Source organism: Stutzerimonas kirkiae, assembly GCF_004327335.1.
Classification (GTDB): domain Bacteria; phylum Pseudomonadota; class Gammaproteobacteria; order Pseudomonadales; family Pseudomonadaceae; genus Stutzerimonas; species Stutzerimonas kirkiae.
In genome coordinates this window covers 1-115343 of record NZ_QJUO01000001.1, presented here as the reverse complement: position 1 = coordinate 115343, position 115343 = coordinate 1, and the positions used below count along the sequence as shown (strand labels likewise).

90 protein-coding genes, 2 pseudogenes and 1 other annotated feature (1 of these 93 running past the window's edge) are annotated in these 115343 nt (G+C 64.0%); of the genes and pseudogenes, 56 read left to right on the top strand and 36 right to left on the bottom strand.

The features are described 5' to 3' along the window. Positions 1 to 521 carry the 5' portion of a ComF family protein gene (locus DNJ95_RS00465; protein ID WP_131182761.1) on the bottom strand. Its footprint begins 199 nt before the window's first position, so 521 of the gene's 720 nt are visible here — the first part of the coding sequence; it begins with the start codon at positions 519 to 521; its stop codon lies beyond the left edge, outside the window. Positions 522 to 610: 89 nt separating this feature from the next. Between DNJ95_RS00465 and bioB the strand changes: the two genes are divergently transcribed. The 6 genes from bioB to DNJ95_RS00435 all read left to right on the top strand — a co-directional run bounded on the left by bioB (position 611) and on the right by DNJ95_RS00435 (position 5473). Next, on the top strand, positions 611 to 1663 hold the full coding sequence (bioB, locus tag DNJ95_RS00460; RefSeq protein ID WP_131182760.1) for a biotin synthase BioB: 1053 nt from the start codon (positions 611 to 613) through the stop codon (positions 1661 to 1663). An 86-nt stretch (positions 1664 to 1749) separates the two neighbouring features. Next, positions 1750 to 2925: an 8-amino-7-oxononanoate synthase gene (bioF, locus tag DNJ95_RS00455; protein WP_131182759.1), complete on the top strand. Its 1176-nt coding sequence runs from the start codon at positions 1750 to 1752 to the stop codon at positions 2923 to 2925. Further along, positions 2918 to 3655, top strand: coding sequence for an alpha/beta fold hydrolase (locus DNJ95_RS00450; protein WP_131182758.1), 738 nt, complete (start codon positions 2918 to 2920; stop codon positions 3653 to 3655). The genes bioF and DNJ95_RS00450 overlap by 8 nt, the downstream gene beginning before the upstream one ends. After that, a complete protein-coding gene (gene bioC, locus DNJ95_RS00445; protein WP_131182757.1) occupies positions 3652 to 4425 on the top strand; it encodes a malonyl-ACP O-methyltransferase BioC in 774 nt (257 codons plus the stop codon). The genes DNJ95_RS00450 and bioC overlap by 4 nt, the downstream gene beginning before the upstream one ends. Beyond that, positions 4422 to 5126 carry a dethiobiotin synthase gene (bioD, locus tag DNJ95_RS00440; protein ID WP_131182756.1) on the top strand — a complete coding sequence of 235 codons (705 nt, stop codon included), beginning with the start codon at positions 4422 to 4424 and terminating at the stop codon, positions 5124 to 5126. Before bioC ends, bioD begins: the two co-directional genes overlap by 4 nt. Positions 5127 to 5224: 98 nt before the next feature. After that, positions 5225 to 5473 (top strand): hypothetical protein, encoded by a 249-nt coding sequence (locus tag DNJ95_RS00435; RefSeq protein WP_131182755.1) that lies wholly within the window; start codon positions 5225 to 5227, stop codon positions 5471 to 5473. A 535-nt stretch (positions 5474 to 6008) separates the two neighbouring features. On the opposite strand, the gene DNJ95_RS00430 is transcribed toward DNJ95_RS00435, so the two are convergent. After that, positions 6009 to 6539, bottom strand: a complete 531-nt coding sequence (locus DNJ95_RS00430; protein ID WP_131182754.1) for a hypothetical protein — start codon at positions 6537 to 6539, stop codon at positions 6009 to 6011. Positions 6540 to 6956: 417 nt separating this feature from the next. Beyond that, positions 6957 to 7921, bottom strand: a pseudogene (locus DNJ95_RS00425) (integron integrase). Between the two features lie 154 nt (positions 7922 to 8075). On the opposite strand from DNJ95_RS00425, the gene DNJ95_RS00420 reads away from it, so the two are divergent. From DNJ95_RS00420 to DNJ95_RS00410, 3 genes are all read left to right on the top strand, one after another. Continuing rightward, positions 8076 to 8876 carry a class I SAM-dependent methyltransferase gene (locus DNJ95_RS00420; protein WP_131182753.1) on the top strand — a complete coding sequence of 267 codons (801 nt, stop codon included), beginning with the start codon at positions 8076 to 8078 and terminating at the stop codon, positions 8874 to 8876. Between the two features lie 67 nt (positions 8877 to 8943). After that, the gene (locus DNJ95_RS00415; protein WP_131182752.1) at positions 8944 to 9360 is read left to right on the top strand and encodes a nucleotide triphosphate diphosphatase NUDT15; all 417 of its coding nucleotides are present in this window, start codon (positions 8944 to 8946) and stop codon (positions 9358 to 9360) included. A gap of 88 nt (positions 9361 to 9448) precedes the next feature. Then, positions 9449 to 9781 (top strand): hypothetical protein, encoded by a 333-nt coding sequence (locus DNJ95_RS00410; protein WP_131182751.1) that lies wholly within the window; start codon positions 9449 to 9451, stop codon positions 9779 to 9781. 880 nt (positions 9782 to 10661) lie between these two features. On the opposite strand, the gene gcvP is transcribed toward DNJ95_RS00410, so the two are convergent. After that, a complete protein-coding gene (gene gcvP, locus DNJ95_RS00400; RefSeq protein ID WP_131182749.1) occupies positions 10662 to 13529 on the bottom strand; it encodes an aminomethyl-transferring glycine dehydrogenase in 2868 nt (955 codons plus the stop codon). 198 nt (positions 13530 to 13727) lie between these two features. Here gcvP and DNJ95_RS00395 point away from each other — a divergent pair, with 198 nt between their 5' ends. From DNJ95_RS00395 to DNJ95_RS00375, 5 genes are all read left to right on the top strand, one after another. Further along, positions 13728 to 15866 carry a type I secretion system permease/ATPase gene (locus tag DNJ95_RS00395; protein WP_131182748.1) on the top strand — a complete coding sequence of 713 codons (2139 nt, stop codon included), beginning with the start codon at positions 13728 to 13730 and terminating at the stop codon, positions 15864 to 15866. Further along, positions 15863 to 17278 carry an HlyD family type I secretion periplasmic adaptor subunit gene (locus DNJ95_RS00390; protein WP_131182747.1) on the top strand — a complete coding sequence of 472 codons (1416 nt, stop codon included), beginning with the start codon at positions 15863 to 15865 and terminating at the stop codon, positions 17276 to 17278. The genes DNJ95_RS00395 and DNJ95_RS00390 overlap by 4 nt, the downstream gene beginning before the upstream one ends. Positions 17279 to 17383: 105 nt before the next feature. After that, a complete protein-coding gene (locus DNJ95_RS00385) occupies positions 17384 to 17737 on the top strand; it encodes a hypothetical protein (protein ID WP_131182746.1) in 354 nt (117 codons plus the stop codon). Between the two features lie 104 nt (positions 17738 to 17841). Then, positions 17842 to 18150: a hypothetical protein gene (locus DNJ95_RS00380; protein ID WP_131182745.1), complete on the top strand. Its 309-nt coding sequence runs from the start codon at positions 17842 to 17844 to the stop codon at positions 18148 to 18150. 1 nt (position 18151) lies between these two features. Beyond that, complete coding sequence (locus tag DNJ95_RS00375; RefSeq protein WP_131182744.1) at positions 18152 to 22606, top strand: calcium-binding protein; 4455 nt, start codon at positions 18152 to 18154, stop codon at positions 22604 to 22606. A gap of 114 nt (positions 22607 to 22720) precedes the next feature. Here DNJ95_RS00375 and DNJ95_RS00370 read toward each other — a convergent pair whose 3' ends face one another. Next, positions 22721 to 22861 carry a hypothetical protein gene (locus tag DNJ95_RS00370; RefSeq protein ID WP_242671868.1) on the bottom strand — a complete coding sequence of 47 codons (141 nt, stop codon included), beginning with the start codon at positions 22859 to 22861 and terminating at the stop codon, positions 22721 to 22723. Between DNJ95_RS00370 and DNJ95_RS00365 the strand changes: the two genes are divergently transcribed. From DNJ95_RS00365 to DNJ95_RS00350, 4 genes are all read left to right on the top strand, one after another. Next, entirely contained in the window at positions 22848 to 23060 is a 213-nt protein-coding gene (locus DNJ95_RS00365; RefSeq protein ID WP_131182743.1) for a hypothetical protein, read from the top strand. The two genes, DNJ95_RS00370 and DNJ95_RS00365, sit on opposite strands and share 14 nt — an antisense overlap. Before the next feature lie 244 nt (positions 23061 to 23304). After that, on the top strand, positions 23305 to 23811 hold the full coding sequence (locus DNJ95_RS00360; RefSeq protein ID WP_131182742.1) for a hypothetical protein: 507 nt from the start codon (positions 23305 to 23307) through the stop codon (positions 23809 to 23811). A 1-nt stretch (position 23812) separates the two neighbouring features. Continuing rightward, positions 23813 to 24694: a hypothetical protein gene (locus DNJ95_RS00355; protein ID WP_131182741.1), complete on the top strand. Its 882-nt coding sequence runs from the start codon at positions 23813 to 23815 to the stop codon at positions 24692 to 24694. Positions 24695 to 25106: 412 nt separating this feature from the next. Beyond that, positions 25107 to 25598: a hypothetical protein gene (locus DNJ95_RS00350; protein ID WP_131182740.1), complete on the top strand. Its 492-nt coding sequence runs from the start codon at positions 25107 to 25109 to the stop codon at positions 25596 to 25598. Between the two features lies 1 nt (position 25599). Here DNJ95_RS00350 and DNJ95_RS00345 read toward each other — a convergent pair. Together DNJ95_RS00345 and putA are read right to left on the bottom strand one after the other, a co-directional pair. Then, positions 25600 to 26810, bottom strand: a protein-coding gene (locus DNJ95_RS00345; protein WP_420856752.1) for an IS3 family transposase whose coding sequence is annotated in 2 segments (ribosomal slippage) — positions 25600 to 26534 and positions 26534 to 26810 — 1212 coding nt in all. Because the reading frame shifts where the segments join, the coding sequence is not laid out codon by codon here. Then, positions 26428 to 26544, bottom strand: a sequence feature (AL1L pseudoknot). Its footprint overlaps the gene before it by 117 nt. A gap of 445 nt (positions 26811 to 27255) precedes the next feature. Continuing rightward, positions 27256 to 31215 (bottom strand): trifunctional transcriptional regulator/proline dehydrogenase/L-glutamate gamma-semialdehyde dehydrogenase, encoded by a 3960-nt coding sequence (putA, locus tag DNJ95_RS00340; RefSeq protein WP_131182738.1) that lies wholly within the window; start codon positions 31213 to 31215, stop codon positions 27256 to 27258. Between the two features lie 437 nt (positions 31216 to 31652). On the opposite strand from putA, the gene putP reads away from it, so the two are divergent. Next, positions 31653 to 33146 (top strand): sodium/proline symporter PutP, encoded by a 1494-nt coding sequence (gene putP, locus DNJ95_RS00335; RefSeq protein WP_131182737.1) that lies wholly within the window; start codon positions 31653 to 31655, stop codon positions 33144 to 33146. A 168-nt stretch (positions 33147 to 33314) separates the two neighbouring features. Here putP and gcvH read toward each other — a convergent pair whose 3' ends face one another. From gcvH to DNJ95_RS00300, 7 genes are all read right to left on the bottom strand, one after another. Then, a complete protein-coding gene (gcvH, locus tag DNJ95_RS00330) occupies positions 33315 to 33701 on the bottom strand; it encodes a glycine cleavage system protein GcvH (RefSeq protein ID WP_131182736.1) in 387 nt (128 codons plus the stop codon). Between the two features lie 38 nt (positions 33702 to 33739). Further along, entirely contained in the window at positions 33740 to 34822 is a 1083-nt protein-coding gene (gene gcvT / locus DNJ95_RS00325; RefSeq protein WP_131182735.1) for a glycine cleavage system aminomethyltransferase GcvT, read from the bottom strand. Between the two features lie 154 nt (positions 34823 to 34976). Next, positions 34977 to 36587: an ABC transporter permease gene (locus DNJ95_RS00320; protein ID WP_131182734.1), complete on the bottom strand. Its 1611-nt coding sequence runs from the start codon at positions 36585 to 36587 to the stop codon at positions 34977 to 34979. 201 nt (positions 36588 to 36788) lie between these two features. After that, a complete protein-coding gene (locus DNJ95_RS00315; RefSeq protein WP_131182733.1) occupies positions 36789 to 37790 on the bottom strand; it encodes an extracellular solute-binding protein in 1002 nt (333 codons plus the stop codon). Between the two features lie 102 nt (positions 37791 to 37892). Then, on the bottom strand, positions 37893 to 39122 hold the full coding sequence (locus tag DNJ95_RS00310; protein ID WP_131182732.1) for a nucleoside recognition domain-containing protein: 1230 nt from the start codon (positions 39120 to 39122) through the stop codon (positions 37893 to 37895). A gap of 241 nt (positions 39123 to 39363) precedes the next feature. Further along, complete coding sequence (locus DNJ95_RS00305; RefSeq protein ID WP_131182731.1) at positions 39364 to 40161, bottom strand: NYN domain-containing protein; 798 nt, start codon at positions 40159 to 40161, stop codon at positions 39364 to 39366. A 77-nt stretch (positions 40162 to 40238) separates the two neighbouring features. Then, a complete protein-coding gene (locus DNJ95_RS00300) occupies positions 40239 to 42998 on the bottom strand; it encodes a winged helix-turn-helix domain-containing protein (protein WP_131182730.1) in 2760 nt (919 codons plus the stop codon). Between the two features lie 270 nt (positions 42999 to 43268). Here DNJ95_RS00300 and DNJ95_RS00295 point away from each other — a divergent pair, with 270 nt between their 5' ends. From DNJ95_RS00295 to lpdA, 4 genes are read left to right on the top strand one after another with little or no spacing between them, the layout of a single operon-like run. Next, the gene (locus DNJ95_RS00295) at positions 43269 to 44231 is read left to right on the top strand and encodes a thiamine pyrophosphate-dependent dehydrogenase E1 component subunit alpha (protein ID WP_131182729.1); all 963 of its coding nucleotides are present in this window, start codon (positions 43269 to 43271) and stop codon (positions 44229 to 44231) included. Positions 44232 to 44244: 13 nt separating this feature from the next. Next, complete coding sequence (locus DNJ95_RS00290) at positions 44245 to 45264, top strand: alpha-ketoacid dehydrogenase subunit beta (RefSeq protein WP_131182728.1); 1020 nt, start codon at positions 44245 to 44247, stop codon at positions 45262 to 45264. Positions 45265 to 45267: 3 nt separating this feature from the next. Next, on the top strand, positions 45268 to 46800 hold the full coding sequence (locus DNJ95_RS00285; protein ID WP_131182727.1) for a 2-oxo acid dehydrogenase subunit E2: 1533 nt from the start codon (positions 45268 to 45270) through the stop codon (positions 46798 to 46800). Positions 46801 to 46834: 34 nt separating this feature from the next. Continuing rightward, a complete protein-coding gene (lpdA, locus tag DNJ95_RS00280; RefSeq protein WP_131182726.1) occupies positions 46835 to 48229 on the top strand; it encodes a dihydrolipoyl dehydrogenase in 1395 nt (464 codons plus the stop codon). 90 nt (positions 48230 to 48319) lie between these two features. On the opposite strand, the gene DNJ95_RS00275 is transcribed toward lpdA, so the two are convergent. Further along, the gene (locus tag DNJ95_RS00275; protein ID WP_131182725.1) at positions 48320 to 49234 is read right to left on the bottom strand and encodes a LysR family transcriptional regulator; all 915 of its coding nucleotides are present in this window, start codon (positions 49232 to 49234) and stop codon (positions 48320 to 48322) included. Positions 49235 to 49402: 168 nt separating this feature from the next. Here DNJ95_RS00275 and DNJ95_RS00270 point away from each other — a divergent pair, with 168 nt between their 5' ends. Next, positions 49403 to 50455, top strand: coding sequence for a zinc-dependent alcohol dehydrogenase family protein (locus DNJ95_RS00270; protein WP_131182724.1), 1053 nt, complete (start codon positions 49403 to 49405; stop codon positions 50453 to 50455). A gap of 34 nt (positions 50456 to 50489) precedes the next feature. Here the strand turns inward: DNJ95_RS00270 and DNJ95_RS00265 are convergent, their stop codons facing one another. Together DNJ95_RS00265 and aptA are read right to left on the bottom strand one after the other, a co-directional pair. Next, complete coding sequence (locus DNJ95_RS00265) at positions 50490 to 51986, bottom strand: CoA-acylating methylmalonate-semialdehyde dehydrogenase (protein ID WP_131182723.1); 1497 nt, start codon at positions 51984 to 51986, stop codon at positions 50490 to 50492. 56 nt (positions 51987 to 52042) lie between these two features. Then, positions 52043 to 53389 (bottom strand): omega-aminotransferase AptA, encoded by a 1347-nt coding sequence (gene aptA / locus DNJ95_RS00260; RefSeq protein WP_131182722.1) that lies wholly within the window; start codon positions 53387 to 53389, stop codon positions 52043 to 52045. 100 nt (positions 53390 to 53489) lie between these two features. On the opposite strand from aptA, the gene DNJ95_RS00255 reads away from it, so the two are divergent. The 4 genes from DNJ95_RS00255 (at position 53490) to DNJ95_RS19145 (ending at position 56676) form a co-directional block, all read left to right on the top strand. Next, a complete protein-coding gene (locus tag DNJ95_RS00255) occupies positions 53490 to 54401 on the top strand; it encodes a LysR family transcriptional regulator (protein ID WP_131182721.1) in 912 nt (303 codons plus the stop codon). A 315-nt stretch (positions 54402 to 54716) separates the two neighbouring features. Then, on the top strand, positions 54717 to 55211 hold the full coding sequence (locus tag DNJ95_RS00250; RefSeq protein ID WP_131182720.1) for a disulfide bond formation protein B: 495 nt from the start codon (positions 54717 to 54719) through the stop codon (positions 55209 to 55211). Positions 55212 to 55358: 147 nt separating this feature from the next. After that, positions 55359 to 55811, top strand: coding sequence for a sigma D regulator (gene rsd / locus DNJ95_RS00245; protein ID WP_131182719.1), 453 nt, complete (start codon positions 55359 to 55361; stop codon positions 55809 to 55811). A gap of 175 nt (positions 55812 to 55986) precedes the next feature. Beyond that, the gene (locus tag DNJ95_RS19145; protein WP_165491623.1) at positions 55987 to 56676 is read left to right on the top strand and encodes an AlgP family protein; all 690 of its coding nucleotides are present in this window, start codon (positions 55987 to 55989) and stop codon (positions 56674 to 56676) included. Here DNJ95_RS19145 and DNJ95_RS00230 read toward each other — a convergent pair. Further along, the gene (locus DNJ95_RS00230) at positions 56652 to 57122 is read right to left on the bottom strand and encodes a TIGR02444 family protein (RefSeq protein ID WP_131182716.1); all 471 of its coding nucleotides are present in this window, start codon (positions 57120 to 57122) and stop codon (positions 56652 to 56654) included. The genes DNJ95_RS19145 and DNJ95_RS00230 overlap by 25 nt on opposite strands. 62 nt (positions 57123 to 57184) lie before the next feature. Here DNJ95_RS00230 and DNJ95_RS00225 point away from each other — a divergent pair, with 62 nt between their 5' ends. The 4 genes from DNJ95_RS00225 to rhtB all read left to right on the top strand — a co-directional run bounded on the left by DNJ95_RS00225 (position 57185) and on the right by rhtB (position 61165). Next, a complete protein-coding gene (locus DNJ95_RS00225; protein WP_131182715.1) occupies positions 57185 to 59098 on the top strand; it encodes an ATP-binding cassette domain-containing protein in 1914 nt (637 codons plus the stop codon). Further along, positions 59095 to 59679 carry a mechanosensitive ion channel domain-containing protein gene (locus DNJ95_RS00220; protein ID WP_131182714.1) on the top strand — a complete coding sequence of 195 codons (585 nt, stop codon included), beginning with the start codon at positions 59095 to 59097 and terminating at the stop codon, positions 59677 to 59679. Before DNJ95_RS00225 ends, DNJ95_RS00220 begins: the two co-directional genes overlap by 4 nt. 5 nt (positions 59680 to 59684) lie before the next feature. Continuing rightward, positions 59685 to 60446, top strand: coding sequence for a TerC family protein (locus DNJ95_RS00215; protein WP_131182713.1), 762 nt, complete (start codon positions 59685 to 59687; stop codon positions 60444 to 60446). 89 nt (positions 60447 to 60535) lie between these two features. After that, a complete protein-coding gene (rhtB, locus tag DNJ95_RS00210) occupies positions 60536 to 61165 on the top strand; it encodes a homoserine/homoserine lactone efflux protein (RefSeq protein WP_131182712.1) in 630 nt (209 codons plus the stop codon). 93 nt (positions 61166 to 61258) lie between these two features. Here rhtB and elbB read toward each other — a convergent pair whose 3' ends face one another. Further along, positions 61259 to 61939, bottom strand: coding sequence for an isoprenoid biosynthesis glyoxalase ElbB (gene elbB, locus DNJ95_RS00205; RefSeq protein ID WP_131182711.1), 681 nt, complete (start codon positions 61937 to 61939; stop codon positions 61259 to 61261). Positions 61940 to 62173: 234 nt separating this feature from the next. Between elbB and hemB the strand changes: the two genes are divergently transcribed. Together hemB and ppk1 are read left to right on the top strand one after the other, a co-directional pair. After that, positions 62174 to 63187, top strand: a complete 1014-nt coding sequence (hemB, locus tag DNJ95_RS00200) for a porphobilinogen synthase (RefSeq protein ID WP_131182710.1) — start codon at positions 62174 to 62176, stop codon at positions 63185 to 63187. An 18-nt stretch (positions 63188 to 63205) separates the two neighbouring features. Next, the gene (gene ppk1 / locus DNJ95_RS00195) at positions 63206 to 65425 is read left to right on the top strand and encodes a polyphosphate kinase 1 (RefSeq protein WP_131182709.1); all 2220 of its coding nucleotides are present in this window, start codon (positions 63206 to 63208) and stop codon (positions 65423 to 65425) included. A gap of 120 nt (positions 65426 to 65545) precedes the next feature. Here the strand turns inward: ppk1 and DNJ95_RS00190 are convergent, their stop codons facing one another. Next, positions 65546 to 66526 (bottom strand): helix-turn-helix domain-containing protein, encoded by a 981-nt coding sequence (locus tag DNJ95_RS00190; RefSeq protein WP_131182708.1) that lies wholly within the window; start codon positions 66524 to 66526, stop codon positions 65546 to 65548. A 168-nt stretch (positions 66527 to 66694) separates the two neighbouring features. Between DNJ95_RS00190 and DNJ95_RS00185 the strand changes: the two genes are divergently transcribed. From DNJ95_RS00185 to DNJ95_RS00160, 6 genes are all read left to right on the top strand, one after another. Continuing rightward, a complete protein-coding gene (locus DNJ95_RS00185) occupies positions 66695 to 68902 on the top strand; it encodes a TonB-dependent siderophore receptor (protein WP_131182707.1) in 2208 nt (735 codons plus the stop codon). Positions 68903 to 69053: 151 nt separating this feature from the next. Continuing rightward, positions 69054 to 69989 (top strand): alpha/beta hydrolase, encoded by a 936-nt coding sequence (locus DNJ95_RS00180; protein WP_131182706.1) that lies wholly within the window; start codon positions 69054 to 69056, stop codon positions 69987 to 69989. A gap of 11 nt (positions 69990 to 70000) precedes the next feature. Continuing rightward, positions 70001 to 71119 (top strand): ABC transporter substrate-binding protein, encoded by a 1119-nt coding sequence (locus DNJ95_RS00175; RefSeq protein ID WP_207388765.1) that lies wholly within the window; start codon positions 70001 to 70003, stop codon positions 71117 to 71119. Then, the gene (locus tag DNJ95_RS00170) at positions 71112 to 72152 is read left to right on the top strand and encodes a FecCD family ABC transporter permease (RefSeq protein WP_131182705.1); all 1041 of its coding nucleotides are present in this window, start codon (positions 71112 to 71114) and stop codon (positions 72150 to 72152) included. The genes DNJ95_RS00175 and DNJ95_RS00170 overlap by 8 nt, the downstream gene beginning before the upstream one ends. Further along, positions 72149 to 72949 (top strand): ABC transporter ATP-binding protein, encoded by an 801-nt coding sequence (locus DNJ95_RS00165; protein WP_131182704.1) that lies wholly within the window; start codon positions 72149 to 72151, stop codon positions 72947 to 72949. Before DNJ95_RS00170 ends, DNJ95_RS00165 begins: the two co-directional genes overlap by 4 nt. Further along, on the top strand, positions 72946 to 73224 hold the full coding sequence (locus DNJ95_RS00160; RefSeq protein WP_131182703.1) for a DUF2218 domain-containing protein: 279 nt from the start codon (positions 72946 to 72948) through the stop codon (positions 73222 to 73224). Before DNJ95_RS00165 ends, DNJ95_RS00160 begins: the two co-directional genes overlap by 4 nt. Before the next feature lie 110 nt (positions 73225 to 73334). Here DNJ95_RS00160 and ppx read toward each other — a convergent pair whose 3' ends face one another. Further along, complete coding sequence (gene ppx / locus DNJ95_RS00155) at positions 73335 to 74834, bottom strand: exopolyphosphatase (RefSeq protein ID WP_131182702.1); 1500 nt, start codon at positions 74832 to 74834, stop codon at positions 73335 to 73337. Positions 74835 to 75286: 452 nt separating this feature from the next. Between ppx and trxA the strand changes: the two genes are divergently transcribed. The 4 genes from trxA (at position 75287) to DNJ95_RS00135 (ending at position 79761) form a co-directional block, all read left to right on the top strand. Further along, positions 75287 to 75613 (top strand): thioredoxin TrxA, encoded by a 327-nt coding sequence (gene trxA, locus DNJ95_RS00150; RefSeq protein WP_131182701.1) that lies wholly within the window; start codon positions 75287 to 75289, stop codon positions 75611 to 75613. Between the two features lie 214 nt (positions 75614 to 75827). Further along, on the top strand, positions 75828 to 77087 hold the full coding sequence (rho, locus tag DNJ95_RS00145; RefSeq protein WP_131182700.1) for a transcription termination factor Rho: 1260 nt from the start codon (positions 75828 to 75830) through the stop codon (positions 77085 to 77087). 102 nt (positions 77088 to 77189) lie between these two features. Further along, positions 77190 to 78656, top strand: a complete 1467-nt coding sequence (gene ubiD, locus DNJ95_RS00140; RefSeq protein WP_131182699.1) for a 4-hydroxy-3-polyprenylbenzoate decarboxylase — start codon at positions 77190 to 77192, stop codon at positions 78654 to 78656. Positions 78657 to 78795: 139 nt separating this feature from the next. Then, the gene (locus tag DNJ95_RS00135; protein WP_131182698.1) at positions 78796 to 79761 is read left to right on the top strand and encodes a CDP-6-deoxy-delta-3,4-glucoseen reductase; all 966 of its coding nucleotides are present in this window, start codon (positions 78796 to 78798) and stop codon (positions 79759 to 79761) included. 77 nt (positions 79762 to 79838) lie between these two features. Here the strand turns inward: DNJ95_RS00135 and DNJ95_RS00130 are convergent, their stop codons facing one another. The 3 genes from DNJ95_RS00130 to DNJ95_RS00120 form a co-directional block, all read right to left on the bottom strand. After that, a complete protein-coding gene (locus DNJ95_RS00130) occupies positions 79839 to 80504 on the bottom strand; it encodes an SPOR domain-containing protein (protein WP_131182697.1) in 666 nt (221 codons plus the stop codon). Beyond that, on the bottom strand, positions 80505 to 82247 hold the full coding sequence (gene argS, locus DNJ95_RS00125; RefSeq protein WP_131182696.1) for an arginine--tRNA ligase: 1743 nt from the start codon (positions 82245 to 82247) through the stop codon (positions 80505 to 80507). It lies immediately after the preceding gene. 215 nt (positions 82248 to 82462) lie between these two features. Further along, on the bottom strand, positions 82463 to 84688 hold the full coding sequence (locus DNJ95_RS00120; RefSeq protein WP_131182695.1) for a primosomal protein N': 2226 nt from the start codon (positions 84686 to 84688) through the stop codon (positions 82463 to 82465). Positions 84689 to 84917: 229 nt separating this feature from the next. Between DNJ95_RS00120 and DNJ95_RS00115 the strand changes: the two genes are divergently transcribed. Then, on the top strand, positions 84918 to 85712 hold the full coding sequence (locus tag DNJ95_RS00115; protein WP_242671965.1) for a phosphatase PAP2 family protein: 795 nt from the start codon (positions 84918 to 84920) through the stop codon (positions 85710 to 85712). A 4-nt stretch (positions 85713 to 85716) separates the two neighbouring features. Here the strand turns inward: DNJ95_RS00115 and DNJ95_RS00110 are convergent, their stop codons facing one another. Then, positions 85717 to 86106, bottom strand: coding sequence for an RNA-binding S4 domain-containing protein (locus tag DNJ95_RS00110; RefSeq protein ID WP_131182694.1), 390 nt, complete (start codon positions 86104 to 86106; stop codon positions 85717 to 85719). Positions 86107 to 86523: 417 nt separating this feature from the next. Here DNJ95_RS00110 and DNJ95_RS00105 point away from each other — a divergent pair, with 417 nt between their 5' ends. Together DNJ95_RS00105 and DNJ95_RS19620 are read left to right on the top strand one after the other, a co-directional pair. Then, positions 86524 to 87045: a PAS domain-containing protein gene (locus DNJ95_RS00105; protein ID WP_131182693.1), complete on the top strand. Its 522-nt coding sequence runs from the start codon at positions 86524 to 86526 to the stop codon at positions 87043 to 87045. Positions 87046 to 87055: 10 nt separating this feature from the next. Then, positions 87056 to 88552: a methyl-accepting chemotaxis protein gene (locus DNJ95_RS19620; RefSeq protein WP_207388766.1), complete on the top strand. Its 1497-nt coding sequence runs from the start codon at positions 87056 to 87058 to the stop codon at positions 88550 to 88552. Between the two features lie 11 nt (positions 88553 to 88563). On the opposite strand, the gene DNJ95_RS00095 is transcribed toward DNJ95_RS19620, so the two are convergent. Continuing rightward, positions 88564 to 91086: a sensor domain-containing protein gene (locus DNJ95_RS00095; protein WP_131182691.1), complete on the bottom strand. Its 2523-nt coding sequence runs from the start codon at positions 91084 to 91086 to the stop codon at positions 88564 to 88566. Then, entirely contained in the window at positions 91079 to 92665 is a 1587-nt protein-coding gene (locus DNJ95_RS00090) for a methyl-accepting chemotaxis protein (RefSeq protein WP_165491624.1), read from the bottom strand. The genes DNJ95_RS00095 and DNJ95_RS00090 overlap by 8 nt, the downstream gene beginning before the upstream one ends. A 330-nt stretch (positions 92666 to 92995) precedes the next feature. Between DNJ95_RS00090 and DNJ95_RS19365 the strand changes: the two genes are divergently transcribed. The 4 genes from DNJ95_RS19365 to rimK all read left to right on the top strand — a co-directional run bounded on the left by DNJ95_RS19365 (position 92996) and on the right by rimK (position 97689). Then, a complete protein-coding gene (locus DNJ95_RS19365) occupies positions 92996 to 93508 on the top strand; it encodes a helix-turn-helix domain-containing protein (protein WP_242671966.1) in 513 nt (170 codons plus the stop codon). Between the two features lie 351 nt (positions 93509 to 93859). Beyond that, a complete protein-coding gene (locus DNJ95_RS00080) occupies positions 93860 to 96037 on the top strand; it encodes a hypothetical protein (RefSeq protein WP_131182689.1) in 2178 nt (725 codons plus the stop codon). A 291-nt stretch (positions 96038 to 96328) separates the two neighbouring features. After that, entirely contained in the window at positions 96329 to 96787 is a 459-nt protein-coding gene (rimB, locus tag DNJ95_RS00075; protein WP_131182688.1) for a retropepsin-like aspartic endopeptidase RimB, read from the top strand. Then, positions 96784 to 97689, top strand: coding sequence for a 30S ribosomal protein S6--L-glutamate ligase (gene rimK, locus DNJ95_RS00070; protein ID WP_131182687.1), 906 nt, complete (start codon positions 96784 to 96786; stop codon positions 97687 to 97689). Before rimB ends, rimK begins: the two co-directional genes overlap by 4 nt. 15 nt (positions 97690 to 97704) lie before the next feature. Here the strand turns inward: rimK and DNJ95_RS00065 are convergent, their stop codons facing one another. Together DNJ95_RS00065 and ompR are read right to left on the bottom strand one after the other, a co-directional pair. Continuing rightward, the gene (locus tag DNJ95_RS00065) at positions 97705 to 99054 is read right to left on the bottom strand and encodes an ATP-binding protein (RefSeq protein ID WP_131182686.1); all 1350 of its coding nucleotides are present in this window, start codon (positions 99052 to 99054) and stop codon (positions 97705 to 97707) included. 93 nt (positions 99055 to 99147) lie between these two features. Further along, positions 99148 to 99882, bottom strand: coding sequence for an osmolarity response regulator transcription factor OmpR (gene ompR, locus DNJ95_RS00060; protein WP_131182685.1), 735 nt, complete (start codon positions 99880 to 99882; stop codon positions 99148 to 99150). 195 nt (positions 99883 to 100077) lie between these two features. On the opposite strand from ompR, the gene DNJ95_RS00055 reads away from it, so the two are divergent. Then, positions 100078 to 102396 (top strand): Tex family protein, encoded by a 2319-nt coding sequence (locus DNJ95_RS00055; RefSeq protein WP_131182684.1) that lies wholly within the window; start codon positions 100078 to 100080, stop codon positions 102394 to 102396. Positions 102397 to 102684: 288 nt separating this feature from the next. Here DNJ95_RS00055 and DNJ95_RS00050 read toward each other — a convergent pair whose 3' ends face one another. Further along, a complete protein-coding gene (locus tag DNJ95_RS00050) occupies positions 102685 to 103569 on the bottom strand; it encodes an acyltransferase (RefSeq protein ID WP_131182683.1) in 885 nt (294 codons plus the stop codon). A 109-nt stretch (positions 103570 to 103678) separates the two neighbouring features. On the opposite strand from DNJ95_RS00050, the gene DNJ95_RS00045 reads away from it, so the two are divergent. Further along, the gene (locus DNJ95_RS00045) at positions 103679 to 104173 is read left to right on the top strand and encodes an ATP-dependent zinc protease family protein (protein ID WP_131182682.1); all 495 of its coding nucleotides are present in this window, start codon (positions 103679 to 103681) and stop codon (positions 104171 to 104173) included. Between the two features lie 91 nt (positions 104174 to 104264). Here the strand turns inward: DNJ95_RS00045 and DNJ95_RS19140 are convergent, their stop codons facing one another. The 4 genes and pseudogenes from DNJ95_RS19140 to DNJ95_RS00030 form a co-directional block, all read right to left on the bottom strand. Further along, complete coding sequence (locus DNJ95_RS19140; RefSeq protein ID WP_165491625.1) at positions 104265 to 104438, bottom strand: hypothetical protein; 174 nt, start codon at positions 104436 to 104438, stop codon at positions 104265 to 104267. After that, entirely contained in the window at positions 104435 to 105547 is a 1113-nt protein-coding gene (locus tag DNJ95_RS00040) for a PepSY-associated TM helix domain-containing protein (RefSeq protein ID WP_131182681.1), read from the bottom strand. The genes DNJ95_RS19140 and DNJ95_RS00040 overlap by 4 nt, the downstream gene beginning before the upstream one ends. Before the next feature lie 105 nt (positions 105548 to 105652). After that, a pseudogene (locus DNJ95_RS00035) lies at positions 105653 to 108074 on the bottom strand (TonB-dependent siderophore receptor). Positions 108075 to 108162: 88 nt separating this feature from the next. Continuing rightward, a complete protein-coding gene (locus tag DNJ95_RS00030; RefSeq protein ID WP_131182680.1) occupies positions 108163 to 109086 on the bottom strand; it encodes a LysR substrate-binding domain-containing protein in 924 nt (307 codons plus the stop codon). A 178-nt stretch (positions 109087 to 109264) separates the two neighbouring features. Between DNJ95_RS00030 and aspA the strand changes: the two genes are divergently transcribed. Continuing rightward, positions 109265 to 110689: an aspartate ammonia-lyase gene (gene aspA, locus DNJ95_RS00025; protein ID WP_131182679.1), complete on the top strand. Its 1425-nt coding sequence runs from the start codon at positions 109265 to 109267 to the stop codon at positions 110687 to 110689. A 289-nt stretch (positions 110690 to 110978) separates the two neighbouring features. On the opposite strand, the gene DNJ95_RS00020 is transcribed toward aspA, so the two are convergent. Continuing rightward, positions 110979 to 111467 carry an Lrp/AsnC ligand binding domain-containing protein gene (locus DNJ95_RS00020; protein WP_131182678.1) on the bottom strand — a complete coding sequence of 163 codons (489 nt, stop codon included), beginning with the start codon at positions 111465 to 111467 and terminating at the stop codon, positions 110979 to 110981. A 146-nt stretch (positions 111468 to 111613) separates the two neighbouring features. Between DNJ95_RS00020 and dadA the strand changes: the two genes are divergently transcribed. Further along, positions 111614 to 112915, top strand: coding sequence for a D-amino acid dehydrogenase (dadA, locus tag DNJ95_RS00015; RefSeq protein WP_131182677.1), 1302 nt, complete (start codon positions 111614 to 111616; stop codon positions 112913 to 112915). After that, on the top strand, positions 112887 to 113243 hold the full coding sequence (locus DNJ95_RS00010; RefSeq protein WP_131182676.1) for a RidA family protein: 357 nt from the start codon (positions 112887 to 112889) through the stop codon (positions 113241 to 113243). Before dadA ends, DNJ95_RS00010 begins: the two co-directional genes overlap by 29 nt. 142 nt (positions 113244 to 113385) lie before the next feature. On the opposite strand, the gene DNJ95_RS00005 is transcribed toward DNJ95_RS00010, so the two are convergent. Further along, positions 113386 to 115343 (bottom strand): DNA polymerase II (locus DNJ95_RS00005; protein ID WP_131182675.1); only part of this gene is annotated, 1958 nt, incomplete at its 5' end.

Genomic DNA, 115343 nt, shown 5'->3' with positions numbered 1-115343 from the left:
CGGCGGGTGCGGGCATCCAGTTGCTGTTGCGGTGGCGTATCCCGGGTGCGCGACAGCAGGTCGTCGATGACGGGTATGCCCAGCGCCTGGCCCAGCCAGCGCGCCAGCATCTGCGCCTGGTTGAAGCCACGTTGGCGCAGGCGCCGACGTGATAGCGGCACCGGCAGCAGCGTTATCGGCCGGGGCAGGCCCGCCTGGTACTGCCGTCGCAGGTGCTCCGCCAGCAGCCCTGCCAGCAGCCGCCCCATGGGCCAGCGTGCCTGGTACTTGAAGCCGCTGACCAAGCCATCCAGCGGGAACTCGAACGACCAGGGCGCCACGACCCGGTCATAGGCCGGCGGACGTTTCAGGCACTGGCCGCAGACCAGCCCGGTGGCCGGCAGCGGCAGGGCGCAGACCGAACAACAGCCTTTCAGCCAGGGCAGGTCGCCCGCGCAGGCTGGACACACGCCCTCGGTATTGCCTGTGGCGCTGCCGCATAGCAGGCATTTGTGTTCAATAATTGTCCAGTTGTAAACCATTGCTCCATCCCTGGTTGACATGGGCGCCGGGCTTGTCGACCATTGCGCATCCGTGCCGGCTTTCTCGCTACTACAAAAGGAGCGCGCCCATGAGCGCCACAGCTTCCGATCTTCGCCATGACTGGAACCTCACCGAGGTTCGCGCGCTCTTCGAGCAACCCTTCAACGACCTGCTGTTCCTCGCGCAGACAGTACATCGCCGGCACTTCGATGCCAATCGCGTGCAGGTCTCCACCCTGTTGTCGATCAAGACCGGCGCCTGCCCGGAGGACTGCAAGTACTGCCCGCAGTCCGGCCACTACAACACCGGGCTGGACAAGCAGAAGCTGATGGAAGTGCAGAAGGTGCTGGAGGCCGCCGCCGAGGCCAGGGCCATCGGCTCGACGCGCTTCTGCATGGGCGCGGCCTGGAAGCATCCGTCGGCCAAGGACATGCCCTATGTGCTGAAAATGGTCGAAGGGGTCAAGGCGCTGGGGCTGGAAACCTGCATGACTCTCGGCCGCCTGACCCAGGAGCAGACCCAGGCGCTGGCCGACGCGGGGCTGGACTACTACAACCACAACCTCGACACCTCGCCGGAGTTCTACGGCAATATCATCACCACCCGCACCTATTCCGAACGCCTGCAGACCCTCGCTTATGTGCGCGAGGCCGGCATGAAGATCTGTTCCGGCGGCATCCTCGGCATGGGCGAGTCGCTGGACGACCGCGCCGGGCTGCTGATCCAGTTGGCCAACCTGCCGGAGCACCCGGAGTCGGTGCCGATCAACATGCTGGTCAAGGTCGAGGGCACGCCCCTGGCGGCCGAGGAAGATGTCGATCCCTTCGACTTCATCCGCATGCTGGCGGTGGCGCGCATCATGATGCCGAAGTCCCATGTGCGGCTGTCCGCCGGGCGCGAGCAGATGAACGAACAGATGCAGGCGCTGGCCTTCATGGCCGGCGCCAACTCGATCTTCTACGGCGAGAAGCTGCTGACCACCGGCAACCCGCAGGCGGACCGCGACATGGCGCTGTTCCGCCGCCTCGGCATCAAGCCGGAGAAGCGCCAGGACCACGCCGACGAAGTACACCAGGCCGCCATCGAGCAGGCGCTGATCGAACAGCGCGACTCGCGGCTTTTCTACAATGCGGCGTTGTAAAGCCGCTGAAGGCTAGGGGCTTGAGGCTGGACGATGTTGCCTTTTCGTCCAGCCTCAAGCGTCCAGCCGCTGTTATCGAGCTTTCCATGCTTTTCGATCTTTCCTCCCGCCTCGCCGAGCGCCGGGCCGCCGATCTCCATCGCCAGCGTCCGCTGCTGGAGAGCCCGCAAGGGCCTCTGGTGCGGGTCGATGGCGAAGCGTTGCTGGCCTTCTGTTCCAACGACTACCTGGGGCTGGCCAACCACCCGCAGGTGATCCAGGCCATGGCCGACGGCGCGCGGCGCTGGGGCGTCGGCGGCGGCGCCTCGCACCTGGTGATCGGTCATTCCACGCCGCACCACGAACTGGAGCTGGCTCTCGCCGAGTTCTGCGGGCGGCCTCGGGCGCTGCTGTTCTCAACTGGCTACATGGCCAACCTGGCCGCCGTCACCGCGCTGGTCGGGCAGGGCGATACGGTATTGCAGGACCGTCTCAACCACGCTTCGTTGCTGGATGCCGGGCTGCTGTCGGGGGCGCGCTTCGCCCGTTACCTGCACAACGATGCCGATAGCCTGGCTGCGCGCCTGGGCAAGGCCAGCGGCAATACCCTGGTGGTGACCGATGGCGTATTCAGCATGGACGGCGACCTGGCCGACCTGCCTGCACTGTGTGCCGCCGCCAGGGCGCATGGGGCCTGGGTGATGGTCGACGATGCGCACGGTTTCGGCACCCTGGGCGCCACGGGCGGCGGTATCGTCGAGCAGTTCGGCCTGTCCCTGGAGGACGTGCCGGTGCTGGTCGGCACCCTGGGCAAGGCGTTCGGCACGGGAGGCGCCTTCGTCGCCGGCAGCGAGGAACTGATCGAAACGCTGATCCAGTTCGCCCGGCCCTATATCTACACCACCAGCCAGTCGCCGGCCCTGGCCTGCGCCACCCTGGCGAGCCTGCGCCTGCTGCGCGAGGAAGGCTGGCGACGCGAGCATCTGCGTGTGCTGATCGAGCGTTTCCGCGAGGGGGCACAGCGTATCGGGCTGCCGTTGATGGACAGCCCGACGCCGATCCAGCCGCTTCTGGTCGGCAGCAGCGGGCGCGCCTTGCGCCTGGCGCAGTACCTGCGCCAGCGCGGCATCCTGGTCGGCGCCATCCGCCCGCCGACGGTGCCGCAGGGCACCGCGCGCTTGCGTGTGACCCTGAGTGCCGCGCATGAAGAGGCCCAGGTGGAACGGATGCTGGAAGCCCTGGCCGATGGCTGGGCGGCGCTGGGGGATGACGGCGATGACTGAAGTGCTGTCGCTGTTGCCGGGCTGGTCCTGCTCGCCTACCGCGTTGCAGCCCCTGGCCGATTGCCTGCGTCCGGCACTGGAGGTGCGGCTGGAGGCACTGCCGTTGTCGGCCAATCCGGCCAACTGGCTGGACGAGCTGGATGAGCGACTGCCACGCGGAGGCTGGCTGGGCGGCTGGTCCCTGGGTGGCATGCTGGCGGCGCAACTGGCGGCACGCCGGGGGGGCGATTGCCCTGGGCTGGTCACCGTCGCCAGCAATGCCTGCTTCAGCAGCCGTGAGGATTGGCCCGAGGCGATGCCTCTCGCGACATTCGAGGCCTTTCGTGAAAGCTTCCAGCAGGACCCGGCGGGCACCTTGAAGCGTTTTACCGTATTGTGCAGCCGCGGCGGTTCCGCGCCGCGGCAGAGCGCCCAGCGCCTGCAGGCGTTGCAGCATGGTTGGTCGCCCGAGGCGCTGGCGGCCGGCTTGTGCCTGCTGGCCGAACTCGATGGCCGCGATGCATTGCGCCAGTACGCGGGGCCGCAACTGCATCTGTTCGGCGCGGACGATGCGCTGGTCCCGCAAGGTGGCGCGGCAAGTCTGCAGGCCTTGCTGCCGCAAGCGCAGATCGAGATGATCGCGGCGGGGCATGCCTTGCCGCTGGAAACCCCGGAACTTCTGTCCGAGCGTATTCGCGCCTTTATCCTGGCCGAGACGAAGCGGCAACGGGCCCTGGGGGTACGGCCATGATGCCGGACAAGGGCGCGATAGCGGCCTCGTTCTCCCGTGCCGCCGCCAGCTACGATAGCGTGGCCGGCCTGCAGCGCGATATCGGCCATGCCCTGCTGGGAGAACTGCCCGCAACGACCAGTGCCGGGCGCTGGCTGGACCTGGGCTGTGGCACCGGCCACTTCTCCCGCGAGTTGGCCCGGCGCTGGCCGGCCGCCGAAGGCGTGGCGCTGGACCTGGCCGAAGGCATGCTGCGGCATGCCCGGCCACAGGGCGGAGCCGCTGCCTTTATCGCCGGCGATGCCGAAGCCCTGCCGCTGGCGGATGCCAGCTTCGACCTGCTGTTCTCCAGCCTGGCGCTGCAATGGTGCGGGGATTTCGCCCAGGTATTGCGTGAGGCGCGGCGAGTACTGCGCAGCGGCGGCCTGCTGGCGTTCAGCAGCCTGTGCGACGGTACCCTGGCGGAGTTGCGCGACAGTTGGCGCGAAGTCGATGGCCATGCCCATGTCAATCGCTTCCGCTCGCCGCAGGACTACCAGAGGCTTTGTGCGGGCAGCGACTTGCAGGTAGTGAGCCTGCACGTCAGCCCGCTGACCGTGCATTTCCCCGACCTGGCCAGCCTGACCCACGCGCTCAAGACGCTGGGCGCGCACAACCTCAATCCCGGGCGCCCCGGCGGCCTGACCGGGCGTGCGCGCCTGCGGGCGCTGGTCCGGGCCTACGAGCGCCTGCGCCAGCCCGAGGGCCTGCCAGCCACCTACCAGGTGATTTATGGAGTACTGCGCAAATGAGTGCCTTCTTCGTCACCGGCACCGACACCGATGCCGGCAAGACCAGCATCGCCTGCGCCTTGTTGCACAAGGCCCGCCATGCCGGCCTGACCACCGCCGCGGTCAAGCCGGTGGCTTCCGGTTGCACGCGGACCGCCGCCGGCCTGCGCAATGCCGATGCCCTGGCGTTGCAGGCCGAATGCAGCCTGGCGCTGCCCTATGCAAGGTTGAACCCCTTTGCCTTCGCGCCGGCCATCGCGCCGCACCTGGCCGCCGAGGAGGCGGGAGTGCGGCTGGACAGCGCCGGGCTGGCCGCGGCGGTGCGCCCGGTACTGGCGCTGGGCGCCGACTTTACCCTGGTGGAAGGCGCCGGCGGCTGGCGGGTGCCGCTCAATGCCGATGAAGATTTATCCGACCTGGCGATAGCGCTTGGCCTGCCGGTGATCCTGGTGGTCGGCGTGCGCCTGGGCTGCATCAACCATGCGTTGCTCAGCGCCGAGGCGATCCTCGCCGACGGCCTGCAACTGGCGGGCTGGGTGGCCAATGTCAGCGACCCGGATACCGCACGGCTGGAGCGGAATATCGAGACGCTGGTGGCGCGCCTGCCCGCGCCCTGCCTCGGACGGGTGCCCTGGTCGCAGCCGCCCGCCCCGGCCACACTGGCCGGTCACCTGGATCGGGCAGCGCTGACACAGGCTCTGAGCTTGAAGCTTGAAGCTTGAAGCTTGCAGCCCAAGTCATTATGGCTTTTACTTGTCGCAGGCCATGTTCCATTGGGCCATCGCGCAGTGCGCCGCGATTTCGTTTCCGGAGGTGATTCATGCAAATCAACAGCAGTCTTCTGAGCGCGGGCCTGAGTACCTATCAGAGCGGCCAGCAGCGTGTCGACGAAGCCGGTGCTGCCATCGCCTCCAACTCCCTGCCGGTAGCGGGCAACTCACAGGTACTCGCCGAACTGACCGAGCAACTGGTCGAACTGAAGGTCGGCGAGCATGCTGCACAGGTCGGCGCCCGTGTGATCCGCAGCGCCGACGAGGTGCTGGGTACGCTGATCGATACCCAGGCCTGAATTGCCACCGGCAGCCGTGCCGGGTTGCTGTCAGCAACCTGTTCAACTGCTCTCGAAGCGTTCCGATTTCCGTGACGACAGCGATTGCCCGATTTGCCGCAGGGTGCGCCGTGCGCACCGGGAATAACGGCCATGTCTTTCAACGCCTTTGCCAGGACCAATAGCGGGGAACGCGGCTACAGGCGGTCGGCCATACGCGGATTTCCACCTCTCCTCGCGGGCTACTGTATGCACACATCTTCGCCCCTCGGGATCAGCGTTCCTGGCATCCGCACAGCCACTCTCGGTGGCGCCTGCAAGAAACAGCCTGCGAAACTGAAAGTCCCGCGAATAATTCATTCGCCACGCATACGGCTCTTTCCATAGTCGCCACGGTAGTTCGCGACACCAGGAACGCCAGGACAAGGCGTAGATGTGTGCATACAGTAGCCCGCAAGGGGAGCTTGGCCCAAGCAGCGGCCTCTCCCCGCAAGCCGCACAAACAGGTTGAAAGGTATGGGAATAACGGCCCAGGTACGCACAGCGCACCCTGCATTCAGATCGACTTGCCCATTTTCGCCATCAGCTCGAGCATCCCCGGGTCATTCTGCAGGCGTTCACGCATCTGCTGATGCAGGGATTCGCTGCTGGCCTGGTCGAGGATCGTCGCCTGGTAGTGGGCCTCCAGTCCTTCTATGCCATTGCTGGCGAGCACTGCCTGGTAATGGCCACTGATTCGTTCGGCGTATTCGCTGCGTTCTTCCTGGGTGGCGGTGGCCGCTTGGGAGTAGCGTTCGGCGAACCCGCTGGCACTGGCACCGAGCTGGCCGGACAGCTCGAAACCGTAGTCCGCCATCCAGTCGGGGACCTGGTACATCTCCACGGGATATTCCCCGCTCGACGTGCTCGATGCTGCCGAGGCCTCGGCGCTGGCGGCCTGCCGGGCTGTGTCCGAAATGCTGACACGATCCGTATAAGCTCCTGTCCTGCCTTCCTCGGCCTGCCGGGTGGATTGTGCAGTATTCACACTGCTGAACGGGCGCGCATAAGTGGTATTCGTCGTCGGGTATGCGTTGCCGATATACATGGGTATCTTCCTTTCACTCTCGTTCCCCTGCTTCAGCAAGAAGCAGGCCACTGCGTGTGGGGGCTTTCCACTACCCGGTATGCGCCAGGGAAAGCCCAGGGCATCAGGCCTCGCAGGGTTCTGCTGCGAAGATGAATGGCCGCGAGAGGCGTCGCCAGCGGCAATCCCTTGCCGGGCGGCTGGCAAGGGGCGGCAACGCCATGGCTACGACCCTACTCGCTCAGCCCGGGTAGTCCTCCAGGGGCGCACAGCCACAGAGCAGATGGCGATCGCCATGGGCATTCTTCACTCGGTTTACCGCCGGCCAGTATGTGTGCGCTCGAATAAAGGCCGTCGGAATGACGGCCTCGGTGGTGAGCTCGATGAGGCCGCGTACCCCTTGTGGTGCTTACGACTTAGCCCGCCTCCGCAACAGACTCAACGATCCAGTGGGCTGAGTACTGCCAGGCCGCCACGATTGAGCACATGGGTGTAGATCATGGTCGTTTTGACGTCCGAGTGCCCCAGCAACTCCTGCACCGTGCGAATATCCTGCCCCGCCTCCAGCAGATGGGTAGCGAAGGAATGTCGTAGCGAATGAGGCGTCGCATGCTTGAGCAAACCGGCCCGCCGCGCCGCCTCGCGAACGGCGCGCTGGATCGTCTTCTCATGCAGGTGATGGCGAAAATCCCCTGGCCACGCGGGTCGCACGAACGATTGACTGAAGGAAAAACGAACTGCCAACCCCACTCCCTCGCCGCATTCGGGTACTTGCGCGCCAGCGCAAAGGGCAGATTGGCCTCGCCCAAGCCATCCACCAGATCCTCCCGATGCAGCCGCCGCACCATCTCCAGATGGGCTTGCAACGGCTCGACCACACGCGTTGGCAGCATCGTCACCCGATCCTTCTGCCCCTTGCCATCGCGCACCAGAATTTCCCGCCGGGCAAAATCCACATCCTTGGCCCGCAGCCGCGGCGCCTCCAGCAAACGCAGGCCCGAGCCATAAAGCAGATTGGCAACGAGCCGCTGCACACCCTGAATTCGCTCCAACAAAAGCGCCACCTCATCCTGGCTCAACACCACCGGCAAACGCTTGGGTTTCTTCGCCCGCACGACACCCTGCAGCCAGGGCAGATCCAGCTTGAGCACCTCCTTGTAGAGAAACAACAGTGCCGCCAGAGCCTGGTTCTGCGTCGAAGCGGACACATCGCGCTTGACCGCAAGATGGGTGAGAAAAGCCTCGATCTCCGCCGCCCCCATTTCGGCCGGATGCCTATAGAGGTGGAAGCGAATATAGCGTTTTGCCCATTCGGCATAGACAGTCTCGGTGCGGATGGAATAGTTTCTGACTCGAATCTGCTGGCGTAGTTGATCCAGCAGCTTGGGCTTGCCGTCATCCATGTCGCGTTTCTCCCTGAGTGCTGCCGCGTTTGTCGCGACAACCTCAAGCTAGACAAGGACTTGCAAGACGACAAGGAAGATTATGCGACAGGTGTCGTGTGGAAACGCGACACCTATGTCGTCTAATTAATAGTTAGATTCTTCGAGAGGCTTGATGGAACTATATGAAACTGGAAATGCAAACATCTGGTCGAGCTCCTATGTTCGCGAACAACTGCTGAAAGCACATCTCAATCCAGATTCTGATGCAGCGAGCCGTAAACCAAACACGATCAGAGCAACCGTTGACTGGGTTCTCGAGAATCAATCGGGTACAGGCTCTATCATTGATCTTGGGTGTGGCCCAGGTCTTTATGCTCAGGAGTTTGCTGCTCGCGGATGGTCGGCTGTTGGTGTGGATATCAACGAATCAGCGATCAACCACGCTATTGAATCAGGAAAATCAAAAGGACTGACTGTTCAGTATCTGCATCAGTCTTACCTCGACAAAATGGATGTAGGTGATTTTGATGTAGCAACCTGCATCTATTGTGATTTCGGTGCACTGACAAGCGAACAACAGAAAACGTTTCTCTTGAATGTCCATCAGTTACTTACCCCAAGTGGCGTGCTGGTATTTGATGTATTTGGCACAGGCATTTCGCAAACTAAAACGGCGGGGCGTTCTTGGGAAAGGGCAGGTGCCAATGGATTTTGGTCAAAGTCACCTTGTTACGTGTTGTCAGAGTGTCAGCATTTTAAAAAAGAGCAGGTTTGGGGGCAAAAATATATTGTCATTTCCGACTCGGGCGAATCATCCACCTATGTGCTATGGGATCACTATTTCACGGTTGAGAAGCTGGAGTCTTTGCTTTTGGAGGCTGGTTTTTCGGTGATTGAAACAAAATCAGACCTGGTTCAGGAAAGCGACTTTACTTCTGGTGACGTTTTATTTGTACGTGCCATAAAAATCTAACAATTCAAGCCGACGCCGCTTCGCGGCGCGGCTTAGCTCAGGCGTTAGGCCGCAGGTAATTTTCGATATGAACTCAAAGAAGCCACTTGTTGGTGTTGGCGTAATCATTCTGCGCAATGGGTTGGTTTTGCTTGGGCAGAGAATTGGATCGCATGGAGCTGGAACATGGGCACTTCCAGGCGGACATCTTGAATTTGGTGAAAGCGTCGCAGAGTGCGCTGCTCGTGAAGTCCGCGAGGAAACGCGGTTGGAGATACAGAATTCTGTACCTGCACCTTACACAAGTGACGTGATAGCTCCAGAGGGCAAGCATTACGTCACTTTGTTTGTCGTAGCTCAAAGCAACTCTGGTGATCCTGTGATCTGTGAGCCGGAGAAATGTCTCGGATGGCATTGGTTTCGTTGGTCGGAGCTGCCACATCCATTGTTTCAGCCTCTTGCAACACTTCATGCCACAGGGTTCGCACCAAGTGATGCGGCCTAACAATTCAACCTGACGCTACTTCACGGCGTGGCCTAACTCAGGTGTTAGGGATCTTGCTACTTAAATAAATTGATTGCGGAAGAAGACAATGAAGGCCCTTGCAGTAATAAATAAGACTTCAATCTTTATGCTGTTGACGGCCAGCGCTATATTTTGCGTTGGTGGAACGATTGCGATGGTCTTTGATGCGAGCTATTTACCTGTGGTGTTACTACTTTCGTTAGTCTTGGCAATATTAACTGTTCCACTCACTTTGGTCAGCTTAATGCAGGCTTATCGGGCAGAAGTCGTAAGTCTTGATTATGTTATTTTCTCAGTGCTTATTTCTTGTTTCTTAGTCGGTCTAGGTTGGTTCGTGATCCCATTTGTGCTGAATCGCGACGTAAAACAATACATCTATGAGGCTACTGCAAAAACCTAACTCTATAAGAGTTGGTTCAAATCGTTCGCTTCGCTCACTGGGGGGGACTAAAGTTCATTCCTTAACCAAGCGGCGTTAGGAGTAGCTCCGTGACTTGCTGGAAAAGAGCAGAATGGCGAAGTATTTGTATCCGGCATGACGCCATTGAACGGAAATATGGAAAGGGGAATTTTGATGGTGCGGGAGATAATATTGTTGCCGAGCCGAGGTCGTTGTCCGACTACCCAGAACAATGCCGTTGTCGATTTAATGAAGATTGTTCACGCGATAATCCATACTTTCACATGTTTATTTTTGAGGTTGAGGGGGCTGATAAACATTTTTTGTAACTCCTCGAAAAGATTATTGCTCTTGATCTTGTGGATGATTTTCCCCGCCAACCTTTGAAATACGCGCTTCTGGTAAATGGTTCGAATCACTTGCTCCACTCATTGTGGCGGGCTGAAGCCCCCTTAACCAAACGTTAGGAGTTACAATGGCAATCCTGCTAATTCTAAGTGGCCTTTTCTTGATGGTCGCAATACAAGTCGCCATATTTTGTATCGCAATCGTGAAGTCGCCTGGGAATGCGGTTTTATGTCTAATAGTGCCTTTCTTTGTATATGTCTATGCCAGGAAAGAGCCTCGTGCAAGACCATTCCTTTGGGCATGGTACACGGGCATAGGTCTTTTGACTGCTGGCGTTATAGCTTCAAGTTGAATTGCAATTTGTGGCCCCTGACAGGTGTTCAAATCGCTCGTTCCGCTTATGGACACAGGCCAAAGCCTGCACCTTGGATTATAGAGCTACAAGCAGTGGTGGGGCTGACGCAGCCAGCGGGCAATCCCTTGCGACTGGCTGGCATAGAACGGCAATAGCCGCTGCCTGACCGCTCCAGGTTCAGCCCCGATAATCCTCCAGCGCCGCACAACCACAGAACAGATGCCGGTCGCCATGGGCATTGTCCACCCGGTTCACCGCTGGCCAGTATTTGTGCGCGCGGGTGAAGGCGCTCGGGGTGATGGCCTCGGTGATGGAGTAGGGGCGCGTCCAGGGCGCGCTGATATCGGCCAGGGTGTGCGGAGCGTGCACCAGCGGGTTGTCGTCCGCTGGCCACTCGCCGCGTTCGACCCGGGCGATCTCCTCGCGGATGCCCAGCATCGCCTCGATGAAGCGCTCCAGTTCTTCCAGCGATTCGCTTTCGGTGGGCTCGATCATCAGGGTGCCGGGCACCGGGAAGGACATGGTCGGCGCATGGAAGCCGTAGTCGATCAGGCGCTTGGCCACGTCTTCCTCGTCGATGCCGCTGCTGGCCTTGAGCGGGCGCAGGTCGATGATGCATTCGTGGGCGACCCTTCCGGCGTTGCCGCTGTAGAGGATCGGGTAGGCAGCGCCCAGGCACCGGGCCAGGTAGTTGGCGTTGAGTACCGCGACTTCGGTGGCGGTGCGCAGTTGCGGGCCCATCATGGCGATATACATCCAACTGATCGGCAGGATGCCGGCGCTGCCCCAGGGCGCGGCGCTGACCGCGCCGTTACGCGGGTCCGGGCCTTGCAGTTCGACCACCGGGTGGTTGGCGACGAATGGCGCCAGATGCGCCTTGACGCCGATCGGCCCCATGCCCGGCCCGCCGCCGCCATGGGGGATGCAGAAGGTCTTGTGCAGGTTCATGTGCGAGACGTCCGCGCCGATGTCCGCCGGGCGCGCCAGGCCGACCAGCGCGTTGAGGTTGGCGCCGTCCATATAGACCTGCCCGCCGAGGGCGTGGATTTGCGCGCAGATTTCGCGGATGCCCGCTTCATAGACGCCGTGGGTCGAGGGGTAGGTGACCATCAGGCAGGCCAGGCGCTCGCCGGCCTGCTCGGCCTTGTGCGCCAGGTCGGCGCGGTCGATGTTGCCGGCGCGGTCGCAATCGACCACCACCACCCGCAGCCCAGCCATCTGCGCCGAGGCCGGGTTGGTGCCATGGGCGGAGGCCGGTATCAGGCAGATGTCGCGCTGCCCGTCGCCACGGCTGGCGTGGTAGGCGCGGATCGCCAGCAGCCCGGCGTATTCACCCTGGGCGCCCGAGTTGGGCTGCATGCTGATGCTGTCGAAGCCGCTGATGGCGCACAGCCAGCGTTGCAGTTCGTCGATCAGCAGGTGGTAGCCACGCGCCTGCTCGCTGGGGGCGAAGGGGTGCAGGTGGGCGAATTCCGGCCAGGTGATCGGCAGCATCTCGCCGCTGGCGTTGAGCTTCATGGTGCAGGAGCCCAGCGGGATCATCGCCTGGTCCAGCGCCAGGTCCTTGCTCGCCAGCCGCTTGAGGTAGCGCAGCATGCGGGTTTCACTGTGGTGGCGGTTGAACACCGGATGCTCGAGGAATGGGCTGCTGCGGCGCAGCGCCTCTGGAATGCCGAGGTCTTCGCAGGCGGCATCCAGGGCGGCGATATCCTGGCCGTGGTCGGCGCCGAGGAAGATCGCCAGCAACTGTTCGACGGTCTGTTCGTCGCTGGTTTCATCCAGGCTCAGGCCCAGTCGCCCGCGGCCGAGGATACGCAGGTTGATGCGGGCGGCATGGGCGCTGTCGAGGATCGCCGCCTGGGCGCCGCCGACCTCCAGGGTCAGGGTGTCGAAGAAGTGGCGGTTGAGGCGGCGAATACCGCCCTGTTCCAGGGCGTGGGCCAGGAGTGCGGTCAGCCGCTGCACGCGCCGGGCGATCCGTTGCAGGCCCTGGGGGCCGTGGTAGACGGCGTAGAAGCCGGCGATATTGGCCAGCAGCACCTGGGCGGTGCAGATGTTCGAGTTGGCCTTCTCGCGGCGGATATGCTGTTCGCGGGTCTGCAGCGCCATGCGCAGCGCCGGGTTGCCACGGGCATCCCGCGACACGCCGATCAGCCGCCCCGGCAGCGAGCGCTTGTAGGCCTCGCGGCAGGCGAAGTAGGCCGCATGCGGGCCGCCGTAGCCCAGCGGCACGCCGAAGCGCTGGCTGGAGCCGAGCACCACGTCGGCGCCCTGTTCGCCGGGCGGCGTCAGCAGCACCAGGGCCAGCAGGTCGGCGGCGACGCAGGCCAGCGCCTGGCGCGCATGCAGGGCCTCGATAGAGGGGCGCAGGTCGTGGATTTCGCCGTGGGTGTCCGGGTATTGCAGCAGCGCGCCGAATACATCCAGCCCTTCCAATTGCTCGAGCGGCCCGCAGACCAGCTCGAAACCGAAGCCCTCGGCGCGGGTGCGCAGCACCGAGATCGTCTGCGGGTGGCAGTTCTCGTCGACGAAGAAGCACCGGCTCGGGTTCTTCGCCACCCGACGCGCCAGGCTCATGGCTTCCGCCGCCGCCGTGGCCTCGTCCAGCAGCGAGGCGTTGGCCAGTTCCAGGCCGGTCAGGTCACAGGCCATCTGCTGGAAGTTGAGCAGGGCCTCCAGCCGCCCCTGCGCCAGTTCCGGCTGGTAGGGCGTGTAGGCGGTGTACCAGCCGGGGTTTTCCAGCACATTGCGCAGGATCACCGGCGGCGTGACGCTGCCGTGGTAGCCCATGCCGATCAGGCTGGTCCACACCTGGTTCTGCTCGGCGTAGCCGCGCAGGTGCCGCAGCGCGGCCTGTTCGTCCAGCGCCGGCGGCAGCTCCAGCGGCGCCTCCAGGCGTATCTCCGGCGGCAGCGCCTGCTCGATCAGCGCTTCGCGGCTGTCCAGCCCCAGCGCCGCCAGCATGACTTGCTGCTCGGTCTCGTCGGGGCCGATATGGCGCTGGAGAAAGGCTTCGGGCTGTTGCAGAAGGGCGGATCGAGACATGGAACGGCTCCTTTGGCGAGGGCTTCACTGCTTCAGTGTGGCGCAGGGTACGCGCTTGTCCATAGACCGGTCGCTGCCCGATGCGTGCGACAAAATGCCATGAAGGACGATTGCCATGGTGGTATAGGAAAATGGGAAAGATATGTATTATCCGCTTACATTTGATGGCATGTGGCTATCGCCCGCAGGGATGCATTGATGAACGAAGAGTCGGACTCCGCCGCCGTGGACAGCGGCCTGGCCTGCCTGGTCATGCTGGCGCGCTTCCATAACCTCGCCGCCTCGGCGCAACAACTGGCCCATGAGTACGGCCAGGCCGGGCGCCCGTTCGGCAAGTCCGAACTGCTGCTGGCGGCACGCCGGCTTGGGCTCAAGGCCAGGGCGGTACAGAGTGGCGTCGAGCGCCTCGGGCAGACGCCGCTGCCCGCCATCGCGGCGGATCGCCAGGGCGGCTTTTTCATCATCGCGCGCCTGGAGCAGGACAAGGCGTTGCTGCATGACCCCCGGCAGCAACGGCCGCAGGTGGTCAGCCTGCAGGCCCTGGGCGAGCGCTGGAACGGCGAGTTGCTGCTGCTGCGCTCCGAGGCCTCGCAGGCCGGAGATCTGCGGCGCTTCGACTTCACCTGGTTCATCCCGGCCATCGTCAAGTACCGCCGGCTGCTCGGCGAAGTGCTGCTGGTGTCCTTCGTGCTGCAGATCTTCGCGCTGCTGACGCCGCTGTTCTTCCAGGTAGTGATGGACAAGGTGCTGGTGCACCGGGGCCTGACCACGCTGGACGTGCTGGCGATCGGCCTGCTCGGCATCATGCTGTTCGAGACGCTGCTGTCGGGCCTGCGCAGTTATGTATTCGCCCATACCGCCAGCCGCATCGACGTGGAACTCGGCTCGCGGCTGTTCCGCCACCTGCTGTCGCTGCCGCTGGCCTACTTCCAGGCGCGGCGGGTCGGCGATTCGGTGGCGCGGGTGCGTGAGCTGGAAAACATCCGCAGCTTCCTCACGGGCAACGCCATCACACTGATCCTCGACGTACTCTTCTCGGTGGTGTTCATCGCCGTGATGTTCTTCTACAGCGGCTGGCTGACGCTGGTGGTGCTGCTGTCGCTGCCGCTGTATTTCGTCGTATCCCTGCTGATCACGCCGCTGCTGCGCGCGCGCCTGCAGGAGAGCTTCAACCGTGGCGCGGAGAACCAGGCCTTCCTGGTGGAAACGGTCAACGGCATCGACACCCTGAAGTCGATGGCGGTGGAGCCGCAGTCCGGGCGCAAATGGGACGACCAACTGGCCGGCTACGTCGCGGCCAGCTTCAAGACCCAGACCCTGTCCACCCTGGCCAGTGAGAGCGTCGGTTTCATCGGCAAGCTGGTGACGCTGGCCACCCTGTGGCTGGGCGCGCGGCTGGTGATCGAAGGGCACCTGACGGTGGGCCAGTTGATCGCCTTCAACATGCTCGCCGGGCGTGTCTCGCAACCCATCATGCGCCTGGCGCAGTTGTGGACCAACTTCCAGCAGACAGGTGTCTCGGTGCAGCGCCTGGGGGATATCCTCAATACCCGTGGCGAACTGGCCCAGGCCAGCCGCAGCGCCCTGCCACCGCTCAAGGGGCGGGTCGAATTCGACCAGGTGCACTTCCGCTACCGTGCAGATGGCTCGGAAGTGCTGCGCGGCATCAGCCTGACAGTCGAGGCCGGCGAGGTGATCGGTGTGGTCGGCCGCTCCGGCTCCGGCAAGAGTACCCTGACGCGCCTGCTGCAACGCCTCTACAGCCCGGAGCGCGGGCGCGTGCTGGTGGACGGCATGGACCTGGCGCTGGCAGATGTCAGCTCGCTGCGGCGGCAGATCGGCGTGGTGCTGCAGGACAACCTGCTGTTCAACCGCAGCATCCGTGAAAACATCGCCCTGGGCGACCCGGGCACGCCCATCGAGCAGGTCATCCAGGTCGCCCGGCTGGCCGGCGCCCACGATTTCATCCTGGAACTGCCGGAAGGCTACGACACCCTGGTCGGCGAGCACGGCTCGTCCCTGTCAGGCGGGCAGCGCCAGCGCATCGCCATCGCCCGGGCGCTGATCGGCAACCCGCGCATCCTGATCTTCGACGAGGCCACCAGCGCGCTGGACTACGAGTCCGAACGCATCGTCCAGCAGAACATGCGCGCCATCTGCCGGGGCCGCACGGTGATCGTCATCGCCCACCGCCTGTCCGCGGTCCGCGACGCCAACCGCATCATCGTCATGGACCGTGGGCAGATCGTCGAGCAGGGCAGCCATGCCGAACTGCTGGCCCACCAGGCCGGGCACTACTCGCGCCTGCACCGCCTGCAGCAAGGTGGTGCCGCATGAGCGCGCGCGGCGAATTGCTGGCGCGCTACCGGCGTGCCTGGCAGCAGGCCTGGCGCCACCGCAAGCGCCTGGATGCGCCGCGCCGCCTGGCCCACGAGGTGCACTTCATGCCCGCCGCGCTGGCCCTGCAGGAAGCGCCGGTGCATCCGGCGCCACGCTACGTGCAGTGGGCGATCATCGCCTTCGCCGTGCTGGCGCTGCTCTGGGCCTGCCTCGGCGAGATCGACGTGGTGGCCAGCGCCAGCGGCAAGGTGGTGCCCAACGGCAGGAGCAAGACCATCCAGCCCAGCGATGTCGCGGTGGTCAAGCATATCCATGTGCACGATGGGCAACAGGTGCGCGCCGGCGACCTGCTGGTCGAACTGGACGGGCAGATCACCGGTGCCGACGTGCAGCGCCTCGACAGCGACCTGCTGGCCGCCCATATCGACAGCGCCCGTGCCCGCGCCCTGCTCGACGCCATCCGGCACGGCGGCGAGCCGCCCAGCCTGGCGGCATCGATCCCGCAGGCCGGTGTCGAACAGCAGCGCGCCGCGCAGCAATGGGTCCAGGGCCAGTACCTGGAACTGCGCAGCAGCCTTGACCAGAGTGCGGCGGAGATCGAACAGCGCGCGGCGGAAATCCACTCGGTACGCACCAGCATCGCGGCGCTCGGGCAGACCCTGCCGATCACCCGCGAACTGGCTGCCGACTACAAGCGCCTGTACGACCGGCAATACATCGCCAAGCACGCCTACCTGGAAAAACACCAGGCCCAGCTCGACCAGGAGCGCGAGCTGGCCCTGCAGCAGGCCCGCCTGGGCGAACTGGAGGCCGCCCGCAAGGCCGCGCAAGGGCGCCACGACAACGTCCTGGCGCAAACCCGGCGCAGCATGCTCGACCTGCAGCACGAGGCCGAACAGCGCGCCGCGTCCCTGGTCCAGGAGTTGAAAAAGGCCCGGCAGCGCGACCACCTCACCCGGCTGACTGCACCGGTGGACGGCACCGTGCAGCAACTGGCCATCCACACCCACGGCGGCGTCGTCACCGAGGCCCAGCCACTGATGGTCATTGTCCCCAGCGACCAGCCGGTGGAAGTCGAGGCCCTGCTGGAGAACAAGGACATCGGCTTCGTCCGCCCCGGCCAGAGCGTCGAGGTCAAGGTCGAGACGTTCAACTTCACCAAATACGGCGTGATCCAGGGCCGCGTCCTGAGCATTTCCAACGATGCCATCGAGGACGAGCAACGCGGCCTGGTCTACAGCGCCCGCATCCAGCTCGACGACGACCATATCCGCGTCGGCGCCAACCGCGTCGCCCTCTCGCCAGGCATGGCCGTGCGCGCGGAAGTGAAGACCGACAAGCGCAAGGTCATCGACTATTTCCTGAGTCCGTTCAAGGCGTATGTGGATGAGAGTTTGGGGGAGCGGTGATTAATTATGCATCGCAAAGAGGAAATTGCAAGCGCTATATATGGTCAGCCACAAACGACGAACCAAACATCATGATAGTCAACACTACTTCCAAATGGAGAAAGCATGACCCGCAATAAGAAACTCTTACTCATATTTGTTTTTTTGTTTTCTTGGGGGGCAGGACTTCTATTGCTTGATGCGGCAAAGGAATATATAAAAAAGGAGTACACCTTATCAGAACAAAACCCTGCCCTGGAATACTTAAAAGAAATCGGGAAGACACCTCCTTCAATCAAGCAGCGAGATGCGCTAATTAAGTATGTCGCTGTGCTGAAAGGATTCGATGAACTATTTTTCAAATACAAAGTATGGCTTTCGATAGGGGTTCTGACTTTATATATCGCCTTGCTATTGTTATCTAGAGCGAGCTCCCAGCATGAGCAGAAGGAAAGAAATAATCGAAGACGATACGAGTAATTGAAAAATGGGCAGGTTCAGCGGGTAAAGCTCGCAAATAAATCCACTACCTTTTCTATGAACGGTTAATCTTTAATGGTCATTTAATTTGACTTGGAGTGAATATGTTTCGCAGGAAGAATCTGTTACTTCTGGGGTGCTGGTTTTTTTCTCTGGGGATAGGGCTGCTGCTACTTGATTTTGCAAATGATTATTTTGTTAGAGAATACCGGTTTTCAGACAAGAACCCGGCCAAGGAGTACATTCAAAAACTGGGGAAAGAGAGCCTCACCATAGAGCAACAAAATGCAGTCATAAAAGCCACCTCAGTTGCGAAAGGAATTGATGATTTCTTTTTGAGAATAAAAATAGGATTTTCATTTGTCTTGCTTACTGTGTTTTTAGGGATATTTACATTTGCTAGGAGACGCTAACATGAGTAAAAGGGGCGAAATAATTGAGTCAGATTTGATTAGCGCTCAGCGACTTGTTGACGCCAAGGCTTATTGGGCTAATGAAGCTATCAATAGCTTGCTTGGAGATAATAGTGGGAAGCCAAGCCCAATTGAAAATACTATGAATGATTTCAGGAGGGGGCAACTTGTAGACGCTCTAACTCCTGGAACCATAGATGATGCGTGGAAGGGCATAAATGAAAAATTGGCGCAAGAAGGATTATCACCTGTCAGTTTGGAGGAGCAGAGATATTGGAGGGAAAATTTACCAGACCCGGGGCCTTTGCCATCCGAACTGGAGTCAGCAGGAGGATTCATTGGCGGCGAGTTAGCCGAGGCACTTGCACAGCAAGCTAAAAAGCTTATTGATCTATTGGAGGGCGAAGCATTAAGGCAAGGGGTAAACGATATAGGTGGGTTCGCGGATGAACTTATTTCTGGTGTTAAGGACAGTTTTGAAGATGTCATGGATAAAGCTATCTCCCAAGGTAACGACCTGGAAGATTCTTATAGTAAAGCATTGGATGAGATTGGGGAGCTGATCGACAATGCATCCGATGCTTTAGGTGATTTTTGGGATGACTATATAGGAAAGCCTTTAGAGGTTTTAAAGGATAAGCTAAAGGATCTTTTCAAAAGAGCTGAGAGCGCTATAAGTCCATTGATACTGGATCTTGATGGAGATGGGGTGGAGACCCTCGCACTTGGCCAGAAAATCTATTTCGACCATGATGATAATGGCTTCAGCGAGAACACCGGGTGGGTCGGGAGAGACGATGGCCTGCTAGTCTGGGATCGCGATGGCGACGGAAAGATAACGAACGGAAAAGAGCTTTTTGGCAGCTATTCAGAGTTGCCAAATGGGAATGTCGCCAATCATGGCTTTTCAGCGCTTGTATCTTTGGACTCCAATAAAGATGACAAGATAGACTCCTCGGATGAGGCGTTTCATAAATTAAGAGTATGGAGGGATCTAAATAGCAATGCATCTGTAGACGAAGGAGAGCTGGTCAGTCTCGATGAGTTGGGAATCAAAAGCCTGAGCACCACATACTCGAACTCTAGTTTTATTGATGAAAATGGAAACCAACATCGCCTTGTCGGCTCGTATCAAACAGTGGATGGTCACATCCGTGAGATGACTGACGTTTGGTTTTCGACTGATGCTACCAACACCCAAAGCGTTGAAATCATCGAAATTGATGAAGATATTAAGGCACTACCAGACTTAGCCGGGTTTGGTAATGTACATAGCCTGCATCAGGCTATGGCGAGGGACGAATCAGGCGAGTTAAAAGATCTCGTCAAAAGATATCTGGCTGCTAGCGAACAAGATCGTGCAGGATTACTCGATATCTTGGTCTATACATGGGCGGGCGTGCAAGATTCAAGCGGTAGCTCATCTTATCTGGGAGACCTTAGAAAGGTCGCAGCGATAGAGAAATTTCTTGCTGACTCCTATAACGGGGGAACGGGGCCTAATGCTTTTTCCTTATTAAACCAAGCGTATGGTGCTTTGCTCACCTATGTCGAGCAAGGCTTGCTAGGTGGTTTTGCAAAGTCTCAATTGGATATTTCCTTTATCTGGTCTGAAGGATTGTCGAATGGGCGCCTAGATATTGAACGTCTACTAAATAGCGTCAAGGGCATCTTTGAAGTCTCCGAGCACCAGGCTAAGGATGTATTGGCTTTTCTGGAGGCCGCATTAAGTGGTAATTTTATTGCAACGTCAGCAGTGACTAGTATTGTTGCTGCAAGCGATCAAAAAGGCAGTGACTTTGAGCAACTTTTGGCTTTATTTGGGGAGATCGGTAGTTCTCAAATAGGTACTAGCAAGGGCGAAAGTATTGTAACTGGAGCCGTCTCTCGAATATACGGGCTAGGTGGTGATGACATAATTACTGGCGGTAGTGGTAATGAGTTTATCGACGGCGGCGCCGGTGACGACATCATCATCGACCAGGGTAGTGGTACCAACACCCTGCTGGGAGGGGAAGGCAACGACAGCATCACCTACAGCTACTCCGCCAACAACACCATCGACGGTGGTGAGGGTGACGACCGAATACAGATCGACAGTGCCCGGTATACCTATACCTCGCAGGTCAATACGATCTCGGGAGGGCGTGGTGACGATGTGATCGTGGCCGGTTATGGCAAGGACACCTACCTGTTCAGCCGAGGTGATGGTCAGGATTCGATTACCGATCAGGGCGGCACGGACAAGTTGGTGTTTGGTGAAGGGATTGCTCTGAGTGATCTGGTTGTCAGCCGTTCCGGAACCAACCTGCTGGTCGAGGTACTGGATTCAGCCAATCCGGAGTCTGTCGATCAGATCACCATCATCGGTTGGGACAATGCAGGCTACCGGATCGAGACTTTCGAACTGGCCGATGGCACGACAGTCTCGGCCCAGGAACTGACCAATCTGGCCATGACCGGCAGCGAAGCGAGTGAAACGCTGACCTTGTGGTCGGACGCCACATGGGCCGACGGCAAGGATGGCGATGACATCATCTATTCCGGCACCAATAACGCCACGGTATATGGCGGCGATGGCAATGACACCATCACCGACACCTACGGTAGCGACACCATCGACGGCGGCGCCGGCGACGACATCATCATCGACCAGGGTAGTGGTACCAACACCCTGCTGGGAGGAGAAGGCAACGACAGCATCACTTACAGCTATTACGCCAACAACACCATCGAAGGTGGTGAGGGTGACGACCGAATACAGATCGACAGTGCCCGGTATACCTATACCTCGCAGGTCAATACGATCTCGGGAGGGCGTGGTGACGATGTGATCGTGGCCGGTTATGGCAAGGACACCTACCTGTTCAGCCGAGGTGATGGTCAGGATTCGATTACCGATCAGGGCGGCACGGACAAGTTGGTGTTTGGTGAAGGGATTGCTCTGAGTGATCTGGTTGTCAGCCGTTCCGGAACCAACCTGCTGGTCGAGGTACTGGATTCAGCCAATCCGGAGTCTGTCGATCAGATCACCATCATCGGTTGGGACAATGCAGGCTACCGGATCGAAACCTTCGAGTTTGTCGATGGCACTGTTCTGACTGCCAAGGAAGTGGGTGATCTGTCCGTAACCGGAACGGAGGTCGCTGACAGAATCACCTTGTGGGCAGATAGTTCGTACGTCGATGGTAAGGCGGGTGATGACACCATCTACTCGGGTAATAACAACGCCATGGTCTATGGTGGTGACGGCAATGACACCATCACCGACACCTACGGTAGCGACACCATCGACGGCGGCGCCGGCGACGACATCATCATCGACCAGGGCAGCGGTACCAACACTCTGCTGGGAGGAGGAGGCAACGACAGCATCACTTACAGCTATTACGCCAACAACACCATCGAAGGTGGTGAGGGTGATGATCGTATTCAGGTTGATAGGACGTACTACGGCTCTTCCTACCAGAACACGATTTCTGGTGGCCGAGGTAACGATGTCATTGTCGCGGGCGATGCCCAGGACACTTATCTATTCAACCGGGGTGATGGTCAGGACTTGATCACCGACTACGGTGGTACGGACAAGTTGGTGTTTGGTGAAGGAATTACCCAGGAGGATTTGTTCGTCTCCCGCAAGGGCAATGATCTGATCATCAGAGTCAAGGATGCCTCGGGCAGTACCAACACCGATCAGCTCACGGTCAAGAACTGGTATTCCTCGGCCGGTTACCAGATCGAAAGTGTAGAGTTCTCCGATGGTCATAAATTGTTGGCTGGGCAACTGACAGAACTGGGTCACATTATTTATGGAACAGAAGAAGCCGATACGCTGGTTGGGTTTGATGCGGGCGTAACGATCACAGCAGGTGCTGGTGATGACACACTCGCCAGTATTGGCCGTGGCACCAACACCCTGCTGGGTGGAGAGGGTAACGACAGCATCACCTACAGCTACTACGCCGATAACACCATTGAAGGTGGTGAGGGTGATGATCGAATCCAGGTTGACTACACGCATAACAGCAGTTCAAACAAGAACACGATTTCTGGTGGTCGAGGTAACGACGTCATTGTCGCGGGCTATGCCCGGGACACTTATCTGTTCAACCGAGGCGATGGTCAGGACTCGATCACTGACTACGGTGGCACGGACAAGTTGGTGTTCGGCAATGGTATCAACAGCGATGACCTCTGGCTCCGTCGCGCTGGCAATAGCCTCGAAGTCAGCATTGTGGGGGCTGATGACAAAATTACCTTGGAGAACTGGTTCACTGGCAGCAGCTACCGTATCGAGCAGATCGCTGCCGCCGATGGCCGCACCCTGCTCGACAGCCAGGTCCAGGTGCTGGTCGATGCCATGGCGGCGTTTGCCGTTCCCGCCAGTGGGGAGTCGGCCATGACGCCTGACCAGCGAGCGCAGCTCGATGTGGTGATTGCCGCCAACTGGCAGTGAGGGGAGGAAAGACAGAAGGCCGGCGATATGCCGGCCTTCTGTCTTGTTCGTGGGCATGCCGCGAATGGGGTCGATCAGGTTGTGTTCCGTTCGGTCGTGGAGGCGTGGCGGGCCTTACTCATCGAACTCGACGAAGTCCGCTTTACGGATCATCGCGTTGATGCCTTTGGTACGGTCGACGACCTGTGAGATCTGGAAGTCGGTCGCGGCGCTCAGGTAGGCGTAGGCTAGGGCTTCGTCGATGCGCGAGGTCATCCGCCATGGCGACAACGGCTGGCTGGTGGATTTCTTCGATGGCGAGGCGCTGGTGGAGCGCACGCTGGGTTCGCAGCAAGGTATCGAATTACGTGAAAGAGCCCGGCGTGGCGCCCAAGACTATTCCATCGCAAAGGGGATTCAGGGGTATTTGCAGGAAGTCGAGCGGTTGTTGGGGGGGGCGGGTCGTGTCATCTGAAATCTCCAGAGTCGTGGAGGCGTTCTGATGTGTTCGATTCAGCCAGGGCTGAGCCCCGTGTATTTCCAGCGGACTATCTCCTCCTCTGTAAAGCAACGTCGCTCTGTCTCCGTGGATGTTGGCGTTAATGGAGGTAAGAGCCGGCAAACGCAAAGCCGTTCATTATTTCTGATGCGGACAAGGAGATGTTTGGATAAATATTCGGGTTTCTGGGGTTTTATTGGTTTTTATTCTGAGGGTTTATATGCTGCGAAAATTGATTGAGGCTTTTGTAGGTTTCTCTGGATTTAGTTTGGCCGCTAGGGCGGCTTGGGTATCTTTTGTATTAGGTGTTGTTATGTATGGCTTGAGCTTTTTTGGTCATGACGTGGAGCAAAATTATACTGTTCACAAAGATGTTGGAGTGGTGGAGAGGGTAAGTCTTGGGTCGTCTTCTGGATATATTTTATATGTTTCTGGAGAATCTTCTGGGTTGATTGGTTTATATGTGAGGAAGGGAGCCTTGGCCATCGAGGGAGGAAAGAAATCTATCGTTGGAAGGAGGATTTCCTTTGAGTACTATCGTAAGAATTTGCTTGATTGTAGTGTGGGTGGGGTTTTTCTATGCGAGAGAAAGTGCCAAACACCTAGGGACTGTGAGTTAAAAATGATGCAAGGTAGTCGAGATGTATTTCGAGTCATGGCGGCCACGCTGTGGGGCGTTTTTGCTTTGTGCTTGGGATGCATTTTTCTTGGTTTAAGGAGGAATTAAGATGTCTACTGCAAGTTTGGTTGGGCTGGTTGCCGATCATGTTGCATCACGAACTGATGGTGCAGTTGTTGTAGTGAATACAGGGGAATATATAGCGCAGTCTAGTACTGTTGCTACATCTATGGCTCAGTTCAGAGAGTCTACTGCTTTCGTTACGCTGTCGTTTGTCAAATTCTTCAAAAGTAATTTTTTTGATGCAGTTGCAAGTTTTTTGAGTGTGTGCGTTGGTGGTAATAAAAATGAGGCTCTCTCTGGTAGTGGAAAATGGGAGGGTGTTTGTATTTCTTGCGGAATATTAGAAGATAAATTTGTCTCATTTTTCAGTTTGTGCCTATTTGCTGCTCGACTTACATGCGTATTATGGATGTGTCTTTCTCTTTCAGTCGAGGCAGGCGATCATGAAATGGTCGAATTTTATTCTGATGTGCGTAAAGATGTCCGTGTATCGGAGTTGGCAGATAACAAGGAGATTTTCTCAAAATCCAGACCGGAGGGGTTCTTTCAGGGGGCAGGATCAATAAATCCGGTTGTTTGCAAAGAAACTCTTGATTCACTGAATGGCCCGGGCTTTTGCACTGGAGAAAATATTGCTAATTGGCTTTCTAGTGGGCGAGTAGAAATTGAATTTTCCTCTTTGCCCGGCTCTAAAAAATTACCGGATTTATGGGGGGGGAGGGGGGAGTTAGAGTATGTGTCAGTCGATGTGAATGGCGACGGAAGAAATGAGTATATTTATAAGCGTACAGGAATAATTAGAGGCAAAATCTATCAGCGCATTATGGTTGTTGATCACCCCCTGCATCTACGTACAGAAATGCTTAGACCATATATGGATGCCTGCAAGAAATGGGGGCATCTGATAGTGACTGTGATGATGGGGTAAGTCTGATTTCATTTCTGATGAATGAACCTCACTCCAGAAGGCCTACTGAAGAGTGGGGTTTCACAAAGAATAACCCTATATCCTACTTCACCGGAAATAAAAACTCCTTGGCGCTAATTTTTCCTGGTGGTGGAAATATGGCAAAGCGCAACCTGGGAACAAGCTCAGGTGTAAATTGGACACTGTACAAGATTGATTCTGGGGTTGTGCTGATATCCGTTCCGACATCAGTATTTGCTCCGCCAGAACTTCTTGTGTTCTCTTTAGGGAATCGTGGTTCTGGGAAGCTACAGTGCGTATTCATGCCACTTTTGTGGTAGGTATCAATATCTCTCCAGGGTAGGAGGCTATATCATGGCAACTGCAGTAGAGAAGCTCGGGGAGCAATAGTTGTAAATAAAAGGAGTTAAATATGGGGTGTCGATTGGTTGTGAGGAGGTTTGTAAGGTTTGTTGTTCTCTTGGCTCTTGTTTTAGTTGTTGCGTTGCTGTTGTATTATTTTTATTGCGGATTAAGGAATTATCAGGGGTATTGTAAGGAGACGGGTAAAGTGATGTCGGATCAAGAAAAAATAAGAGTTGCTGTTTTTAGAGTTATAAGGCTTTATCCGCCGGTATTGAATGCTAATGTTGATTTTGATGATGGGCGTAAGGCGTTGAGGTTCTTTAAGCCGGAAAATCCGATATTGTACGATTCGAGTGAGCAGTTTCTCCTGATTAATAAAGATTGCTGTCAGGTCACTTATAGGGATAAAGGTGACTTTGGAAAAGAGGGAGGTGAGATCCCTCTGATAGAGAGAATTATGGGGTGGAGGTCGAGCAATGTTCGGGTTCGCTATCAGGTTCGTTATTGGGGAGAGGACGGATTGAACCGCCCCGGGTATCGCGGAGGCTGTTTTGTTTGAGTCAGGCTGCAACGGGTATTGCTGTCTGACTCTGTTCGTATAGTGCCTCAAACTCGACCGGCGGCCTATTTCCAATCGGTTCCAGCAGGCGCTGATGGTTGAACCAAGTCACCCATTTCAGCGTTTCCCATTCCAGGCTTTCAACACTTTTCCATGGCCCTCGCTTGTGAATCAGCTCGGTCTTGTAGAGGCCATTGATGGTCTCTGCCAATGCGTTGTCGTAGCTGTCACCGGGATTGCCAACCGACGGCTCGATACCCGCTTCGCCCAACCGCTCGCTGTAACGAATCGACAGATATTGCGAGCCTCTGTCGCTGTGATGAACTAGCCGATGAGGCTCGGGCCGACGGGCGTGAAGTGCCTGTTCGAGCGCATCCAGGACAAACTCCGTACGCATGTGTCGGCTGACCCGCCAGCCAACGATGAACCGTGAATAGACATCCACGATGAACGCGACATAGGCAAACCCCTGCCAGGTTGAAACGAACGTGAAATCGGCGACCCAGAGCTGATTGGGGCGTTCAGCAGTGAACTGACGCTTTACCAGATCCCTGGGATTGGCATTGTCAGGATCGGCTTTTGTGGTTTTCACCGGTTTGCCCCGTGTCACGCCGCAGAGCCCCATCTCACGGATCAACCGCTCCACTGTGCAGCGCGCTACGACCTGATGTTCGCGATGCATCTGCCGCCAGACTTTCCTGACCCCATAGACCCCGTAGTTTTCCTGCCAGACACGGTGAATTTGTACGGTGAGTGCCTCGTCACGGATCGCTCGGGCAGAGCGTCGTGAGCGGTCGCGCAGACGTGCTGCATGGCGCCGGTAAGCCGATGGAGACACCTGCAATACGCGGCACAGTGGCTCGACTCCAAAGCTTTGCCGGTGCTTGTCGATCAGTTGCCAGATCACTTCAAACGGCGGTCGAGTTCCGCCTGGGCGAAAAAAGCGCTGGCGACCTTGAGAATCTCGTTGGCTCGTTTTAGCTCACGAATCTCGCGCTCCAGCTCCTTGATTCTAGGATCGGCTGGGGCGCTAGGCGTTGCGGGGGAAGAGGCCTTGCGGATCCAGTTGCTCAAGGTCTGGGCAGTACACCCGATCTTGCTGGACACAGCCTCGATGGCTGCCCACTGCGAATCGTGTGACTCGCGGACCTCGTAGACCATCCGCACAGCACGCTCACGGACTTCGGGGGAAAACTTAGATGGCTTTGGCATAGTGGCTCCAGTTTCTCAAAAGATGGAGCCTCCGCGATACCCGGGGCGGTTCAAGGGGTAGGAGCGAGAAAGCCATCAGTGAGCGGCACAGTAGACGCATGGGCATTCCTTCTTGAAGTTGTCGTCAGGGATCAGTCAAGGCTATGCAGGACTGTCCAGCAAGGTGCAACAACATTCGTGCCACCCGGGTATGGGCGACGAAGACGCCTTATAGCGGCTTATAGGGTCGTGCCACCGCCGTTCTCGGCGTCCAGAACGGATGCAGATGTGATGCGGTTACACTGATATGGTGCGAAATGCTTCGGGCTTTCAGGTGCGCAGAATGGTGAGGCTGGCAGGGGCATGCCTTGCATGATGCAAAAAGATGCTACATGCCCGGTTGTGGATGAGGGCCGTGCTTCGTTGTGGTTCGGCCCGCCGCTGGGCGGGGCGGGCCGTTTCCCACTCAGCCGATACTCATCAGGCTGGCATTGCCGCCGGCGGCGGCCGTGTTGACGCTGATGGCGCGTTCGATCAGCAGGCGCTCAAGGGCGATGTCGGTTTCGCCGCGGGACAGGCCCTGGACGCCGACGATCGGGCCGTTGCGGCTGGCGACCTGCTTGCACAGGGCGCGTAGCTGGTCGGAGTCGCCGTGGTGCAGGACGGCGTCGAAGGCCACGTCGTCCTTGTTCCAGTCGGCGACCAGGTGGATATGCACCTGGACCGGCGCCGGCAGTTGGCTGGCCAGTTTTTCCGTCAGTTCGTCGCGCTGCCACAGGGCGTTGCCGCCGACCGCCAGGACCGCCGCCAGTTGCGCGAGCAGGTCCTGTTCGCTGTCGGCCAGGCCCAGTACCCGTTCGCGCGGGTGCAGGCTGTAGCTGTTGCGTTCGCCGGTCGGGCCGCGCAGTTGCAGCTCGATGCCGCTGGCCGCTTGCGCGGTGAAGCGCTGGCAGAGTTCGTCCAGCTCCTGGCGCTGGTTGCCGCGTGCCCACTCGGCGAGTGCCTGCAGGGCGGGGCGCTGCACACTGGCGTGTTGCTGTGCGAAGGCTTCGCTGTCGATGGCGGCCAGGCTGCGGGTGACCGACTCGTGCGGGCGGCTGCCGAGCAGGCGGTACATATACAGCGGGCCGCCGGCTTTCGGGCCGGTGCCGGAGAGGCCTTCGCCACCGAACGGCTGCACGCCGACCACGGCGCCGACGATATTGCGGTTGACGTAGATATTGCCGGCGTGGGCGTTGCCGACCACCTGGGCGATGGTTTCGTCGATGCGCGTGTGCACGCCGAGGGTCAGGCCGTAGCCGGTGGCGTTGATCTGTTCGATCAGCGCGCCGAGGTCCTTGCGCTGGTAGCGCAGCAGGTGCAGTACCGGGCCAAACACTTCGCGTTGCAGCTCGTCGAGGCTTTCCAGTTCGATCAGGGTCGGCGTGACGAAGGTGCCGTGGCGGCATTCCTCGGCCTCGGCGCGGGCCACCTGGTAGATATGCCGGCCCTTGGCGCGCATGGCCTGGATGTGGCGCTCGATGCCGGCCTTGGCCTCGGCGTCGATCACCGGGCCGATGTCCACGCTGAGTTTGTCCGGGTTGCCCAGGCGGCATTCGGCCATGGCGCCCTTGAGCATCTCGACGATGCGCTCGGCCGCGTCCTGTTGTACGCACAGCACGCGCAGCGCCGAGCAGCGCTGGCCGGCGCTGTCGAAGGCGGAGGCGACGATATCGGTGACCACCTGTTCGGCCAGCGCCGAGGAGTCGACGATCATCGCGTTCTGCCCGCCGGTCTCGGCGATCAGCGGGATCGGCCGGCCCTGGGCGTCGAGGCGCCCGGCGACGCTGCGCGCAAGGATCTTCGCCACTTCGGTGGAGCCGGTGAACATCACGCCCTTGACCCGCTCGTCGGCGACCAGGCGCGCGCCCACGGTTTCGCCGTCGCCCGGCAGCAACTGGATGGCGCCGGCGGGGATGCCGGCCTCCAGCAGCAGGCGCACGGCCTGCGCGGCGACCAGCGGGGTCTGCTCGGCGGGCTTGGCCAGCACGCTGTTGCCGGCGGCCAGGGCCGCGGCCACCTGGCCGGTGAAGATCGCCAGCGGGAAGTTCCACGGGCTGATGCACACCACCGGGCCCAGCGGGCGGTGGCTGTCGTTGCCGAAGCCGCGCGCCTGGGCGGCGTAGTAGCGCAGGAAGTCGACCGCCTCGCGCACTTCGGCGATGGCGTTGGCGAAGGTCTTGCCGGCTTCGCGCACCAGCAGGCCGATCAGCGGCTGGATCTGCGCTTCCATCAGCTCGGCGGCGCGCTCCAGGGCGGCGCCGCGCTCGTCGGCGGGGGTCGCCTGCCAGATCGGCGCGCTGTTGAGGGCGTATTGCAGGGCGTCGTCGACATCCTGGGTACTGGCCTGGCTGACCTGGCCGACGATGTCGCGCTGGTCCGCCGGGTTGAGCAGCGGGCTGGCGGCGCCGGGCGTGGCCGGCTTGGCGAGGATCGGTGCGGCGCGCCAGTCGGCATGGCTGGTGCCCAGCAGGGCGCTGGACAGCGAGCCGAGGCGGTGTTCGTTGGACAGGTCGATACCGCTGGAATTGCTGCGGGCATCGCCGTAGAGGTCGCGCGGCAGCGGGATACGCGGGTGCGGGCGGCCCAGGGCGCCTTCTTCGATGGCCTGGGTTTCCACCTGGGCGACCGGGTCGGCGATCAGCTCTTCGATGGACACCGACTGGTCGGCGATACGGTTGACGAAGGAGGTGTTGGCACCGTTCTCCAGCAGGCGCCGCACCAGGTAGGCCAGCAGCGTTTCATGGCTGCCGACCGGCGCGTAGATGCGGCACGGGCGGTTCAGCTTGCCGTCGGCGACCTTGCCGACCACCTGTTCGTAGAGCGGCTCGCCCATGCCGTGCAGGCACTGGAACTCGTACTGGCCAGGGTAGTAGTTCTGCCCGGCCAACTGGTAGATGGTGGCCAGGGTGTGGGCGTTGTGGGTGGCGAACTGCGGGTAGATCACCTCGGGCACCGCCAGCAGCTTGCGCGCGCAGGCGATGTAGGACACGTCGGTGTGCACCTTGCGCGTATAGACCGGGTAGCCCTCCAGGCCGTCGATCTGCGCGCGCTTGATCTCGCTGTCCCAGTAGGCGCCCTTGACCAGGCGGATCATCAGCCGGTGGCGGCTGCGGCGGGCCAGGTCGATGAGGGTGTCGATGACGAACGGGCAACGCTTCTGGTAGGCCTGGATGACGAAGCCGATACCGTTCCAGCCGGCCAGTTGCGGCTCGAAGCAGAGGCGTTCGAGCAGGTCCAGCGACAGTTCCAGGCGGTCGGCTTCCTCGGCGTCGATGTTCAGGCCGATGTCGTATTGCTTGGCCAGCAGGGTGAGGTCGCGCAGGCGCGGATAGAGTTCGTCCATCACCCGTTCGTACTGGGCGCGGCTGTAGCGCGGGTGCAGCGCCGAGAGCTTGATCGAGATGCCCGGGCCTTCGTAGATGCCGCGGCCATTGGACGCCTTGCCGATGGCGTGGATGGCCTGCTCGTAGGAGGCCAGGTAGCGCTGGGCGTCATGTTCGGTCAGCGCGGCTTCGCCGAGCATGTCGTAGGAGTAGCGGAAGCCCTTGGTTTCCAGCGTCCTGGCGTTGGCCAGGGCCTCGGCGATGCTCTCGCCGGTGACGAATTGCTCGCCCATCAGGCGCATGGCCATGTCCACGCCCTTGCGGATCAGTGGCTCGCCGCTCTTGCCGATGACCCGGTTGAGGGAGCTGGAAAGCCCCGCTTCGTTGTGGGTGGAAACCAGCTTGCCGGTCAGCAGCAGGCCCCAGGTGGCGGCGTTGACGAACAGCGAGGGGCTGTTGCCCAGGTGCGGCTGCCAGTTGCCATGGCTGATCTTGTCGCGGATCAGCGCATCGCGGGTGCCCTTGTCGGGAATGCGCAGCAGCGCTTCGGCCAGGCACATCAGGGCGACGCCCTCCTGGGAGGACAGGGAGAATTCCTGCAGCAGCCCCTGGACGATGCCGGCGCGGCCGCTGGCGGATTTCTGGCTGCGCAGGGTGTCGGCGATGCGATAGGCCAGCGCGTGGCTGGACTGGGCCAGAGCCTCGGGCAGGCGCGCCTGCTCCAGCAGCATGGATACGGCTTCTTCTTCCGGGCGGCGGTAGGCGCTGGTGATGGTGGCGCGCAGCACCGATTGCGGCAGGACGTTCTCGGCGAACTCCAGGAAGGGTTGCAGGGCCGGTTCGCTGAGGGTTTCCAGCGCTTCGCTGTCGCCTTCGGCGAGGCGCTCGGCGACGCTTTGCAGTTCGGTCAGGGTGGCGCCGCTTTCCAGGGTTTCCAGGTAGCTGTAGATCGCTTGCTTGATCAGCCAGTGCGGGGTGCGGTCGATGGTTTTCGCAGCCTGCTTGAGGCGCTCGCGGGTCGCTTCGTCGAGTTTGACCCCAAGGGTTGTGGTTGTAGCCATGTGAAAATCCTCTCTTGCAGGCGTGCCCATCGGTATGGTGGCAGAACCGCGCAAAGGTATAGCCGGAAGCGTAAAGGTGCAACCAGGTGCAACCTTTAAATTACAGGGAATTGGTCGAATGGACCCCATGGGCCCGTATTTAGCACTATTGTGGTGCGGTTGTTTTGAGTTTGCACCGAATGGGCGCCTTATTGCGGGGATTGTGAGGTAATCATCCGGAAGTGCAACTTTTTCGAAATGCTGGGTTGCACCTTGTTGCGATCTTTGAATAGGATTCGCCCTCGCGGTGCAACCCTATGGGATGTCGTCGTGAGCTTGCCTCCGGAAAATGATTCTTGCGGTATTGGTCGTGGGTGCATCGTTAGCCACTTCCTGCCGAGCGAGTCGGGTCTGACCTGTCTCTTACACTGACCGAACAACAACCATGAGGGGCTTCTATGAGCGCCAACACACCCACCCTGATCACGTTCGTGGTCTATATCCTGGCGATGGTGCTGATCGGCTTCTTCGCCTATCGCGCCACCAATAACTTCTCCGATTACATCCTTGGTGGCCGCAGTCTCGGCAGTTTCGTCACGGCATTGTCGGCGGGGGCTTCCGACATGAGTGGCTGGCTGCTGATGGGCCTGCCGGGCGCGATCTTCGTCGCCGGGCTGTCGGAAAGCTGGATCGCCATCGGCCTGATCATCGGCGCCTGGCTGAACTGGCTGTTCGTCGCCGGGCGGCTGCGGGTGCAGACCGAGCACAATCACAATGCCCTGACCCTGCCGGACTATTTCACCCATCGCTTCGAGGATGGCAGCAGGCTGCTGCGTATTTTCTCGGCACTGGTGATCCTGGTGTTCTTCACCATCTACTGCGCGTCCGGCGTGGTGGCGGGGGCGCGCCTGTTCGAGGGCACCTTCGGTATTCCCTACGGCATCGCGCTGTGGGTCGGTGCCGCGGCGACCATCGCCTATGTCTTCATCGGCGGCTTCCTGGCGGTGAGCTGGACCGATACGGTGCAGGCGACGCTGATGATCTTCGCGCTGCTGATCACGCCGATATTCGCGATCCTGGCGCTGGGTGACTTCGGCACGGCCCTGGCGACCATCGAGGCCCAGTCTGCTTCGAACTTCGACATGTTCAAGGGCCTGAGCTTCATCGCCATCGTCTCCCTGCTGGGCTGGGGCCTGGGCTACTTCGGCCAGCCGCATATCCTGGTGCGCTTCATGGCGGCCAGTTCGGTCAAGTCGATTCCCAATGCCCGTCGCATCGGCATGGCCTGGATGATCCTGTGCCTGGCGGGCGCGGTGGCGGCCGGTTTCTTCGGCATCGCCTATTTCGCCAACAATCCCGAACTGGCCGGGCCGGTCAACGAGAACGGCGAGCGGGTGTTCATCGAGCTGACCAAGATCCTCTTCAACCCCTGGATCGCCGGTATCATCCTGTCTGGCATCCTGGCGGCGGTGATGAGTACCCTGAGTTGCCAGTTGCTGGTGTGTTCCAGCGCCCTGACCGAGGACTTCTACAAGGCCTTCCTGCGCAAGCATGCCTCGCAGCGTGAACTGGTATGGGTCGGCCGGCTGATGGTGCTGTTGATTGCCGTGGTGGCCATCGTCCTGGCGGCCAACCCCGACAGCAAGGTGCTGGGGCTGGTGTCCTATGCCTGGGCCGGCTTCGGCGCGGCGTTCGGGCCGGTGGTGCTGTTCTCGCTGCTGTGGAAGCGCACCACGCGCAATGGCGCGCTGGCCGGCATGCTGGTCGGTGCGGTGACGGTGATCGTCTGGAAGAACTTGCTGGGCCATCTCGGCCTGTACGAGATCATTCCGGGCTTCCTGTTCGCCAGTATCGCCATCGTCGTGGTCAGCCTGCTCGGCAAGCAGCCTTCGGCGACGATCCAGCAGCGTTTCGATGAGGCGGAAAAGGAATACCGCGACGCGCATATCTGAGTTCGCACAGGGTGTGCCGTACGCACCGGCGCTGCCATGCCCGGTGCGCACGGCGCACCGTACGCGAGGCCAGCGTTATCCTTGCGATAGGGTTGCCCACGAATAAAAACGCCGCGGCTCCAGGTGGATGGAGCCGCGGCGTTTTGCGTTCTGCCGAGCGCGCGGGTATCAGGCGTCGTCGCTGGCGGTGCGGTAGCCGTCGGCGTCGAGCAGGTTCTGCAGTTCGCTGCTGTCGCTGGGCTTGAGGCGGAAGAACCAGGCGCCGTAGGGCTCGGAGTTGACCCGTTCGGGAGCGTCGGCCAGTTGCTCGTTGATGGCGATCACTTCGCCGGAAACCGGTGCGTAGATATCCGACGCGGCCTTGACCGACTCCACCACACCGGCCTGCTGGCCGGCTGCCAGCCGCTGGCCGGGTTGCGGCAGTTCGACGTAGACCACATCGCCCAGAGCTTCCTGAGCGTGGTCGGAGATGCCGACGCTCACGCTACCGTCGTCTTCCAGGCGTGCCCACTCATGGCTGGCGGCGTAACGCAGTTCGCTGGGGATATCGCTCATGGGGTATTTCCTCGTGGGCAGTCGTTGGTCGGGGGAATTTACACCAGTACCTTGCCGTGGCGCACGAAAGTCGGCTGTACCACGCGCACCGGGTACCATTTGCCACGAATCTCGACCTCGGCACGCTCCGCCGTCTGCGCCGGCACCCGGGCCAGGGCGATGGACTTGCCGAGGGTGGGCGAGAAGCTGCCGCTGGTGATTTCGCCGTCGCCGAAGCCGTTGACGCGCACCACCTGGTGGGCGCGCAGCACGCCACGTTCTTCCAGCACCAGGCCGACCAGCCTGGGCGGTTTTTCCGCGCTGGCCAGTTGCCGCTCCACGGCGGCGCGGCCGATGAAGTCGCGCCCCGGTGGCTGCCAGGCGATGGTCCAGCCCATGTTGGCCGAGAGTGGCGAAACCGACTCGTCCATGTCCTGGCCGTAGAGGTTCAGCCCGGCCTCCAGGCGCAGGGTGTCGCGGGCACCGAGGCCGATGGGGGAGATGCCGGCGCCGACCAGTTCACCAAAGAAGTCCGCCGCTTCCTCGGCCGGCAGGATGATCTCGATGCCGTCTTCGCCGCTATAGCCGGTACGGGCGACGAACCAGGCGCCTTCGGCCTTGCCGGTGAAGGGCGGCAAGTCGAGGATAAGCTCGGAAAAGCCCTGCGGCACCAGCCCCGCGGCTTTTACCCTGGCGTGTGGCCCCTGTATCGCCAGCATGGCCAGGTCGGCTTGTTCGGCGATGAGTACGTCGAAACCTTCGGCCTGTTGCCGCATCCAGGCGAGATCCTTGTCGCGGGTACCGGCGTTGACCACCAGGCGGTAGCCGCCCTCGGTGCGGTAGACGATCAGGTCGTCGAGCACGCCGCCTTGCACGTTGAGCATGGCGCTGTAAAGGGCCTCCGCCTCGCCAAGGCGCGCCACATCGTTGGCCAGCAGGCGCCTGAGGTAATCGCCCGCCTGCGGGCCACCGATGTCGATGACGGTCATGTGCGAAACGTCGAATACGCCACAGTCGCGCCTCACCTGGTGATGCTCTTCAACCTGCGAGCCATAGTGCAGCGGCATGTCCCAGCCGCCGAAGTCGACTATCTTGGCGCCTAGCGCGAGGTGCTGGTCGTAGAGCGGTGTACGCTTACCCATGGGTTTCTCCTTCCGGGCCGGCGCCCTGGAGGACGCCCGATGGAGTCGCTTCCCAGGTGGGAAAGACTCTTGTTCGATGGCGCGCATTGTAGCGGCAAGGGTGTGACAGGTCACTGCGACCGGTCGGCCTGCCCTGCCTCGAGGCTTGAAGCCGCTACTTCCCCGCCGAACGGCGGATCAGCAGGATCACCGGCAGCAGCCCGACCAGTACCAGGGTCAGGGCCGGTAGCGAGGCGCGTGCCCATTCGCCTTCGCTGGTCATCTCGAAAATGCGCACGGCCAGGGTGTCCCAGCCGAAGGGGCGCATCAGCAGGGTGGCCGGCATTTCCTTGAGCACCTCGACGAACACCAGCAGCGCCGCGCTCAGGGTGCCCGGCAGCAGCAGCGGCAAATAGACCCGCAGGAACAACGGCAGGCCGCCGACGCCCAGGCTGCGCGAGGCCTGGGGCAGGGACGGGCGGATACGCGCCAGGGCGTTCTCCAGCGGTCCGAACGCCACCGCCATGAAGCGGATCAGGTAGGCCACCAGCAGCGCGGCCAGGCTGCCCAGCAGCAGCGGTTTGCCGGCGCCACCGAGCCAACTGGATACGGGAATCACCAGGTGCCGGTCCAGGTAACTGAAGGCCAGCATGATCGACACCGCCAGCACCGAGCCGGGCAGGGCGTAGCCCAGGTTGGCCAGGCCCACCGCGCCGCGGATGCTGCGTACCGGCGCCTGGCGCCGGGCGAAGGCCAGCAGCAGGGCCAGGGTCACGGTCAGTAGCGCGGCCATGCCACCCAGGTAGAGGGTATGCAGGATCAGTGCGGCATAGCGCTCGTCCAGATCGAAGCGGCCACGTTGCCAGAGCCAGGCGAGCAACTGCAACAGCGGGATGACGAAGGCGCAGGCGAACACCAGCAGGCACCAGGCGCTGGCGGCGAATGCCTGGAAGCCGCGCAACCGATAGAGCGCACTGCTCCTGGCGCGCTCGTTGGCCGGGCGCGCCGCTCCCCTGGCGCGCCGCTCGCCATAGAGCACCAGCATCACCGCGAGCAACAGCAGGCTGGCCAACTGGGTTGCGCTGCTCAGGCTGAAGAAGCCGTACCAGGTCTTGTAGATGGCGGTGGTGAAGGTATCGAAGTTGAACACCGACACCGCGCCGAAATCGGCCAGGGTTTCCATCAGTGCCAGTGCCAGCCCGGTGCCGATAGCGGGCCAGGCCATCGGCAAGGCGACCCGCCAGAAGGCTTGCCAGGGCGTCTGCCCGAGAATCCGCGCGGCTTCCATCAGGCCCTTGCCCTGGGCGATGAAGGCCGAGCGTGCGAGCAGGTAGACGTAGGGGTAGAACACCAGCACCAGCACCAGGATCACACCGCCGGTGGAGCGCACCCTGGGAAAGCGGATGGCGGAGCCGAACCAGTCCCGCGCCAGGCTCTGCACCGGGCCGGAAAAGTCCAGCAGGCCGATGAAGACGAACGCCAGTACATAGGCCGGGATGGCGAAGGGCAGCATCAGCGCCCAGTCCAGCCAGCGACGGCCGGGGAATTCGCAGAGCGCGGTCAGCCAGGCCAGGCTGACACCCAGCAGGGTCACTCCGAGCCCGACGCCGACCATCAGCACCAGGGTATTGCCCAGCAGGCGCGTCATCTGGGTTTCCCACAGGTGCCGCCAGATCTCCGGGTCGATGTCGTGCCAACTGAAGGCCAGTACCGTCAGTGGCAGCAGCACCAGGGCCGCGATGGCGAATGTGATGGGATACCAGCGGTACTGGGCGGAATGGGACACGCAAGACCTCGACGACAGGCAGAAAAACGCCCCGGCAAGGCGGGGCGCCATGAGGCAAGCTTCAAGCCACAAGCTTCAAGCTGCAAGTGAAAAAGTGCCCTGCGGATGCCATCCCTCTTCCCCAGCCCTTCTCCCGCATGGGGAGAAAGAGCCGACAAGAGCGCTGGAGGCTGGAAGGCTGGACGGAAAAGCCTCCAGCCTTCAGTTCCAGCCCACCCGGTCCATCAGGCGGATCGCCTCGGCCTGGCGCCTGCCGGCGACTTCCACCGGGATGGTGTCGGCCTTGAACTCACCCCAACTGGCGACTTCGTCGGAAGGCTTGACCTTCGGGTTGGCCGGGAACTCCTTGTTGGCACCGGCGAAGATGCTCTGCGCTTCTGGGGTGGTCATCCACTCCACCAGCTTCTGCGCGGCTTCCGGGTGCGGGGCATGCTTGGTCAGGCCGATGCCCGAGAGGTTGACGTGCACACCACGGTCCTGCTGGTTGGGCCAGAACAGCTTGGCCCGCAGTTTCGGGTTCTGCTGGTGCAGGCGCCCGTAATAGTAGGTATTGACGATACCCACGTCGCATTGGCCGGCATCCACGGCCTGGATCACCGAGTTGTCGTCGGCGAAGACATCGGTCGCCAGGTTGTTGATCCAGCCCTTGAGGATTTCCTCGGTTTTCTCGGGGCCATGGACTTCCAACAGGGTGGCGGTCAGCGACTGGTTGTAGACTTTCTTGCTGGTGCGCAGGCACAGGCGACCTTCCCATTGCTCGTCGGCCAGGGCTTCGTAGGTCGAGAGTTCTTCCGGCTCGACCCGCTCGGGCGAGTAGACGATGGTCCGCGCGCGCAGCGACAGGCCGGTCCAGGCGCCGGTGGAGGAGCGGTACTGCGGTGGGATATCGGCGTCGATGATGCTCGACTGCAAGGGTTGCAGGAGGCCCATTTGCTCGGCCTGCCACAGGTTGCCACCATCCACGGTCAGCAGCAGGTCGGCCGGGGTGTTCTCGCCCTCGGCCTTGATCCTGGCCATCAGCGGGGCTTCCCTGTCGGTGATGAATTTCACCTTGACCCCGGTTTTTTCCGTATAGGCATCGAAAACCGGCTTGATCAGCTCATCGATCCGCGAGGAGTAGACCACCACCTCGTCGGCCGCCTGTACAGCGCCGGCCAGCACCGACAGGGAGAATGCCGCCAATAGCCATTTGCTTGCCCGCATGGGAAATGCCTCTGTTGATGAAAACGGAGTTGCGATGGTAGTGAGTCTCATCCGCCGGTTCAACGTGGCCGTATACATGCCCGTTACCGGATGTTGCCTTTTTCAGCCGAAGAACCAGTAGCAGACACCGATCGAGGCGACCACTCCGGCGAAGTCGGCCAGCAGCGCACAGCCGACCGCGTGCCGGGCGCGCTGGATGCCGACCGCGCCGAAGTACACGGCGAGGACGTAGAAGGTGGTCTCGGTACTGCCCTGCACGGTGGCCGCCACCAGTGCCGGGAAACTGTCCACGCCGTGGGTCTGCATGGTCTCGATCAGCATCGCCCGCGCGCCGCTGCCGGAGAACGGCTTGACCAGCGCGGTGGGCAGCGCCTCGACGAAGCGGCTGTCCCAGCCCTGTGCCTCGACCACCCAGCGGATGCCGTCGAGGCCGAACTCCAGTGCCCCGGAGGCGCGCAGCACGCCGACCGCGCAGAGCATCGCCACCAGGTACGGCAGCAGGCTCTTGGCGACATCGAAGCCTTCCTTGGCGCCTTCCACGAAGCTTTCGTAGACCGGCACCTTGCGCAACGCGCCGACGCCGACGAAGGTCAGGATCAGGCCGAACAGCGTCAGGTTGCCCAGCAGCGACGACAGTTGCGCCAGGGCCGCGGCCGAGAGGCTGGCCAGCAGCGCCATGAAGGCGCCCAATAGCAGCGCGCCGGGGATCAGGTAGGCGAGCACCACCGGGTCCCACAGGCGCAGGCGCTGCATCAGCGCCACCGACAGCAGGCCGGCCAGGGTCGAGGCGCTGGTGGCCAGCAGGATCGGCAGGAACACCAGGGTCGGGTCTTCGGCGCCCTGCTGCACGCGGTACATGAAGATCGACACCGGCAGCAGGGTCAGCGACGAGGCGTTGAGCACCAGGAACAGGATCTGCGCGTTGCTGGCGGTGCTGCTGCTCGGGTTGAGGTCTTGCAGGGCGCGCATGGCCTTGAGGCCGATGGGGGTGGCGGCGTTGTCCAGGCCCAGCCCGTTGGCGGCGAAGTTCAGGGTGATCAGCCCCAGCGCCGGGTGCCCGGGCGGCACCTCGGGCATCAGGCGATGGAACAGCGGCCCCAGCAAACGCGCCAGCAGGTCGACCAGCCCGGCCTTCTCGGCGATGCGCAGGAAGCCCAGCCAGAGGGTCAGGGTGCCGAACAGCAGCACCATCACTTCCACCGACAGGCGCGCCATGGCGAACAGGCCTTCCACCAGCGCGGCGAACACCTGGGGGTCGCCGCCGATCAGCCAGCGCGATAGCGCCGCCACCGCGGCGATCAGGAAAAAGCCCAGCCAGAGGCCGTTGAGCATGGGGTCTACCTCGGTGTCCGTGGGGCGAAGCGAAAGCGGCGATGATAAAGGTCCCGGGCGGGGAGAGCCATCAGGGCGATCGCGCTATGCGGGTAAACAGCCGGAAAGAGCGCTGGAAAGCTGGCTGGACGAAAGAGCCTGGCATCCGGTGTTTCTCGTCCAGCTTTCCAGCCTTCAGCGCTGTTATCGAAGCGCCCTGCCAGTGAGTAGCGGCACGGCGCAATGGGGGGATGGCGGGCTTTCAGCGTTTCTTGCGGTTGCGTACTTCCAGCACCTTGCCGGTGGCCGTGGCGCCGCGTTCCTGCAGTTCGAAGCGCTGCGGGTGGGCTTTGATCAGGTCGCTGAGTTTCCTGAAGCCGTAGAGGCGGGGGTCGAAATCGGTGCGCAGCTTGTTGATGTTGGAGCCGACCATGCCGAGGGCGACCCAGCCATCGTCGTCGGAAATGTCATCGATGACCTTGGCGATGAAATCCACCGGGGCTTTCTGCGGCTTCTTGCGGTCATCCGGCTTCCTGGCCGGATCGTTGCCGGATGCTTGTTCCGGCGTGACCTTGTCGCTGGCGGCCGGCTCGCTCGGCTGGTCGCGGAGGATTTCCGTGTAGATGAACTTGTCGCAGGCCGAGACGAAGGGCTTAGGGGTCTTTTCCTCGCCGAAGCCGTATACCGTCAGCCCTTCCTCGCGCAGGCGCGCGGCCAGCCGGGTGAAGTCGCTGTCGCTGGAAACCAGGCAGAAACCGTCGAAGCGCCGGGTGTAGAGAAGGTCCATGGCGTCGATGATCAGTGCGCTGTCGGTGGCGTTCTTGCCTTTGGTGTAGGCGAATTGCTGGATGGGCTGGATCGAGTGGTCGAGCAGGACCTGTTTCCACTTGCCCAGTTGCGGCCCGGTCCAGTCGCCATAGATACGCTTGACGCTGGCGACGCCGTATTTGGCGACCTCTTCGAACAGGCCTTCGACGATCAGGGCCGGCGCGTTGTCGGCGTCGATCAGCACGGCCAGGTGTTTTGCCGGTTGTGGTTTGTACGCGGTGTCGTTGCTCATGGGGCATCCATTCTCGCGAGTAGGTTGCGCAAGCGTACTGCAATAGCGCCGGAAAGGGCGCTGGAGGCTTTATGCCCTTACTCCAGCAGGCCCAGTTCCTGGGCACGGCCTATGGCCTGGGTGCGGCTGGTGACGTTGAGTTTGCCGTAGATGTTCTTCAGGTGCCATTTCACGGTTTCCGTGGAGATATCCAGGCTGCGGGCGATCTCCTTGTTCGACTGGCCCTCGGCGACCAGCCGCAGCGCCTGGCATTCCCGTTCGCTGAGGCCCTGGCGCGTGGTGTGGCCCTGGCGCTGCCGTTCGTCGGCCTGGGGGTGTCGTTCCAGCAGGCGCGCCAGGGTCTCGCCGGTTTCGTGGCGCGCCGGGAGTTTTTTCTGCAGGCGGCTGAGCAGGGGCAGCAGCTCATCACCGGCATCCAGCAAGCTGCGTTCGAGGCGCTGGCGCCCGGCCAGTCGCAGGGCCGGTTGCAGGGCGGTGCAGGCCTTGTCGCTTTCGTCGGCCTGCCACAGCGCCCGTGCCCAGAGTACGCGCAGGCGCGCGGCGGCGAGCCAGTCGTGGCGGCTTTCCTGTTCGGCGACCAGGCGCCCCAGCAGCTTGGCGGCCTGTGCCGCCTGGCCGGCGGCCAGCAGCAGGCGGCTGCGGCCGAGCAGCGCATGCTGGGCGCTGGCGCGCTGGCAGGGGTGTTCGGCGTCGATCCGGGCCAGCGGCGCCAGTCGTTCCAGTTGCTGTTGCAACTGCTCCGCGGCGGGGTAGTCGCCCTGCAGCAGCCGCACGCGCGCCTGTTCGGCCAGCAGCAGTGCCTGCAAGCGCCGCCAGCGACGGGCGATGGCCAGTTGCAGAGCATGTTCCAGCAGTCGCTCGGCCTGATGCGGTGCGCCGTTGCACAGTGCCTGGCGCGCCAGGCTGACATAGCAGCGGCGCAGGCCGTCGGGCGGGCTGAAACGGTCGATCTGGTCGAGCTTGTCCGCCAGCAGGGGGGCGAGTTGGTCATGCTCGCCGCGCTCGTAGGCGATTTCCGCCAGCAGTGGCGCGAGGGTGGCGCTGCTGCTCGATTGTGCCCCGGTATAGCGCTCGGCCTGTAACAGCGCCTGGCGGGCGTGTCGCTCGGCGGCGTCGAGGTCGCCCTGGCACAAGTGGCACTGGGCGATGATGAAGGCGCGGTAGACCGAGACGAACAGGTTGCCCAGCGGTGCATCCGGGCCGGGCATGTGCCGCTGTACCGCCAGCGCTTCGGCATAGCGCTGCTCGACCACATGGCAGTAGCTGAGGATATTGCACACCAGCCCATCGACCCAGGTATCGCCACAGGGCACTTCCTGCAGCAGGGGCTCGACCAGGGCCAGGCTTTCGGCGATGTTCTCGGAGAAAGCCTCGCAGATGGCACGCACCACCCGTAGCTTGACCCAGGTGCTGCGGCGCAGCCCGGCGCGATGGCCGGCGACCAGTTGGTCGAGGTTGTCGAGCAACTGGCGCGCTTCGTCGAAGCGGAAATAGTGCGCCAGCGCCCAGGCGAGGTTGAGCTGCAGGTCTATACGCGAGGGGTCGAGGCTCACCGGCAGGTGATGCATCCAGCGCACCAGGGTGTCGATATCGCCTTCTTCGGCCAGCGATTGCGCGCTCGCGCCATCCTGCCCGGGGCTGCCGATCGGCTTGCCCGCCACCAGGGCATGACGCACCGCCTCGGCCCACAGGCGCTGCTCGACGAACCAGCCGCTGGCGCGCTCATGCAGTTGCTTGATGTCGATCCCGGCGCAACGGCGCAAGCGGTTGCCCAGGGTTTCCCGCAGCAGCGGGTGGTAGCGGAACCAGGCACCATGCTCGTCGAGGGCGGACAGGAACAGGTTGTGCCGTTCGATCCACTCCAGCATCGCCTCGCCATCGTCGCGCTCGGTGACGGCGTTGCACAGCCCGGCGTTCAGGCGGCCGAGAATGGAGGTGCGCAGCAGGAAGTCGAAGACTTCGACCGGCAGCGGGTCGAACACCACTTCCTTGAGGTAGCGGGTAATGGCGCGGGTGCCACCGCGCAGGTTGTCGATCAGTCGTGCGGGGTCGTCGCGCAGCCCGGGGGACAGCGAGGCGATCTTCATTCCGGCGATCCAGCCCTCGGTCAGCGATAGCAGGCGCTGGGTGTCCTGGCCGCTGAGCGGTACGGCGAGCGTCTCGTTGAAATAGCCGCGCGCCTCTTCGAGGGTGAAGCGCAGCTCCTGGTCGCCGACTTCCACCAACTGGTCCTCGGCCTGTAGCCGGCTGAGGGCCAGGCGCGGGCGGAAGCGGCTGCCGATGATCAGGTGCAGCGCTGGCGGCGCATGGGCGAGCAGGTAGCCGAGGGCATCGTGAACGCCACGGTCGTCGATCACATGGAAGTCGTCGATGATCAGGAACAGGTCGTGCGGGCAGTCGTGCAACTGGTTGATCAGTTCGGCCAGCAACTGCTGGGGGCTGGTGGGCGTGTGTTGTTCCAGGCGCTGCCAGAAGCCGGGGTCCCAGTCCTGGTGGAGCGGGCGCAGCGCCTGCAGCAGGTAGGGGATGAACTGCCAGGGGCTGTCGTCGTCCTCGTCGAGGCTCAGCCAGGCGACGCGCTCGCCCTGCTCGGCCAGGCAATGGTGCCACTGCGCCAGCAGGGTGGTCTTGCCGAAGCCGGCCCCCGCGCTGACCAGTGCCAGGCGCCGCAAGCGTACCGGGGCGAGGCGTTCGAGCAGGCGCGGGCGCCGTAGTAATTCGCCGGGGGAGCGGGGCGGGACGAGCTTGGTGAGGATCAGCGGCAAGCCCCGGGTCAGGCGCAGGGGGCCGGAGGCCAGGCGTATCGGTTGGGGACGTGTCGGGTGCGCGCGCTTCATCCGCGTCTGGCCCTCTGTTTTTGGCTTGTTCTTGTTGTATCCCAGTGCCGGGTGGGTGGCCAGGGGCGCGCCGTGCCAGAGCGGCCGAACCTGCCTATGCACTGATCTGGCGCATAAGAATATACCCACCCGTCGCGCACCAGCCCCCCCATCCGGGTGGTTTCGCCGACTTCGAATATGCCCGTACCGTCTTCATGGGTAAGGCGCGATCCGCCGCTCGCCAGCCCGGCGAATGGCGCCCGCCAGTCCAATCAGATCGAGGACGGTTAGATGACGCTAAGCAAACAACAATTGCTGCAAGCCTACCGCAAGATGCGCGAGATTCGTGCGTTCGAGGAGCGCCTGCACCAGGAAAACACCAGCGGCGATATTCCCGGATTCATTCACCTGTATACCGGCGAGGAGGCGATCGCGGTCGGGGTCTGCGAGAACCTGACGGATTCCGACTACATCGGCTCCACCCACCGTGGCCACGGCCACTGCATCGCCAAGGGCTGCGATATCCACGGCATGATGGCCGAGATCTTCGGCAAGGACAGCGGCCTGTGCCGGGGCAAGGGCGGCTCGATGCACATCGCCGACCTGTCCAAGGGCATGCTCGGCGCCAACGCCATCGTCGGTGGCGCGCCACCCCTGGCCATCGGCGCCGCGCTGACCGCCAAGACGCTGAAGACCGGTGGCGTCGGTGTCTCCTTCACCGGCGACGGCGGTTCCAACCAGGGCCTGGTGTTCGAGGCCATCAACATGGCGGTGGTGCTGCAACTGCCGGCCGTCTTCATCTTCGAGAACAACGGCTACGGCGAGGCCACCGGCCATGACTACGCGGTCGGTGGCCGCGACATCGCCAGACGCGCTGGCGGCTTCGGCCTGCCGGCGGTGACGGTCGACGGCACCGATTTCTTCGCCGTCCATGAGGCCGCCGCCGAGGCGGTCAAGCGCGCCCGCGAAGGCGGCGGCCCCAGCGTGATCGAGGCCAAGGCGTTCCGCTGGCACGGCCACTTCGAGGGCGACCCGGCGCTGTACCGCGCCGAGGGCGAGGTGCAACGCCTGCGCGAACAGCACGACCCGCTGAAGATCTTCGCGGCCAGGGTCAAGAAACAGATCACCCAGAAGGAGCTGGCGGCGATCGACGCAGAGGTCGAGGCGCTGGTCGACGACGCCGTGGCGAAAGCCCGTGCCGCCGCCTACCCGGCCCCGGAAAACCTGCTGACCGACGTCTACGTCTCCTACTGAGGGTGATAACAAAATGGCTATAAAAACCTATCGTGAAGCGGTCAAGGAAGCCCTGGCCCAGGAAATGGAGCGCGACGAGCGCGTGGTGCTGATCGGCGAGGACCTGCGCGGCGGCCACGGCGGCAATGCCCCGGAAGAGGCGAAGGTCGAGGCCTTCGGCGGGGTGCTCGGGGTGACCAAGGGGCTGTGGACGCAGTTCGGCTCCGATCGCGTGATCGACACGCCGATCACCGAATCGGCGATCGTCGGTATGGCCGCTGGCGCCGCCGCAACCGGCCTGCGCCCGGTGGCCGAACTGATGTTCATGGACTTCTTCGGCGTCAGCCACGACGCGCTGTACAACCAGGCGGCCAAGTTCCGCTATATGTTCGGCGGCAAGGCCAAGGCGCCACTGGTGATGCGCGGCATGATCGGCGCCGGCTTCTCGGCGGCGGCCCAGCACTCGCAGTCGCCCTACAACATCTTCGCCACCACGCCGGGCCTGAAGGTGGTGGTGCCGTCCACCCCCTACGACGTCAAGGGCCTGCTGATCCAGTCGATCCGCGACGACGACCCGGTGGTGTTCTGCGAGCACAAGATGCTCTACGACCTCAAGGGCGAGGTGCCGGAAGACATCTACAGCATCCCGCTGGGGGTGGCCAACTACACCCGCGAAGGCGAGGACGTGACCATCATCGCGTTGTCGGCGATGGTGCACAAAGCCAACCAGGTGGCCGACAAGCTGGCCAAGGAAGGCATCTCGGTGGAAGTGGTCGACCCGCGCACCATTTCGCCGCTGGACGAGGAGGGCATCCTCGAATCGGTGGCCTCCACCGGCCGCGTGGTGATCGTCGACGAGTCGGCGGCGCGCTTCGGCTTCGCCCATGACGTGGCGGCGCTGATCGCCTCCCAGGCGTTCCGCTTCCTCAAGGCGCCGATTGCCCTGGTCACCCCGCCGCACACCCCGGTGCCGTTCTCGCCGGCCCTGGAAAAGCTCTGGATTCCCAGTGTCGAGCGTATCGAGGCCGCCGTCCGCCAAGTGCTGGAGGATTGAGCCATGAGCGCTATCAAGACACTTGAAATGCCCAAGTGGGGCCTCTCCATGGAGGAAGGCACGCTCTCGCAATGGCATGTCCGGGAGGGCGACAGCTTCACCCTGGGCCAGGAAATCTGCGAGATCGAGACCAGCAAGATCTCCAACGTGTTCGAGGCGCCGTTCGCCGGCACCCTGCGCCGGGTGATCGCCCAGCAGGGCGACACCCTGCCGGTGGGTGCGGTGCTGGCGCTGGTGGCCGAGGCCTCGGTCGGCGATGCCGAGCTGGATGCCTTTGCCGCCAGCCTGGGGACGGCGGCGCCAGCGGCAGCCGAAGCGCCAGCCGCCGCGCCGCAGGTCGCCGTGGCGAGCGCGCCGGCAAGCGCGCCGATCGCCAGCACGGCGGCACCGGCTGCGCCTGCCGCCGCCAGGCCGACCGCTCCGGCCGGGCAGACCCAGGTGCCGGCCAGCCTGCAAGGCAGCAGCGACGCCGAACGGGTCAACGCCACGCCCCATGCCCTGCGCCAGGCCGCGCGCCTGGGGATCGACCTGGGCAAGATCAGCGGCACCGGCCGTGAAGGCCGTATCTCGGTGGCCGACCTGGAAAATGCCATCGTCGCCGCCGGTGGCCGTGTCGCGCCACCCGCCTTGCCGGCGCGCTCCGGCAAGGCGCCGCGTTCGCGCGCCGACGACAGCCAGGTGCCCGCCACGCCGCTGGCGCGCCGTCTGGCCGGCCGCTTGGGCATCAACCTGCACGACTGCCGCGCCAGTGGCTCGCGTGGCCGGGTCAGCCGCGAGGACGTACAGGCTGCCGCATTGCTGCGCGATGGCCCGCAACAGGTCGAGGGTGTGGCCGCAGCCGCTGCTTCTGTCTTCGAAGACCTGCCGATGTCTGGCATGCGCCGTGCCATCGCCGCGCGGTTGCAGGAGTCCAAACGCAACTCGCCGCACTTCCGCCTGAGCGTCGATCTCGACCTGGAGAGCCTGCTGGCGTTGCGCCAGGAGATCAACGCCGGCGTGCCCGGCGTCAAGGTCTCGGTCAACGACCTGCTGGTCAAGGCCTGCGCCCAGGCGCTGCTGGCGGTGCCGGATGTCAACGTGCAGTTCGACGAGGCCAGCCAGAGCATCCGCCGTTTCGCCGATGCCGATATCTCGGTGGCGGTGGCGCTGCCGAGCGGGCTGATCACACCGATCGTGCGCGCGGCCAACCGCAAGTCGGTGAGCGAGGTGTCGCGGGAAATCCACGCGCTGGTGACCAAGGCCAAGGCCGGCACGCTCAAGCCCGAGGAGTTCCAGGGCGGCACCTTCAGCATCTCCAACCTGGGCATGCTCGGCGTGCGCCAGTTCGACGCCATCATCAACCCGCCGCAGGGGGCGATCCTCGCGGTGGGTGCCGGCGAGGAACGGGCGGTGGTGCGCGACGGGCAGGTCGTGGCGCGCCAGCAACTGACGGTGTCGCTGTCCTGCGACCACCGGGTGATCGACGGGGCGCTGGGCGCGGTCTTCCTCAAGGAACTCAAGCGCCTGGTGGAAACGCCGAGCCTGATGCTGGTCTAGGTCGCGCCGTAAGGCGCCATGAAGGAATCGAGCCATGAGCGAGAAATACGATGTACTGGTGATCGGCGGCGGGCCGGGCGGCTATGTCGCCGCCATCCGCGCCGGCCAGCTCGGCCTGCGCACCGCGCTGGTGGAGAAACGGCACCTGGGCGGCATCTGCCTGAACTGGGGCTGCATCCCGACCAAGGCGCTGCTGCATGGCGCCGAGGTGGCGCACAGCATCGCCCATGCCGGCGAGCTGGGTTTCAGCGTCGGCGAGGTGAGCTTCGATCTGCACAAGCTGGTGCAGTTCAGCCGCTCGGTGTCGCAACGGCTGACCAGTGGGGTCGAGTACCTGTTGCAGAAGAACGGCGTGACGGTGCTCGACGGTACCGCGCGCCTGCGCGGCAAGGGCCAGGTGGTGGTCGATGGCGAGGGCGGCGAGCGCGATTACCGCGCCGACCACGTGATCCTCGCCACCGGCGCCCGGCCACGCCCGCTGCCGGGCATCGAGGCGGACGGCGAGCGCATCTGGACCTACTTCGAGGCGCTGCTGCCCAAGCGCCTGCCGAAGTCCCTGCTGATCATCGGCTCCGGCGCCATTGGCGTCGAGTTCGCCAGCCTCTACAACGACCTCGGCAGCGAGGTGACCCTGGTGGAACTGGCCGGGCAGATCCTGCCGGTGGAGGACGCCGAGGTCTCGGCGCTGGTGCGTAAGTCGTTCGAGCGACGCGGCATCCGCGTGCATACCCAGGCCCAGGTGACGGCGGTGCAGGTCAGCGGCGAGGGTGTGCGCTGCACGCTGAAAGGCGCCAGCGGCGAGCAGGTGCTGGAGGTCGAGCACGTGCTGTCGGCGGCGGGTGTGCAGCCCAATGTCGAGGGGCTCGGTCTGGAGGCGCTGGGGGTGGAGCTGGAGCGCGGCTTCATCAAGACCGACCAGGCGTGTCGCACCAACGTCTTCGGCCTCTATGCCATCGGCGACGTGGCCGGCCCGCCGTGCCTGGCGCACAAGGCCAGCCACGAGGGGGTGATCTGCGTCGAGTCGCTGGCTGGCGTCGAGGGCGTGCACGGGTTGGACCGTGCCCATGTGCCGGGCTGCACCTACTCGCGGCCGCAGGTCGCCAGCCTGGGCCTGACCGAGGCGGCGGCGCGGGCCAGTGGGCGGCCCCTGAAGATCGGCAAGTTCGCCTACCAGGCCAATGGCAAGGCATTGGCCAGCGGCGAGCCGGAAGGCTTCGTCAAGACCATTTTCGATGCCGAGAGCGGCGAGTTGCTGGGCGCGCACATGGTCGGCGCCCAGGTCACCGAGCAGATCCAGGGCTTCGGCATCGCCCATGCCCTGGAAGCCACGGACGACAGCCTGCTGTCGGTGATCTTCGCCCACCCGACCCTGTCGGAGGCGATGCACGAGTCGATCCTCGCCGCCAATGGCCGGGCGTTGCACCAGTAGATGCAGTGGCAAGCTTCAAGCCGCAAGCTTCAAGTCAGAAGCGCAATTGCGTCTTTGCTTTTACTTGCGGCTTGCCGCTGCTCCTGCCGCCTAGAGGCTGTCCGGGTCGGAGCAGAACATCTGGATGCGCGAGCGCAGCCAGCGTTCCGCCGGGTCGTTGTCCTGGGCGGCGCGCCAGGCCATGTGCAGTTCGAAGGCGGGTGTCGGCAGCGGCAGTGGTTCGTTGCGCACGCCGCCGGCCGTGGCCAGCACGGCGGCGGCGTAGTCCGGTACGGTGGCGACGATATCGGTGCCGGCCAGCAGCGTCGCCAGGCCGTTGAACTGCGGTACCGCCAGCACCACCCGGCGCGAGCGACCGAGGGCCGCCAGTTCCTCGTCGATGAAGCCGCCCAGGTCGCCCGAGAAGGACACCAGTGCATGCGGGCGTGCGCAGAAATCGTCCAGGCTCAGCGCGCCGGGCACCAGGTCGGCGCGCAACAGGCGCGGCTGGCTGCGGCGCAGCACCTTGCGCTTGGCATTGGCCGGCAGTTCCCCGGTGTAGCCGACACCCACGGAAATCTCGCCGGAGGCCAGCATGCCCGGCATCAGCAGGTAGTTGCTGCGGCGGATCACCAGCACCACGCCGGGCGCCTCGGCGCGCAGGCGCTTGATCAACGGCGGCAGCAGGGCGAACTCGACATCATCGGACAAGCCGATGCGAAACACCGCTCCGCTGGTCTGCGGGTCGAAGGGCGCGGCACGGCTGACCGCCGTGGAAATCGCATCCAGAGCCGGCGACAGCAGGCCGGCGATTTCCAGCGCGCGGCTGGTCGGCTCCATGCTGCGCCCGCTGCGCACGAACAGCGGGTCGTCGAACAGCCCGCGCAGGCGCGCCAGCGCGGCGCTGATGGCCGGCTGGCCGAGGAACAGCCGCTCCGCCGCGCGGGTCACGCTGCGCTCATGCATCAGGGTTTCGAAAACGATCAGCAGGTGCAGGTCGACACGGCGCAGGTCGTTGCGATTCATCCGGTGTTCATCCGGGGGCATGGACAGAGTGGCGAGCATAGCCTGTCGGCGCCCGTGTCATCATCGTAAAACATGATGATGACTATCAGGGCTTTCGGCTGGCGTTGGCGAGGCGGGCTGGTTAGAGTCGACGCCTGATCCCGGGCCGAAGACCAATCGAGGTTGGCGATGTCGCGCATTATCCGTTTTCACCAGTTCGGCGCGGCCGATGTCCTGCGCATGGAGCAGTATGTCGTGCCGCGTCCGGGGCCGGGCGAGGTGTCGCTGGATGTCGAGGCCATCGCGGTCAGTTGGTATGACGTGCTCTGGCGGCAGAACCTGGCGCTGTCGCAGGTGCAGTTGCCGGCCGGCCTCGGCCACGAACTGGCCGGCGTGGTGCGGGCGCTGGGCGAGGGTGTCGACGACCTGGCGGTGGGCGACCGCGTTGCCAGTTTTCCGGCCCACAGCCCCAACCAGTACCCGGGCTACGCCGAGCGGGTGCTGTTGCCGCGCGCGTCGCTGGTGCGCTACCCCGGGTCGCTCGATGCGCTGCAGGCCTGCGGGCATTACACGCCGTTACTGATCGGCTGGTTCGGTTATGTCGACCTGGCCGCGGCGCAACCCGGGGAAAGCGTACTGGTCACCGCCGCCGGGCTCTGTGCCGGGCCTTATATCGTGCAACTGGGCAAGGCGCTGGGGCTGCGCGTGATCGCCGCCGTGGCCGACGAGGATGAGGGCGAATACGCACGGGAACTGGGTGCCGACGCGGTGGTGAACACCGAAGCGCAGGACTTGGTGCGGCAGGTCCTGCGGCTGACCGATGGGCGTGGCGTCGATATCGTCCTCGACGCCCTCGGCGGCCCGCAGATGAGCCTGCTCGGCGATGCGCTGGCGCCACGGGGGCGGCTGGTGCTGTACGGCCTGCAGGGCGGCAACCAGACGCCCTTCCCGGCCTGTGCGGCGTTCCAGAAGAACATCCGCTTCTTCGTGCACTGCCTGGGCAACTTCACCGGCAAGCAGGAGTTGCAGATTCCCCAGGACCGGGCAGCGGTGGCGCGGGCGCTGGAGGCGATCAACGGCTTCACCGCCGCCGGAAAACTGCGTCCGCAGATTGGCCGGGTATTTCCCTTCGAGGCCTTCGTCGAGGCCCATCGCCATGCCGAGCGCTGCACGCAGCGCAGGCGGCTGGTGCTGGCGCTGGGCGGGCAATCCACGGACGAACTGGAAACGCCATCGCCATAGGCCGCGCGGCGGCGAGCAGCCCGCGTGGCCGCCCTCAACCGTTGCTGGGGAAGGCGAACTGGGCGGCTTCGTGGTTGGCGCGCGCGGGCCAGCGCTGGGTGATGGCCTTCTTGCGGGTATAGAAGCGCACGCCGTCGGGGCCATAGGCATGCAGGTCGCCGAACAGCGAGCGCTTCCAGCCACCGAAGCTGTGGTACGAGACCGGCACCGGCAACGGTACGTTGACGCCGACCATGCCCACTTCGACCTCGTCGCAGAACAGACGGGCGGACTCGCCGTCACGAGTGAAAATGCAGGTGCCGTTGCCGTACTCATGCGCGTTGATCAACTGGATGGCTTCTTCCAGGCTGTTCAGGCGCACGATGCACAATACCGGGCCGAAGATCTCTTCCTGGTAGATGCGCATCGCCGGTGTAACGCGGTCGAACAGCGTGCCTCCGACGAAGTAGCCGTGCGCATGGCCGGCGACGCTGTGGCCACGGCCATCCACCAGCAGTTCGGCGCCGGCGGCAACGCCGTCTTGTATATAGCCGACGACCTTGTCGCGCGCCGCCGCCGTGACCAGCGGGCCCATATCCAGGCCGCGGCTGGTGCCGGCGCCGATCTTCAGCGCCGCGATCTGCGGGACCAGCCGCTCGACCAGGGCGTCGGCGATCCGCTCGCCCACGCATACCGCCACCGAGATGGCCATGCAGCGCTCGCCACAGGAGCCGTAGGCCGCCCCCATCAAGGCACCGACGGCATTCTCGAGGTCGGCGTCCGGCATCAGCACGGCGTGGTTCTTGGCCCCGCCGAGGGCCTGCACGCGCTTGCCGCGCCTGGTGCCTTCGGCATAGATGTATTCGGCGATCGGCGTCGAGCCGACAAAGCTCAGGGCTTTGACCTGCGGTGCCTCGAGCAGCGCATCCACGGCTTCCTTGTCGCCCTGTACCAGGTTCAGAACGCCCCTGGGCAGGCCGGCTTCGTGGAACAGTTCGGCGATCAGCAGGGTGGAGCTGGGGGCGCGTTCGGAAGGCTTGAGGATAAAGGTGTTGCCGCAGGCGATCGCCAGCGGATACATCCACAGCGGCACCATGGCCGGGAAATTGAACGGCGTGATGCCGGCGACCACGCCGATGGGCTGCAGATCGCTCCAGGCGTCGATGTTCGGGCCGACGTTGCGGCTGTATTCGCCTTTGAGAATCTCCGGTGCCGCGCAGGCGAACTCGACGTTCTCGATACCGCGCTTCAGCTCGCCAGCGGCATCTTCCAGGGTCTTGCCATGCTCTTCGCTGATCAGCCGGGCAATACGCTCTCCATTGGCTTCCAGCAGTTGCTTGAAGCGGAACAATACCTGGGCGCGCCTGGCGGGCGGGGTGTTGCGCCAGGCCGGGAAGGCGGCCTGGGCGGCGTCGATGGCCTGCTGCACGGTCGCGCGGTCGGCCAGGCCGAGGCGCTGGATGACCTCGCCGGTGGACGGGTTGAAGACCTCGGCGGTGCGTTCTTGCGTGCTGATGCGTTCGCCGTTGATCAGGTGCGGGATGACATGCATGGTCGTTCCTCGTTGGCTGACAGAGAGCCCTTCCGGGCCTTCGGGAAGGTGTGGATTCAGTCGATCGCCTGCAGTGCCTGGCCGACCGCGTCGAACAGGCGGTCGAGTTCTTCCGGCCTGGCGTTGAAGGTCGGGCCGAACTGCAGGGTGTCGCCGCCGAAGCGCACGTAGAAGCCGGCTTTCCACAGCGCCATGCCCACTTCGAACGGGCGCACGATAGCGTCGCCGTCGCGCGGGGCGATCTGCAGCGCGCCGGCCAGGCCGCAGTTGCGGATATCGACCACGTGCCTGGCGCCCGCGAGGCCGTGGATGGCCTTCTCGAAGTACGGGGCCAGCTCGGCCGACTGCTGTACCAGGTTCTCTCGCTCCAGCAGTTCCAGGCTGGCGAGGCCCGCGGCGCAGGCGACCGGGTGGGCCGAGTAGGTGTAGCCATGGCTGAACTCGACCGCGTATTCGGGGCTGGCTTGGCGCATGAAGGTTTCGTATATCTCGCGGCTGGCGATCACTGCGCCCATGGGGATGGCGCCGTTGGTGATCTGCTTGGCCACGTTCATCAGGTCCGGGGTCACGCCGAAATACTCGGCGGCGGTCCATTTGCCCATGCGCCCGAAGGCCGTGATCACTTCGTCGAAGATCAGCAGGATGTCATGCTGGTCACAGATTTCCCGCAGGCGCCGCAGGTAACCGGCCGGCGGCACGATGACGCCGGCCGAGCCGGACATCGGCTCGACGATCACCGCGGCGATATTGGAGGCGTCGTGCAGCTCGATCAGTTTCAGCAGTTCGTCGGCCAGCTCCACCCCGCCGGTTTTGGCCGCGCCGCGGGTGAAGGCCAACTGTGGTTGCAGGGTGTGCGGCAGGTGGTCGACCTCCATCAACTGGCCGAACATCTTGCGGTTGCCGCCGATGCCGCCGAGGGCGGTGCCGGCGACGTTCACGCCGTGGTAGCCGCGCGCACGACCGATCAGCCGGGTCTTCTGCGGCTGGCCTTTCAGCCGCCAGTAGGCACGGGCCATCTTGACCGCGGTGTCGGCGCATTCCGAGCCGGAGCCGGTGAAGAACACATGGTCGAGTGCGCCGGGCGTCAGGCTGGCGATCCTTTCCGCCAGGCGAAAGGACAGCGGGTGGCCGTACTGGAAGGCCGGGGAATAGTCGAGGGTGCCGAGTTGCCGGGCCACCGCCTCCTGGATTTCCTGGCGCGAGTGGCCGGCGCCGCATGTCCACAGGCCGGAAAGACTGTCATAGATGCGCCGGCCCTGGTCGTCGAGCAGCCAACTGCCCTGCGCGGCGACGATCAGGCGCGGATCGCGCTGGAAGTTGCGATTGGACGAGAAGGGCATCCAGTGATTGTCCAGCTTGAGCGGGCCGGACTGGGACGGTGATGGCTGCTGGGCCTGATGCATGGGGCGAGTCCTGGTGGGGAGCGGTACATCAAGCTTGTTCCCGAGGTATGTGTGAGTTAAATCTATATCTTCTTCCGTTCACTCAAGAAAAAACTCACCTATGCCGAGAAAATCCCCGTTGAGCCAGGTCCGCGACTTCGACCTGAAGCTCCTGCGGCTCTTCAAGACCGTCGTCGAGTGCGGCAGTTTCACCGCGGCGGAAAGCGTTCTGGGGATCAGCCGGTCGGCCATCAGCCTGCATATGAGCGATCTTGAAAAGCGCCTTGGCATGCGCTTGTGCCAGCGTGGGCGTTCCGGCTTCGCGCTGACGGACGAGGGGCGGGAGGTGCTGCGCTCCAGCGAGGCGGTGCTGGTGGCCATCGAGGGTTTCCGCAGCGAGGTCGACCAGATGCACCGGCAACTGCGAGGCGACCTCAACATGGGTATCGTCAACAACCTGGTGACCCAGCCCATGATGCGCATCACCCAGGCGCTCAAGGCCGTGCGCGCCGCGGGGAAGGGGGTGCGCATCAACCTGAGCATGAGTACGCCCGGCGAGATCGAGCGCGGTGTGCTGGACGGCCGCTTGCACGCAGGCGCCATCCATCTCGTCACGCCGTTGTCGGGCCTGGACTACAGCCTGCTGTACGAAGAGCGCTCGAATCTCTACTGCAGCCATGAACATCCGTTGTTCGAAAGGGCTGCCGAGGTCAGCGCCGCCGACCTCGGCACGGTGGATGCCGTGGTGCCCAGCTACCGCATGTGCGCCGAGGCCATCGAACTGCACCGGTTGCTCAACTTCGCGGCCTCGGCGACGGATCGCGAGGGCATCGCCTTTCTGATCCTGACGGGAAGCTATATCGGTTTCCTGCCGGACCACTACGCGGCGGCCTGGGTGGAAAAGGGCCTGATGGCCCCGTTGAGCCCCGAGCACCTGTTCTTCGATGCCAGGCTGGCCGTCGCGACCCGCAAGGGGCGCCGTTCGAACATGATCCTCGATCGTTTCCTGGAAGCATTGCAACGGAATGGCTGAGAAGCGGCTTGAGGCCAGAAGCGGGAAGAAAACGCTTGACGAGGTCCTGGCCCCGCCTCGCACATTGATGGTGCCGGGCGATCGCGCTATGCCGTTATTCACCGGCAAGGTGCTTCGATAAAAGCGCTGGGGGCTGGAAAGCTGGACGAAAAACACTGGTTGCCACGCTCTTTCGTCCAGCCTCGAGCCTTCCTGCGCTGTTTTCGGCTGTTTGCCGGGCATAGCGCGATCGCCCTGATTGATGGTGCTTCCCGCTTGTAAGCCCTTCCCGCTTTCCTCTACCGTAGTGCGCCTGATCAGCCCTGCGGACCCATCATGAACATCGCCAGCCCCCGTCCATTGTTCTTCCTCGCATTCCTCGCGTGCCTGCTGATCATGCTGGCCGCACTCTACCTGGAACATGTCGTGGGGCTGGCGCCCTGCCCGCTGTGCATCGTGCAGCGCATCTGCGTGATCGGCTTCGGCCTGGTCTGCCTGGCGGCGGCCATCCAGGCGCCGGCGCGGACCGGGCGGCGTATCTACAGCGGCGTTGCCGCGCTGTTCGCGCTGGCTGGCGGCGCCACGGCGGCCAGGCAGGTCTGGTTGCAGAATATCCCCGCCGACCAGTTGCCCAGTTGCCTGCCCAGCCTGGAATACATGATGGAGGCGTTGCCATTCCAGGACATCGTCCGCCTGGTGCTGCATGGCACCGCCGAGTGCGCCGAAGTGAGCTGGACGCTGCTGGGCCTGAGCATTCCCGAATGGAGCCTGCTGGCATTCGCCGGCCTGCTGGCTTTTGCCATCTGGCAGGCCGTGCGCTGCGGGCGCTGAGGGAAAGCGCTGGCTTCTATGCCCGTCTCGGGCCATGATTGACGAACGGTATGGATGATAGCCATACCCACTTGAGCCCTGTCGTCCGCGCTTGCCGCGCGAACGAACCCCATGGCGACCATATGCCTGCAAACGAGGTGAATGCATATGCTGGAAAGCTGCCGTAATGCCCAGGAGCGCTGGGGAGGGGTTCATCTGCTGATCGACCGCTGGCTGCAGGAGCGGCACCAACTGGTACAGGCTTATGCCGACCTGCAGCAGGCGCAGGCCGCGCCGAAGGAGAGCCGGCAGCGTTTCTGCCAGCTTCTGCTCGACTATGTTTCCGCTGGCCATTTCGGGGTCTATGAGCAATTGGTGCGGGAGGCCGAGGCCTTTGGCAATCACCAGGGCATCGAACTGGCCACACGCATCTATCCACGCCTGCAAGCGATCACCGAGCATGCACTGAGCTTCAACGATCAGTGCGAACGGGCGGTGAACGACACGTTGAGCGAAGAGTTGCAGCAGGTCGGGCAACTGCTGCATGAGCGCTTCGAACTGGAAGACTGCCTGATCGAAGTGCTGCATACCGCCCATCGGCAGGTGGCCGAGAGTGCCTGAGAAGTTGCTGCCTGGGCGCCCTGGAGATGAAATCGAAACGGCCTGCCGATCCGCTCGCGAGCCATTTCCTTATTAGGATATAGCTCGATCGCCCTGGCCTGATTCTGTTGTTCTATTGGCGAGCAGGCGGCAGCGGTCTAGTATGGCCGCACCCCAATCGCCAGGAGGCGCCTTCATGTCTTCGAAGAAGCAATCGCTCACTACCCCGTTGCACCTGTTGCAGCAGCTTTCCCGCAGTCTGCTCGAGCATCTGGACAAGGCCTGTCATAAAGCCCAGGACGATGCCGAAAAAATCCTCGCCAAGCTGGAAAAGCAGCGTAGCAAGGCCCAGGAAAAACTGCTCAAGGCCCGTACCCAGCTCGATGAAGCCGCTTCCGCCGGCAAGGCCAAGGCACAGGCCAAGGTGCGTGCGCGCATCGGGGAACTGGAAGACCTGCTGGCCCTGCTGCAGACTCGCCAGAGCGAAACCCTGACCTATATCGCCAAACTCAAGCAGGATGCGGAGCACAGCCTGAAGCTGGCGCTGGGCGTCGCCGATGTCGAGCGCGCCGCCAGCCAGGCGCTGGAGCAGGGCGTGGCGCCCAAGGCTGCCAGCCGTCGTCGTACCCCGGCCGGCAGCAAGCCCGCCACCCCGGCCAAGGCTCCTGCTGCCAAACCCGCCGCCAAGCCAGTCGCCAAACCCGCGGCCAAGCGCCCCGCCGCCAGCAAGCCGGCTGCGTCCAGCGCCCCGGCGGCAAAGAAACCCACCGCCCCGGCGGCCAAGCCTGCCCCGGCCAGTACTGGCAGCAAACCTGCGGCTCGGCGTCCCGCCGCTCCCCGCAAGCCTGCCGCCAAGCCGGTTCAGAAGCCCGCCAGCCCGGATTGAGCCTGTCGGGCTGCGAGGCGCAGTCGTTGTGCATCGTCAGCCATGGGCAGGTAATGCTCCAGCCATGCCTCGGCGCGCCGTTCGGCGGGCCAGGCCTGGCTGGCCGCCTCCAGGCGCTGCAGCGCCATCCGTTCCGCATCCAGTTCCAGTGCCTTGAGCCGTTCGCGCAGGTCGTGCAGGCCGTCGTCGTCCTGGGCCGACGCTCGCCAGGCCATGCGCAGTTGCCTGAGTGGCTGGGTGATCTCGCGCTGCCAGTCGCAGATGCTGTCTTGCAGGCTTTCCAGGCGCTGCGCACTGAAGGCGACCTGGCGTGTTTCCAGCCAGCAGCAGCACAGCAGCAGGCAGACATCCAGCCCGTTCTCCCGTTGTAGTCGCAGGCAGGTGTCCTGGATACCGGGTCTTGCATAGCAATGCAGGGCGAAAGACCAGAGTGCGGTGTTTTTCATGACGATTTTTTCTCGCTGAGCCGGATGGCGCGCTGGCCGAACTGATAAACTCCGCCGCCATTATGATCCGACTATTGAATCTCTCTCTACAGCGTGGTCCCCAGCGTTTGCTGGACGGCGCCGAACTGACCCTGCACCCGGGTCACAAGGCCGGCCTGATCGGTGCCAACGGCGCCGGCAAATCCACACTGTTTTCCCTGTTGCGCGGCGAACTGGTCGCCGATGGCGGCGATTGCCAGATACCGCCGCAGTGGCGCATCGCGCACATGCGCCAGGAAGTCGATACGCTCGAACGCCGGGCCGTGGACTATGTACTCGATGGCGATGCCGAACTGCGGCGTATCCAGCACGACCTGCAACTCGCCGAACAGGCCCACGACGGTACGGCCCTGGCCCGCTTGCATGCCGAGTTCGAGCAGGCGGATGGCTACAGCGCCGACGCCAGGGCGCGCAAGCTGCTCGCCGGGCTGGGCTTCGCCAGCGAGCAGATGGACCTGGCGGTCGGCAGTTTCTCCGGCGGCTGGCGCATGCGCCTGAACCTGGCCCAGGCGTTGATGTGCCCGTCCGACCTGTTGCTGCTCGACGAGCCGACCAACCACCTCGACCTGGATGCGATTCTCTGGCTGGAAGACTGGCTCAAGGGCTATCCGGGCACGCTGCTGCTGATCTCCCATGACCGCGACTTCCTCGATGCGGTGGTCGAGCATGTGGTGCACCTGGAGCAACGCAAGCTGACCCTGTACCGCGGCGGTTACTCGGCCTTCGAACGCACCCGCGCCGAGCGCCTGGCGCAGCAGCAGCAGGCGTTCGAGAAGCAGCAGGCGCAGCGTGCGCACATGGAGAGCTTCATCCGCCGCTTCAAGGCCCAGGCGACCAAGGCGCGTCAGGCCCAGAGCCGCATCAAGGCGCTGGAGAAGCTCGAGGAACTGGCGCCGGCGCATATCGACTCGCCGTTCGACTTTCGCTTCCGCGAGGCGGACAGGGTGTCCAACCCGCTGCTCGACCTGGCCGAAGGGCAACTGGGCTATGGCGACAAGCGCGTGCTGGACAAGGTCAAGCTGCAACTGGTGCCGGGTGCGCGCATCGGCCTGCTCGGCCCCAACGGCGCCGGCAAGTCGACCCTGATCAAGACCCTGGCCGGCGAGCTGGAGCCGCTCGCCGGCCGCTTGCAGCGCGGGGAAAACCTCGCCATCGGCTATTTCGCCCAGCACCAGCTCGATGCCCTCGATCCCAAGGCCAGCCCGCTGCTGCACCTGCAACGGATCGCGCCGGGCGAGCGTGAGCAGATGTTGCGCGACTTCCTCGGCGGTTTCGATTTCCGTGGCGAGCGCTGCGACGAGCCGATGCTGAACTTCTCCGGTGGCGAGAAGGCACGCCTGGCCCTGGCGCTGATCGCCTGGAACAAGCCCAACCTGCTGCTGCTCGACGAACCGACCAACCACCTCGACCTGGAAATGCGCCTGGCCTTGACCCTGGCGTTGCAGGATTTCGAGGGGGCGGTGCTGGTGGTGTCCCACGACCGTCACCTGCTCAAGAGCACCACCGACGAGTTCCTGCTGGTGGCCGACGGGCGCGTGTGCGAGTTCGACGGCGACCTGCAGGACTATTCCCGCTGGCTGCTGGAGTTCCGTGCGCGCCAGCAACCGGCGATGGCGGCCGGCGCGGAGCCCCTCGAGCGCACCGACAAGCGTGCCCAGCGCCAGGCCGCCGCCGCGCTGCGCCAGCAACTGGCGCCCCACAGGCGCCAGGCCGAGAAGCTGGAAAAGGAACTGGGCTCGCTGCAGGAACGCCTGGCCGAGATGGAGACACAGCTTGCCGACAATGCCCTGTACGAGCCGGCGCGCAAGGATGACCTGCGCGCCCTGCTGGCCGAGCAGTCCAGCCTGAAAAGCCGCGAGGGCGAGTTGGAAGAGCAGTGGCTGGAAACACTGGAAACGCTTGAACAGTTACAGGCACAGTTGGAGGGCGCCTCATGAAAGAGCAACTGCTGTTGCTGATGGACGAGTGGAGCGCGCAACTGGCGCTGGGCCTGCAGGTGCTGTTGATCCTGCTGCTGGCCTATGTCCTGCAACGTGTGCTGACGCGCGGCGTCACTCGCCTCTCGGAACGTTATCGCCTGCCCGCGGAGCTGATCCTGCCAGTGCGCGGCGGTATCCGCTGGTTCATCATGGGCGGTGCGCTGATCATGGTGCTGGAGCGCTTCGGTGTGTCGGCGACAGTGCTGTGGACGGCCTTTTCCGGTTTCGTCGCGGTGGCGGCGATCGCCTTCTTCGCGATCTGGAGCGTATTGTCCAACCTGCTGTGCGCGGTACTGATCCTGACCGTCGGCCCCTTTCGCCTGGGCGATGTGGTGGAGATCGTCGAAGCCTTCGACAAACCCATTGTCAAAGGACGGGTGATTGCAATAAACCTGCTTTATACAACCCTCGAGGAAAGCCCCGAGAGCGGCACCGGCGCCATCGTGCAGGTGCCCAACAGCCTGTTCTTCCAGAAAGCCGTGCGCCGTTGGCGCGGCACCGAAGGGCAGTTCTTCAACAACACACCTAACGAGAAGTAAGCATCATGGAGTGGCTTGGCAACCCGGAAATCTGGGTCGCGTTTCTGACCCTGACCGCCCTGGAAATCGTCCTGGGTATCGACAACATCATCTTCATCTCCATCCTGGTCAGCCGTCTGCCCAAGCACCAGCAGGCCAAGGGGCGTTTCTTCGGGCTGTCCCTGGCGATGGGCACGCGCATCCTGCTACTGCTCTCCATCGCCTGGGTGATGCGCCTGACCAACGACCTGTTCACCGTCTTCGGCGAAGGTGTTTCCGGGCGTGACCTGATCCTGTTCTTCGGCGGGCTGTTCCTGCTGTTCAAGAGCACCCTGGAGATCTGGCACAGCGTCGAAGGCGAGGAAGAAGAGGAGACCGGCCCGGGTGGCGCGGCCAAGGCCGGCTTCATGAGTGTGATCCTGCAGATCGCGGTGATCGACATCATCTTCTCGCTGGATTCGGTGATCACCGCCGTCGGCCTGGTGCAGAACGTGCCGGTTATGATCGCCGCCATCGTCATCGCGGTGATCGTGATGATGCTGGCCGCCGGCACTATCAGCGACTTCATCGAGAAGCACCCGACGCTGAAGATCCTCGCCCTGTCGTTCCTGATCGTGGTCGGTACCCTGCTGGTTGCCGAAGCCTTCGACGTGCATGTGCCGAAAGGCTACGTCTACTTCGCCATGGCTTTCTCGCTGGGAGTCGAGGCGTTGAACATCCGTATGCGCAAGGCCTTCAAGCGCAAGCTCAAGGACCCGGTGAAACTGGGCAAGGACATGCCGGACTGAGGATGGCCTGGCCTGTGTGGGGTGCGCATGGCGCACCCGGTAGCCCGTCTTGCGGGATCGCGGGCGGGCGGCAAGGGAGGTGGGCGCGTATGGCATTCGAAACCTGGCTGGCGTTCTTCGTGGCCTGCTGGGCCATCAGCCTGTCGCCGGGGGCGGGGGCCATCGCCTCGATGTCCTGCGGCCTGCAGTATGGCTTCCAGCGCGGCTACTGGAACGCCATCGGCCTGCAGCTCGGCCTGATCCTGCAGATCGCCGTGGTGGCGGCGGGGCTGGGCGCGGTACTGGCGACCTCGTCACTGGCGTTCAGCCTGATCAAATGGTTTGGCGTGGCCTACCTGGTGTGGCTGGCGGTTCGCCAGTGGCGGGCGCAGCTGATGACGCTGGAGCCTGCTGCGCCGCGCCTGATCGGCCGGCCATTGAGCCTGTTGCTGCGGGGTTTCCTGGTGAATGCCAGCAATCCCAAGGCCATCGTCTTCATCCTGGCGGTGCTGCCGCAGTTCCTCGATCCGCGACAGCCGTTGCTGGAGCAGTACCTGGCCATGGGCGCGACCATGGTGCTGGTCGACCTGATCGTCATGGCCGGCTATACCGGGCTGGCCTCGCGGGTCCTGCGGCTGCTGCGCAGCCCACGCCAGCAGCGGCTGATGAACCGCACCTTCGCCGGGCTGTTCGTCGGCGCCGCCGCGCTGCTGGCCAGCGTCCGTCGCGGCGCGGCATGAGCGGCCGCCCGGAGTCCCCGTAGGGTGCGGCGTGCGCACCGCTACCGCTAACGGGTCGTACTGCCGGTGCGCGCGGCGCACCCTGCGCGGTCTTTACGATTGTTCGCTTTCCTCTTCCTGGGCCAGCTCCAGCACCCGGTCCACCAGCTTGTAGATGCCCGAGGCCGCTTCGCTGATCGATTGCGCCAGCATATAGGCCGGGGTGGTGACCAGCTTGTGCGCGGGGTCTTCGACGATATCGCTGACTTCGCAGGCTTCGTGCTGTGCGCCCAGTTCGCGCACGGCCTGCGCCGCCGGGTCGTCGTCGCTGCCCAGGGTGCAGATCACGCCCTTGCCGAAGATGTGCGGGGCCAGGGTCGGGGCAATGCAGATCAGGCCGATCGGCTTGCCGGCGGCGGCGAAGGCCTTGGCCACGGCCAGGACTTCCGGTTGTACGCTGGCCTTGGCGCCATCGAAGGCGAAGCTGGAGAGGTTCTTCGCCGCACCGAAGCCGCCGGGGATGATCAGGGCATCGAAGTCCTCCGCACGGGCTTCGCCCAGCGGCTTGATGTTGCCACGCGCCAGGCGGGCGGCTTCGACCAGTACGTTACGGCTTTCCGGAGCTTCCTCGCCGGTCAGGTGATTGACCACATGGTGCTGGGGAATGTCGGGAGCGAAGCATTGCGCCTGGGCGCCACGCTGGTCCAGGCGCAGCAGCGTGGAGACGCTTTCGTAGATTTCCGATCCATCGTAGACGCCACAGCCGGAAAGAATGACAGCGACTTTCTTGTTCATCATGATGCTCCTGGTCGGTTCGGGTGATGGGGCGATGCTAAGCCTTTGTAGACAAGCCAAAAAGCCGTTTTGCGCTGGAGCCGGGTGCTTTATTGACCTGGATACTGGCCGAGCGCGGCTGGCTGGCCGACAATGGTCGGGTTGCCAGCCCCCGGAGGCATGCGTTGTCATGATTCCGACATGAGGTGGGCTTATAACCGCTAAGCAGCCCGTATTGCGGGCCAGGAGTTTGTCGTGAGTTTCGTTCCCGCCAACCGGCTGTTCCCCGCCACCCGTCTGCGTCGCAACCGCCGTGACGACTTTTCCCGCCGCCTGGTGCGCGAGAGTCGGCTGACGGTGGATGACCTGATCCTGCCGGTGTTCATCCTGGAAGGCGAGAATCGCCGCGTGCCGGTGGCGTCCATGCCGGGCGTCGAGCGCCTGTCCATCGACCAGTTGCTGGTCGAGGCCGGGGAACTGGTGGAACTCGGCGTACCGGCGGTGGTGCTGTTCCCTTATATCGAGGCTGACCGCAAGTCCCTGGATGCCGCCGAGGCATGGAACCCGGACGGGCTGGTGCAGCGGGCGATCCGCGCGCTGCGCGAGCGCTTCCCCGAGTTGGGGGTGATCACCGACGTGGCGCTGGACCCCTACACCACCCACGGTCAGGACGGCATCATCGACGACGACGGCTACGTGCTCAACGATATCACCATCGACGCACTGGTCAGGCAGGCGCTGTCCCATGCCGAGGCCGGTGCCCAGGTGGTGTCGCCGTCGGACATGATGGACGGGCGCATCCAGGCGATCCGCGAAGCGCTGGAAGTGGCCGAGCAGGTCAACGTGCGCATCATGGCCTATTCGGCCAAGTACGCCAGTGCCTTCTACGGTCCGTTCCGCGATGCGGTCGGTTCCTCGGCGAACCTGGGCAAGGGCGACAAGTTCACCTACCAGATGGACCCGGCCAACGGCGACGAAGCGCTGCATGAGGTGGCCGCCGACCTGGCCGAAGGCGCCGACATGGTGATGGTCAAGCCGGGCATGCCTTACCTGGATGTGCTGTGGCGCGTCAAGGATGCCTTCAAGGTGCCGACCTTCGTTTACCAGGTCAGTGGCGAGTACGCGATGCTCCAGGCCGCCATCCAGAATGGCTGGCTGAGCGATGCGGTGATCCTCGAATCCCTGACGGCCTTCAAACGTGCGGGTGCCGATGGCATCCTGACCTATTTCGCCAAGCAGGCGGCACAACAACTGAAAAACGGGCAGTGAGCCCGACGAGGCGATGCAATGACGAACCAAGGACTCAGTGACACGCAACTGCTCGATGCCAGCCAGCAGGTACAGCCCGTGCCGGAGCCGGAGCTGGAAGCGGAGCAGCAGAGCGTGGAAGTGGATATCCAGCCGGAAGAAACGGTGGCGCCCGCACCGGTGGTGAACCTGGATGACAGCAGTCTTTATATCCATCGCGAACTGTCGCAGATGCAGTTCAATATCCGCGTGCTGGAACAGGCGCTGGACGAGTCCTACCCGCTGCTCGAACGCCTGAAATTCCTGCTGATCTTCTCCAGCAACCTCGACGAATTCTTCGAGATCCGCGTGGCCGGGCTGAAGAAGCAGGTCACCTTCGCCCGCGAGCTGGCCGGGGCCGATGGCCTGCAGCCGCACCAGGCGTTGGCGCGGATTTCCGAAATAGCCCACGAGCAGGTGGGGCGGCAGTACGCGATCCTCAACGACATCCTGTTGCCGGAGATGGCCAAGCACCAGATCCGTTTCATCCGCCGGCGCAACTGGACGACCAAGATCAAGACCTGGGTGCGGCATTACTTCCGCGAGGAAATCGCGCCGATCATCACGCCGATCGGCCTCGACCCGACCCACCCGTTCCCGCTGCTGGTGAACAAGACACTGAACTTCATCGTCGAGCTGGAGGGCGTTGACGCCTTCGGTCGCGATTCCGGCCTGGCGATCCTGCCGGCGCCGCGCATGCTGCCCCGCGTCATCCGTATACCGGAGGATGTGGGTGGCCCGGGTGCCAACTACGTGTTCCTGTCGTCGATGATCCATGCCCATGCCGACGACCTGTTCCACGGCATGAAGGTCAAAGGCTGCTACCAGTTCCGCCTGACGCGCAACGCCGACCTGTCGGTGGACACCGAGGATGTAGAGGACCTGGCGCGCGCCCTGCGTGGCGAACTGATCTCCCGGCGCTACGGCGATGCGGTACGCCTGGAGGTCGCCGATACCTGCCCGCAGAATCTTTCCGACTTCCTGCTCAAGCAGTTCAACCTGACGGAAGGCGAGCTGTATCGCGTCAATGGCCCGGTCAACCTGACGCGCCTGTTCAGCATCACCGGGCTGGATAGCCACCCGGAGCTGCAGTACACGCCGTTCACCCCGGTGATCCCCAAGCTGCTGCAGAACAGCGGCAATATCTTCAGTGTCATCAGCAAGCAGGACATCCTGCTGTTGCACCCGTACGAGTCCTTTACGCCGGTGGTCGACCTGCTGCGCGAAGCGGCCAAGGACCCCTGTGTGCTGGCCATCCGCCAGACGCTGTACCGCTCCGGCGCCAACTCGGAGATCGTCGATGCGCTGGTGGAAGCGGCGCGCAGCGGCAAGGAGGTCACGGCGGTGATCGAACTGCGGGCGCGTTTCGACGAGGAGTCCAACCTGCAACTGGCCAGCCGCCTGCAACAGGCCGGTGCGGTGGTGATCTATGGCGTGGTCGGCTACAAGACCCACGCCAAGATGATGCTGATCCTGCGTCGCGAGAACGGCGAGCTGAACCGCTACGTGCACCTGGGCACCGGCAACTATCACGCCGGCAATGCCAAGCTGTACACCGACTACAGCCTGCTGACCTCCGACGATGCGCTCTGCGAGGACGTGTCCAAGCTGTTCAGCCAGTTGATCGGCATGGGCAAGACCATGCGCATGAAGAAGCTGCTGCATTCGCCCTTCACGTTGAAGAAGACCATGCTTGACCTGATCGCGCAGGAAACCCTGCACGCCAGCGAAGGCAAGCCGGCGCACATCATGCTCAAGATCAACTCGCTGACCGATCCGAAGATGATCCGGGCGCTGTACAAGGCCAGCCAGAGTGGCGTGAAGATCGACCTGATCGTGCGCGGCATGTGCTGCCTGCGGCCGGGTATCGCCGGGGTTTCGCACAATATCCAGGTGCGTTCGATCATCGGCCGTTTCCTCGAGCACAGCCGGGTCTTCTACTTCTACAACGACGGCGACGAGAAGCTGTTCCTCTCCAGTGCCGACTGGATGGAGCGCAACCTTGACCGTCGTGTGGAAACCTGCTTCCCGCTGGAAGGCAAGAAGCTGGTGCTGCGGGTCAAGAAGGAGCTGGAAGGCTTCCTCACCGACAACACCCAGAGCTGGGTTCTGCAGCCCGATGGCAGCTACCTGCGCAACACGCCGACCGGCAACCAGAACCCGCGCAACGTCCAGGCTACCCTGCTGGAGCGGCTGACCAGCCTGGTCAAGGTTCGCTGAGACAACATGCCTGCGGGCCTTGCAACAAGGCCCGCAGGCATGGCGTAGGGCGCGAAGTTCCGAACCGGTTCACGACTGCCTTGGCCCATTCGCGGGCCAGCCCGCTCCTGCGGCCAGACCCTAGAAACGTGTACGCACCTGTTTCGGCGTGATGCCGAAGGTGCGTTTGAACGCGGTCGAGAAGTTGGCCGCACTGCTGTAACCGGCCAGCCAGGCCGCCTGGCTGATGCTGGCGCCCTGCTGCTCGAGGGCGTCGCGGGCCTGTTGCAACTTGCGCTGGCGCTGGTATTCGAACAGCGACAGCCCTTTGCTGGCCTGGAACTGGCGGTGCAGGGTGCTGGGGCTGCAGCCTACTTCGCGGGCGATCTGCTCCAGTGACCAGCCGTCGGCCTGGTCGCTGTGCAGCAGTTCCAGGGTGCGGCGGATGCGCTGGTGTTCGTGGGGGCGCATGCTGGTCAACGCCTGCGCGGGGCGGCGGGTCAGTTGGCTGAGCGCTTCATTGGCGATTTCCAGGGCGCGGCTTTCCAGGTAAAGGTTGTGCAGCAGGCGGTTGCCGCTGATCGGGTGGAGTACCTGTTCGGCCAGTGCCAGCAGGCGCGCCGAAGGCTGCCAGCGGTGTACGTCGAGATGATGGTGCTCGAAATCTATCAGTTCCCGTAGCGCCCCATGGCCATCGAGACCGCCCGACTCGAACCATTCCGGCGCCATGCTGACCGAAACCTTGCGAATACGCCGGCCTCGCCTGGCCTGGCGGGAAAACAGCGCGGATTCGTTCAGGGCGATGGTCACGCCCTCGCAGGAGGGTTTTCCCGGGCCGCGAGGGGCGCCGAAAGTGAAGGGGCGGTCGTCGAAGCTGACATCGCTCTGCCCATCCAGGAAGAGGATGAAATTGAGCCGCGGGCTGATTTCCACCTGGGTGGAGAAATTGTGCAGCTCCAGGCAGTCCGAACAGTGCAGCGACAGGCCGCTGCGCAGCTTTTGCCAGCTCAGGTGACCCTGGAACAGGCTGCCCTGGCAGGGCTCGTTTTCCACCAGACGAATGCTGTCGTTGACCAACTCCGACAGTTCTCCGGTCTTGACGATGTGCCCCTGGCTGCTCATGCCGCGCTCTCCTGACAGGTGGTGTTTGCGCAAACAACAAATCCGGATGCGCAAAACTTTTGCCGTGTTGAGCGTGGCAGACTACACCCCGTCCTATATTGATACAAATCATTCGCATTATTGAATGTCGAACTCCTGCGGGAGTCGATCATTGGGGGAGGCTTTAGCATGTACGCGAATCCGTATCGGCAACATCTGCTCAATCCGCTGGCCCTGGCGGTTCTGCTGGCGTGTCCGGGGCTGGCCATGGCCGCCGAGGCGCCACTCGAACTGCAGGCCACGCAAGTGCTCGGCACCGCCGAGGAAGAGCTGAAGCAGGCGCTCGGGGTTTCCATCATCACCGAGGAAGACATCCGCAAGGGTGGCGCGGTCAACGATATCGCCGAGATCATCCGCAAGCAGCCAGGGGTCAACCTGACCGGCAACAGTGGCTCCGGCGCGCGTGGCAACAACCGGCAGATCGACATCCGCGGCATGGGCCCGGAGAACACCCTGATCCTCATCGACGGCAAGCCGGTGAGTTCGCGCAATGCGGTGCGCTACGGCTGGCGTGGCGATCGCGATACCCGTGGCGACACCAACTGGGTCCCGGCCGAGCAGATCGAACGCATCGAAGTGCTGCGCGGCCCGGCGGCGGCCCGCTATGGCAGTGGCGCGGCGGGTGGCGTGGTGAACATCATCACCAAGAAGGCCGGCATCGAGCACCATGGCAACCTGAGCCTCTATACCAGCGTGCCGCAGCATGACGAGGAGGGTGCGACCCGGCGCATCAACTTCGGCCTCAGTGGGCCACTGGCGGACAACCTGTCCTATCGGGTCTATGGCAACCTGAACAAGACCGACTCGGACGCCGCCGACATCAACGAAGGCCGCGCGGTCAGTGCCTCCAATGCCGCCCTGGCGGGGCGCGAAGGGGTGCGTAACCGCGATGTCGATGGCACCCTGAGCTGGCGGATCGACGACTCGCAGACCCTCGACCTGCAGGCCGGCTTCAGCCGCCAGGGCAATATCTACACCGGCGATAGCATGAACAACCTGTCCGGCAGCGCCGTGGTGGATAACTACCGCGGCGCCTGGCTCGACCGCGAAACCAACCGCATGTATCGCAATACCTATTCCGTCACCCACCATGGCGACTGGGATTTCGGTTCCACGCTGAACTACCTGCAGTACGAGCGCACCCGCAACAACCGCCTCAAGGAAGGCCTCGCCGGCGGCCCCGAGGGCGCTATCTACAGCACTGACTTCGGCACTATCGAGCTGGAGAGCCTGACCGCCCACAGCGAGGTCAGCCTGCCGCTGTCCGGCCTGTTCGAACAGGTCGTGACGCTGGGTGCGGAGTGGAGCGAGCAGCGTATGGAGGACGGAGTCTCCGACCTCGCCGCGATCCAGAGCATCGGCTATCCGACCCGTTTCGACGGTGGGATCTCGGTGCGCACCGCCTCGCTGTTCATCGAGGACAATATCGAGCTGCTTCCGGGCACCATCCTCACACCGGGGCTGCGCTTCGACCACAACAGCTTGAGCGGCAGCAACTGGAGCCCGTCGCTCAACCTGTCGCAGCGCCTGGGCGAGGGCTTCACCTTCAAGGCCGGTATCGCCCGTGCCTACAAGTCGCCGAACCTGTACCAGAGCAACCCGTCCTACGCGCTGTACAGTAACGGTATCGGTTGCTGGGACTATGCCGGCGTCGGCTGCTTCCTGGTGGGCAGCGACAAGCTGGATGCGGAAACCAGCGTCAACAAGGAACTGGGCCTGGAGTTCGAGTCGGGCGACCTCCACGCCAGCTTCACCTGGTTCCGCAACGACTACCGCGACAAGGTCGAGGCCGGCCGCGAGCCGGTCGGCACGGTGAGTTTCACCCAGGGCAATACCACCCGGGTCGCCAACGTATTCCAGTGGGTGAACATTCCTCGCGCAGTGGTCGAGGGCTTCGAGGGCAACCTCAAGCTGCCCTTGGCCGCCAGCCTGGATTGGAACACCAACTTCACCTATATGCTGCAGTCGAAGAACAAGGAAACCGGTGAGCCGCTGTCGATCATTCCCGAGTTCACCGTCAACTCGACACTCGACTGGCAGGTCACCGACCCGTTGTCGCTGCAGGCCACCGTCACCTGGTATGGCCGGCAGACGCCGGGCAAGTACGACTATCAGGGGAATGTGCTGAGTGGCGATGCGCGCCGGGAGATTTCCCCCTACGCACTGGCCGGCCTGAGTGGCAGTTATGAGCTGAGCAGGAACTGGAGCCTCGGCGCCGGGGTCAGCAACCTGTTCGACAAGCGCCTGTACCGCGAGGGTAATGCCCGCGAGGCCGGGGCCTACACCTACAACGAGCCGGGGCGTACCTTCTACGCCAGCGTCAGCACGTCGTTCTGATCGACAGTGAACGGCGACGGTTTGCGTAGGGTGTGCCGTGCACGCCAGGGCTGTTGCTGATCATTCAGGTGCGCATGGCGCACCCTGCGCCGGACCCTGGGTCTGGCATCCGCCCGGCTCTGGCCGGGCGGATGTATTTTGGGGAGAGTGGATGAAAGCTTGGGTTCATATCCTGTCGCTGATGCTGCTGCCGGTGATTGCGCTGGCGCAGCCCGATCTGTCCCGCCCCGTGGGCGACACCCTCGCCGAGCGGGGTTCGGCGCATTACCGTTTCGAGCGCTTCGCACTGGACTCGGCCGACGGCCTGCGCCACTACCGGATCGACCTCGGCATACCGCGCAAGGCGCCGCCTGCCGCCGGCTACCCGGTGGCCTGGCTGCTCGATGGCAATGCCGCGCTGGCTGAGTTGCAGGAAGAATGGCTGGCCGAACTGGTACAGGGCGATCCACCGCTGCTGGTGATGGTCGGTTACGATACGGCGCTGCGCTTCGATGTCCGCGCGCGCACCTACGACTACACGCCGGCTCCGGCGGGGCAGGAGGGCTTGCTGGTCGAGGACTCGGTGCGCAACCGCGCGGCTGGCGGGGCCGTGGCTTTCCGCAGCCTGCTGGAGCGCGAAGTGCGCCCCCGGGTGAGCGCCCGGTACGCACTGGACAGCGCCCGCCAGACGCTCTGGGGGCACTCCTATGGCGGTCTGTTCGTGCTCGACAGCCTGTTCGGCGAGCCCGGGGGCTACCGCCACTATGTTGCAGCCAGTCCGGCGCTATGGTGGCAGGGCGGCCTGCTGCTGGACGCCGAGCGCCGTTACCGTGAGCTGGATGAGCGGCCGCCGGCGAGCCTGTCGATCCTGCGTGGCGCGGTCGAGCGCAGCGCCGGGGCAGACATCGATCCGCGCCTGCGGGATGCCCGCCGGCAGGCGCTGGCGGCAGTGCCGGCCGATGCCGCGGAGCAAATGGCGCGCCGCCTGGAGCGGCTGCCCGGGCTGGCCGTGGAGTACCGCGAATACACCGGGCAGGGGCATGGCGATACGCTGCCGCTGTCGTTGCGCCAGGCGCTGCGCCTGTCTGCCGGCTTGAATGAAAGATAGAGGAGAGCGTCGTGTCGAGATTGCTGTTATCGCTGTTGCTGATGGTTGCGCTGCTACCGGCCCATGCCGGGCAAACCCGGACCCTGACCGATGTCGCCGGACGCCAGGTGCAGGTGCCGCTCGAAGTCGATCGTATCGTGCTCGGCGAGGGTCGTTACCTGGCGACCCTGGCGATCTTCGACCGTGACGATCCGGTGCGCCGTGTGGTGGGCATGTTCGGCGAACTGGAGCGCCTCGACCCGGCCACCTATGCCCAGTATCTCGAGCGCTTCCCGCAGATCGGCAAGGTGCCGCGTGTCGGGCGTTCCAGCGAGGATTCCTTCAGCATCGAGCAGACCATCGCGCTGCGGCCGCAGGTGGCGCTGTTCGGCCTCGAAGGGCACGGGCCGACGCCGCACTCGCAGGAGGTGCTGGACCGGCTGCAGGCCGCCGGCATCACTGTGGTGTTCGTCGACTTCCGCAAGAATCCGCTGGAGAACACCACCCGCAGCATCCAGGTACTCGGCGAACTGCTGGGGCAGACCGAGGTGGCCGATGAGTTCGTCGCATTCTACCAGGAGGAAATGGCCAAGGTCCGGACGGCCGTGGCGCGCAGCCAGACCAGGCCGGTGGTGTTTCTCGAAAGCCGCGTCGGCCTGAACGACGAGTGTTGCGAAAGTATCGCCCACGGCCTGTTCGCCGACTATGTCGATGCGGCTGGCGGGCGTAACCTGGCCCAGGACAAGATTCCCGGCACCAGTGGCATGCTCAGCATGGAATACCTGCTGCAGGCGCAGCCCGAGGTCTATATTGCCACTGCCATCGGTTCGGTCGGGCATCTTGGCGACCAGCCCGGGCGCGTGGTGCTGGGCGTCGGCGCGGACGAGGAGGTGGCTCGACGTTCGTTGCGCCATGCCCTCGGGCGCCCCGGTTTCGCCGGCCTGGCCGCCGTCGAGCAGGGGCGCGCCCACGCCATCTGGCACCACTTCTACAATTCGCCGTTCAATGTCGCGGCGGTGCAGGCCATCGCGGCCTGGCTGCATCCGCAGGAAATGCAGGGCATCGACCCGCAGCGGACGCTTGCCGAGCTTTACCGGCGCTTCCAGCCGGTGCCGTTGCATGGCGCCTACTGGGTCGACCTGAATGACTGACCGCCTGGCCCGGGCCTACCGGCGTTTCCTGCGCCGGCGCCTGATCCTGCTGCTGTCATTGCTGGCGGCGATCCTCGCCAGCCTGGTGTTCGACGTGGCCAACGGCCCTTCGTCCATGGGGCTGGCGGATGTGCTGCGGGGCATTCTCGACCCGGGCGCGCTGAGCCTGGGCGAAGCGGTGATCCTCTGGGACGTGCGCATGCCCTATGCGGTGATGGCGCTGGTGGTCGGCGCCGCGCTCGGCCTGGCCGGTGCGGAAATGCAGACGGCGCTGAACAACCCGCTGGCCAGCCCGTTCACCCTGGGCGTGTCGGCGGCGGCGACCCTGGGCGCCTCGCTGGTGATCGTCTTCAACCTGTACCTGCCCGGTTTGCCGCATACCTACAGCATCCCGCTGGGCGCGTTCGCCTGCGCGGCCGGTTCGATCCTGCTGATCCAGCTATTGCTGCGCAGCTACGGCAACGGCGTGGAAACCGTGGTGCTGTTCGGCATCGCCATGGTCTTCGCGCTGGAGGCGCTGGTGGCGCTGATCCAGTTCATGGCCGACAGCGATACCCTGCAGCAGGTGGTGTTCTGGACCTTCGGCAGCCTGGGCCGCGCGACCTGGGACAAGGTCGCCATCGTCGCCGTGGTGCTCGCCTTGTGCCTGCCGTTCTCCCTGCGTCGGGCCTGGGCGATGACCACGCTGCGCGCCGGCGAGGACCAGGCGCGCAGTGCCGGGATCGCTGTCGACCGCCTGCGCATGATCGTGCTGCTGCGGGTCAGCCTGCTGGCCGCGGTGGCGGTGGCCTTCGTCGGCACCATCAGCTTCGTCGGCCTGGTGGCGCCGCATATCGCCCGCCTGCTGCTGGGCGAGGACCATCGCTTCTACCTGCCGGGCAGCGCCCTGGTCGGGGCGCTGATGCTGTCGCTGGCGTCGATCGCCAGCAAGGCATTGATCCCGGGGCTGGTGATCCCGGTCGGCATCGTCACCGCGCTGGTCGGCATCCCGCTGTTCATGGGGCTGATCCTCGGCCAGCGGAGGCGCCGATGAGCGGCCTGCTGGTGAATGGACTGACGGCTGGCTATGGCCGCCGGCATATTCTCCGTGACCTGAGCCTGCCGCCCTTGCCGAGCGGTTCGCTGGTGGCGCTGGTCGGCGCCAATGGCGTCGGCAAGTCGACCCTGCTCAGGGCGCTGGCCGGGTTGCAGCCGGCCTCGGGCCATATCGAGCTGGATGGCCTGGATATTTCCCGGCATGGCGCCGCACAGCGTGCCGGGATGATTGCCTACCTGCCGCAGACCCTGCCGCAGGGCAGTTCGTTGCTGGCCTATGAAACGGTGCTGGCGGCCAATCGCGCGGTCCCTTCGGGGCTGGCGCCCGCCGAGCTGCAGCGAGCGATCGCCGAACTGTTCGCCGTGCTCGATCTGCAGTCGCTGGCGATGCGCCGGCTCGACGAGCTGTCCGGCGGGCAGCGGCAGATGGTCGGGCTGGCCCAGGTGCTGGTGCGCCGGCCACGCCTGTTGCTGCTCGACGAGCCGACCAGCGCCCTCGACCTGCGCTGGCAACTCAAGGTATTGCAGACCGTGCGCCAGATCACCCGGGAGCAGGGGGCCGTGGCCTTGCTGGCGATCCATGACATCAACCTGGCGCTGCGCTTCTGCGATCACCTGGTAATGCTGGGCGAAGAGGGGCTGCTGGCCGCCGGCTGTCCGCAGCAAGTGCTCGACAGCGAGTTGCTGCGGCGTGCCTACGGTATCGAGGGGCGGGTCGAACGTTGTTCGCAGGGGTTCAGCCTGGTGCTGGCCGACCGCGCCTTGCCCATCCCACAACGAGAGAATCCTGCATGATCCATCTGCATGGCACAGTCGCGACTGCCTCGGCCTCCCTGTACATGACCAAGCTGTGCAAGCATTTCCGCCACAAGATCAGCGTCGAGTTCGATGAGCGGCAGGCACGGGCGGACTTTCCCTATGGGCACTGCCTGATGCGGGCCGAGCCGGACCTGCTGCGCTTCGAGTGCCAGGCGGCGGACGCCGAGTCGCTGGCGCGCATGCGGGCGGTGCTGGACGATCACCTGCCGCGTTTCTCACGGCAGGAGGGGCTGGTCATTCAGTGGTTGTAGAGCGCCAGGCCTGCAGCGAGAGCGAAACGAAAAGGACTTGGCGGGAGCAAGGCCCCGCCCAGGCTGATCGGGCTTGCAGCTTGCAGCTTGCAGCTTGCAGCTTGCAGCCTTCAGCGTATCTTCAGGCTGAAACCGATCCGCTGCAGCCAGTCGGCCTCGGCCTGGAAGTCCGCCAGGGTCAGCGGGTTGGCCTCCAGCCAGCCTTCCGGAAAGCGTACCTCGAGGCTCTGTTCTCCCGCCTTCAGCCTGACCTCGGGCATCGCCTGGTCGCTGCGTATATGGTGGAAGAGAATGGCGAAGCGCAGCAGTACGCACAGGCGCAGCAGCCTGATGCCTTCATCGCCGAATTCCGCGAACTTGTCCTTCGGGATATTGCGCCGATGCCCGCGCACCAGCGACGCCAGCATCAGTTGGTCCCGCCGCGAGAAGCCGGGCAGGTCCGAGTGCTCGATCAGGTAGGCGCCATGCTTGTGGTAGTGATAGTGGGCGATATCCAGCCCCACCTCGTGGATGCGCGCCGTCCAGGCCAGCAGTTCGCGATGGCCTTCGTCGAGCTTCCAGTCATCGGCCACCTGGTCGAAGGCTTCCAGCGCCTTGCCTTCGACGCGAGCCGCCTGTTCGGTATCGACGTGGTAGCGCTCCATGAGAAAGCTCAGGGTGCGGTCGCGCACGTCCTCCTGGTGCTGGCGGCCCAGCAGGTCATAGAGCACGCCTTCGCGCAACGCGCCTTCGGAGTGGCTCATACTGGACAGCTCCAGTGCGTCGAAGATGGCTTCGAGAACGGCCAGCCCGGCGGGGAATACGCTACGTCGATCGGCCTTGACGCCTTCGAGGTCGATCTTTTCCACGTCGCCCAGTTTCAATACCTTGTGCTTGAGCCAGGCGAGGCCGGCCCGGTTGACCTCGCCGTTGCCGTGCCCGCCGGCCTTTATCGCCAGCCCGACGGCGCGGATGGTGCCTGAGGCGCCGATCGCTTCCTGCCAACCGAGGCGATGCAGGCCCTGTTCGATACCCATCAACTCCAGGCGTGCGGCGGTGTAGGCCTGGGCATAGCGTGCGGGGGTTACCTTGCCGTCGCGGAAGTAGCGCTGGGTGAAGCTGACACAGCCCATCTGCAGGCTTTCACGCAGGTGCGAGTCGAACACTTCGCCGATGATGAACTCGGTACTGCCGCCGCCGATATCGACCACCAGGCGCTTGCCCGGCGAGCAGGGAAAGGTATGGGCCACGCCGAGGTAGATCAGGCGCGCTTCCTCGCGACCGGAGATCACCTCGACCTGGTGGTTGAGTATCTCTTCGGCACGGCGGATGAATTCCGCGCGGTTGCGCGCCTCGCGCAGGGCGTTGGTACCGACCACGCGTACCGCGCCCTCAGGCAGGTGGTTGACCAGTTGCGCGAAGCGCCGCAGGCAGTCGAGGCCACGCTGCATGGCGTTCTCGTCGAGGTTGCGCAACTCGTCCAGCCCCGCCGCCAGTTGTACTTTCTCGCCCAGACGTTCGAGGATGCGCATTTCGCCGTTGCTGGTACGCGCCAGCACCATATGGAAACTGTTGGAGCCCAGGTCGAGGGCCGCAATCAATGGGTGTGATTCGGGGGAGCTGTGGCGCATGGGCTTCTCTCGGTGCAAAACATCATCATCCTGACACGATCGTTCGCATCCGCCAACGCGTTCGGCTCTCCCGTCCCCACGCGGCAGGCTCGGCGCGCATCCTGATACAGCCGGCAAGAGCGCCTGAAGCTGGAGGCTGAACGAACGATGGCGCAGTAGGCGCCTTTCATCCAGCCTCCCGCGCCTTTATCGAGTCGACCTGCCACTGGGGGACGGCATGGTGCGATCGCCCGGCGATGGTATTACACGGATGTTGCAGGGAGGTTTCAGCGGCTCCGTGCCAGGGGCCGCCGCTTTGCTCCTGTTCGGGCATGAGCGCCAGTTCGCTCGGGCGCCATGATAGTTTTCGTTTTAGGGAGCCATTGCGAGGCTATATGGTATGGCGCTTTCGATCCTGGCCCGAGCGGGCTATGATGTCGCCCACTTTTCATGTTCCGATCTGGAGAGCATCCATGAGCGAATACATCAACAACGTCACTGACAGCAGTTTCGAGCAGGACGTCCTCCGGGCAGATGGCCCCGTTCTGGTCGACTACTGGGCGGAGTGGTGTGGCCCCTGCAAGATGATCGCGCCGATTCTCGACGAGGTCGCCAAGGACTATCAGGGCAAGCTGAAAGTCTGCAAGCTGAATATCGACGAGAACCAGGAAACGCCGCCGAAGTATGGTGTGCGCGGTATCCCGACCCTGATGCTGTTCAAGAACGGCAGTGTCGAGGCGACCAAGGTCGGTGCCCTCTCCAAGTCCCAGCTCGCCGCCTTCCTGGACAGCAACATCTGAGGCGTCATGCAAAAGCCCCTATTCCTGTCGGGGCTTTTAGTGAGCGCGTTCTGGACGAATGCTCCGGTGCGTGCTAGATTCCGCTTCGCGACACCTCCTCTTGGCTGTCGCTTCCTGCACGCCGCCGCCTCTCCTATAGCACGACGACCCGTTCGTATTCTGCTGCGCGGTCGACAAAGCCCAACGCTTTCATATCCTTCCTGATCATCTCTCTATGAATCTGACCGAACTCAAGCAAAAGCCCATCACCGAACTGCTGGAAATGGCCGAACAGATGGGCATCGAAAACATGGCCCGTTCGCGCAAGCAGGACGTGATTTTCTCCCTGCTGAAAAAGCATGCGAAGAGCGGTGAGGAAATCTCCGGGGATGGCGTTCTGGAAATCCTCCAGGATGGCTTCGGTTTTCTGCGCTCCGCCGATTCTTCCTACCTGGCCGGCCCGGATGACATCTATGTCTCGCCCAGCCAGATCCGCCGCTTCAACCTGCGTACCGGCGACACCATCGTAGGCAAGATCCGCCCGCCGAAGGAAGGCGAGCGTTATTTCGCCCTGCTCAAGGTGGACTCGATCAACTACGATCGTCCGGAAAACGCCAAGAACAAGATCCTCTTCGAGAACCTGACGCCGCTGTTCCCCAACAAGCGTTTGATCATGGAGGCCGGCAACGGCTCCACCGAGGACCTGACCGGCCGTGTCATCGACCTGGCCTCGCCGATCGGCAAGGGCCAGCGCGGGCTGATCGTCGCGCCGCCGAAGGCGGGCAAGACCATCATGCTGCAGAACATCGCGGCCAATATCACGCGCAACAACCCCGAGTGCCACCTGATCGTCCTGCTGATCGACGAGCGCCCGGAAGAAGTGACCGAGATGCAGCGCACCGTGCGTGGCGAAGTGGTCGCCTCCACCTTCGACGAGCCGCCGACCCGCCACGTACAGGTGGCCGAAATGGTGATCGAGAAGGCCAAGCGCCTGGTCGAGCACAAGAAGGATGTGGTCATCCTGCTCGACTCCATCACCCGCCTGGCGCGTGCCTACAACACCGTGATCCCCAGCTCCGGCAAGGTACTGACCGGTGGTGTCGATGCCCATGCGCTGGAAAAGCCCAAGCGCTTCTTCGGCGCCGCGCGCAATATCGAGGAAGGTGGTTCGCTGACCATCATCGCCACTGCGCTGGTGGAAACCGGTTCGAAGATGGACGAGGTGATCTACGAGGAGTTCAAGGGCACCGGTAACCTGGAGCTGCAACTGGACCGTCGTATCGCCGAGAAGCGTGTGTTCCCGGCCATCAACATCAACCGCTCCGGCACCCGCCGCGAAGAGTTGCTGACCGCCGAGGACGAACTGCAGCGCATGTGGATCCTGCGCAAGCTGCTGCACCCGATGGACGAAATCGCCGCCATCGAGTTCCTCCTCGACAAGCTGAAAGACACCAAGACCAACGACGAATTCTTCATGTCGATGAGACGCAAGTGACCGACAGGCGGCAAGCCGCCTGGGGCTGAGGGCTGGAGGCTGGACGACGTGCTTGTCGTCCAGCCTCCAGCCTCCAGCCTCCAGCGAACAGTGCGAGAGGCCATGCAATATCGCGATCTGAGAGATTTCATCCGCGCCCTCGAGGCGCGCGGCGAGTTGAAGCGTATCCAGGCGCCGGTATCGCCGGTGCTGGAAATGACCGAAATCTGCGATCGGACCCTGCGCAAGCAGGGGCCGGCCTTGCTGTTCGAGAAGCCGCTCGGTTTCGCCATGCCGGTGCTGGGCAACCTGTTCGGTACGCCGCAGCGGGTCGCGCTGGGCATGGGCGCCGCCGATGTGTCCGCCCTGCGCGAGATCGGCAAGCTGCTGGCGATGCTCAAGGAGCCGGAGCCGCCCAGGGGGCTCAAGGATGCCTGGTCGAAGCTGCCGATCTACCGCAAGGTGCTGTCCATGGCGCCCAAGGTGCGCAAGGATGCGGTGTGCCAGGAAGTGATCATCGAGGGCGAGGATGTCGACCTCGGGCAACTGCCGGTGCAGACCTGCTGGCCCGGCGATGTGGCGCCGCTGATCACCTGGGGCCTGACGGTCACCCGCGGGCCGAACAAGGAGCGGCAGAACCTCGGCATCTATCGCCAGCAGGTGATCGGCCGCAACAAGGTGATCATGCGCTGGCTCAGTCACCGTGGCGGCGCCCTGGACTTCCGCGAGTGGTGCGAGAAGTACCCGGACCGCCCCTATCCGGTGGCGGTGGCGCTGGGCGCCGATCCGGCGACCATCCTCGCGGCGGTGACGCCGGTGCCCGACAGCCTTTCCGAATATGCCTTCGCCGGGCTGCTGCGCGGCAACCGTAGCGAGCTGGTCAAATGCATCGGCAGCGACCTGCAGGTGCCGGCTGGCGCCGAGATCATCCTCGAAGGGCACATATACCCGGGCGAGACAGCCGATGAAGGTCCCTATGGCGACCATACCGGCTACTACAACGAGGTGGACCGCTTCCCGGTGTTCACCGTCGAGCGCATCACCCGCCGTCGAGATGCCATCTATCACAGTACCTATACCGGGCGCCCGCCGGACGAGCCGGCGATCCTTGGCGTAGCGCTGAACGAAGTGTTCGTGCCGATCCTGCAGAAGCAGTTCCCGGAGATCACCGACTTCTACCTGCCACCGGAAGGCTGCTCCTACCGCATGGCGGTGGTGACCATGAAGAAGCAGTACCCCGGCCATGCCAAGCGGGTGATGCTGGGGGTCTGGTCGTTCCTGCGCCAGTTCATGTACACCAAGTTCGTCATCGTCACCGACGACGATATCAATGCCCGGGACTGGAACGACGTGATCTGGGCCATCACCACGCGCATGGACCCCAAGCGCGATACGGTGATGATCGAGAATACGCCGATCGACTACCTCGACTTCGCCTCGCCGGTGTCCGGCCTGGGGTCGAAGATGGGGCTGGATGCGACACACAAGTGGCCGGGGGAAACCAGCCGCGAGTGGGGCCGCGCCATCGTCAAGGACCCTGCCGTGACGGCGCGGGTCGACGAGTTGTGGCCGCAACTGGGGCTGGACTGATTCCGGCTTCCTATAACTGAATCCCCGGCATCGACCGGGGGCTTTTTGTGGTTTGCCATACCCGGCCGCCACCCAGCGGGCCATCGCCGGCACGATGCCGGAATGCCTCCTGGCAATTTTGTCTTGATGTGACGTGCAGATGAAAGTGACCTTGCAGCCTTGCGGCGCCGTGCTGGAGGTGCGCGCTGGCGAAACCCTTCTGGAGGCCGCCCGGCGCCTCGGCTATGAATGCCCCCATGGTTGCCGTAATGGCAATTGCCATGTGTGTGAGGCCTTGCTGGTCGAGGGGCGCATGCAACAACAGGGTGTTGTTCTCGATCATGGCGAGTTCTTCGCCTGCATGGCGGTGCCCCTGGAGGATTGCGTGGTGCTCTGGGACGGTGTGCTGGCGCTCGGTGAACTGCCGGAGCGCGAGCTGGCCTGCCAGGTGCTTGCCTGCGAGGACGTGGGCGGGGATGTGTTTCGCCTGCGCCTGCTGGCGCCAGCGGGCAGGCCTGCGCGTTATCACGCCGGGCAGTACCTGCTGATTCGCCGCGAGGATGGCGGCGAGTCGGCTTTTTCCCTGGCGTCGGCACCGGGGCAGGGGCGCGAGCTGGAATTGCATGTGCTGGCGCGCGAAAGCTCGGCCATCGAGTTGCTGGCCTTCCTGCGGCGCCAGGGTTTCGCACAGGTGCGCATGCCGTTCGGCGATACCCACCTGGCGCAATTGCCCGATGGGCCGCTGGTACTGATCGCGGCCGGCACCGGCATGGCACAGATGCACAGCCTGATCGAGCATTGCCGGCGCAGCGGCTTTGCCCATCCCGTACACCTGTACTGGGGGGCGCGCACGCCGGAGGATTTCTACCAGCTACCGCATTGGAATGAGTGGCGCCAGGTGCCCGGGCTGGTATTGCACCAGGTGGTCAGTGAGCTGTGCGGTTGGTCCGGCCGCTGCGGCCTGCTGCACGAAGCGGTGCGTGAGGATTTCCCCGACCTGTCGCGTTTTCACGTCTATGCCAGCGGTTCGCCGGCCATGGTCTACGGTACGCTGGATGCGCTGGTCGAGGCGGGGATGGATGCGCACCAGATGCGCGCCGATGTCTTCGCCTATGCGCCTAGATAGATAAAGCCGAAAAGAGCGCCATAGGCTGGAAGGCTGGACGAAAAGCCGGAAAAGCTTGTCCCGCCTCCAGCCTTGGCTCAGTTCGCCTGCCGTTGCTGTGGCAGCAGGTTGCTGTAGCCGTTGCCGGCCAGCGATTGCTGGGCTTTGCTCATCTGTTCGCGGCTGGCGAAGGGGCCGACCAGCACGCGGTACCAGGTTTCACCCTTGACCGTACCGCTTTCCACCCGCACGTTGTGCCCGTGCAGGAGGATCTCCGCGCGCACCTGGTCGGCATCGCCCTGCTTGCGGAACGAGCCGGCCTGCAGGAACAACTGGGTGGTCGGCGCCTTGGCGACCACCGCGGGCGCCGGTGGCGGCACCTCGCCGTTGAGGGCCGCCTGGGCGCGGGCTTCGTCGATCCTGGCGGCTTGCTCAGGGGTCACCGGTTTGGGCGGTTGGGCCGCCGGTTTTTCCGCTTCCGGCGGCAGTATCACTTCCGACTCGGGCAGTAGCGTATAGAAGTCGTACTTGGGTTTGGCCTGCTGGTCCGGGCGCGTCGCCGAAGGCTTGGGCGCCTCGCTCTTCCTGGCGTCTTCGCGGGGGCGTTTGACTTCATCCCCGGCCGGCTCCAGGTTCATCAGGAACACCACGAAGCCGCCGATCAGCAGGCCGCACAGCAGCCATACCCAACCGGGCACGGGCTTTTTCTGCGGCGCCTGGTAACGGCTGGCGCCGCGTTTGGGGGCGGGTTTCTTCCTGGCCACTTACATGCGCTCCAGGGTTTCCAGGCCCAGCAGTTGCAGACCCTGGCGCAGCGTGCGGCCGGTCAGGGCGGCCAGGCGCAGGCGGCTCTGGCGGGTGGCCGGGTCTTCGGCGGTAAGCACCGGGCAGTGTTCGTAGAAGCTGGAGAACAGGCCGGCCAGGTCGTACAGGTAGGCGCACAGCAGGTGCGGCACGCCCTTTTCCCCAACGCCGTTGAGCACTTCGGCGAACTGCGCGAGTTTGGCGGCCAGTGCCTGTTCCTGTTCGGCCTGCAGGGCGATGCGGCCTTCCAGCGGCGCGTCGAGGTCGCCGTCCAGCTTGCGGAAGATGCTCGCCACGCGGGTGTAGGCGTACAGCAGGTAGGGTGCGGTATTGCCCTCGAAACTGAGCATATGCTCGAAGTTGAAGCTGTAGTCGCTGGTGCGGTGCTTGCTGAGGTCGGCGTATTTCACCGCGCCGATGCCGACCGCGTGGGCGATCTGGCGCAGTTCGGCTTCGTCCAGCGTGGGGTTCTTGCCCTTGACCAGGGCATAGGCGCGCAGTTCGGCTTCGTCGAGCAGGTCGACCAGTTTCACCGTGCCGCCGTCGCGGGTCTTGAACGGGCGGCCGTCGGCACCGTTCATGGTGCCGAAGCCCATGTGCTCCATGTCGAAGTGCGGGTCGACGAAGCCGGCCAGGCGGGCGGCGGCGAAGAACATCTGGAAGTGCAGGGCCTGGCGCTGGTCGACGAAGTACAGCGCCCGGTCGGCCTTGAGCACGCGGCTGCGATAGCGCGTGGCGGCCAGGTCCGTGGTGGCGTAGAGGTAGCCGCCGCCGGCTTTCTGCACGATCAGTGGCAGCGGGTTGCCTTCGGCATTGCGGAACTGCTCCATGAACACGCACAGGGCGCCGTCGCTCTCGGTCAGCAGGCCCTGGGCGCGCAGGTCTTCCACGACCCTGGGCAGGTCGTCGTTGTAGGCGCTTTCGCCCTTTACATCGTCCATGCCCAGCTTCACGCCCAGGCGTTGGTAGACGCTCTGGCAGTGGCTCAGGGATATTTCGTTGAAGCGTTGCCACAGGCGCAGGCAGTCGCTGTCGCCGGCTTGCAGGCGCACCACCAGTTCGCGGGCGCGGTCGGCGAATTCGGCGGATTCGTCGAAGCGCTTCTTGGCGGCGCGGTAGAACGACTCCAGGTCGGACAGGCCGGCGCCGTCATCCACCGGCTGCTCCTGCATGTACGCCAGCAGCATGCCGAACTGGGTGCCCCAGTCGCCGACATGGTTCTGCCGGACCACCTCGTCGCCGAGGAATTCCAGTACCCGTGCGGCGCTGTCGCCGATGATGGTCGAGCGCAGGTGGCCGACGTGCATTTCCTTGGCCAGGTTGGGTGCCGACAGGTCGACCACCACCCGCTGGAGCGGGCCGGCCTTGCGCACGCCGAGGCGTTCGTCGGCGAGGGCGGCGTCCAGGCGCTCGGCCAGCGCGGCGGTATTCTGGAAGAAATTGAGGAAGCCCGGCCCGGCGATTTCCACCTTGCTGATGCCGGCATCGGCCGGTAGCGCCGCGATCAGCTTCTCGGCGAGCTCGCGGGGTTTCAGGCCGGCGGGCTTGGCCAGCATCAGCGCGATATTGCTGGCGAAGTCCCCGTGGCTCTTGTCCCGGGTGTTTTCCACCTGGATGGCCGGTGCCGGCCCGGCGGGCAGCACGCCCTCGGCGCTCAGGCGGTCGAGGGCGTGCTGGATCAGGTGGCGGATGCTGTCTTTCATGGTCTGCTCGGGTCGTCCGGGGGCATTGGTCGCAAACTGCGCATTATAGAAGCAGCGGCAAGCTGCAAGCCACAAGCGGCAAGGAAAAGCGCAAACAGCGCTGGAAGGCTGGAGGCTGGACGAAAGAGCCTGGCAATCGGTGTTCTTCGTTCAGCTTTCCAGCCTCCAGCGCTTTTATCGAAGCACCTTGCCGCTTGCAATTTGTGGCTTGCCGCTCAAAACAGATCTATCGGATCCACATCCAGCGACCAGCGCACGCTCCGGCCGCCCGGCAGTTGTTCCATATGTGGCAGCAGTGTGCCCAGCAACTGGTGCAAGGCCGGGCGGGTGTTGCTCTGCAGCAGCAGTTGCGCGCGGTAACGGCCGGCGCGGCGCTCCATCGGGGCGGGTACCGGGCCCAGCAGTTCGATGCCGCCCAGGCCCTGTTCGTTCACCAGCCGTTCGGCCTGCTGGCAGGCTGCGTCGAGAAAGCCTTCCGCCTGGCCCGGCTTGTGCGCTTCGGCGCGCAGCAGGGCCAGGTGGCTGAATGGCGGCAGGCTGGCCGCCCTGCGTTCCGACAGGGCCTGTTCGGCAAAGGCGAAGTAGCCCTGCTCGGTCAGTTGCACCAGTAGCGGATGGTCGGCCATATGGCTCTGGATGATCACCTTGCCGGGCTCGCCGGCGCGGCCGGCGCGGCCGGCGACTTGCACGATCAGTTGCGCCATGCGTTCGCTGGCGCGGAAGTCGGCGGAGAACAGGCCGCCATCGGCATCGAGGATCGCCACCAGGGTGACACGGGGGAAGTGATGCCCCTTGGCCAGCATCTGGGTGCCGACCAGCAGGCAGGGTTCGCCCCGGTTGATGGTGGCCAGCAGCTTTTCCATCGAGCCCTTGCGCGCCGTGCTGTCGCGGTCGATGCGCAGCACCGGGTAGTCGGGGTACAGGGTGTTCAGGCGTTCCTCGGCGCGTTCGGTGCCGGCGCCCACCGGGCGCAGGTCGACCTTGCCGCAGTCCGGGCAGCGCAGGGGCTGGCGTTGTACATGGCCGCAGTGGTGGCAGCGCAGTTCGCTGTGGCGCTGGTGCAGGGTCATGCGCGCATCGCAGCGCTGGCACTGGCTGGTCCAGCCGCAATCGTGGCACAGCAGGGTCGGCGCGAAGCCGCGGCGGTTGAGGAACACCAGTACCTGTTGGCCGGCCTGCAGGGTCTGGGCGATGGCCTGCTGCAGCGGCCCGGAGATGCCCGAGTCGAGTGGGCGGCTCTTCACGTCCAGGCGCAGGAAGCGGGGCGCGCTGGCGCCGCCGGCGCGACGGGTCAGCTTGAGCAGCGCATAGCGCCCGGCATGGGCGTTGTGCAGGCTTTCCAGCGAGGGCGTGGCCGAGCCGAGCAGGATCGGCACCTGTTCCTGGCGCGCGCGCACCAGGGCCAGGTCGCGGGCATGGTAGCGCAGGCCCTCCTGTTGTTTGTAGGAAGCGTCGTGTTCTTCGTCGAGGATGATCAGGCCGGGCGACTTCAGCGGCGTGAACAGTGCCGAGCGGGTGCCGATGACGATATCCACCTCGCCATCGCGGGCCGCCAGCCAGATGTCCAGGCGCTCGCGGTCGCTGACGTTGGAGTGCAGCAGGGCGATGCGTGCATTGAAGCGCCGTTCGAAGCGCGCCAGGGTCTGCGGCCCGAGGTTGATTTCCGGAATCAGCACCAGGGCCTGCTTGCCCGCCTCCAGCACGGCCTGGATCAGTTGCAGGTAGATCTCGGTCTTGCCGCTGCCGGTGATGCCCGCCAGCAGGAACGGGTGGAAGCTGCCGAGGCTGGCACGTACCGCTTCGAAGGCGATGCGTTGTTCATCGTTGAAGGTCAGCGCCGGTTGCAGCAGCCAACTGCCATGGTGCGGGGCGGGTGGGGCATTGCAGCGGCGTATCTCGATGCGCAGCAGGCCCTTTTCCAGCAACAGCTCCAGGCTGCTGCGGTTCAACTGCAGTTTACCCAGCAGTGCCTGTGGCACGCCGTGCACATGCTGGGCGATGGCCTTGAGCGCTTCGCGCTGGCGCGGCGCGCGCGCCAGGCGCGGGTCGTCGGCGCTGGCGCCCTCGGCCAGGTGCCATACCTGCTCCTGGCGCGCTTCGGCAGGTTCCCCCTGGCGCAACAGCACCGGCAGCGCCCAGCTCAGGGTGTCGCCCAGGCTGTGCTGGTAATAGCGCGCGGTCCACTGGCACAGGCGCAGCAGCGATTCCGGCAGCGGCGTCTGGCCGTCGAGCAGTTCCGTCGCCGCTTTCAGCTTGTCGGCCGGGACTTCGCTGTGCTCGCCGCTCTCGACCAGGATGCCGATCACCTCGCGGCGCCCGAACGGTACCCGCAGGCGCACGCCCGGGCGCAAGGACGACGCGGGTACGCCCGCAGGCGGTAGATAGTCGAACAGGCGGCGCAGCGGTGAGGGTAGGGCGAGGCGCAGTATCGGTCCGGGCACAGGCGAATCCTTGTGTGGTGCTTCGGGCGGTGGCGCAGTATCGCGTAAAAAGCCGTTCGGCCCTATCCGGCGATGGTGGGCGGGTTTGCGGCAGCATAGCTGAACGAGCGCTGAATGAACTTCGTTTTGTGCTGGCGGCCTGCTGCTGTGGCGGATAGGGTCGCTTCGCCTCGTGTATCGGGGGGCTTCCGTCTTCGCTGAGTTCGCATGCCCATGCGTTGGAGTTTCCGTGTCTACCCTGTTTCCCGTGGCGCGCTGGCGCGCCAAGCCCCTGTTGTTCTGCCATCTCGCCGCCATTGTGCTGATGGCCAGTTGGCTATGGGGGCCGAGCCGGGCCGGCTGGGACCAACTGGATGCCGCCGTCTTCCAGTGGCTGAACGGCTCTCTGGGGCATTCGAACTTGTGGGACGGGGGCTGGGCGCTAGCCAGCACCCGCTTGTCCGATATCCTGGTGGGCGCCGTGATGCTGGTCTTGCTGATTCACCATGGCGCGGTGTTCGAGTCGATCCAGGTGCGGGCCGCGCTGTTCACGTTCCTGGCTCTGCTGCTGGTGCTGCTGGTCATTCGCGTGCTGTTCGACCGGATGGCCGGGCCACTGGGTTGGCAGCATGTCAGCCCTTCACTGGCATTCGAGGGCGCCTATCAACTGAGCGATCACTTTCCGGCACTGGAGCGGGTGCTGGAGATCAAGGACCGTTCACGCCGCAGCTTCCCGGGGGATCATGCCTCTGTGCTGCTGTTGTGGGGGCTGTTCATGGCGATGTTCGCGCGGGGGCGTTGGCGAGTTCTGGTGCTGGGCCTGGCTGCGCTGTTCATGCTGCCGCGGCTGGTGGCGGGGGCGCACTGGCTGAGTGACGACCTGGTCGGCGGGCTGGCCATCGCGTTGCTGGCTCTGGGCTGGGGCTATTGCACGCCGCTGGGGGCGCAGATCGCCAGGTTGCTGGAGCTGCTCGCGCGGCCTTTCCTGTCGCTGGGTGCGCAGATTCCCCTGGTGCGGAAACTGGCGTTGTTCCGCCAGCCCTGAACGGCTACTGCGCGCCGTCGCGCAACTGGTGGAGCTGGCGCCGCTGTTTCTTGGTTGGCCGGCCTTCCGTCTGCAAGCCGAGGGCGCCGGCCTTGCGCAAGGCCGTGGCACGTTCGCGGCGGGCCAGGCTGTCGGCGGTTTCTTCATAGAGTTGCTGGGCCTGGGGGGCGCCACGGCGGACTGCCGAGAGCGCGATGATGACCACGGTGCGCTCGTCGAAGCCGCTGCGGATCAGCAGTTCGTCGCCGATCTTCGGTTCCCTGGACGGTTTGCAACGTTCACCCCGGCAATGCACCTTGCCGCCCTCGATGGCCGTCTTGGCCAGGGCGCGGGTCTTGAAAAAGCGTGCGGCCCACAGCCATTTGTCCAGGCGGATCTTGTCTTCTTCACTCATCGGTTTCACCCATAGATAGCGCTCTCCGCGTGCGTGGAGCGAAAGCATACGGTCATTGCGCCGATGAGGATATGGGCCTTCCCGTGTGTTCCCCGGCCTTTCGCGGCGTGTCGCGCGAGCAGCCCGCGGCGGGAAGCTGCCGGATGAAGTGATATTGTTTTGCTATACGTCAAGAAGTCTTCCCCTGACTTTCCTTAGGGTCTGCTTCCGCTTCACTCACGGTCGCATCGGTCCCTGTCCCCGCATGGGCGTCTGCCCGCCTGAGCGCAGGCGCGGTCATTTCCTTGTCAGATACTGCAAAGACAATGGGAAGTTGTCTCTTGGGAAGTGCATCTCCCGTGGGAATCGAATTGCACTATATATGTATGCATAGTTTGTTGTATTTTGCGGGCAGCCGCATATGAGAGAACTGCGAACATGAAGAGCAAGGTTGCACTGACCGGCCGCGAGGTCAGGCTCGGTGACAATGAACAGATCATCAGTAAGACCGACCTCAAGGGGCGCATCATCTACGCCAACCGGCCGTTCATGCGTATTTCCGACTTCGCCGAGCCTGACCTGCTGGGGATCCAGCACAATATCGTCCGCCATCCGCAGATGCCGCGCGGGGTGTTCCACATGATGTGGGAAACCCTCAAGTCCGGGCAGGAGTTCTTCGGTTTTATCCAGAACCTGACGGCCAACGGCGATCATTACTGGGTGTTCGCCAATGTCACGCCGGACCAGGAGCCGGGCGGGAAGGTGGTGGGCTATTTTTCCGTGCGACGCAGGCCGTCGGCCAGAGGTGTGGCGACGATCCAGGCCCTGTACGCGGATATGCTCGCGGTCGAGAGCAATGCCGGCCCGGCCCGGGCCATCGAGGCTTCCCGCGCCTATCTTGCCGAGCGCCTGGGGCAGCAATCCTACGAACGTTTCGTTCTTGCCTTGCAGTTGGGTTGAGGAGCGCATCATGCGACACACCGTGGAATCCGGCCAGCACCACCTCAGCCGGCACTCTCTGTTTCTTGCGCGGCGCTTCGCCGTCGCCTGCGCGGTCTTCTGGATAGCCATTGCCGCGTTGGCAGTGATCGAAAGCCTGCGCAGCGGATTCAGCTATCTGCATGTCGTCTTTCCGCTGGCGACGGCGCTGTTCGCCCTGTTCACCCTGCAGCAGTTCCGCCGTCCGCTGGAGACCTTGAGGGTCATGCGCCAGGTGCTCCACGAAGGGCGCCAGGGACGGTTGCACCAGCGCGTCACACGTACGGCCAAGCTGGGCGAGATCGGGCTGGTGGCCTGGGAACTGAACGAAATGTTCGACCTGGTGGAAACCTACTTCAAGGAAGTGAACACCTGTTTTACCCGCGCTGCCGGCGGCGAATACCATCGCCGGGCGCTGGACGGCGCGATGCCGGGGCAGTTCGCCGACTCCCTGCAGCGTATCAACGAGGCCCTGCAGGCGATGGAGGACAACGCGCACTACATCGCGCGCAACCGCCTCAGTTCCGGTATGCACGGGCTCAACATGAGCAAGCTGCTCGGCAACCTGCAGGGCAACCAGGCCGATCTCAGCTCGGTGAGCCGGGAAATGGACGAGGTCACCCGGATCGCCGATGACAACCTCAGCGCCGCACGTGAAAGCCGGCAGACCACCGAGGCCATCGGCAGCGCCCTGGAAGGCATCGGCGAGCGCATGACGCAGATGCGCCAGGCGGCCGAGGAGCTGGGGGATGCCAGTCGCCATATCGACCGCACCATCCTGATCATCGCGGAGATTTCCGACCAGACCAACCTGCTGGCGCTCAATGCCGCCATCGAGGCCGCGCGCGCAGGCGAACATGGGCGTGGTTTCGCCGTGGTGGCCGATGAGGTGCGCAAGCTGGCGGAGCGTACCAAGAGCGCGGCGACCGAAGTCGGCACGATCATCGAGAGCCTGCGTGGACGGGTGGGCGGCATGATCGAGCAGACCGGCCAGGCCAGCGACGTATCGGTTGCCGCGGCCGGGCAGGTCAGCGAATTCCGCGCGCGTTTCCTGCGCTTCGCCGAGTCGACCGAGTGCACCCTGGGCCTGCTCGCCCGTGCCAAGGACCTGGCCGATGCCTCGCTGGCCAAGCTCGATCATGTGTTGTACATGCAGAACGCCTACACCGCGATCGAGGGCAACGGCGAAGACGCGGTGGCCGCGGTGGCGCGCCAGGATGCGAACTCCTCCGAACTCGGCCGCTGGTACCACGAGGGCACCGGGCGCGCGCGTTTTTCCGGTACCGAAGCCTTCCGCAGCATGGACAAGCCCAACCAGCGGGTGCACGAACGGGTGCATGAGGTGCTGGCTTTGCTGGAGCAGGACTGGGAACGCGACCCCAAGGTGTGCGAACGCATGATGGTGGCGATGCGCGAGGCCGAGCTGGCCAGCGCCGAAGTGCTCGGCGCCATCGATGCGATGGTGGTCGAGCGGCACGGGCGGACATAGGTTCTTGAGCTTCAGGCTTCAAGCTTGTGGCTGCTCAGCCAGCTCTCCAGCTCTTCGGGGGGGAGCGCGGGGGCGAACAGGTAGCCCTGGGCGAAGCGATAGCCCTGTTGCTGCAATATCTGCATCTGGCGCGGGGTTTCCACGCCCTCGGCGATGACATCCAGGCCCAGGCTGTCGCCGATGTGGATGACGGCCTGGGTCAGGGCGCGGGCTTCGTCGTCCTGTTCCAGGTCGCAGACGAACAGCCGGTCGAGTTTCAGTTCGCGTACCGGCAGGCGCCGCAGGTAGCCGAGGCTGGAGTAGCCGGTGCCGAAATCGTCCATCGCCAGGCGGATGCCGCAAGTCTGCAGGGTGTCGAGATTTTCCAGGGTGACCGGGTGGCCGTCGATCAGCAGGCTTTCGGTCAGTTCCAGGGTCATGTCGCCGCTGCACAGCGCATGCTGCTGCAGGGCGCTGCCGAGTATCAGGGACAGGTCGCGCTGGTGGAAGTCCTGGGCGGAGAGGTTGATGGAGATGTTGGGGATCTCGATGCCGCGCCGGCGCCAGTCCGCCATCTGCCGGCAGGCTTCATTCAGCACCCAGTGGCCGATCCGGATGATCAGGCCGCACTCTTCGGCCAGTGGGATGAAGCGGGCGGGGGAGAGTATGCCCAGTCGCTCATGCTGCCAGCGCAACAGTGCCTCGACCCCGCGCACGCGCAGGCTTTCCAGCTCGAGCTGGGGCTGGTAATGCAATTGTAGCTGGCCATCCTTCAGCGCCTGGTGCAGCTCCTGCTCCAGCTTGAGGCGCTCGCGGGCCTGGCGGTCGAGTTCGGCCTGGAAGAATCCGAAGCTGCCGCGCCGGGCTTTCTTGGCCTGGTACATGGCCTGGTCGGCATGCCGCAGCAGGCTTGGCAGGTCTTCTCCATCGCCGGGGTAGAGGCTGATACCGATGCTGGCGCTGGGCGACAGGGATTGCCCGACGATCGCCAGTGGCTGGCTGATCGCCTGCAACAGCCGCTCGGCGGTATCGGCCGCCTGGCGGCTGGATGTCTGGCCGAGGATGGCGATGAATTCGTCGCCGGAAAGGCGCGCCAGGGTGTCGTCTTCGCGCAGGCTGTCACGCAGGCGGCGGGCGATCGCGCACAGCAGGTCGTCGCCGGCGGCATGCCCGAGGGAATCGTTGACCTGCTTGAAATGGTCCAGGTCGATGAACAGCACCGCAAGGGGCTTTGCAGTGTTGCGGGCGCTGGCCAGCAGCGTATTGGCATGCAGGTTGAGCTGGGCGCGGTTGGGCAGTCCGGTCAGCGGGTCGTAGAAGGCCAGTTGGCGGATATGGGTCTGCGCCTGGGCACGCTCCAGCGTCAGCCGGGCCAGGTGGACGCACAGGCCCTCCAGGTGTGTGTGGAACGGGTTTTCCTGCGCTGGCGCGGCCTGGAAGCTCAGCAGCAGTTCGTGGTAATCCTTGTGCAGGGCGATCTGCCTGACCAGTGTGGGGCCAAGCCCCAGGTCGGGCCGTTCCTGCTGCCACAGTCGGGTCTGGCCGCCGTGGAGCGTACCCAGTGCTCCGTCCTCCAGCCGCTCCAGTGCCTCCGTCAGTTCCGCGGAAAGACCGCAACTGGCCAGCACCTCGAGCGTATGTCCGGGGTGCCGGCGAACGATTGCCAGGGCCAGGTCCGGGGCCAGGTGATGGGCCTCTTGGCACAGCAGGTCGAGCACCTGGTGCGGTTCGGTTTCCTGCAGCAGGGCGTCCATGACCTTCAGTTGCAGTACCTCGTACATCTTGGCCTGGGTAATCTCCGTGAGTACGGCCACGCCATGCTGGAAGCCGCCCCGTGCGTCACGGATACCGTTGACCACCAGGGCGCACCACAGGGGCCTGCCGTTGCTGTCGCGCAGCAGAATGTCCTGTTGCAGGCCCTGTTCCAGTTGTGCCCGCAGGCCAGCGGCCTGCTCCTGCAGCGGCGAGTCGCGCAGCAGGCTGTCGAGAAAGTCCTCGCCCAGGCGGGTTTGGGCGTGCCAACCCAGGAGCTTCGCGCAGCCCCGGTTCAGATAGCGGATACGTTGCCGCTCGTCGAAGATGATCACGGCGTTACCCGTCTCATGGGTCGCCAGTGACAGCAGGCGCAATTCCTCGCGCATGTGGCGCTGTTCGGTCACATCGCGCAGTACCGCGCTGTAGAGCACCAGGTCGGAGACTTCGATGCGTGAAATGGACATCAGCGCCCAGCGTCTTTCGCCATCCTGGCGGATCACCGGTACTTCGCGGCTGGTGCCGACGATCTTGTTGAGGCCGGTCCTGCGGTTGTTGTCGATGTAGCCATCGTGCTGGCCATGCAGTTCCGGCGGCACCAGCATGCTGACGTTGCGGCCCAGCACCTGTTCCCGCGAATAGCCCCAGAGGCATTCGGCGGCGGCGTTGAAGTGGCTGACGCGGTTGTGCGCGTCGATGGCCACGACTGCGTCGATGCTCTGTTCGATACCCTGCTCCAGCATTTGCCGGTGGATATCCGCAGGCGTGCCGTCGCCGTGCTGGCGCTCTCGTCTGTCAACCATCGGTGCGTTGCAACTGGCGGTTGAAGTGTTCGGCCAGGGCGTTCAGGTTGTCCACCTGCCAGCCGAGTCGGTCGGCCTCGCGTCCCGCTTCCCGGCTGGCCTCGACGGCGTTCTGCGCGCTGCCGCGCAGGGTCTGCATCTGCTGGTCGGTCTGCTGGCTGATTGCGGCCTGCTCGTGGGTGGCCTGGTCGACGGCGCTGGCCAGTTGATGGATATGGCCGATGGTGTCGAGGATCAGGCCCAGCGACTGGTCGGTTTCCCGTGCCAGTTCGACGGTCTGCGTGGAGGCTTCCACTCCGTTGGAAATGGCCGTCACGCAAGCCTGGGTGTCATCTTCCAGGCCGAGGACGATCTCGCGGATTTCCCGGGTCGAGTCATGGGTGCGGCGGGCCAGGGCGCGTACCTCGTCGGCCACCACGGCGAAGCCCCGGCCGGCCTCGCCGGCGCGTGCCGCCTCGATGGCCGCGTTGAGCGCAAGCAGGTTGGTCTGTTCGGCGACGGCGGTGATCACGTCGATCACCTTGACGATGCCCTCGCTGCGCCTGGCCAGTGCATCGGTGGTTTCCCGCGCACCATGCAGGGAGCCTGCCAGCGAGCCGATAGCCTGTACCATGTGGTCCAGTTGCTCGCGTCCGCGCAGGGTGGCCTGGCGCGAGTCGCTGGATGTCTCGGCGCTGCGCGCCGAGGCTTCCAGTACCTGCTGCTGGCTGTCCAGCAGTCGCTGCATGGCTTCGGCGATTTGTTGCACGTCCTGGCCCTGGCCCTGGATCGCCTGGTTGGACTGTCGCAGGAAATCATCGCTGCGGTCCCGGGATCGCTGCAGGTAATGGCAGGTGTTCTGCAGGCGGGAAACGATGGCGCTCATCTGTGCATGGCTGTCGTCGAGCGCCTGTCCGATGTCGCCCCATTCGTCGCGGCGCCCTTTATAGAGGTAGGTCAGCAGTGGGTGTCGCGCCTGGATGCGGCACGTGCGTGCCAGCCCGCGCAGCGGTTCCAGCATGTACCGGGTGAAGGCGCCGCTGGCGATGGCCAGGGCGATGGTGATAGCGCCCAGCCCCGGCTGGTCGTGCGAGAGTGCCAGTGCCGCCAACCCCAGCAGGGGCAGGACGCTCAGCAGCAACAGGCGCCTGGCCCAGGGTTGCGGCCGATGGCGCAGGTGCCAGGGCAGGCGCCCCTGGCGCCAGGCCGGGTAGAGCCTGTCGGCGCGCTGGCGCGCCGCCGTGGCTGGGCGGGTACGTACCGACTGGTATTCGATGGTTTCGCCATTGCGCATGATCGGGGTGACATAGGCGTCCACCCAGTAGAAGTCGCCGTTCTTGCAACGGTTCTTGACCAGGCCGCGCCACGACCTGCCGGCCCGCAATGCCTGCCACATATCCGCGAAGGCGGCGGCGGGCATGTCCGGGTGACGGATGATGTTGTGCGGCTGGCCGACCAGTTCCTGGCGGCTGAAGCCCGAGACGGCGACGAAGTCTTCGTTGGCGAAGGTGATGTTACCTTGCAGGTCGGTGGTCGTGATCAGGCGCGCGTGATGCGCGAAGTCCACCTCATTGTCCGTGATGGGCTGGTTGTTGCGCATGCTTTCCCTTGATGCGCGGCGAGCGCGTTGAGCTGACTTCATGCATCTGCCGATGTATCGCCACGCCGATGCCGCTAGAATTGTCCGTTGCCGAATACGGGGGTACGCAGCCTGTGAGCTGTGCTGCATAAACTGGCCCGCTTGGAAAATTGCCTTGTAATGGCGTCCGGCAATGATCGAATGCCCGCTGTCGTTGCCTGAATATCATTGGTGGCATGTGATTAGCGTATCGCAGGGTACGAAATAAATAAACGCGGATCAATAAATAAATTCGCATATCCGTGTCTTTTACGCCATTCGCGAATTTATTCCCTAGTGCGGGACGATAAAATGATTGACAGCAAAAAGGTCGAGGAATGTTCCAAAATACCTGGGTCGCCCGATCTTAAAGGTGTTCTTGATGGTTTCTCCGAGCGCCTCAGGCTGGCTATCGGTTCAAGCAGCTTGCGTGGATTTTCTCGCGAATGCAAACTGTCAGAAGCAACGCTGCGTAGTTATCTGTCGGGCGAGACCTACCCGACGCTCGATCGACTGGAACAGATCGCGGGAGCCGCAGGCATGTCACCCATCACCCTCGCCTTTGGCAGCAATCAAGACGAAGGCGCCGATAACGCTGTGCCGGGCTGGTTTCTGGATAATCCGGAGTTCCTTGGCTGGGCCTGCCTGTTCATCATGGCCAACGATGCCGCTGGCGCCAGTTCCGCGGCGGATATCGGCCAGCAGTGCTGGCGCATTGCCAAGGGCCTGGCCGAGAGCGGGGAAAGCCACGAGCTGGCGCGGGTGATCATCGAGGTGGGGCGCGCCCAGCTCGCTCGCTTGCAGCCCGCACCGGGCGAGGATTGACGGGGCGATTGCGACATACGCCGAATCGCCTCGAGGCGTGCGCGGTAAAGCTGGAGGCTGGACGGGAAACGCTGGTTGCCTGCCGGTTTTCGCCCAGCGACACCTCTATCGACGCGGATGACGGCATGGCCGGAACACCCGGCAAGCTCCCGGACATTCTCGCCTGCTCACATCACCCGGGTTACACTTGTGGCCGATAGCGCCGGCCTGGCTGGCACCCTGATTCGCTACACACCCTTGCTCTTGAGTTTCTCTACACGTCGGAAGCGTTCTCGCAACGTGCCTTGCCCGTTGCCGAGGGCTATCGCCGTGGCAATCGGTCGTGGGCGGCAAAGAAAGGATGTTTCGTAAATGACACAGACACTCGCGCATCGCTGGCGTTTTTTCCGTGCCGGCGGTTTCGACCAGGTGCAACTGGAAACCCCGGCGGACCTGGCGGCCCTGCGTGGGCTGGACCAGAAGCTCTGGGCCAGCCTGGCCTGCCCGGTCAGCGACCTGGAACTGGACCGGCGCATGCTGGACTACATCGACCTGAACCGGGATGGGCGCATCCGTGCCCCGGAAATACTCGATGTGGTGGATTGGACCCTGGCGCGCCTGGCAGATCCCGGGGTGCTGTTCCAGGAGGGGCCGCTACGGTTGCAGTCGCTGACCGGGGATGCCGAAGGCACGCGGCTGCGCCTGGCCGCCCAGCGCTTGCTCGATGTGCTGGGGCGGCCCACGGACGACAGCCTGGCCCTGGCCGATACCGACGACCTGGCATTGCTGTTCCCGCCTCACGAATACAACGGCGATGGGCTGGTCCCGGCGGCCCTGAGCCCTGATGCCGAATTGCAGGCGGCCATCGCCGATATCATCGCTTGCCTGGGCGCGGAGACCGATCGCAGTGGCGAGGCGGCGATTGGCGAGGAGCAGATTGCCGCCTTCTTCGAACAGGCGCGGCAGTTGCACGCCTGGCAGGCACGCGCTGTGGAGCAGGGGCTGGAGGTCTTCGGCGAGGGCACCGGGGCGGCTGTCGAAGCCCTGAGTGCGGTGCGCGGCAAGGTCGATGACTACTTCACCCGCGTCGCCATGGCCGAATTCGATCCGCGCGCGGCCGTGCTGATGAATGCCCAGGAAGAAGAACTGGTGCGCCTGGCTTCGCTGTCCCTGGCCGATGCCGGCGAATTGGCCGGGCTACCGCTGGCGGTGATCCAGCATGGGGATCGGTTGCCGCTGGGGAAAGGCCTCAATCCGGCCTGGCAGAGCGCCATCGACGAACTGCAAGAGCGTGTGGTGAGGCCGATCTACGGTGAGCAGGACAGCCTGTCGTCCGCGCAGTGGCGGCATCTGCTGGCATTGTGCGGCGACTACCTGGCCTGGCAGGCCGAGGCGCCGCAGCCTGCGATTGCCGGGGTGCTGGCACGGGAGCGAATCCTCGAACTGGTGGACCAGGGTGTCGAGGCCCGGCTGCTGGCGCTGGTCGAAGCGGACAAGGCGGTCGCTGAGGCCGCCGATGGGCTGGTCGAACTGGACAAGCTGATCCGCCTGCGCCATGGCCTGCTGCGGCTGTTGCGCAACTTCGTCTCGTTCCAGTGCTTCTATTCCCGGCAGGACAAGGCGGTGTTCCAGGCCGGCACTCTCTATATCGACGGCAAAAGCTGCGACCTGGTGGTGGAGGTCGATGATATCGAGGCACATGCCAAAGTGGCCGCCGCCAGTGACTGCTTCCTGCTTTATTGCACTTGCACGCGCCGTGGCGAGCCGGTGCGCGGCAAGGAAACCCTGAATATCGTGGCGGCGGTGACCGCCGGTACGGAAGGCGATCTGCAGGCGGGGCGCCATGGGCTGTTCTACGATCGGGCCGGCAACGATTGGGATGCCACCGTGGTCAAGCTGATGCAGAACGCCATCAGCATTCGCGAAGCCTTCTGGTCGCCGTACCGGCGCATTTCCAACCTGGTTTCCGAGCAGGTCCAGAAACTGGCCAGCAGCCGCGATGCCGACATGGTCAGCAAGGCGGCGGGTACGCTCGAGGATACCGCCGGCGCGGCGTCGGCAGCGCCACCAGCCTTCGACATCGCCAGGTTCGCCGGTATCTTCGCCGCCATCGGCCTGGCGATCGGTGCCCTGGGTACGGCCCTGGCGGCGGTGGTCACAGGCATCCTGTCACTGGCCTGGTGGCAGGTCCCGCTGCTGTTGCTCGGTGTATTGCTGGCCATCTCCGGGCCGTCCATGCTGCTGGCCTGGTTCAAGCTGCGCCGCCGCAGCCTGGGGCCGATTCTCGACGGCAACGGCTGGGCCGTGAATGCCCAGGCGCGTATCAGTATTCCCTTCGGCACCGCACTCACGCAGATGGCGGTCTTGCCGTCGGACAGCGACCGGGCGCTGCGTGATCCCTACGCCGAGAAGCCACGGCTCTGGCCCTGGGTGCTGGCGCTGTCGCTGGTGGCAGGGCTGGGTTATTACGCCTGGAGTACCGGGATGTTCGCCCAGGCTCCGGCCGAACCGGCAGCGCCTGCCGAGGTGTCGCAGGCGCCCACTGAGTGAGCCTGGCAGGTGGCGTTTCTGCTGGGGGCGGCGACTGGATTGCCAATCCGCCCACAACGCGGCGGCACACTATCACCCAGCCTCCACCGCCATGGGCCGGGATTTCATGCGACAAAAGCGCTGGCGGCTGGAAAGCTGGACGAAAAACACCGGTTGGCATGTTCTTTCGTCCAGCCTCGAGCCTTCCCGCGCTCTTTTCGGCGCTTTGCCGTGCATGGCGCGTCTTCGTCGGGTAGGCGAGTTTGTCGCAATGGCCTGCTAGAATTCGCGCAAATCCCAGAGGCATGACCGTTGAAAAGCCATTCTACGATCGGGCTGCGCGAGTGGGTCGCGCTACCGGACCTGGGTGTCGTCGGGCTGCGCGCCAAGATCGACACCGGGGCGCGTACTTCAGCCCTGCATGCCACCGATATCGTCGAGTTCGAGCGCGAGGGGGAGCGTTGGGTGCGTTTCGATGCGCACTTCGGCACGCTGGTACAGCGGCGTCATCGCTGCGAGGCCAGGGTACTCGCACGCAAGACCATCCGCAGTTCCAATGGCCAGACCCAGGCCCGCTACGTGGTGCGTACCCGGCTGGCATTGGGTAGCCACGTATGGCCGGTGGAGTTCACCCTGACCTGCCGCAAACACATGCGCTACCGGTTGCTGCTGGGTTCCCTGGCACTGACCGATGGGCATTGGCTGATCGATCCGTCACGCAAATACGTACAGAAAAAACCCCAGACCCTCACTCTTCCCGGTGCCCAATGAAAATCGCCGTGCTGTCGCGCAATCCGCGCCTGTATTCCACTCGTCGCCTGGTCGAAGCCGGCCAGCAGCGCGGGCATGAAATGCAGGTGATAGATACCCTGCGCGCCTATATGAACATCGCCAGCCACAAGCCGCAGATCCACTACCGGGGGCGGCCCCTGGAGGGGTTCGATGCGGTGATCCCGCGCATCGGCGCCTCGGTGACTTTCTATGGCTGCGCGGTGCTGCGCCAGTTCGAGATGATGGGGGTGTTCCCGCTCAACGAGTCGGTGGCCATCGCCCGCTCGCGGGACAAGCTGCGCGCGCTGCAACTGCTGTCGCGGCGTGGCATCGGCCTGCCGGTGACCGGCTTCGCGCATTCGCCGGACGATATCCCCGACCTGATCCGCATGGTCAATGGCGCGCCGCTGGTGATCAAGGTGCTGGAGGGCACCCAGGGCATCGGCGTGGTGCTGTGTGAGACGGAGAAGGCCGCCGAATCGGTGATCGAGGCTTTCATGGGGCTGAAGCAGGACATCATGGTGCAGGAGTACATCCGCGAGGCCGGTGGCGCCGATATCCGCTGCTTCGTGGTCGGCGACCGGGTCATCGCCTCGATGAAGCGCCAGGCCAAGCCCGGCGAATTCCGCTCCAACCTGCACCGGGGTGGCAGCGCCAGCCTGATCAAGATCACCCCGGAGGAGCGCATGACGGCGATTCGCGCGGCAAAGGTGATGGGGCTGTCGGTGGCCGGCGTGGATATCCTGCGCTCCAACCATGGCCCGCTGGTGATGGAGGTCAACTCGTCGCCGGGGCTGGCCGGGATCGAGGAAACCACCGGCAAGGATGTCGCCGGGTTGATCATCGAACACCTGGAAAAGCACGCCGGCCCCAACCTGACCCGTACCCGCGGCAAGGGCTGAGAGCGGCTGCAAGCTTCAAGTAAGGGCGGGGGTGTTACTGGGCTCGGCACCCTTGCCGGCATCCCGTGGCAACAGCAGGCCCAGGGGCAGGCTGACGCGGGCTTCCAGGCCGCCGCCCTTGCGGTTGCGCAGCTCGACGATGCCGCCATGCTGCGAAGCGATGCGCTTGACGATGGCCAGGCCGAGCCCGGTGCCCTGACCGCCGCGGGCGCGGTCGCCGCGGATGAAGGGGTTGAATATCTCGCCGATCTCTTCCGGGGCGATGCCGGTGCCACGGTCCAGCACGCTGAGCACCACATAGGGCGCGTGCTGGTCGCCGGACAGGTAGGCGGCCACTTCCACGCCATTGCCGCCATAGCGCAGGGCGTTCTCGATCAGGTTGACCAGCAGGCGCTTGATCGACACGCGGCGCAGGGCGAACACCGGCATGGGTTGCAGGCACAGGCGCACGGTTTCTTCCTGCTGGTTATAGGGGGCCACCACTTCGCGGATCAGGGCGGCGAGGTCGGTGTTTTCCACCTGTTCGTCGCGGCCATCGCGGATAAAGGCGAGGAATTGGTCGAGGATGGCGTTCATGTCCTCGATATCGCGCACCATGTCGTCGGTCAGCTCGGAGTCGTTGTCGAGCAACTCCAGCGACAGGCGCAGGCGCGTCAAGGGCGTGCGCAGGTCGTGGGAAACCCCGGCCAGCATCAGCTCGCGCTCGCGCCCGGCCTGCTGCACGTCCTCGGCCATCTGGTTGAAGGCGCGGTAGAGTTCGGTCATCTCGCTCGGCGTATCGCTCACCGGCAGGCGTACATTGCGCCCCTGGCCGATCTGCCGCGCGGCGTAGACCAGGCGCTTGAGCGGCAGGTTGAGCTGGCTGACGAAAATCCAGGCGGCGCCGGTGGACAGCAGGCCGATGCCGAGGAACCAGCCGAGCACGCTCCAGATGCGCTGGCCGCGCAGCGGGTAGGCATACAGCGGCACTTGCACCCAGCTTGGCCCGAGGCCCGGCGCCAGCACCCAGATCGCCGGCGCTGGATGGGTGCGGACCCGCACCTTGGTGTCCTCGCCCAGCTCGGCCTGCATCTGGCGCTGGAAGATGTCCGAGTAGGGCCAGTGGTATTCATCCGGCGGCACGTCGCGCTCGGCCACCGGGCGCAGATCGGCCACCTGGCCGATATGGACACGGGTCGCCTCGTCCGCCGCCCAGTAGGCGCGCAAGGTCAGGGCCGCGCCGTGGCTGTACTGGCGATCGACCAGCACGTCCTCGTTGGCCATCAGGTAGACCAGCGTCAGCACCTTGGAGAAGAGCACGACGATCAGCACCATCCAAAGGGTGCGGGCGAAGAAGCTCTGCGGGAACCAGACCGGGGTTTTCATAGATCAAAAGCCGACAAGAGCGCTAGAGGCTGGGGGCTGGACGAAAAAGCGCCATCGTGCAGCCTCTGGCCTTCAGCGCTTCTATCGGCTTCACTATTTGCTGCCGTCCGGCACGAACACGTAGCCGACGCCCCAGACCGTCTGGATATAGCGTGGCTTGGACGGGTCCGGCTCGATCAGCCGGCGCAGGCGCGAAATCTGCACGTCGATGGAGCGCTCCAGGGCGTCCCACTCGCGGCCACGGGCCAGGTTCATCAGCTTGTCGCGGGTCAGTGGCTCGCGGGCATGCTGCACCAGGGCCTTGAGCACGGCGAACTCACCGGTGGTGAGCATGTGGATTTCATCGCCCTTTTTCAGCTCGCGGGTGGCGAGGAACAACTGGTAGTCGCCGAAGGTGACCGTCTCGTCCTCGCTACCCGGTGCGCCGGGCACCACCGGCGCCTGGCGGCGCAGCACGGCGCGGATGCGCGCCAGCAGTTCGCGCGGGTTGAAGGGCTTGGCCAGGTAGTCGTCGGCGCCCTGCTCCAGGCCCTGGATACGGCTGGCCTCGTCGCCCTTGGCGGTGAGCATGATGATCGGCACCTGGTTGTTCGATTCGCGCAGGCGGCGACAGGCGGACAGGCCGTCCTCGCCAGGCATCATCAGGTCGAGCACCACCAGTTGGAACAGTTCGCGGGCCAGCAGGCGGTCCATCTGCTCGGCGCTTTCCACGGTGCGTACACGGTAGCCCTGCTCGGCGAGAAAGCGTTCGAGCAGGCGCCTGAGGCGGGCATCGTCATCGACGATAAGGATTTTTTCGCCTTCGCTGGCTTGCGCAGTGCTACTCATGGCAACTTCCTGAATGATGGTGACGCATTATGGCCCAGGCATCCGACCGGCATGGGCAGCCATTGTTAGCAGATTTTTCCCCGCGGGCCAGCGGCCTCATCGCCGGCCGCTTGTGGCCCGGGGCCGGGCACTGCTTATAATGCCGGCCTTTCGCGCAGGCACGGCCTGCTTGGCTTGACTGACCCAGGTATATTCATGGACAGCATCAACTCCCGTATTGCCGAAGAACTGGGTGTACGCCCGCAACAGGTGGCCGCCGCCGTGGCCCTGCTCGATGAAGGCTCCACCGTGCCGTTCATCGCCCGTTACCGCAAGGAAGTCACCGGCAGCCTCGACGATACCCAGTTGCGCAACCTGGAAGAGCGCCTGCGCTACCTGCGCGAGCTGGACGAGCGCCGCGCCTCGATCCTCTCCAGTATCGAGGAGCAGGGCAAGCTGACCCAGGAACTCAAGCGCGAGATCGACCTGGCGGACACCAAGACCCGCCTGGAAGACCTCTACCTGCCCTACAAGCAGAAGCGCCGCACCAAGGGCCAGATCGCCCTGGAAGCCGGTCTCGGCGAACTGGCCGATGCGCTGTTCGCCGACCCGACCCTGGCGCCCGAGGGCGAAGCCGAACGCTTCGTCGATGCCGAGAAAGGCTTAGCCGATATCAAGGCGGTGCTGGAAGGCGCCAAGTACATCCTGATGGAGCGCTTCGCCGAGGATGCCGAACTGCTTGCCAGGCTGCGTGGCTTCCTCAAGGAGCACGCCACCCTGAGCGCCCGCCTGGTGCCGGGCAAGGAGCAGGAAGGGGCCAAGTTCAGCGATTACTTCGAGCATGACGAGCCGCTCAAGAGCGCGCCGTCGCACCGTGCCCTGGCGATTTTCCGCGGGCGTAACGAGGGCATCCTGTCCGCCAGCCTGAAGGTCGGCGAGGAGTTGCCCGGCACCGCGCACCCGGCGGAGGGCATGATCGCCGAGCGCTTCGGCATCCGCCAGCAGGGCCGTGCCGCCGACAAATGGCTGGCCGAAGTGGTGCGCTGGACCTGGAAGGTCAAGCTCTATACCCACCTGGAAACCGACCTGTTCGGTGAACTGCGCGACAAGGCCGAGGACGACGCGATCAGCGTCTTCGCGCGCAACCTGCATGACCTGCTGCTGGCCGCGCCGGCCGGCCCGCGCGCCACCCTCGGCCTCGACCCCGGCCTGCGCACCGGCTGCAAGGTGGCGGTGGTGGACGCCACCGGCAAGCTGCTGGACACCGCCACCGTCTACCCGCACGCGCCGCGCAACGACTGGGACGGCACCCTGGCGGTGCTGGCGAAGCTGTGCGCGAAGCACGCGGTGGACCTGATCGCCATCGGCAACGGCACCGCCAGCCGCGAAACCGACAAGCTGGCCGCTGAACTGATCCGCAAGGTACCGGGGCTGAAGCTGACCAAGATCATGGTCAGCGAGGCCGGCGCCTCGGTCTATTCCGCTTCCGAGCTGGCCGCCCGCGAATTCCCCGAGCTGGACGTCTCGCTGCGTGGCGCGGTGTCCATCGCCCGCCGCCTGCAGGACCCGCTGGCGGAACTGGTGAAGATCGAGCCGAAGGCCATCGGCGTCGGCCAGTACCAGCACGACGTGTCCCAACTGAAACTGGCACGCTCGCTGGACGCGGTGGTGGAGGACTGCGTGAACGCCGTCGGCGTCGACGTGAACATGGCCTCCGCCGCGCTGCTGGCGCGCATCTCCGGCCTGAACGGCACCCTGGCGCAGAATATCGTGCAGTTCCGCGATGCCAACGGCGCCTTCAAGTCGCGCAGCGACCTGAAGAAAGTGCCGCGCCTGGGTGAGAAGACCTTCGAACAGGCCGCCGGCTTCCTGCGCGTGATGAACGGCGACAACCCGCTGGACGCCTCGGCGGTGCACCCGGAAACCTACCCGCTGGTGCAACGCATCGCCACCGACACCGGCCGCGATATCCGCTCGCTGATCGGCGACGCCGGCTTCCTCAAGCGCCTCGACCCGCAGCAGTTCACCGACGAGCGCTTCGGCCAGGTGACCGTGGTGGACATCATCCAGGAACTGGAAAAGCCCGCCCGCGACCCGCGCCCCGAGTTCAAGACCGCCGAATTCCAGGACGGTGTGGAAACCCTCAAGGACCTCAAGCTGGGCATGGTGCTGGAGGGCGTGGTGACCAACGTCACCAACTTCGGCGCCTTCGTCGACATCGGCGTGCACCAGGACGGTCTGGTGCATATCTCCGCGCTGTCGGAGAAGTTCGTCAAGGATCCCTACGAAGTGGTCAAGGCCGGCGATATCGTCAAGGTCAAGGTCATGGAAGTGGACATCCCGCGCAACCGCATCGCCCTGTCCATGCGCATGGGCGACACCCCCGGCGAGAAGATCGAAGGCACACCCCGCGCCGGCAAGGGCAACGCCCCGCGCGGCGAACGCAAGCCCGCTGCCGCCCAGCCCCAGGCCAAGGCCCCGGCGAACAATGCGATGGCTTCGTTGTTCGCCAATGCCAAGCAGTTGAGGAAGTGAGGCTTGCCGCCAGAGGTTATTTCGGAGTGGGCTCTTCTGGAGTGCCTCTTGGGCATGGCATGAGGAGGGGGATAAGTAACTGTTCCCCGCGGATGCGGGGATGAACCGCAATCTCGAACGGAGTGGCAGAAACTGCCGAGCCTGTTCCCCGCATCTGCAGGTACCGAGGTTCGTGCAGAGACGTTTCCGGCTATACGTGTTCCTCCGAGCCTTGCGCATTGCGGGCCTACATACTTCATGCCTGGCGGCGTAACACGGCATCCCCTCCATTGCGGTTCTGATCGACACTTACCCCTGCCCACCGAGCTCCCCGATCCGCCGGTCCTTGTCCTGCCACAGGGCGCTGACCCACTCCTGCATGCGCTGGCGGAATTGCTCGTCGTTCTGGTAGTCGCCCTGCCACAGCGAGGGTTCCAGCGGCAGGCTGCGGATGTCGACGATGACGCGCGGCACCTGGCCGCTGATCAGTTCCCAGAAGCCGGGCACGCGCTTGCCGGGGTAGACCACCGTGACGTCGAGGATGGCGTCGAGTTGTTCGCCCAGGGTGGCGAGCACGAAGGCCACGCCGCCGGCCTTGGGTTTGAGCAGGTGGCGGTAGGGCGATTGCTGCTGGTCGTGCTTGGCCTGGGTGAAGCGGGTGCCTTCCAGGTAGTTGACCACGCTGACCGGTATGTCGCGGAATTTCTCGCAGGCGTGGCGGGTGATTTCCAGGTCCTTGCCCTTCATGTGCGGGTTGCGCTCCAGGAAGGCCTTGGAGTAGCGCTTCATGAAGGGGTAGTCGAGCGCCCAGAAGGCCAGCCCGAGGAAGGGTACCCAGATCAGTTCCTGCTTGAGGAAGAACTTGAAGAAGGGCGCCTTGCGGTTGAACGCCTCGATCAGTGCGGGAATGTCCACCCAGGACTGGTGGTTGCTGATTACCAGGTAGGAAGTGTCGCGGCGCAGTTGCTCGGCGCCGCGAATATCCCAGACGGTGGGAATCAGCAGGGCGAAGATGGCCTTGTCGATCTGTGCCCAGGTTTCCGCGAACCAGGCCACGCCGCTCGAGCAGAGCCTGCGCAGGCGTGGGATCGGCAACAGCTTGAGCAGTGCCAGCAGCATGAGTGGCCCGATCAGGACCAGTGTATTGAGCGCCAGCAGCACGAGAACGGCCAGCCCGGTAAGCAGATGCCCCATCAAGGACTCCTTCAGCCAAGGGTTTGTCGATGATAACAGCATGATGTTGAACGAAAAGCTGCCATTCGAAGTCCCAGTTGCCGAGTGCCATCCACAGAGGGGAATGCTTTTGCTGCGCTTTTTACTGCTTGCCGGTGTGTTCTGTACGCCGGCTTTCGCCCAGGAGCCGACGCTCTACGGGCGCTATGAACATATCCGTCTCGAAGACCTCGGCCAGACCCTGAAGGCGAAGATGGATACGGGGGCGGAAACCGCTTCGCTATCGGCGCGGGATATCGAGCGCTTCGAGCGGGAAGGGGAACAGTGGGTGCGCTTCCGCCTGGCCGTCGATGGCGCGGATGATCGGCTGCATGAGCGCCGCCTGGCGGGTGTCAGCGAGATCAAGGGCCGCGCCGAGGAGGGCGGGGGCAAGCCGGGCGTTGCGGTACGGCCACTGGTCGATATGGAAATCTGCATCGCCGACCGCCTGTACCAGGCCGAGGTCAATCTGACCGATCGTTCCCATTTCGAGTATCCGCTGTTGATCGGCAGCAAGCTGATCGGGCAGTTGCAGGCCGCCATCGACCCGGCGCGCAAGTACACGGCGGGGCAGCCGGACTGCTAGGCTGTGCCTGGAACCTGTTCATACGTGACGATGCCGGTTGTCAGGCCTATGCAGGGTGCGCCGTCTTGGATCATAAGACTTTGAGCAGACCCTATCGGCGACGCGCAAGCAGCGCCAGGGTTCCCAGCATGGCCGGGATGCCCAGGCCGATCCAGGCCAGGGCATCCCACCAGCCGTCGCCGAGCAGGGCGGTGACCAGCCCGGCGAAGCCCAGCAGGGCGATCAGCGCCGGCAGGCGGAAGGTCGGGCGGCGCCAGTGCTTCATGGCTTGACCTCCCGGCCCTTGCCCCGGCGCTTCCACCACAGGTAGAGGCCGCTGCCGAGCACGACGATGGTCAGCAGGTCGAGCGCGGCCCAGAGGATCTGCATCGGCCTGCCGCCGTAGTCGCCGAAGTGCAGGGGTTGCGACATCGACAGCATGTCCATGTACCAGGGGCGCTCGCCGACGGCGGTCACTTCCAGTGTGGCGGCGTCGATCAGCACCGGCGTCCACAGGTGCGAGGTCAGGTGGCTGCTGCCTTTCATGAACACGCTGTAGTGGTGCTCGCTGGAAAAGCGCGTGCCGGGGAAGGCGATGAAGTCCGCCTGCATGCCGGGGGCTGCGGTTTCGGCGATGCGCAGCAGGTCGCTGGCTGGGGCGCGGTGTTGCAGGGGCGGGGCGTCGCGGTAGGGCTCGACCAGCGCGGCCAGGGATTCGTTGCGCCAGGCCGAGATCAGCAGGTCGGCGCAGGCGCTGACCACGCCGGTGATGCCGACCACCAGCGCCCAGCTCAGGGTGACGATGCCGATCAGGTTGTGCAGGTCCAGCCAGCGTGTGCGGTGCGGTTTGTGCCGGCGCACTTCGGCGAACTGCAGCCTGCGCATGAAGGGGGCGTAGAGCACCACCCCGGAGACGATCGCAAGCACGAACAGCAGACCCATGAAGGCCAGCAGCAGCTTGCCCGGCAGCCCGGCGTACATGTCTACATGCATGCGCAGGAAGAACATCATCAGGCCGCCATTGGCCGAGGGCATCCCGAAGGCTTCGCCGCTGCGCGCATCCAGGCCGAAGGTGTGCGACGCGTTCGGCTCGGTGCCGGCGCTGGCGGCCATGATCACCGTCAGCGCGTTTGCGTCCTCGTCGTCCCAGCCCAGGTATTGCACCACTTCGTCGGGGCGCTGGAGCTCGGCGGCCTCGACCAGCCGCTGCAGGTCCAGCCGTGGCGTATCCGCCGGCATCTCGCGCAGCCGAGGGGCTTCGCCGAGCAGGTGTTTCAGTTCATGGTGGAAGATCAGCGGCAGGCCGGTGATCGCCAGCATCAGCAGGAACAGGGTGCAGACCAGGCTGGCCCAGGTATGCACGAAGGACCAGCGGCGGATGGTGGAGGGTTTCATAGGCTATCCGGGGAGCGACAAGCCGCAAGCGACAAGCTTCAAGTCATGGGGGAATGCGCACCGCCCTTACTTGCCGCTTGAAGCTTGCAACTTGCCGCTGCTCTTTCAGAACTCAAGCTGTGCCGAGAAGGTCAGGGTGCGTGGCGCGCCCAGGTAATGGCGGCTCAGCCAGTACTGTTTGTCGGCCAGGTTACTGATGTTGGCACGCAGGCTCAGGTCGTTGCCCGCCAGCGGCAGGCGGTAGCGGGCGCCCGCATCGAAGGTGGTGAAGGACGGCAGGCTGTGCCGGTTGAGCTCATCGGCATATTGCTTGCCGGTGTAGTAGGCGCCGCCGGTCAGGGTCAGGCCGGGTACGGCGGCAAGGTCGTATTCGGCATAGAGCTTGGCCAGTTGCGTGGCGACGCTGACGGGCTTCTTGCCTTCATGGGCGGTATTCGCGGCTTTCTTGACTTCCGGGTCGAGCAGGGTGAGGCCGCCGATCAGTGTCAGTTCCGGAATGACCTTGCCGGTCAGGCCCAGTTCCAGGCCGTTGTTCTCCTGGCGCCCGTCCTGGACATAGTATCTCTGGGCGTTCTCGATGGCGTTGGGCTTGTCGATATTGAACAGCGCTACGGTCAGCAAGGTTTCACCCAGGCTGGCCTTGAGGCCTACCTCGTACTGCTCGCTGATCACCGGGGCCAGGGATTGGCCGGCGTTGAGGGCGGTGTTCGGCGCGATGCCACCGGACTGCAGCGCCTCGATATAGGTGACGTAGGTGGTCAGCCAGGGTTGCGGCTTGTAGAGCAGCGAGATATTGGGCGAGGTCTTGCTTTCGCTGTAGTGCTGGATGGCCGGCGCGGAGCCGAAGGACTCGACCCAGACGAAGTTGTCGCTGAAGGTCTTGATGCGCGTGCGGGTCACGCCGAGGATCGACGACCACTGCTCGTTGAAGGTGATGACATCGCCGACCAGCAGGTTGTCCGACTGGCTGCGTTCGGACAGCCGCTGCTCGCCGTTGCCGATCGAATAGCCGGGCTTGGCGACTTGCGGGCGTTGGCTGAACGGCACATCGGCGCCGATCACCGACTGGTACTGCGGGCCGGGATAGGGAATGTAGTCGGTGTAGTTGCGTTCACGTGCGACATTGCCCTGGTAGCCTGCGGTGACCTTGTGGCCGATGCCCGCGGTGTCGAAGGCGGCATCGAGGAACAGGTAGGCCGAGGTTTCCTCGTGCTCCACCGGTGCGAAGGCATACAGCGGCTGGCCATAGACGCCGGCGCTGTAGACCGTGGGGCCGGTGTAGGTGTACTGGGTTTCGTTCAGGTCGTAGGCCAGTGCGCCGCGCAGGCTGAAGACCTCGCTCAGTTGCCAGGCGAAGCGCCCGCCGACCCGTTTGTGCTCGCTGTCGGCGAAGGACCAGCGCTGGCTGTATAGCTTGTCGTTGTCCATGTCATCGGCATCCGGCCGGTTGGCATGGTCGGAAAAGTACCAGTAGCTGGTCAGGCCGCGTGTCTGGCTTTTCTTCCAGGAGGCATCGAACTGCAACTGCAGGTCGTCGCTGACGTTCCAGTCCAGCGCCAGGCTGACCAGTTGGCGGCGGCGCTTTTGCAGGTCGATGGCGGTTTCGCCGTCCTGGCTGAGGACGTTGAGGCGATAGGCGAACACGCCCTGCTCGTCGAGCTTGCCGCCGAAGTCACCGTGCAGGTAGTAGCTTTCGCCGCCGGCATTGCCCAGGGTGACGCTGTTGTAGCGCTCCGCGGTGGGGCGCTTGAGCACATAGTTGAGCAGTGCGCCGGGTGTACCCGGGCCATAAAGGAAGCCGCTGAGGCCGGTGACCACCTCCAGGCGTTCCATTTCCTCGATGAAGTTGCCGCTGTTGGAGGGGTTGGAGAAGCGCAGGCCGTCGTTGGCGATGTTCAGGTTGCCCGAGGCGCTGAAGCCGCGCACGCTCAGGCTGCTGGCATAGCCGGCGCTGGTGGGTGAAGTGAACTGGGTCGAGGGGTTGAGCTTGAAGATATCGTCCAGCGAGGTGGCCTGGACATTGCGCACCAGCTCGCTGGAGTAGACGCTGATCGAGTAGGGCGTGTCGCGTAGCGCCATGCCGCCGAGGGCGCCGACGTTCTTCAGGTTCTCGCTGCGGTAGCCGCTGGCCTGCGAGCCGTCCTGTGTGCGCAGGCGGCCGCTGATATCGACGTCATCGAGTGCCGCTGTCCACTGGCTGCAGGCTGTAGCTGCCGGCGCCGCCGGGGACCAGCAGCAGCCCGCTGCCGCCGAGGGCCTGGCGCAGTGCCTGTTCGGGGGAGAGCCGCCCCTGGACTGGCTGCGAGGTGCGGCCCCGGGTCAGTTGCGGGTCGATGCTCAGCACCAGCCCGGCATCGGCGGCGATGCGGCTCAGGGTCGAGGCCAGGGGCGCCGCGGGTAGCCTGTATTCGTTCGCCTGTTCGATCCGTTGTTCCTGGGCCAGGGCCGGCAGGCAGGTCGCGAGCCCGAGCATGGCGATGCTGGCGGCAAGCAGGCTGGGGCGCAGGTAAGGGCTGGTGGATGGCATGGGGGTGCTCCGCTGGAAGTGAGTCGATCACTTCCTTGCCGAAGCGGAATGCCAAAGTGATAGGGGCGGGCGAAAATATTTTCGCCGGTCAATCCGGCCTTTGTGTTTCATCGTCCGCGGCGCTCTTTTCCAGCCGCCGCCAGAGCAGCCGGACCGCCGCCTTGCGGATCAGCGCGCAACGGTGCAGGCGGATTTCCAGGGGGATCTGCCACTGCTCGCCGCCGCAGGCCACCAGTTCGCCGCGTTGCAGTTCCGCCTGTACCGACAGGCGTGGCACCCAGGCCACGCCCAGGCCCTGCAGGGCCATGCCTTTCAGGCTATCGGCCATGGCGGTTTCGTAGACCCGGGTCGAGCGCAGGCCGCGCTGGCGCAGCAACAGGTTGACCGAGCGGCCGAGGAAGGCGCCGGCACTGTAGGCCAGCAGCGGCACCACCTGGCCGCTGTCGAGGTCGAACAGCGGCTGGCCGTGGTCGTCGCGGGAGCACACCGGCAGCATGTCGGTGCGGCCCAGGTGCAGCGAGGGGAATATCTCCGGGTCCATCTGCAGCGCGGCGTCGGGGTCGTAGTAGGCGATGATCAGGTCGCAGGTGCCATCGCGCAGTGCGTGCACCGCATCGCCGACGTTGGTCGCCAGCAGCCGCGTGTTCAGCGGCAGGCCTTCGCGCCGCAAGTGGGCGATCCACTGCGGGAAGAAGCCCAGCGCCAGCGAGTGGGCCACGGCGATCTGCAGCACCTCGCCCTGCTGGCCTTCCAGGTTGTGCAGGTAGCGCACCACTTCGCCGAGCTGTTCCACCAGGCTGCGCGCCGTGACCAGGAACAACTGGCCCGCCTCGGTCAGCTCGATGGGTGTGCGCGAGCGGTTGATCAGGGTCAGCCCCAGGGTGTTCTCCAGGCTGCGGATACGGCGGCTGAAGGCCGGCTGGGTGACGAAGCGGCGGGCGGCCGCCTGGGAGAAGCTGCGTGTCGAGGCCAGGGCGACGAAGTCTTCCAGCCATTTGGTTTCGAGGTTCATGGGGGTTCCTGCGACCGGGCGTCGCGCCAGCATACGTTCGTGACGATCCATACGTCACGTCGATGTTATGCCGATTCGGCATGGGGCAGCGCTTTACAGCATTGGCAAGGATCCGGGCGCGGGCCTTAGTCTATGGGCCATCGCGGCTTGTGCCGTATTTCCCTGGAATCTCTCCATCATGTCCTGTGCTGCATTGTTTCGAGTCGAAAAAGATCTTCTTGGTACCCTCGAAGTCCCGGCCGATGCCTACTACGGCATCCAGACTCTGCGGGCGGTGAACAATTTCCGCCTGTCCGGCGTGGTGCTGTCGCACTACCCGAAACTGGTGGTGGCGCTGGCCATGGTCAAGCAGGCGGCGGCGGATGCCAACCGTGAACTGGGGCACCTCGGCGCGGCCAAGCATGCGGCGATCAGCGAGGCCTGCTCGCGCATCATCCGTGGCGACTTCCACGACCAGTTCGTGGTGGACATGATCCAGGGCGGCGCCGGCACCTCGACCAACATGAATGCCAACGAGGTGATCGCCAATATCGCCCTGGAGGCCATGGGCCACGCCAAGGGCGAGTACAGGTACCTGCACCCGAACAACGATGTGAACATGGCGCAGTCGACCAACGATGCCTATCCGACCGCCATCCGCCTCGGCCTGCTGCTCGGCCACGATACCCTGCTGGCCAGCCTCGACAGCCTGATCCAGTCCTTCGCCAGCAAGGGCGTCGAGTTCGCCCATGTACTGAAGATGGGCCGTACCCAGTTGCAGGATGCGGTGCCGATGACCCTCGGCCAGGAGTTCCACGCCTTCGCCACCACCCTCGGCGAGGACCTGGCGCGCCTGCGCACGCTGGTGCCGGAGCTGCTGACCGAGGTGAACCTGGGTGGCACCGCCATCGGCACCGGCATTAACGCCGACCCCGGCTACCAGCGCCTGGCGGTCGAACGCCTGGCGGCGATCAGCGGCCAGCCGCTGGTGCCGGCCGCCGACCTGATCGAGGCGACCTCGGACATGGGTGCCTTCGTGCTGTTTTCCGGCATGCTCAAGCGCCTGGCGGTCAAGCTGTCGAAGATCTGCAACGACCTGCGCCTGCTTTCCAGTGGCCCGCGCACCGGCATCAACGAGATCAACCTGCCGGCGCGCCAGCCGGGCAGCTCGATCATGCCCGGCAAGGTCAACCCGGTGATCCCGGAGGCGGTCAACCAGGTGGCCTTCGAGATCATCGGCAACGACCTGTCACTGACCATCGCCGCCGAGGGCGGGCAGTTGCAGCTCAACGTGATGGAGCCGTTGATCGCCTATAAGGTGCTCGACTCGATCAACCTGCTGCAACGGGCCATGGACATGCTGCGCGAGCATTGCATCAATGGCATCACCGCCAACGAGGCGCACTGCCGGGCGCTGGTGGAGAACTCCATCGGCCTGATCACCGCGCTCAACCCCTACATCGGCTACGAGAATTCCACCCGCATCGCCAAGGAGGCGCTGGTCAGTGGCCGTGGCGTGCTGGAACTGGTGCGCGAGGAGGGCTTGCTGGACGAAGCCTCGCTCGCCGACATCCTGCGCCCGGAAAACATGATCGCGCCGCGGGTGGTGCCGCACGAGGCCTGAGAGGCATGCCTTTCAACGTCTCTGTCCCGCTGCTTTCTCGTAGCCTGGGTTGAGCGTAGCGATACCCAGGGCATGCACTCGATGGGTATCGCTCTGCTCAACCCATCCTGCAAATTCGCTCAGGATTCGAGCGAACACTTACTTCCACAGCATGAGTAATGAAGGAACCTGCACATTTTAGCCAAAGGCGTTGAAAGGCATGGGCCTGAGAGGCGGCTGCAAGCTGCAAGGAAAAGCTTGACGGGGGGTTCAGGAGGTTTTTCACACTGATTACGCTTGCAGCTCACCCTCAGTCCAGCACCGGCAATTCCAGCGACTCCTTGATCTCTTCCATGACGATATAGCTCTTGGATTCGCGTACGTGGGGCAGCTTGAGCAGGATGTCGCCAAGCAGCTTGCGGTAGGAGGCCATCTCGGAAATCCGCGCCTTGACCAGGTAGTCGAAGTCGCCGGATACCAGGTGGCACTCCAGCACGTGGGGCAGCTTGAGCACCGCCCGGCGGAATTCCTCGAAGATATCACCGGACTTGTAGGCCAGGTTGATTTCCACGAAGACCAGCAGCCCGGCCTTCAGGTGCTGCGGGTTGAGCCGCGCCGAGTAGCCCATGATGATGCCTTCGCGCTCCAGGCGCCGTACGCGCTCGGTACAGGGTGTGGTGGAGAGGCCGACACGCTCGCCCAGCTCGGTGAAGGGCATGCGCCCTTCGACCTGCAACAGGCGCAGGATCTGCCGGTCGATCTTGTCCAGTTCGCGCTGGGTCTGGCGACGGGTTCGCATGGTTATGTTAGCTCCGTTATGTCGGTTTATGGCGTGAATTAATTTTAAATATAGTCGTTTAAATAGTGAATTACACTGTCTTTGCCTGTCTATACTGATTCGCATCACGAGCATTGAAATGGTCCGCAGAGGGCAAGGAGTTCGAAATGCGTGTTCTGGTGCTTGGCAGCGGGGTGATCGGCACCACCAGCGCCTACTACCTGGCCCGTGCCGGTTTCGAGGTGGTGGTGGTCGACCGCCAGCCGGCGGTGGCGATGGAAACCAGCTTTGCCAATGCCGGGCAGGTTTCGCCGGGCTATGCGTCGCCCTGGGCGGCGCCGGGGGTGCCGCTCAAGGCGCTCAAGTGGCTGCTGCAGCGGCACGCGCCGTTGGCGATCCGGTTGACCGGCGATGTCCAGCAATACCTGTGGATGGCACAGATGCTGCGCAATTGCACGGCGGCGCGCTATGCGGTGAACAAGGAGCGCATGGTGCGGCTGTCCGAATACAGCCGCGACTGCCTGGACGAGTTGCGCGCCGAGACCGGCATCGACTACGAGGGGCGGCAACTGGGCACCACGCAACTGTTCCGTACCCAGGCGCAACTGGATGGCGCCGCCAAGGATATCGCCGTGCTGCAGCACTCCGGCGTACCCTATGAACTGCTCGACCGGGAAGGTATCGCGCGCGTCGAGCCGGCGCTGGCGCGGGTCGCGCACAAGCTCAGCGGCGCGTTGCGCCTGCCCAATGACCAGACTGGCGATTGCCAGTTGTTCACCACCCGCCTGGCCGAGCTGGCCGTCGGGCTGGGCGTCGAGTTTCGCCATGGGCGGAATATCGAGCGCCTGGAGCAGGCCGGCGACCGTATCGACGGTGTCTGGATCGACGGCAAGCTGGAGCGCGCCGATCACTACGTGCTCGCGCTGGGCAGCTACAGCCCGCAGATGCTGCGCCCGCTGGGCATCCATGCGCCGATCTACCCGCTCAAGGGCTATTCCCTGACGGTGCCGATCAGCGATCCGGCCATGGCGCCGGTCTCGACCATCCTCGACGAGACCTACAAGGTCGCCATCACCCGTTTCGACCAGCGCATTCGTGTCGGTGGCATGGCGGAAATCGCCGGCCTCGACCTGTCCCTCGACCCGCGCCGGCGCGCCACCCTGGAAATGGTGGTCGGCGATCTCTATCCTCGTGGCGGCAATCCGGCGGATGGCACCTTCTGGACCGGCCTGCGCCCGGCCACGCCGGACGGCACGCCGATCATCGGCGCCACGCCTTACCGCAACCTGTTCCTCAATACCGGCCACGGCACCCTGGGCTGGACCATGTCCTGCGGTTCCGGACGCCTGCTGGCCGATCTGCTGGCGCGCAAGACGCCGAAGATCAGCACCGAGGGGCTCGACATCCAACGCTACGGATCACAACAGGAAGTACGCAAGCATGCCCATACAACGCCTGCACACCAATGAGCGCATGAGCCAGATCGTCGTCCACCAGGGCACGGTCTATCTGGCCGGGCAGGTCGGCGACGACATGAGCGCCGGCATCGAGCAGCAGACCCGGGAAACCCTGGCGCATATCGAACGGCTGCTGGGCGAGGCGGGTACCGATGTGCGTCATATTCTTTCGGTGACCATCTACCTCAAGGACATCGACGCCGATTTCGAGGGCATGAACGCCGTCTGGGACCAATGGCTGCCCGCTGGCGTGGCCCCCGCCCGTGCCACGCTGCAGGCCAAGTTGTGCGAGCCGGAAATCCTCGTCGAACTCTCGGTGGTCGCCGCCCTGCCGGCCTGAGCCGTACATCTCCTGCGGGAGCGGGCAAGCCCGCTCCCGCGCTGACGGCCTGGGTGGCCGCGAACGACAGGCCGAGGTAAAAGGAATCGGGCGCTTGACGAGGCTCTTGCCCCGCCTCGCACACTGATGACGCCTCCAGCCTTCAGAACAGACTCAGTTGCCGATCCAGCAGACGGCTGAAGTCGTCGTCGACGAATGGCAGGATGGCATCGGCGATCGGTTGCAACTGGCGGCTCAGGTAGTGCTCGTAGTCTATCCGCGCGCTGCGCTTTTCCAGCGGTTCGGGGCCGGCCAGGGTGATCACGTAGCTGATCCAGCCGCCATTCTGGTACTGGCGCGGGCGCCCCTGGTCCAGGTTGTACTCATCGGCGATACGGGCCGCGCGCACGTGCGGCGGCACGTTGCGCTGGTAGTCGCCCAGTTGCCGGCGCAGGCGCTTGCGGTAGACCAGCAGTTCGTCCTGCTCGCCCGCCAGGGTGCGCTGCACGAAGGTTTTCACATAGTCGCGGTAGGGCTGCCCGGTGAAGATGCGCAGGTACAGCCCCTGCTGGAACTGCTGGGCCAGCGGCGACCAGTCGGTGCGCACCGTTTCCAGCCCCTTGTAGATCATCTCCTGGCTGCCATCCGCCCGTTGCACCAGGCCGGCATAGCGCTTCTTGCTGCCTTCGTCGGCGCCGCGGATGGTCGGCATGAGGAAGCGCCGGAAGTGGGTCTCGTATTGCAGTTCCAGCGCACTGTCGAGGCCATGGGCCTGCCGCAGATGTTCCCCCCACCAGTGGTTGATGCTGGCCACCAGGGCCTTGCCGATATCAGCGGCGGCGGCTTCGTCATGGGCGCGGCCGAGCCAGACGAAGGTCGAGTCGGTGTCGCCATAGATCACCCGGTGGCCTTGCGCCTCGATCAGTTCGCGGGTGCGGCGCATGATCTCGTGCCCGCGCAACGTGATGGAGGATGCCAGGCGCGGATCGAAGAAGCGGCAGCCGCTGGAGCCGAGCACGCCATAGAAGGCGTTCATGATGATCTTGAGGGCCTGGGACAAGGGTTTGTCCTGTTCACGCTTGGCCTGCTCGCGGCCTTCCCAGACCCGGGCGACGATGGCGGGCAGGCAGTGGGTCGTGCGCGAGAAGCGGGCGCCGCGGAAACCGGCCACCGAGTGCCGCTCGTCCGGCTGGCGCAGGCCTTCGAGCAGGCCGATGGGGTCGATCAGGAAGGTGCGGATGATCGAGGGGTAGAGGCTCTTGTAGTCGAGCACCAGCACCGAGTCGTAGAGCCCCGGCCGCGAATCCATGACGAAGCCGCCGGGGCTGGCCTCGGCGGCCTTCTCGCCGAGGTTGGGCGCGACGAAGCCCTGGCGGTGCATCATCGGCATGTAGAGGTGGGTGAAGGCCGCCACCGAACCGCCGCTGCGGTCCGCCGGCAGCCCGGTGACGCTGGCGCGTTCGAGCAGGAAGCGCAGCAGTTCGGTCCTGGCGAAGATGCGCGTGACCAGTTCGCAGTCCTTGAGGTTGTAGCGGGCCAGCGCCAGCTTGTCCTCGTTGAACATGCGGCGGATCTCGTCGATGCGCTGGTAGGGCGTCTCGATCGCCTTGCCCTCGCCGAGCAGGCCCTGGGCAACGCTCTCCAGGCTGAACGAAGGAAAGCTCCAGGTCGCCGAACGTAGCGCTTCGATGCCGTCGATCACCAGGCGACCGGGGATTTCCGCGAAGAAGTGGTTGCCTTTGGCGTGTTCGCGCCAGCCCATGGCCTCGCCGTCGCGGCCGAGGCGCAGCGGCACCCGCAGGCGCTGGGCGCGCTGCTGCAGGACGCGCAGGTCGAACTGCACCAGGTTCCAGCCGATGACAGCGTCCGGGTCATGGCGCTCGAACCACTGGCCGAGCTGCTCCAGCAGGGCGCCTTCATCGGCGCAGCAGTCGAGCTGGAAGTCCAGGCCGGGCGGCACTCGCACCTGGCCGAGCATATACACCTGGCGTTGTCCGCAGCCCTCCAGGGCGATGCTGTAGAGGTCGCCGTCGATACTGGTTTCGATATCCAGCGATACCAGGCGCAGTTGCGGGCGGTAGCCGTCGATGGGCCTGAGCGGGGTGTCGAGCAGGGTGGGCG

Coding starts and splice junctions, on each gene's coding strand:
- bioB (WP_131182760.1), top strand. CDS start 611: ATGAGCGCCACAGCTTCCGATCTTCGCCATGACTGGAACCTCACCGAG.
- bioF (WP_131182759.1), top strand. CDS start 1,750: ATGCTTTTCGATCTTTCCTCCCGCCTCGCCGAGCGCCGGGCCGCCGAT.
- DNJ95_RS00450 (WP_131182758.1), top strand. CDS start 2,918: ATGACTGAAGTGCTGTCGCTGTTGCCGGGCTGGTCCTGCTCGCCTACC.
- bioC (WP_131182757.1), top strand. CDS start 3,652: ATGATGCCGGACAAGGGCGCGATAGCGGCCTCGTTCTCCCGTGCCGCC.
- bioD (WP_131182756.1), top strand. CDS start 4,422: ATGAGTGCCTTCTTCGTCACCGGCACCGACACCGATGCCGGCAAGACC.
- DNJ95_RS00435 (WP_131182755.1), top strand. CDS start 5,225: ATGCAAATCAACAGCAGTCTTCTGAGCGCGGGCCTGAGTACCTATCAG.
- DNJ95_RS00430 (WP_131182754.1), bottom strand. CDS start 6,539: ATGTATATCGGCAACGCATACCCGACGACGAATACCACTTATGCGCGC.
- DNJ95_RS00420 (WP_131182753.1), top strand. CDS start 8,076: ATGGAACTATATGAAACTGGAAATGCAAACATCTGGTCGAGCTCCTAT.
- DNJ95_RS00415 (WP_131182752.1), top strand. CDS start 8,944: ATGAACTCAAAGAAGCCACTTGTTGGTGTTGGCGTAATCATTCTGCGC.
- DNJ95_RS00410 (WP_131182751.1), top strand. CDS start 9,449: ATGAAGGCCCTTGCAGTAATAAATAAGACTTCAATCTTTATGCTGTTG.
- gcvP (WP_131182749.1), bottom strand. CDS start 13,529: ATGTCTCGATCCGCCCTTCTGCAACAGCCCGAAGCCTTTCTCCAGCGC.
- DNJ95_RS00395 (WP_131182748.1), top strand. CDS start 13,728: ATGAACGAAGAGTCGGACTCCGCCGCCGTGGACAGCGGCCTGGCCTGC.
- DNJ95_RS00390 (WP_131182747.1), top strand. CDS start 15,863: ATGAGCGCGCGCGGCGAATTGCTGGCGCGCTACCGGCGTGCCTGGCAG.
- DNJ95_RS00385 (WP_131182746.1), top strand. CDS start 17,384: ATGACCCGCAATAAGAAACTCTTACTCATATTTGTTTTTTTGTTTTCT.
- DNJ95_RS00380 (WP_131182745.1), top strand. CDS start 17,842: ATGTTTCGCAGGAAGAATCTGTTACTTCTGGGGTGCTGGTTTTTTTCT.
- DNJ95_RS00375 (WP_131182744.1), top strand. CDS start 18,152: ATGAGTAAAAGGGGCGAAATAATTGAGTCAGATTTGATTAGCGCTCAG.
- DNJ95_RS00365 (WP_131182743.1), top strand. CDS start 22,848: ATGCGCGAGGTCATCCGCCATGGCGACAACGGCTGGCTGGTGGATTTC.
- DNJ95_RS00370 (WP_242671868.1), bottom strand. CDS start 22,861: ATGACCTCGCGCATCGACGAAGCCCTAGCCTACGCCTACCTGAGCGCC.
- DNJ95_RS00360 (WP_131182742.1), top strand. CDS start 23,305: ATGCTGCGAAAATTGATTGAGGCTTTTGTAGGTTTCTCTGGATTTAGT.
- DNJ95_RS00355 (WP_131182741.1), top strand. CDS start 23,813: ATGTCTACTGCAAGTTTGGTTGGGCTGGTTGCCGATCATGTTGCATCA.
- DNJ95_RS00350 (WP_131182740.1), top strand. CDS start 25,107: ATGGGGTGTCGATTGGTTGTGAGGAGGTTTGTAAGGTTTGTTGTTCTC.
- putA (WP_131182738.1), bottom strand. CDS start 31,215: ATGGCTACAACCACAACCCTTGGGGTCAAACTCGACGAAGCGACCCGC.
- putP (WP_131182737.1), top strand. CDS start 31,653: ATGAGCGCCAACACACCCACCCTGATCACGTTCGTGGTCTATATCCTG.
- gcvH (WP_131182736.1), bottom strand. CDS start 33,701: ATGAGCGATATCCCCAGCGAACTGCGTTACGCCGCCAGCCATGAGTGG.
- gcvT (WP_131182735.1), bottom strand. CDS start 34,822: ATGGGTAAGCGTACACCGCTCTACGACCAGCACCTCGCGCTAGGCGCC.
- DNJ95_RS00315 (WP_131182733.1), bottom strand. CDS start 37,790: ATGCGGGCAAGCAAATGGCTATTGGCGGCATTCTCCCTGTCGGTGCTG.
- DNJ95_RS00310 (WP_131182732.1), bottom strand. CDS start 39,122: ATGCTCAACGGCCTCTGGCTGGGCTTTTTCCTGATCGCCGCGGTGGCG.
- DNJ95_RS00305 (WP_131182731.1), bottom strand. CDS start 40,161: ATGAGCAACGACACCGCGTACAAACCACAACCGGCAAAACACCTGGCC.
- DNJ95_RS00300 (WP_131182730.1), bottom strand. CDS start 42,998: ATGAAGCGCGCGCACCCGACACGTCCCCAACCGATACGCCTGGCCTCC.
- DNJ95_RS00295 (WP_131182729.1), top strand. CDS start 43,269: ATGACGCTAAGCAAACAACAATTGCTGCAAGCCTACCGCAAGATGCGC.
- DNJ95_RS00290 (WP_131182728.1), top strand. CDS start 44,245: ATGGCTATAAAAACCTATCGTGAAGCGGTCAAGGAAGCCCTGGCCCAG.
- DNJ95_RS00285 (WP_131182727.1), top strand. CDS start 45,268: ATGAGCGCTATCAAGACACTTGAAATGCCCAAGTGGGGCCTCTCCATG.
- lpdA (WP_131182726.1), top strand. CDS start 46,835: ATGAGCGAGAAATACGATGTACTGGTGATCGGCGGCGGGCCGGGCGGC.
- DNJ95_RS00275 (WP_131182725.1), bottom strand. CDS start 49,234: ATGAATCGCAACGACCTGCGCCGTGTCGACCTGCACCTGCTGATCGTT.
- DNJ95_RS00270 (WP_131182724.1), top strand. CDS start 49,403: ATGTCGCGCATTATCCGTTTTCACCAGTTCGGCGCGGCCGATGTCCTG.
- DNJ95_RS00265 (WP_131182723.1), bottom strand. CDS start 51,986: ATGCATGTCATCCCGCACCTGATCAACGGCGAACGCATCAGCACGCAA.
- aptA (WP_131182722.1), bottom strand. CDS start 53,389: ATGCATCAGGCCCAGCAGCCATCACCGTCCCAGTCCGGCCCGCTCAAG.
- DNJ95_RS00255 (WP_131182721.1), top strand. CDS start 53,490: ATGCCGAGAAAATCCCCGTTGAGCCAGGTCCGCGACTTCGACCTGAAG.
- DNJ95_RS00250 (WP_131182720.1), top strand. CDS start 54,717: ATGAACATCGCCAGCCCCCGTCCATTGTTCTTCCTCGCATTCCTCGCG.
- rsd (WP_131182719.1), top strand. CDS start 55,359: ATGCTGGAAAGCTGCCGTAATGCCCAGGAGCGCTGGGGAGGGGTTCAT.
- DNJ95_RS19145 (WP_165491623.1), top strand. CDS start 55,987: ATGTCTTCGAAGAAGCAATCGCTCACTACCCCGTTGCACCTGTTGCAG.
- DNJ95_RS00230 (WP_131182716.1), bottom strand. CDS start 57,122: ATGAAAAACACCGCACTCTGGTCTTTCGCCCTGCATTGCTATGCAAGA.
- DNJ95_RS00225 (WP_131182715.1), top strand. CDS start 57,185: ATGATCCGACTATTGAATCTCTCTCTACAGCGTGGTCCCCAGCGTTTG.
- DNJ95_RS00220 (WP_131182714.1), top strand. CDS start 59,095: ATGAAAGAGCAACTGCTGTTGCTGATGGACGAGTGGAGCGCGCAACTG.
- DNJ95_RS00215 (WP_131182713.1), top strand. CDS start 59,685: ATGGAGTGGCTTGGCAACCCGGAAATCTGGGTCGCGTTTCTGACCCTG.
- rhtB (WP_131182712.1), top strand. CDS start 60,536: ATGGCATTCGAAACCTGGCTGGCGTTCTTCGTGGCCTGCTGGGCCATC.
- elbB (WP_131182711.1), bottom strand. CDS start 61,939: ATGAACAAGAAAGTCGCTGTCATTCTTTCCGGCTGTGGCGTCTACGAT.
- ppk1 (WP_131182709.1), top strand. CDS start 63,206: ATGACGAACCAAGGACTCAGTGACACGCAACTGCTCGATGCCAGCCAG.
- DNJ95_RS00190 (WP_131182708.1), bottom strand. CDS start 66,526: ATGAGCAGCCAGGGGCACATCGTCAAGACCGGAGAACTGTCGGAGTTG.
- DNJ95_RS00185 (WP_131182707.1), top strand. CDS start 66,695: ATGTACGCGAATCCGTATCGGCAACATCTGCTCAATCCGCTGGCCCTG.
- DNJ95_RS00180 (WP_131182706.1), top strand. CDS start 69,054: ATGAAAGCTTGGGTTCATATCCTGTCGCTGATGCTGCTGCCGGTGATT.
- DNJ95_RS00170 (WP_131182705.1), top strand. CDS start 71,112: ATGACTGACCGCCTGGCCCGGGCCTACCGGCGTTTCCTGCGCCGGCGC.
- DNJ95_RS00165 (WP_131182704.1), top strand. CDS start 72,149: ATGAGCGGCCTGCTGGTGAATGGACTGACGGCTGGCTATGGCCGCCGG.
- DNJ95_RS00160 (WP_131182703.1), top strand. CDS start 72,946: ATGATCCATCTGCATGGCACAGTCGCGACTGCCTCGGCCTCCCTGTAC.
- ppx (WP_131182702.1), bottom strand. CDS start 74,834: ATGCGCCACAGCTCCCCCGAATCACACCCATTGATTGCGGCCCTCGAC.
- trxA (WP_131182701.1), top strand. CDS start 75,287: ATGAGCGAATACATCAACAACGTCACTGACAGCAGTTTCGAGCAGGAC.
- rho (WP_131182700.1), top strand. CDS start 75,828: ATGAATCTGACCGAACTCAAGCAAAAGCCCATCACCGAACTGCTGGAA.
- ubiD (WP_131182699.1), top strand. CDS start 77,190: ATGCAATATCGCGATCTGAGAGATTTCATCCGCGCCCTCGAGGCGCGC.
- DNJ95_RS00135 (WP_131182698.1), top strand. CDS start 78,796: ATGAAAGTGACCTTGCAGCCTTGCGGCGCCGTGCTGGAGGTGCGCGCT.
- argS (WP_131182696.1), bottom strand. CDS start 82,247: ATGAAAGACAGCATCCGCCACCTGATCCAGCACGCCCTCGACCGCCTG.
- DNJ95_RS00110 (WP_131182694.1), bottom strand. CDS start 86,106: ATGAGTGAAGAAGACAAGATCCGCCTGGACAAATGGCTGTGGGCCGCA.
- DNJ95_RS00105 (WP_131182693.1), top strand. CDS start 86,524: ATGAAGAGCAAGGTTGCACTGACCGGCCGCGAGGTCAGGCTCGGTGAC.
- DNJ95_RS19620 (WP_207388766.1), top strand. CDS start 87,056: ATGCGACACACCGTGGAATCCGGCCAGCACCACCTCAGCCGGCACTCT.
- DNJ95_RS00095 (WP_131182691.1), bottom strand. CDS start 91,086: ATGGTTGACAGACGAGAGCGCCAGCACGGCGACGGCACGCCTGCGGAT.
- DNJ95_RS00090 (WP_165491624.1), bottom strand. CDS start 92,665: ATGCGCAACAACCAGCCCATCACGGACAATGAGGTGGACTTCGCGCAT.
- DNJ95_RS19365 (WP_242671966.1), top strand. CDS start 92,996: ATGATTGACAGCAAAAAGGTCGAGGAATGTTCCAAAATACCTGGGTCG.
- DNJ95_RS00080 (WP_131182689.1), top strand. CDS start 93,860: ATGACACAGACACTCGCGCATCGCTGGCGTTTTTTCCGTGCCGGCGGT.
- rimK (WP_131182687.1), top strand. CDS start 96,784: ATGAAAATCGCCGTGCTGTCGCGCAATCCGCGCCTGTATTCCACTCGT.
- DNJ95_RS00065 (WP_131182686.1), bottom strand. CDS start 99,054: ATGAAAACCCCGGTCTGGTTCCCGCAGAGCTTCTTCGCCCGCACCCTT.
- ompR (WP_131182685.1), bottom strand. CDS start 99,882: ATGAGTAGCACTGCGCAAGCCAGCGAAGGCGAAAAAATCCTTATCGTC.
- DNJ95_RS00055 (WP_131182684.1), top strand. CDS start 100,078: ATGGACAGCATCAACTCCCGTATTGCCGAAGAACTGGGTGTACGCCCG.
- DNJ95_RS00050 (WP_131182683.1), bottom strand. CDS start 103,569: ATGGGGCATCTGCTTACCGGGCTGGCCGTTCTCGTGCTGCTGGCGCTC.
- DNJ95_RS19140 (WP_165491625.1), bottom strand. CDS start 104,438: ATGAAGCACTGGCGCCGCCCGACCTTCCGCCTGCCGGCGCTGATCGCC.
- DNJ95_RS00040 (WP_131182681.1), bottom strand. CDS start 105,547: ATGAAACCCTCCACCATCCGCCGCTGGTCCTTCGTGCATACCTGGGCC.
- DNJ95_RS00030 (WP_131182680.1), bottom strand. CDS start 109,086: ATGAACCTCGAAACCAAATGGCTGGAAGACTTCGTCGCCCTGGCCTCG.
- aspA (WP_131182679.1), top strand. CDS start 109,265: ATGTCCTGTGCTGCATTGTTTCGAGTCGAAAAAGATCTTCTTGGTACC.
- DNJ95_RS00020 (WP_131182678.1), bottom strand. CDS start 111,467: ATGCGAACCCGTCGCCAGACCCAGCGCGAACTGGACAAGATCGACCGG.
- dadA (WP_131182677.1), top strand. CDS start 111,614: ATGCGTGTTCTGGTGCTTGGCAGCGGGGTGATCGGCACCACCAGCGCC.
- DNJ95_RS00010 (WP_131182676.1), top strand. CDS start 112,887: ATGCCCATACAACGCCTGCACACCAATGAGCGCATGAGCCAGATCGTC.